93 protein-coding genes, 3 pseudogenes and 2 CRISPR repeat arrays are annotated in these 114,704 nt (G+C 46.3%); of the genes and pseudogenes, 46 read left to right on the plus strand and 50 right to left on the minus strand.

Annotation, left to right across the window (positions count from 1 at the left end; genetic code table 11):
- Window positions 1-392: 392 nt before the first annotated feature.
- A complete protein-coding gene (locus RIB93_RS19690) occupies window positions 393-992 on the minus strand; it encodes a Uma2 family endonuclease (RefSeq protein ID WP_446374777.1) in 600 nt (199 codons plus the stop codon).
- A 1,043-nt stretch (window positions 993-2,035) separates the two neighbouring features.
- Here RIB93_RS19690 and RIB93_RS19695 point away from each other — a divergent pair.
- The 3 genes from RIB93_RS19695 (at window position 2,036) to RIB93_RS19705 (ending at window position 9,098) form a co-directional block, all read left to right on the plus strand.
- Window positions 2,036-5,176: a hypothetical protein gene (locus RIB93_RS19695; RefSeq protein WP_446374779.1), complete on the plus strand. Its 3,141-nt coding sequence runs from the start codon at window positions 2,036-2,038 to the stop codon at window positions 5,174-5,176.
- Window positions 5,177-5,311: 135 nt separating this feature from the next.
- Entirely contained in the window at window positions 5,312-7,600 is a 2,289-nt protein-coding gene (locus RIB93_RS19700) for a tetratricopeptide repeat protein (RefSeq protein WP_446374781.1), read from the plus strand.
- A gap of 133 nt (window positions 7,601-7,733) precedes the next feature.
- Window positions 7,734-9,098, plus strand: coding sequence for a glycosyl hydrolase family 8 (locus RIB93_RS19705; RefSeq protein WP_446374783.1), 1,365 nt, complete (start codon window positions 7,734-7,736; stop codon window positions 9,096-9,098).
- 206 nt (window positions 9,099-9,304) lie between these two features.
- On the opposite strand, the gene RIB93_RS19710 is transcribed toward RIB93_RS19705, so the two are convergent.
- A complete protein-coding gene (locus RIB93_RS19710; RefSeq protein ID WP_446374785.1) occupies window positions 9,305-9,463 on the minus strand; it encodes a hypothetical protein in 159 nt (52 codons plus the stop codon).
- A 57-nt stretch (window positions 9,464-9,520) separates the two neighbouring features.
- Here RIB93_RS19710 and RIB93_RS19715 point away from each other — a divergent pair, with 57 nt between their 5' ends.
- Window positions 9,521-12,097, plus strand: a complete 2,577-nt coding sequence (locus tag RIB93_RS19715) for a cellulose biosynthesis cyclic di-GMP-binding regulatory protein BcsB (protein ID WP_446374787.1) — start codon at window positions 9,521-9,523, stop codon at window positions 12,095-12,097.
- A gap of 118 nt (window positions 12,098-12,215) precedes the next feature.
- Entirely contained in the window at window positions 12,216-14,840 is a 2,625-nt protein-coding gene (locus tag RIB93_RS19720) for a glycosyltransferase family 2 protein (RefSeq protein ID WP_446374789.1), read from the plus strand.
- Between the two features lie 390 nt (window positions 14,841-15,230).
- On the opposite strand, the gene RIB93_RS19725 is transcribed toward RIB93_RS19720, so the two are convergent.
- The 6 genes from RIB93_RS19725 to pdxA form a co-directional block, all read right to left on the minus strand.
- On the minus strand, window positions 15,231-15,431 hold the full coding sequence (locus tag RIB93_RS19725; protein WP_446374791.1) for a hypothetical protein: 201 nt from the start codon (window positions 15,429-15,431) through the stop codon (window positions 15,231-15,233).
- A 3-nt stretch (window positions 15,432-15,434) separates the two neighbouring features.
- Window positions 15,435-16,829, minus strand: a complete 1,395-nt coding sequence (locus tag RIB93_RS19730) for a DUF4231 domain-containing protein (protein WP_446374793.1) — start codon at window positions 16,827-16,829, stop codon at window positions 15,435-15,437.
- 265 nt (window positions 16,830-17,094) lie between these two features.
- Entirely contained in the window at window positions 17,095-17,853 is a 759-nt protein-coding gene (locus tag RIB93_RS19735; protein WP_446374795.1) for a hypothetical protein, read from the minus strand.
- 311 nt (window positions 17,854-18,164) lie between these two features.
- Complete coding sequence (locus RIB93_RS19740; RefSeq protein ID WP_446374797.1) at window positions 18,165-21,326, minus strand: TRAFs-binding domain-containing protein; 3,162 nt, start codon at window positions 21,324-21,326, stop codon at window positions 18,165-18,167.
- A 330-nt stretch (window positions 21,327-21,656) separates the two neighbouring features.
- A complete protein-coding gene (locus RIB93_RS19745) occupies window positions 21,657-21,926 on the minus strand; it encodes a hypothetical protein (protein WP_446374799.1) in 270 nt (89 codons plus the stop codon).
- A 12-nt stretch (window positions 21,927-21,938) separates the two neighbouring features.
- Window positions 21,939-23,027 (minus strand): 4-hydroxythreonine-4-phosphate dehydrogenase PdxA, encoded by a 1,089-nt coding sequence (gene pdxA, locus RIB93_RS19750; protein ID WP_446374801.1) that lies wholly within the window; start codon window positions 23,025-23,027, stop codon window positions 21,939-21,941.
- Window positions 23,028-23,107: 80 nt separating this feature from the next.
- Between pdxA and petM the strand changes: the two genes are divergently transcribed.
- The 3 genes from petM (at window position 23,108) to RIB93_RS19765 (ending at window position 25,535) form a co-directional block, all read left to right on the plus strand.
- On the plus strand, window positions 23,108-23,212 hold the full coding sequence (petM, locus tag RIB93_RS19755) for a cytochrome b6-f complex subunit PetM (protein ID WP_044210140.1): 105 nt from the start codon (window positions 23,108-23,110) through the stop codon (window positions 23,210-23,212).
- Window positions 23,213-23,341: 129 nt separating this feature from the next.
- On the plus strand, window positions 23,342-24,316 hold the full coding sequence (locus RIB93_RS19760; RefSeq protein ID WP_446374803.1) for an SDR family oxidoreductase: 975 nt from the start codon (window positions 23,342-23,344) through the stop codon (window positions 24,314-24,316).
- Between the two features lie 301 nt (window positions 24,317-24,617).
- Window positions 24,618-25,535, plus strand: a complete 918-nt coding sequence (locus tag RIB93_RS19765; protein WP_446374805.1) for an NAD(+) kinase — start codon at window positions 24,618-24,620, stop codon at window positions 25,533-25,535.
- Window positions 25,536-25,840: 305 nt separating this feature from the next.
- Window positions 25,841-27,021: a CRISPR direct-repeat array (repeat unit 37 nt; unit sequence GTCGAAATCCTCTATAATCCCTATCAGGGATTGAAAC).
- A gap of 208 nt (window positions 27,022-27,229) precedes the next feature.
- Here the strand turns inward: RIB93_RS19765 and RIB93_RS19770 are convergent.
- Both RIB93_RS19770 and RIB93_RS19775 read right to left on the minus strand, forming a co-directional pair.
- The gene (locus RIB93_RS19770) at window positions 27,230-28,339 is read right to left on the minus strand and encodes an Rpn family recombination-promoting nuclease/putative transposase (protein ID WP_446374807.1); all 1,110 of its coding nucleotides are present in this window, start codon (window positions 28,337-28,339) and stop codon (window positions 27,230-27,232) included.
- A gap of 181 nt (window positions 28,340-28,520) precedes the next feature.
- Window positions 28,521-29,396 carry a helix-turn-helix transcriptional regulator gene (locus RIB93_RS19775; RefSeq protein WP_446374809.1) on the minus strand — a complete coding sequence of 292 codons (876 nt, stop codon included), beginning with the start codon at window positions 29,394-29,396 and terminating at the stop codon, window positions 28,521-28,523.
- Window positions 29,397-29,496: 100 nt separating this feature from the next.
- On the opposite strand from RIB93_RS19775, the gene cas3 reads away from it, so the two are divergent.
- From cas3 to cas6, 10 genes are all read left to right on the plus strand, one after another.
- Window positions 29,497-31,665, plus strand: coding sequence for a type I-D CRISPR-associated helicase Cas3' (gene cas3, locus RIB93_RS19780; RefSeq protein WP_446374811.1), 2,169 nt, complete (start codon window positions 29,497-29,499; stop codon window positions 31,663-31,665).
- Between the two features lie 108 nt (window positions 31,666-31,773).
- Window positions 31,774-31,959, plus strand: coding sequence for a DUF433 domain-containing protein (locus RIB93_RS19785; protein ID WP_446374813.1), 186 nt, complete (start codon window positions 31,774-31,776; stop codon window positions 31,957-31,959).
- A gap of 260 nt (window positions 31,960-32,219) precedes the next feature.
- Window positions 32,220-35,549, plus strand: coding sequence for a type I-D CRISPR-associated protein Cas10d/Csc3 (gene cas10d / locus RIB93_RS19790; RefSeq protein WP_446374815.1), 3,330 nt, complete (start codon window positions 32,220-32,222; stop codon window positions 35,547-35,549).
- Between the two features lie 304 nt (window positions 35,550-35,853).
- The gene (gene cas7d / locus RIB93_RS19795) at window positions 35,854-36,870 is read left to right on the plus strand and encodes a type I-D CRISPR-associated protein Cas7/Csc2 (RefSeq protein ID WP_446374817.1); all 1,017 of its coding nucleotides are present in this window, start codon (window positions 35,854-35,856) and stop codon (window positions 36,868-36,870) included.
- Between the two features lie 341 nt (window positions 36,871-37,211).
- Entirely contained in the window at window positions 37,212-37,913 is a 702-nt protein-coding gene (gene cas5d / locus RIB93_RS19800) for a type I-D CRISPR-associated protein Cas5/Csc1 (RefSeq protein WP_446374819.1), read from the plus strand.
- 63 nt (window positions 37,914-37,976) lie between these two features.
- Window positions 37,977-38,174, plus strand: coding sequence for a hypothetical protein (locus tag RIB93_RS19805; RefSeq protein WP_446374821.1), 198 nt, complete (start codon window positions 37,977-37,979; stop codon window positions 38,172-38,174).
- Between the two features lie 190 nt (window positions 38,175-38,364).
- Complete coding sequence (gene cas4, locus RIB93_RS19810) at window positions 38,365-38,958, plus strand: CRISPR-associated protein Cas4 (protein WP_446374823.1); 594 nt, start codon at window positions 38,365-38,367, stop codon at window positions 38,956-38,958.
- A gap of 336 nt (window positions 38,959-39,294) precedes the next feature.
- Entirely contained in the window at window positions 39,295-40,299 is a 1,005-nt protein-coding gene (cas1d, locus tag RIB93_RS19815; protein ID WP_446374825.1) for a type I-D CRISPR-associated endonuclease Cas1d, read from the plus strand.
- A gap of 5 nt (window positions 40,300-40,304) precedes the next feature.
- Window positions 40,305-40,577, plus strand: coding sequence for a CRISPR-associated endonuclease Cas2 (gene cas2, locus RIB93_RS19820; RefSeq protein ID WP_446374827.1), 273 nt, complete (start codon window positions 40,305-40,307; stop codon window positions 40,575-40,577).
- A gap of 249 nt (window positions 40,578-40,826) precedes the next feature.
- A CRISPR array of direct repeats spans window positions 40,827-41,740; the repeat unit is 37 nt; unit sequence GTCGAAATCCTCTATAATCCCTATCAGGGATTGAAAC.
- 1 nt (window position 41,741) lies between these two features.
- A complete protein-coding gene (cas6, locus tag RIB93_RS19825; RefSeq protein ID WP_446374829.1) occupies window positions 41,742-42,572 on the plus strand; it encodes a CRISPR-associated endoribonuclease Cas6 in 831 nt (276 codons plus the stop codon).
- A 376-nt stretch (window positions 42,573-42,948) separates the two neighbouring features.
- Here the strand turns inward: cas6 and RIB93_RS19830 are convergent, their stop codons facing one another.
- Entirely contained in the window at window positions 42,949-44,262 is a 1,314-nt protein-coding gene (locus RIB93_RS19830; RefSeq protein ID WP_446374831.1) for a cytosine deaminase, read from the minus strand.
- Between the two features lie 443 nt (window positions 44,263-44,705).
- On the opposite strand from RIB93_RS19830, the gene RIB93_RS19835 reads away from it, so the two are divergent.
- The 3 genes from RIB93_RS19835 to RIB93_RS19845 all read left to right on the plus strand — a co-directional run bounded on the left by RIB93_RS19835 (window position 44,706) and on the right by RIB93_RS19845 (window position 46,690).
- On the plus strand, window positions 44,706-45,467 hold the full coding sequence (locus RIB93_RS19835; protein ID WP_446374833.1) for a GDSL-type esterase/lipase family protein: 762 nt from the start codon (window positions 44,706-44,708) through the stop codon (window positions 45,465-45,467).
- Between the two features lie 26 nt (window positions 45,468-45,493).
- A complete protein-coding gene (locus tag RIB93_RS19840) occupies window positions 45,494-45,988 on the plus strand; it encodes an AAA family ATPase (protein WP_446374835.1) in 495 nt (164 codons plus the stop codon).
- A 321-nt stretch (window positions 45,989-46,309) separates the two neighbouring features.
- A complete protein-coding gene (locus RIB93_RS19845) occupies window positions 46,310-46,690 on the plus strand; it encodes a hypothetical protein (protein ID WP_446374837.1) in 381 nt (126 codons plus the stop codon).
- 740 nt (window positions 46,691-47,430) lie between these two features.
- Here the strand turns inward: RIB93_RS19845 and RIB93_RS19850 are convergent.
- Both RIB93_RS19850 and RIB93_RS19855 read right to left on the minus strand, forming a co-directional pair.
- Window positions 47,431-47,868, minus strand: coding sequence for a hypothetical protein (locus tag RIB93_RS19850; protein WP_446374839.1), 438 nt, complete (start codon window positions 47,866-47,868; stop codon window positions 47,431-47,433).
- A 102-nt stretch (window positions 47,869-47,970) separates the two neighbouring features.
- Window positions 47,971-48,321 carry a YkgJ family cysteine cluster protein gene (locus tag RIB93_RS19855; protein ID WP_446374841.1) on the minus strand — a complete coding sequence of 117 codons (351 nt, stop codon included), beginning with the start codon at window positions 48,319-48,321 and terminating at the stop codon, window positions 47,971-47,973.
- A gap of 216 nt (window positions 48,322-48,537) precedes the next feature.
- Between RIB93_RS19855 and psb30 the strand changes: the two genes are divergently transcribed.
- Both psb30 and RIB93_RS19865 read left to right on the plus strand, forming a co-directional pair.
- A complete protein-coding gene (psb30, locus tag RIB93_RS19860) occupies window positions 48,538-48,663 on the plus strand; it encodes a photosystem II reaction center protein Ycf12/Psb30 (RefSeq protein ID WP_446374844.1) in 126 nt (41 codons plus the stop codon).
- Between the two features lie 28 nt (window positions 48,664-48,691).
- The gene (locus RIB93_RS19865) at window positions 48,692-49,045 is read left to right on the plus strand and encodes a hypothetical protein (protein ID WP_446374846.1); all 354 of its coding nucleotides are present in this window, start codon (window positions 48,692-48,694) and stop codon (window positions 49,043-49,045) included.
- Window positions 49,046-49,107: 62 nt separating this feature from the next.
- Here RIB93_RS19865 and recJ read toward each other — a convergent pair whose 3' ends face one another.
- From recJ to RIB93_RS19890, 5 genes are all read right to left on the minus strand, one after another.
- A complete protein-coding gene (gene recJ / locus RIB93_RS19870) occupies window positions 49,108-51,111 on the minus strand; it encodes a single-stranded-DNA-specific exonuclease RecJ (RefSeq protein WP_446374848.1) in 2,004 nt (667 codons plus the stop codon).
- A 154-nt stretch (window positions 51,112-51,265) separates the two neighbouring features.
- Window positions 51,266-51,850 carry an NADPH-dependent FMN reductase gene (locus RIB93_RS19875; RefSeq protein WP_446374850.1) on the minus strand — a complete coding sequence of 195 codons (585 nt, stop codon included), beginning with the start codon at window positions 51,848-51,850 and terminating at the stop codon, window positions 51,266-51,268.
- Between the two features lie 182 nt (window positions 51,851-52,032).
- Complete coding sequence (locus tag RIB93_RS19880; RefSeq protein WP_446374852.1) at window positions 52,033-52,473, minus strand: DoxX family protein; 441 nt, start codon at window positions 52,471-52,473, stop codon at window positions 52,033-52,035.
- A 173-nt stretch (window positions 52,474-52,646) separates the two neighbouring features.
- Entirely contained in the window at window positions 52,647-52,907 is a 261-nt protein-coding gene (locus tag RIB93_RS19885; RefSeq protein ID WP_446374854.1) for a hypothetical protein, read from the minus strand.
- A gap of 144 nt (window positions 52,908-53,051) precedes the next feature.
- Window positions 53,052-54,536, minus strand: coding sequence for a phytoene desaturase (locus tag RIB93_RS19890; RefSeq protein WP_446374856.1), 1,485 nt, complete (start codon window positions 54,534-54,536; stop codon window positions 53,052-53,054).
- A 203-nt stretch (window positions 54,537-54,739) separates the two neighbouring features.
- Here RIB93_RS19890 and RIB93_RS19895 point away from each other — a divergent pair, with 203 nt between their 5' ends.
- Together RIB93_RS19895 and RIB93_RS19900 are read left to right on the plus strand one after the other, a co-directional pair.
- Window positions 54,740-55,456, plus strand: coding sequence for an SDR family oxidoreductase (locus tag RIB93_RS19895; protein ID WP_446374858.1), 717 nt, complete (start codon window positions 54,740-54,742; stop codon window positions 55,454-55,456).
- A 195-nt stretch (window positions 55,457-55,651) separates the two neighbouring features.
- Window positions 55,652-56,947 carry a 4-hydroxyphenylpyruvate dioxygenase family protein gene (locus RIB93_RS19900; protein WP_446374860.1) on the plus strand — a complete coding sequence of 432 codons (1,296 nt, stop codon included), beginning with the start codon at window positions 55,652-55,654 and terminating at the stop codon, window positions 56,945-56,947.
- A 79-nt stretch (window positions 56,948-57,026) separates the two neighbouring features.
- Here the strand turns inward: RIB93_RS19900 and RIB93_RS19905 are convergent, their stop codons facing one another.
- Entirely contained in the window at window positions 57,027-57,653 is a 627-nt protein-coding gene (locus RIB93_RS19905) for a CPP1-like family protein (RefSeq protein WP_446374862.1), read from the minus strand.
- A 180-nt stretch (window positions 57,654-57,833) separates the two neighbouring features.
- Here RIB93_RS19905 and RIB93_RS19910 point away from each other — a divergent pair, with 180 nt between their 5' ends.
- Together RIB93_RS19910 and RIB93_RS19915 are read left to right on the plus strand one after the other, a co-directional pair.
- Complete coding sequence (locus tag RIB93_RS19910) at window positions 57,834-57,983, plus strand: hypothetical protein (RefSeq protein ID WP_446374864.1); 150 nt, start codon at window positions 57,834-57,836, stop codon at window positions 57,981-57,983.
- A gap of 159 nt (window positions 57,984-58,142) precedes the next feature.
- Window positions 58,143-58,871, plus strand: coding sequence for a response regulator transcription factor (locus tag RIB93_RS19915; protein WP_446374866.1), 729 nt, complete (start codon window positions 58,143-58,145; stop codon window positions 58,869-58,871).
- Between the two features lie 319 nt (window positions 58,872-59,190).
- Here RIB93_RS19915 and RIB93_RS19920 read toward each other — a convergent pair whose 3' ends face one another.
- Together RIB93_RS19920 and psbH are read right to left on the minus strand one after the other, a co-directional pair.
- Window positions 59,191-59,475, minus strand: coding sequence for a TatA/E family twin arginine-targeting protein translocase (locus RIB93_RS19920; RefSeq protein WP_446374868.1), 285 nt, complete (start codon window positions 59,473-59,475; stop codon window positions 59,191-59,193).
- Between the two features lie 192 nt (window positions 59,476-59,667).
- Window positions 59,668-59,871, minus strand: coding sequence for a photosystem II reaction center phosphoprotein PsbH (gene psbH, locus RIB93_RS19925; protein WP_193877901.1), 204 nt, complete (start codon window positions 59,869-59,871; stop codon window positions 59,668-59,670).
- A gap of 85 nt (window positions 59,872-59,956) precedes the next feature.
- Between psbH and psbN the strand changes: the two genes are divergently transcribed.
- The 3 genes from psbN (at window position 59,957) to RIB93_RS19940 (ending at window position 61,224) form a co-directional block, all read left to right on the plus strand.
- Window positions 59,957-60,088, plus strand: coding sequence for a photosystem II reaction center protein PsbN (gene psbN / locus RIB93_RS19930; protein ID WP_006099531.1), 132 nt, complete (start codon window positions 59,957-59,959; stop codon window positions 60,086-60,088).
- Window positions 60,089-60,230: 142 nt separating this feature from the next.
- Entirely contained in the window at window positions 60,231-60,461 is a 231-nt protein-coding gene (locus tag RIB93_RS19935) for a DNA-directed RNA polymerase subunit omega (protein ID WP_006099459.1), read from the plus strand.
- 130 nt (window positions 60,462-60,591) lie between these two features.
- Window positions 60,592-61,224, plus strand: a complete 633-nt coding sequence (locus RIB93_RS19940; RefSeq protein WP_446374870.1) for a hypothetical protein — start codon at window positions 60,592-60,594, stop codon at window positions 61,222-61,224.
- 172 nt (window positions 61,225-61,396) lie between these two features.
- Here the strand turns inward: RIB93_RS19940 and RIB93_RS19945 are convergent, their stop codons facing one another.
- From RIB93_RS19945 to RIB93_RS19965, 5 genes are all read right to left on the minus strand, one after another.
- Window positions 61,397-61,792, minus strand: coding sequence for a type II toxin-antitoxin system VapC family toxin (locus RIB93_RS19945; RefSeq protein WP_446374872.1), 396 nt, complete (start codon window positions 61,790-61,792; stop codon window positions 61,397-61,399).
- 8 nt (window positions 61,793-61,800) lie between these two features.
- Window positions 61,801-62,052, minus strand: coding sequence for a hypothetical protein (locus RIB93_RS19950; RefSeq protein ID WP_446374874.1), 252 nt, complete (start codon window positions 62,050-62,052; stop codon window positions 61,801-61,803).
- Between the two features lie 479 nt (window positions 62,053-62,531).
- Complete coding sequence (gene purH / locus RIB93_RS19955) at window positions 62,532-64,085, minus strand: bifunctional phosphoribosylaminoimidazolecarboxamide formyltransferase/IMP cyclohydrolase (RefSeq protein ID WP_446374876.1); 1,554 nt, start codon at window positions 64,083-64,085, stop codon at window positions 62,532-62,534.
- A gap of 411 nt (window positions 64,086-64,496) precedes the next feature.
- On the minus strand, window positions 64,497-64,625 hold the full coding sequence (psaJ, locus tag RIB93_RS19960; RefSeq protein WP_006099310.1) for a photosystem I reaction center subunit IX: 129 nt from the start codon (window positions 64,623-64,625) through the stop codon (window positions 64,497-64,499).
- Between the two features lie 57 nt (window positions 64,626-64,682).
- Entirely contained in the window at window positions 64,683-65,177 is a 495-nt protein-coding gene (locus RIB93_RS19965; protein WP_446374878.1) for a Photosystem I reaction center subunit III, read from the minus strand.
- 153 nt (window positions 65,178-65,330) lie between these two features.
- On the opposite strand from RIB93_RS19965, the gene tsaD reads away from it, so the two are divergent.
- Window positions 65,331-66,386: a tRNA (adenosine(37)-N6)-threonylcarbamoyltransferase complex transferase subunit TsaD gene (tsaD, locus tag RIB93_RS19970; RefSeq protein ID WP_446374880.1), complete on the plus strand. Its 1,056-nt coding sequence runs from the start codon at window positions 65,331-65,333 to the stop codon at window positions 66,384-66,386.
- A 171-nt stretch (window positions 66,387-66,557) separates the two neighbouring features.
- Here the strand turns inward: tsaD and RIB93_RS19975 are convergent, their stop codons facing one another.
- The 4 genes from RIB93_RS19975 to RIB93_RS19990 form a co-directional block, all read right to left on the minus strand.
- Window positions 66,558-66,893, minus strand: a complete 336-nt coding sequence (locus tag RIB93_RS19975; RefSeq protein WP_446374882.1) for an element excision factor XisI family protein — start codon at window positions 66,891-66,893, stop codon at window positions 66,558-66,560.
- Window positions 66,881-67,258 (minus strand): element excision factor XisH family protein, encoded by a 378-nt coding sequence (locus tag RIB93_RS19980; RefSeq protein ID WP_446374884.1) that lies wholly within the window; start codon window positions 67,256-67,258, stop codon window positions 66,881-66,883. The genes RIB93_RS19975 and RIB93_RS19980 overlap by 13 nt, the downstream gene beginning before the upstream one ends.
- Before the next feature lie 229 nt (window positions 67,259-67,487).
- Complete coding sequence (locus RIB93_RS19985) at window positions 67,488-70,160, minus strand: TIGR03960 family B12-binding radical SAM protein (RefSeq protein WP_446374886.1); 2,673 nt, start codon at window positions 70,158-70,160, stop codon at window positions 67,488-67,490.
- Between the two features lie 259 nt (window positions 70,161-70,419).
- Window positions 70,420-70,794: an STAS domain-containing protein gene (locus tag RIB93_RS19990; RefSeq protein ID WP_446374888.1), complete on the minus strand. Its 375-nt coding sequence runs from the start codon at window positions 70,792-70,794 to the stop codon at window positions 70,420-70,422.
- 604 nt (window positions 70,795-71,398) lie between these two features.
- On the opposite strand from RIB93_RS19990, the gene RIB93_RS19995 reads away from it, so the two are divergent.
- Window positions 71,399-71,593, plus strand: a complete 195-nt coding sequence (locus RIB93_RS19995) for a hypothetical protein (RefSeq protein WP_446374890.1) — start codon at window positions 71,399-71,401, stop codon at window positions 71,591-71,593.
- A 70-nt stretch (window positions 71,594-71,663) separates the two neighbouring features.
- On the opposite strand, the gene RIB93_RS20000 is transcribed toward RIB93_RS19995, so the two are convergent.
- The 4 genes from RIB93_RS20000 to RIB93_RS20015 all read right to left on the minus strand — a co-directional run bounded on the left by RIB93_RS20000 (window position 71,664) and on the right by RIB93_RS20015 (window position 76,099).
- Window positions 71,664-72,059 carry a hypothetical protein gene (locus RIB93_RS20000; protein ID WP_446374892.1) on the minus strand — a complete coding sequence of 132 codons (396 nt, stop codon included), beginning with the start codon at window positions 72,057-72,059 and terminating at the stop codon, window positions 71,664-71,666.
- Between the two features lie 145 nt (window positions 72,060-72,204).
- Window positions 72,205-72,399 carry a hypothetical protein gene (locus tag RIB93_RS20005; protein WP_446374894.1) on the minus strand — a complete coding sequence of 65 codons (195 nt, stop codon included), beginning with the start codon at window positions 72,397-72,399 and terminating at the stop codon, window positions 72,205-72,207.
- A 304-nt stretch (window positions 72,400-72,703) separates the two neighbouring features.
- Complete coding sequence (locus RIB93_RS20010) at window positions 72,704-73,270, minus strand: single-stranded DNA-binding protein (RefSeq protein WP_446374896.1); 567 nt, start codon at window positions 73,268-73,270, stop codon at window positions 72,704-72,706.
- Window positions 73,271-73,558: 288 nt separating this feature from the next.
- A complete protein-coding gene (locus RIB93_RS20015; RefSeq protein ID WP_446374898.1) occupies window positions 73,559-76,099 on the minus strand; it encodes a sugar phosphate nucleotidyltransferase in 2,541 nt (846 codons plus the stop codon).
- A 370-nt stretch (window positions 76,100-76,469) separates the two neighbouring features.
- On the opposite strand from RIB93_RS20015, the gene RIB93_RS20020 reads away from it, so the two are divergent.
- Window positions 76,470-76,664 carry a hypothetical protein gene (locus RIB93_RS20020; RefSeq protein ID WP_446374900.1) on the plus strand — a complete coding sequence of 65 codons (195 nt, stop codon included), beginning with the start codon at window positions 76,470-76,472 and terminating at the stop codon, window positions 76,662-76,664.
- A gap of 3 nt (window positions 76,665-76,667) precedes the next feature.
- Window positions 76,668-77,603 carry a precorrin-6A/cobalt-precorrin-6A reductase gene (locus RIB93_RS20025; RefSeq protein ID WP_446374902.1) on the plus strand — a complete coding sequence of 312 codons (936 nt, stop codon included), beginning with the start codon at window positions 76,668-76,670 and terminating at the stop codon, window positions 77,601-77,603.
- Between the two features lie 41 nt (window positions 77,604-77,644).
- Here the strand turns inward: RIB93_RS20025 and RIB93_RS20030 are convergent, their stop codons facing one another.
- Complete coding sequence (locus tag RIB93_RS20030; protein WP_446374904.1) at window positions 77,645-78,145, minus strand: 2TM domain-containing protein; 501 nt, start codon at window positions 78,143-78,145, stop codon at window positions 77,645-77,647.
- Window positions 78,146-78,410: 265 nt separating this feature from the next.
- Between RIB93_RS20030 and RIB93_RS20035 the strand changes: the two genes are divergently transcribed.
- Both RIB93_RS20035 and RIB93_RS20040 read left to right on the plus strand, forming a co-directional pair.
- Window positions 78,411-79,532, plus strand: coding sequence for a site-2 protease family protein (locus RIB93_RS20035; protein ID WP_446374906.1), 1,122 nt, complete (start codon window positions 78,411-78,413; stop codon window positions 79,530-79,532).
- Window positions 79,533-79,649: 117 nt separating this feature from the next.
- On the plus strand, window positions 79,650-80,693 hold the full coding sequence (locus RIB93_RS20040; RefSeq protein WP_446374908.1) for a pentapeptide repeat-containing protein: 1,044 nt from the start codon (window positions 79,650-79,652) through the stop codon (window positions 80,691-80,693).
- Between the two features lie 141 nt (window positions 80,694-80,834).
- On the opposite strand, the gene RIB93_RS20045 is transcribed toward RIB93_RS20040, so the two are convergent.
- Both RIB93_RS20045 and RIB93_RS20050 read right to left on the minus strand, forming a co-directional pair.
- Entirely contained in the window at window positions 80,835-84,425 is a 3,591-nt protein-coding gene (locus RIB93_RS20045) for a two-partner secretion domain-containing protein (RefSeq protein ID WP_446374910.1), read from the minus strand.
- A gap of 17 nt (window positions 84,426-84,442) precedes the next feature.
- A complete protein-coding gene (locus tag RIB93_RS20050) occupies window positions 84,443-88,528 on the minus strand; it encodes a two-partner secretion domain-containing protein (RefSeq protein WP_446374949.1) in 4,086 nt (1,361 codons plus the stop codon).
- A gap of 191 nt (window positions 88,529-88,719) precedes the next feature.
- On the opposite strand from RIB93_RS20050, the gene RIB93_RS20055 reads away from it, so the two are divergent.
- Window positions 88,720-89,934, plus strand: a complete 1,215-nt coding sequence (locus RIB93_RS20055) for a trypsin-like serine protease (RefSeq protein ID WP_446374912.1) — start codon at window positions 88,720-88,722, stop codon at window positions 89,932-89,934.
- A 267-nt stretch (window positions 89,935-90,201) separates the two neighbouring features.
- Here RIB93_RS20055 and RIB93_RS20060 read toward each other — a convergent pair whose 3' ends face one another.
- Together RIB93_RS20060 and RIB93_RS20065 are read right to left on the minus strand one after the other, a co-directional pair.
- Entirely contained in the window at window positions 90,202-90,372 is a 171-nt protein-coding gene (locus RIB93_RS20060) for a hypothetical protein (RefSeq protein WP_446374914.1), read from the minus strand.
- A 535-nt stretch (window positions 90,373-90,907) separates the two neighbouring features.
- Window positions 90,908-91,087 carry a hypothetical protein gene (locus tag RIB93_RS20065; protein WP_446374916.1) on the minus strand — a complete coding sequence of 60 codons (180 nt, stop codon included), beginning with the start codon at window positions 91,085-91,087 and terminating at the stop codon, window positions 90,908-90,910.
- 68 nt (window positions 91,088-91,155) lie between these two features.
- On the opposite strand from RIB93_RS20065, the gene RIB93_RS20070 reads away from it, so the two are divergent.
- Entirely contained in the window at window positions 91,156-93,738 is a 2,583-nt protein-coding gene (locus RIB93_RS20070; protein ID WP_446374918.1) for a glycogen/starch/alpha-glucan phosphorylase, read from the plus strand.
- A gap of 226 nt (window positions 93,739-93,964) precedes the next feature.
- Here RIB93_RS20070 and RIB93_RS20075 read toward each other — a convergent pair.
- Window positions 93,965-95,301 (minus strand): annotated as a pseudogene (locus tag RIB93_RS20075) (ATP-binding cassette domain-containing protein); the annotation flags it as partial.
- A gap of 237 nt (window positions 95,302-95,538) precedes the next feature.
- Between RIB93_RS20075 and RIB93_RS20080 the strand changes: the two are divergent.
- The 4 genes and pseudogenes from RIB93_RS20080 to RIB93_RS20095 form a co-directional block, all read left to right on the plus strand.
- A complete protein-coding gene (locus RIB93_RS20080) occupies window positions 95,539-95,955 on the plus strand; it encodes a XisH family protein (protein ID WP_446374920.1) in 417 nt (138 codons plus the stop codon).
- Complete coding sequence (locus RIB93_RS20085) at window positions 95,943-96,278, plus strand: XisI protein (RefSeq protein WP_044205195.1); 336 nt, start codon at window positions 95,943-95,945, stop codon at window positions 96,276-96,278. The genes RIB93_RS20080 and RIB93_RS20085 overlap by 13 nt, the downstream gene beginning before the upstream one ends.
- A 452-nt stretch (window positions 96,279-96,730) precedes the next feature.
- Entirely contained in the window at window positions 96,731-97,525 is a 795-nt protein-coding gene (locus tag RIB93_RS20090) for a PDDEXK nuclease domain-containing protein (protein WP_446374922.1), read from the plus strand.
- 531 nt (window positions 97,526-98,056) lie between these two features.
- Window positions 98,057-98,341, plus strand: a pseudogene (locus tag RIB93_RS20095) (transposase); the annotation flags it as partial.
- A gap of 145 nt (window positions 98,342-98,486) precedes the next feature.
- Here RIB93_RS20095 and RIB93_RS20100 read toward each other — a convergent pair.
- From RIB93_RS20100 to RIB93_RS20125, 6 genes are all read right to left on the minus strand, one after another.
- Window positions 98,487-98,648: a hypothetical protein gene (locus tag RIB93_RS20100; protein WP_446374924.1), complete on the minus strand. Its 162-nt coding sequence runs from the start codon at window positions 98,646-98,648 to the stop codon at window positions 98,487-98,489.
- Window positions 98,649-98,703: 55 nt separating this feature from the next.
- The gene (locus RIB93_RS20105; protein WP_446374926.1) at window positions 98,704-99,330 is read right to left on the minus strand and encodes a hypothetical protein; all 627 of its coding nucleotides are present in this window, start codon (window positions 99,328-99,330) and stop codon (window positions 98,704-98,706) included.
- A 29-nt stretch (window positions 99,331-99,359) separates the two neighbouring features.
- Entirely contained in the window at window positions 99,360-100,502 is a 1,143-nt protein-coding gene (gene ribD / locus RIB93_RS20110; RefSeq protein ID WP_446374928.1) for a bifunctional diaminohydroxyphosphoribosylaminopyrimidine deaminase/5-amino-6-(5-phosphoribosylamino)uracil reductase RibD, read from the minus strand.
- Between the two features lie 80 nt (window positions 100,503-100,582).
- Window positions 100,583-101,602 carry an aldo/keto reductase gene (locus RIB93_RS20115; RefSeq protein WP_446374951.1) on the minus strand — a complete coding sequence of 340 codons (1,020 nt, stop codon included), beginning with the start codon at window positions 101,600-101,602 and terminating at the stop codon, window positions 100,583-100,585.
- A gap of 676 nt (window positions 101,603-102,278) precedes the next feature.
- Complete coding sequence (locus tag RIB93_RS20120; RefSeq protein ID WP_446374930.1) at window positions 102,279-103,172, minus strand: succinate--CoA ligase subunit alpha; 894 nt, start codon at window positions 103,170-103,172, stop codon at window positions 102,279-102,281.
- A gap of 255 nt (window positions 103,173-103,427) precedes the next feature.
- Window positions 103,428-104,681, minus strand: coding sequence for an ATP-grasp domain-containing protein (locus tag RIB93_RS20125; protein ID WP_446374933.1), 1,254 nt, complete (start codon window positions 104,679-104,681; stop codon window positions 103,428-103,430).
- 291 nt (window positions 104,682-104,972) lie between these two features.
- On the opposite strand from RIB93_RS20125, the gene RIB93_RS20130 reads away from it, so the two are divergent.
- From RIB93_RS20130 to lysS, 4 genes are all read left to right on the plus strand, one after another.
- Window positions 104,973-105,668 (plus strand): rhomboid family intramembrane serine protease, encoded by a 696-nt coding sequence (locus tag RIB93_RS20130; protein WP_446374935.1) that lies wholly within the window; start codon window positions 104,973-104,975, stop codon window positions 105,666-105,668.
- Window positions 105,669-105,819: 151 nt separating this feature from the next.
- Window positions 105,820-106,551 carry a rhomboid family intramembrane serine protease gene (locus tag RIB93_RS20135; protein ID WP_446374937.1) on the plus strand — a complete coding sequence of 244 codons (732 nt, stop codon included), beginning with the start codon at window positions 105,820-105,822 and terminating at the stop codon, window positions 106,549-106,551.
- 32 nt (window positions 106,552-106,583) lie between these two features.
- Window positions 106,584-107,582, plus strand: a complete 999-nt coding sequence (locus RIB93_RS20140) for a sterol desaturase family protein (protein WP_446374939.1) — start codon at window positions 106,584-106,586, stop codon at window positions 107,580-107,582.
- A 486-nt stretch (window positions 107,583-108,068) separates the two neighbouring features.
- On the plus strand, window positions 108,069-109,229 hold the full coding sequence (gene lysS, locus RIB93_RS20145) for a homocitrate synthase (RefSeq protein ID WP_446374941.1): 1,161 nt from the start codon (window positions 108,069-108,071) through the stop codon (window positions 109,227-109,229).
- 35 nt (window positions 109,230-109,264) lie between these two features.
- Here the strand turns inward: lysS and RIB93_RS20150 are convergent, their stop codons facing one another.
- The 4 genes and pseudogenes from RIB93_RS20150 to RIB93_RS20165 form a co-directional block, all read right to left on the minus strand.
- A complete protein-coding gene (locus tag RIB93_RS20150) occupies window positions 109,265-110,434 on the minus strand; it encodes an AbrB family transcriptional regulator (protein WP_446374943.1) in 1,170 nt (389 codons plus the stop codon).
- Window positions 110,435-110,758: 324 nt separating this feature from the next.
- Window positions 110,759-112,984, minus strand: a complete 2,226-nt coding sequence (locus RIB93_RS20155) for a GumC family protein (protein WP_446374945.1) — start codon at window positions 112,982-112,984, stop codon at window positions 110,759-110,761.
- 268 nt (window positions 112,985-113,252) lie between these two features.
- Window positions 113,253-114,470: a polysaccharide biosynthesis/export family protein gene (locus tag RIB93_RS20160; RefSeq protein WP_446374947.1), complete on the minus strand. Its 1,218-nt coding sequence runs from the start codon at window positions 114,468-114,470 to the stop codon at window positions 113,253-113,255.
- A gap of 16 nt (window positions 114,471-114,486) precedes the next feature.
- Window positions 114,487-114,704: pseudogene (locus RIB93_RS20165) on the minus strand (hypothetical protein); the annotation flags it as partial.

The raw sequence follows: 114,704 nt of genomic DNA on the forward strand, positions 1-114,704 counted from the left end.
GGAAGCTGAGGGAGCTGGGGGAGCAAGGGTACATTTTCCCTGAGCAAGGTGATGCCATACTTATGAAGGATGCTACCCCATTTCCTTGCACTTTATCCGCTGTTATTACATCTACAGTTCAGGGAGATGAAAATCCTGCCATCATCAATGGTGAAAGTTTACTAAATGGGGATTTTATAATAACAGTGTATAAAGTGCAAGGAAATTGGGTAGCATCCATCATAAGTATGGCATCACCTTGCTCCGGGAAAATGTACCCTTGCTCCCCCAGCTCCCTCAGCTTCCCCAGCTTCCCCTGCTCTCTACCCCACCACAAAACTTATTCAGCAGCCCCTAAGTAGGTGGACATTTGTAAGTGTAAGAGTTTGATATCATGTCCGCCGAAATAACCCTTAAAAATTAATGCGACGATAGATTTCAGACAGGGAAACTTCTATGTTTAAACTGTGCAGGACGATCACCTGCTCAAGGTTAGAGTACACTTGCCACAGCCAGCGATCATTACTGCTAGGCTCAAGATTATGATACTGCTCAATGTAGGGTTCAGCTTGGCTCACCAGCAGATATTCACAAAAACTAGCAAGAGAACGATATTTTCTGAACTTTTCACCTCGATCATAGGCTTCCGTAGAAGGCGATAGAACTTCGACAATCAGGAAAGGATTGAGAATTTCATCATTGCGCTCACCATTGAATTCTGGGAAGCCATTAACCACCATCAAATCAGTATAAGTCCCACACTGATATTCAGGAATCCAAACTCGCAAGTCGCTGTTATACAAACGAAAATCGGTATCTCTGAGCAAAAACCCCAAGTAAATTAATAAGTTGCTAGCGATCGCACTATGGGCTTCAGAACCTCCCGACATTGTAAGAATCTCTCCGTTGCGGTATTCATGACGTTCCGGGTGGGTTTCTTCCATCGCCCGATACTCGTCTAGCGTGAGGCGAGTTGTTCCTACATTTGGGGAACTGGTTTGAGCAAAGACCACAATCAGACCTCTTGAATCATTACATCCTTACCTCTAATCTAAAACGATTCAATGACGTGCGCCCAACATAGCTAATATCATCCCACAGGTCTTCGGACGTTTTCAGCTCTCGGACAAAAGACATGGCAGTATCGACAACGAGAGTGTAAGTTCAGATACTTACACCCAGGCTAAAGCCTTATCCCCTGATTCCCCTTGGCAAATTCTTTCAATATGTTAAAACTGAGAAGTTAAGGCGTAGTTGTAGAGGAATGCTCACTTGCCACTCCAATTCCCCAAAGGTTATGGAGGCTCTCTTAACGGACGCATTAAACTAGATAGGGACTGGTGATTCATCCCACGCTGAATGAAAAACGACAGCCGAGGGAACCTATCGCCAGATTAGCTAGAAATGAGTCAGGGGTGCAATTTTCGCTCTTCAAGCGAAAAATCCGTGAAAATACGGTCTACGAAATAAGTACCCATTCGGTAAAGTCAAAGTATCTGCATCTGTTATAGTGTTGCACCAGCCAACACCGTTAGCTGATTGAACCTTTGATCTGATCAAAGGAGGTTGATGAGAACGCGATCGCTGTTTCGGCAACGAGCGCAGGAATAGTCACTCAAGGCTTCGGGCGCTCAATGCCTTGTACCTTTGAGTAAAATTACTAGGGGACGGATTCAGGCTTTGCCCAAACCGTTCTATTTACAGCTAAACGTTTCTCGAATTAACTCCCTTGAATTGTTTAGTCAACTATCATTGACTCGGCAAAATTTCCGGGTGAGGATTAGTTCGTCGGTGAACGGTTGCGCCAAGAGTACCCTAAAAAATAGGGTGGGAATTGACCTATCAATTTTCTGGAATTCAGACGTAACCGAGTGGTTTTAGCTAAAGCAGGTGGATGTTTATAACCAAAAAGCGTCACTGGCTATCCTCCATTATCTATAAGACAAGATTCAACCTTCATTCAACCAAGGTTATATGAATCGCCAAGGACTAATTCCTTTGCTAAAGTGGCGACAGGGTGCAGGGCAAACATCAATCGGTCAAACGAACTCCGGTAATGAACTTAATAGTCCCTGATTCTCAACGATTCGGCTTGCTTAAGCCGCTGCTATGGATTAATCTGCTTAGTATTGGATCACTTATCGTTTTCTGGACGCTAGGATTACTTGAAATTAAACCCGCTCAGGCGACTCTACCTGACTCAGAAGTCGCCAATCGGCAAGATATTGGAGCAGAAAAACCGTCTGGTGATTTCCAATTATCTCTGAATCAAGCCGATGGCTTGCATACAGCGGGTTCTGAGCTAAACCAACATCCAGATCCAGCGTCCGTTTCTGCCCAAAGAGTGGAGTATGTCTCAAGACGAGATACGGCTCTATCGACAAGCCTGAATCCTAACCCTTCAGTCGTAGACGTTGAACCCAATGCTATAGCGCCGAAAACTTATGAAACGCTTGACCAAACCGTTCCAGCCAGACACGAGGAACGACAAAATAACCACAATAGTCCCGCCCCCATCGATAGGGCAAAAGATCGGGGAACAGGGAGAACAGAAGACGTAGAAACTAGAGCGTATTCCAACCGTATTGCTTCCCCCATCCCCAATCCCCCAATTCAAGCCAGTCTATCAACTCAGTCGGGTTTATCAGAACTCGCTTTAAACTCGGCTCACCAACCCTTGACGATTCAGGAACAACCTCTTACTCCTGAATTGTCCTCTGATCAGAATTGTCACGATTCAACCACCTGTAACCAACCCCTCGCCATTGAAACCTCAGTCCGGTTTAGGGATACCTTCGACGTAAAGGTGGCGCAGCTTCCAACTCTGTTACAAAATTCATCTCCCCTCCCTGTACCGACAAACTCTATTCCTCTGGGTTCTACGGGATCTAACTCAGGACAGCTTCCTGCCTTTCCCACTCTCATTTCACCGAATGTGCAACCCCAGGGCGTGAATCCCTACAGCCAAACTTGGGGACAGCCCTCTTCCTTTACTCAAACGCCCAACACCATCCCCACGCCCGGTACTGGGGCGGCGATGAGTCCCAACTCCTATACCCAAACCTGGGGACAGTCCCTTTATGGAACCCAAACGCCTACGGTTATTCCTATGCCCGGTACTGGGGCGGCTATGGGTAACAATCCTTATAACCAACCTGGAGGACAGTCCCTTTATGGAACCCAAACGCCTAATCTTATCCCTATGCCCGGTGCTGGGACAGCAGGTATCAATCCCTACAACCAAGCGGGAGGACAACCTTCTTATATTGCCCCAACTCCTAACTTTATTCCGGTGTCAACTCAGGGCTTTCCTGGGGGAGCAAATCCCTACAACCCAGCCGGGGGACAAGTTCCTTATCTGCCTCAACCTGTCATCTTGGTTCCCGTCCAAACCATGGGAATGCCTGTAGGGGGTAATCCCTACAACCCAGCCGGGGGACAAGTTCCTTATCTGCCTCAAACCTTTATCCTTGTGCCAGTACAACCCATGGGAGTTCCCATGGGGGCAAATCCTTATAACCTTGGCGGGGGGCAGGTTGCTTTCATTCCTCAAATGCCCCAAGTTGGGTCAATGCCACCCACTCAGACTCCCGTTGGGTTTAATCCCTATAACCCCGGTGCAGGACAGTTTTATTCCTTACCTCAAAATCAAGCCGTCCAACCCGTACCGATTAACCAAAATCCGCAAAATTTTAATGGCTATAATCCAGGTGTAGGACAGTTTTCCTATCTACCACAAAATCAAGCTCCCTTACCCGCACCCGTTAACCCAAATTCCCAAGGGTTCAACGGCTATAACTCAGGGGCGGGACAATTTTATTCCTTACCGCAAAATCAAGCCCCTTTACCTGCATCTGTTAACCCAAATTCCCAAAGTTTCAACGGTTATAATCCGGCGACGGGACAGTTTTCCTATTTACCGCAAAATCAAGCTCCTTTACCCGCTCCCGTTAACCCAAATTCCCAAGGTTTTAACGGCTATAACCCAGGTGTAGGACAGGTTTACGCCCAGCCGCAAACACAAGCTGCATTACCTCCACGGGTTAATCCCAATGTCAATCCATTGAATGGGACGAATTCAGTGGCACAGTCTCCTTTCGTGTCACCCAATCCCGGCGTTGTACCCGGTACTCCTAACCCAAACCTGCCCCCTCCAGTGGCGACTCCGGCTCAGGAGTTTGACCCAACCCAGCCCAATCAACCCTCCTCTTCCCTGCTACGCAGTACAGCATTACGAGATCCCACCTTACAGTTCCAAGGAACTTATGTGGTGCAGGGTGACTCCTCTGTGGCGAGGGCGCGGTTGGCTGGCGTCTATCCTCTAACTCCCAAGGCGCTATTTGCTGCCACATTAGATTTAACCAGCGAAGATAGTGGCTTAGCAGATTCTCCCAACCAAGGATTAAATATTAACGAACTGTATTTTGCTACCGCTCCGTTTACGGACTTACCCAATTTACGCTTTGTTATCGGTCAATTGGATTTAACCTCTTACTTTGATCGCAATAGCTTTGCTAAAGATGGCGTCACCCATTTCTTTAATCCCGTTTTTCAGACCAATCCAGCCTTAAGTGCCACAGGAATTTCCTCCCGTCCTGGCTTTTTAGTGAATTGGACATTGACGGACAATATTGAAGCTAAAGCCGTTGCCTTTTCATCATCGGGAAGTATTGGTGATTTTGCCTTAGATGGATTTGCCGGAGAAGTGGGTTTACGTTATGGCAATGGCATTATTCGCGGCACCTATGCCACCGATCGCGACGCGGGTTCAGAGACAGGATTTAACGAAATTTTCTCTATCGCACGCGGGGACAATAATTTTGGATTAGAAGACGATGATCGGGAAGAGGCTTATGGTCTCAACGCTGAATACTTTATCCCCGATTGGAATATGGGGATATTTGGTCGCTATGGTCGGTATATCAACCGAGAGATTGACGAAGCGGCGACGACCTATAGTTTTGGCGTGAGCTTTTTGGATGTATTTACCCAAAATGATCGCCTAGGATTAGGCTATGGTCAGGAATTATCAAATAACCAAGGAGAAGAAGATCCCGACGTTTTAGAACTATTCTATGATTTCCGATTCTTACCCAATCTTCGTCTAGGATTTACCATCCAGCAACGGAATAACTTCTCCGAAACCGATGTCGGTGTGCGCTTAAAAACAGAATTTGATGTGATTCCCAGAGAGTGAAGAGAGCTGGGGAAGCTGGGGGAGATGAGGAAGATGAGGAAGATGAGGGAGATGGGGAAGATGGGGAAGGAAAGGACAAATGACGAATGACGAATGACAAATGACAAATGACGAATGACAAATGACGAATGACAAATGACTAAACTCATTGGATTAGGACTAGCTGGATTAGCCATTAGCGCACCGATGGTGTATACCATCCCGGCTGTTCATGCCCAAACCGTACCGACAGCCGTTCGCGAAGCCTTTTCACTGCTGAGTCAAGGACGAGTCCAAGACGCGATCGCGGCATTTGAGGCAGCAGTACGGCGTTATCCGGATTCGGTGGATGCCAAGTTAGGGTTAGCGATCGCTCATCGACGACAGGGGAATCTTCAGCAAGCCTGGAATGCTTATCAACGGGTATTGGCGCAAGACCCCACCAATGAATTAGCCTTAAAATCGGTGGGTCTATTCGGAACCTATCGACCAGAATGGCAGGTTCAGGGGATTGAAGCACTAACTACATTGCTGAATCTCAATCCTAACGATATCGAAGCCCGTGGTTTGCGAGCCCAACTCTACGGTTTTCAGCAACGGTTTGCTGAAGCTTTGGCGGATTATCAAATTGTCCTACAAGGAAATCCCCCGCCCAATATTCTGCTGGGGGCGGCGGAAACCTTTACCAATAGCGGTAACCCGGAACGGGGATTGGAACTGTTTAACCGTTACCTGGCGACAGGAGGACAAATTACCGGGTATCCCGCCCTCGCTTACGCCAGCGCCTTACAAGAAACCGGGAATCCGGCGGCGGCTGTCCAGATTCTGGAAGGACAACTGCGATCGCCCCAACTCCTCTCTGATCCACAATTAGCCATCTTCACCCGAACGGCTTTATCCCAAGCCTATCTCGCCAATCAACAGCCCACTGAAGCGTTAAATGTCTTAACCCCCCTACAAGGGAATCCCAATGCGACTTTACCCTTAGCACGAGCCTTGAATGAAATTCGCAATCAAACGGGTAACCAAGCCCTAACCCAACAAGTCGCGAATTTGTATCGTCAGGCGCTGGATCAAACCCCCAATCCCGAACCCAAACTCTTGCGGGAAATTGCTGATGTTTTTAGTGGGTTACCCAACCAACAGCAAACCGCGCTGAATCTCTATCGCCAACTCTTAAGCTTACAACCCAATGACCGCACTCTCTTAGTCAAACAAGTCGCCTTGGAACGGGAACTCGGTTTAATTTCCGAAGCCGAACTCAAAGCCCGTCTATTGAGCGCCCTGCAACCCCTCCCCGCTGATCCCAATGAACGCCAACTCATCGCCCAAGCCTTAGCCGGGATTGAACCCCCAGGACCGGAATTATTACCCATTTACACCAGTCTCCTCCAATCCGGTGTCAATGTTCCCTTCTTAAATTTCCGCATCGCCCAGATTTTGCTGGAAAATAATAATCTAGCTGGGGCTAGACAGGCGTTAGCCGCTTATGCAGCAACCCCCGCCGGGGCGGAAGACTTAGCGCCCCAGTTGTTAGCGGCGGAAATTGAGCGTCGGGAAGGAAACTTAGAAGCCAGCGCCCAGCGTTATCAGGCTTTAATTGCCAGTAATCGAGCCGAACGGGATATTCTCAACGCGGCGATACGAGGGCTGGCTAATGTGCGGCTACAACAAAATCGTCCCACGGAAGCCCTCGCCGTATTTGACCAGTTAATCGCCCGTAATCCTCAGGACACAACACTGCAACTCGCGCGTGCTAACCTAGCCTACCAAGCGGATCTGATTTCGGAATCTCAAGCCCAAGCGGTTCTCAATTACTGGCTACAGACTCAACCCGCCACCAGTGCGCCGCCAGAACTATTTACGTTGGCGGGATCATTACCGCCATCTCCCCAACGGGAGGCACTTTATAACAGACTGCTTCAGCTTGATCCCACGAATTTGCCTGTACAAATTCGCTCAATTCAGCTTATCGCCCAACGCAGTCCCGAACAAGCCAGAGTTAGAGTCGCGCAATTAGTCGCCCGTGATCCCACCAACATCCGCAATTACTTCTTACAAGGACAAATTGGTCAGGCGATCGATGATTTAGAACTCGCTGAACAAGCCTATCAGTTAATTTTATCCGCACAACCAGCTAATCAAGAGGCATTATCCGCCCTAGCTGGCGTTCGATTTCAACAACGACGATTGGATGAAGCCAGAAATCTTTATTCCCAAGCCTTAGCCCTTGATCCGAATGATCAAGGAATTCGTCAAGCGATGGTTGGACTGAAACGAGTTCAAGACTATCAGCTTGAGGCTTTAGCGGATTTGGAAGCGATGCAAGTCGAACAACTTCAACAAGGAGGAACGTTAGATCCAGAATTATCGAATCAAATGCAACAAATTCAGGAAGACTTTTTACAACGACGAGGATTTCAACCCCCATGGGAACGGTTTTAGTGTGGGCGTCTGTAGGGGGAGATGGGGAAATTGTAGGGGCGGGTTTCACTACTATCGTTTTTTGCCCATCCACTAAACCCGCCCTGTCTAAATGACAAATGACAAATGACAAATGACGAATGACAAATGACAAATGACGAATGACAAAGGACAAAGGACAAATCACTGGGTTCGTAGTAGGCACTTTAGTGCCAGAAGCGCTAAAGCGCTGACTACAAGCATGACTATAAGCGCTATGTTACTGCTGTTGAATCTCACCAGTTGTGTGTCCGTAAAATTCTCCGAACCTGAACCGCCGGAAGCGTCTGTATCCCCTTCCCAACCCCCAGTAACGGCTTCCCCCGTGGCTGATTTTCCAATTTTATCCCCATCCCCGCCTATCCAGGATATACTCGAACAAAGCTGGGTCATCTACAGACAACAATTCATTCAAGAGGATGGACGAGTAATCGACTACGAAGCGAGCGATCGCTCCACCTCAGAAGGACAAGCCTACGCTATGCTCAGGGCTGTATTGATTAATGACCCAACCACATTTGCCCTCACCTTAGAGTGGGCAGAAGATAACCTGCATCGACTCACAGAAACAGGCGAACCTGAAGACAATCTTTGGGTTTGGCTGTGGGGTCAAGATGACGAGGGAAATTGGGGTGCCATTGATCGAAATTTTGCCAGCGATGCTGATATTGATGCGATTACCGCATTAATTTGGGCATACCGCCGCTGGAATCGCCCGGAATATTTAGAGTTAGCGCGAATCAAGCTGCGCGATTTGTGGGACTACTCCACCATCGCTGGACCCGATGGCAAACGTTATCTCCTTCCTGGACCTAAGCAAGCCTTTGTCCCGTCGCCATCGACGATTTATCTGAATCCCTCCTATCTCGCCCCTTATGCGTTTCGCCTGTTTGCTCAAGTTGATCCCGAACGAGACTGGCTGAGTTTGATAGACAGTAGCTACTACGTCTTGGAAAACTCCTCTGAAGTTTCGGCGGTTGGGTTACCAAGTGACTGGATTGCTTTGGATTTACAGACCAATCAATTTCAGTCCATACCCCCACAAAGCAAACTGAAAAGCGTCTATAGCTTTGATGCGTATCGCGTCTGGTGGCGAATCGCTTGGGATGCCGAATGGTTTCAATCGACGGAGGCGTTAAATTATCTGGAAACAGCAACCCAATACCTTGAAGATCAATGGCAATCGTCCTCTCGCTTGCCTGCTCGAATTAACCTAGATGGAGAATCTTTAGTCAAATACGATGCCACCTCCCAATATGCCATGCTCTACCCAGCTATGCGCTTAATCAATCCGGCTATAGCTGAACAACTATTGGAGCGTAAACTTCTACCGCAATACAATCAGGGAATTTGGGATGATGAATCTGCCTACTATACCCAAAACTTAGCCTGGATCGCCCTAGTATCACCTGACCTGGTAAAGAATTCGCAATTTTTTCAACCCCAGCAGCAGTTTTCCAGAAACGCAATAAGGGAATGATACAGAGGTCGATAACGTCTGTCAAGGCTTGAAACCGTTAAGAATTTATTCGTAACCCCGAATAATCGCATCTTATATCAGGGTGGCATCGAGTCGAATACCGATTCAGAGGACTATAAAAATGTCACCACCGTTTCTACAAATGACCGGGTTCAGTCAACCTGTTACTCGTTGGACTGAAGCGGGAATGCTATCTACAAACCGTCCTAATTCGGGCGGGTTCCGTTGATAAATGATGTCCCTTGCCATCGTTTAGGGGAGCCTGTCCGTTTGGCACCAATCAGTTGGGTCAAGCAATCGCCCAACCCAACACTGTAAATTGCCTCGTTTAAACATCCCCGAATTTCAGATATCTGGAATCGCATAATTCAGTCTCCAAGCAATACTAACTGGGCATTTCCATCAACCGTAAGAATTCTCCTATGAAACGCCTGTTTCGTCACTCCCAATCTCCAAATCCTTCCACCCATCGCGGACGTCAGCGCTCCACCCGTGTATCTACAGGAACGCGACTCGGATTGTTGCTTCTGTGTAGCGTTTTAGTCGTCGGGCTAGTGATCACGACCAACTTTGCCGTCGCTCAAAGCGACAGTAGCCTGCAAGAGCAGGAAGATCAGTTAATTCGTGAATATACCCTACCCACCACGCCCCAGAAAGAACCTGTTTACAAACCCGCTCCGGCGGCTCCTCCGAAAAAATCCACATCACCAACGCGCAAGCGAACCACACCTGCACCTAGTCAACCGCCGCCGCAGAGCCAGCCCACTCGTTCTGCGCCGCCACCAACCGAACCCGAAGAACCTGCACCCGCACGTCGTTCTCCTGCACCCTCCTCACCTGCTGGCGAGGAAGAAACGGCAGAGGCTGAACCCCTACCCACAGGCGAGTACGTCCTGCAATTCAATCGCTCTCCCATCGTCGGGAACCGCTTCCGCTTCCGAGGTGTGTATTCTGAAGCTCGACTCGGCTTTACCCGTCCCCGGGGCTGGAAAATCCAAGGGGCTAAAGCCCTAATTCGGTTCCAGCATTCACCCGCCCTGATTGCCAAGGAGTCCAATCTCACAGTCCGAGTGAATGGCACGAGTGTGGGTTCAGTCCCCCTCAACCGCCAACAATCGGAAGTTGGCAGCGTCCTCTTCAACGTACCCTCCCGACTGATTCAGGACTATAACGAACTGACGATTGTCGCCCGACAAAGTAATGACGAAGAATGTAGTGATCCGGGGGACCCCACGCTTTGGACAGAAGTACTACCGGATTCCGAGTTGCAGTTTGAATATCAGCCCCAACCGATTCCGCTCAACTTTAGCCGCTATCCCTATCCTTTCTTTGACGACCTCAGTTTAGATACTAATCGCATTGCTTATCTCCTGCCCAAGGTTAACGACACCTGGTTAACCGCCGCCCCTCGCTTTCAAGCGGGATTAGGCAGAATGGCAGAATTCCGCCCCATTGATACGGAAATCATCAACGATTTAGAGGATGTCGAGTGGGGTCAACGGTTAGTCGTCATTGGCACACCCGCTGAACAAGCTGGCTTAGAGGATTTGGATTTGCCCTTTAGTATCAGTGGCAACCAAATTTTAGATGGAAACCAAGTCGCTTTACCCAGTGACGTGGGTATCTTAATGATGACCACCACCTTAGATGGGGCGGTTCCCGTTTTAGTGGTGACCGGAAATGGGGCTGACGGTGTTGCCAAAGCTGCCCAGTTTTTAGTCCAGCCTGAGAGCCGTAAATTTGGCACAGGTCAAGCTGTATTAGTGGATAGCCTCAAAGATGTAGACACACCATCACTCCGGAATTGGCCCGGTTATTTACCGGAAAAAAATTCCTTTACGCTCAGCGAAATTCAAACCAAAGAAAACGGTGATCCGTTCCAAGACATCACGGTACGTGGGTCAGCGGCACCCCCGATTGTAATTGATTTTCACGCTTTGCCGGATGATCAATTTACGCGGGGGAGTTCTATGACCCTGCGTTATAGCTATAGTCCACAAATCAATCCCCGTACCTCGGCGGTAGAAGTCCTACTGGATGGAACGTTTATCGGTGGGGCGCGATTGACCTCAGAAGACGGCGCTAGCCGAAAACGATTAAAAGTGGATTTGCCCCCTCATTTAATCCAGCCCGATTCCCAACTGGAAGTAGCATTCCGACTCAATCCCAGAGAACCGGGTGTATGTGGTAAAGTCACTGACCAACAATTGACGGGAACCCTCCATGCAGACACTAGCTTCAACCTGAACCGCCAACAATCGGTACAACTCCCCGATTTAGGACTGTTCCAGGAAGGTTATCCCTTTGCTGCACCCCAGGATTTGTCCAGAACCGCGATTGTGGTGCCGGATTCTCCGAGTAATACGGATTTGCTGACGCTGTTAACGGTTAGCGAACGTCTGGGACGACTGAGTAAGGCTGATTCGGTCAATCTGGATGCCTATACAACGACAACGTTGCCTGCTGAAGTCCGCGAGGGACACCATTTGGTGGGAATTGGTACCAGAGAGCAATTTCCCTTTCCAGAGGTGTTTGATGGTAGTGGTTTCCGCTTGCGGGATGCTTTTTCTCGCCAGTGGAATCAAGGCAGCATTCAAGCCTTACCGGATAACGAAGGCATGATTAAGGAAATCATGTCGCCAGAGAACAAGGAACGGGTGCTATTGGCGCTAACCGCACAGACGGCGAATGGGTTAGAACGAGTGCGGCAGGTGATTAGCAAAGATCCCTGGTTCTTCCAACTCCAGGAAGACACGGTACTGATCAGCAGCAATCAGCAAGATGCGGCTAGCTATGACCCGGATGCCTACAGATTGGAATTCTTAGAACGTGCGCCCTCAACCAGTCGGATTGAAAATACGGGAGTGTTGAGCAAGGTGTCACGCTTTATTCAAGACAACTGGTTTTTCTTACCGGCTGGCATTTTCGCGATCGCGCTTTTGCTGTATGGGATTTCTCAGTTCTATCTCAAGCGGCTTAGTGATCAAAAGAGTCATTAGTCTTTTGTCATTCTCCCTCTGCTCCCCCTGCTCCCAGACGTAGCATGCTACGTCTCTACATGCTCCCCCTGCTCCCCCTGCCTTCTGCCTTCTTGTTCACTAACCCTTACCGTTGAATATGTCTTCGTCTTCGTCTAAATTCCAGCGATTTCGTCCTCAACGCCCCTTCGCCACTGACTGGCTAGTTGATCTTCTGCCTCGGTTTTTTGATCGCTCACTAGAACCCATTGGTTTAAGCCATTTGAAATGGCTGGTTCTGTTTCTACTGGTGATCTCGATTCCCCTAGTCATTACCCCGCTCAAGGTTTGGCAACAGGGGGTTGTCGCCTTTTTGCTTTTGGCGATCGGTCAAGTGGTTGTGCGGGCGGAAAACCGAGTTTTCGATAAACAAATTAGTGAGTACTACCACTTATTTTTAGTCTGGTTGAGTTTAGTAACCACTGCCCGCTATCTCTACTATCGCCTCAACTACACGCTCAATTTTGATACCTTTATCAATGGCTTATTTTGTGTACTGCTGTTGATCGCTGAACTGTATGCCATCCTGACGCTCGTTCTGGCGTATGTTCAAACCCTACATATTCAAGACCGGGAACCTGTCGATTTGTCGGCATATCCGCAAGACCAGTGGCCCAAGGTGGATATCTATATTCCCACCTACAACGAAGACGTGGAAATTGTCCGCAAAACAGCAATAGGAGCCATGGCAATCGACTATCCAGAGGACAAGAAAAAGGTGTATGTTTTAGATGATGGTCGAGCTGAAAAATATAAAGCCCGTCGCGAAAGATTGCGGAAAATGTGCGAGGAAGTCGGCTGCATCATGATGACGCGGGATAGTAACGAACATGCCAAGGCGGGGAATATTAATACCGCGTTTCGCCGCACCAAAGGGGATTTGGTGATGATTCTGGACTGTGACCATATTCCGCTGCGAGATTTTCTCAAAGATACGGCTGGCTTCTTTTTTGATCAAAATGTGGCATTTGTGCAAACACCTCACTGGTTTTTTAACCCCGATCCGTTTGAGCGAAATTTGCGTACAGATGGCAGAATTCCGGTGGGTAATGAACTATTTTATAAAGTACTGCAAAAAGGAAATGACTTTTGGAATGCGGCTTTTTTCTGTGGTTCAGCAGCGGTAATTCGTAAAGAATATGCGCTTCAAGTTGGTGGGATTGCCACAGAAACAGTGACTGAAGATTGTCACACGGCATTCCGACTCCATTCTCTGGGATACAGGTCAATTTATTACGACAAAATCATGATTGCGGGTCTCGCCCCAGAGAACTTTTCCTCGTATGTGGGTCAGCAAGTCCGGTGGGCGCGGGGTATGGCGCAGATTTTGCGGATTGAAAATCCAGTATTCAACCGTAAGCTAAATTTGACAATTCCGCAGCGAATTTGTTACTTCAGTGCCACGTCTCACTTCTTCTACGGCTATCCCCGACTCATCTATGCCCTCGCGCCGACTCTGTTCTTATTGTTTAGAATCAACCCGATTCAGGGTTTGGGATTGGAAACTTTGGCGTATGCACTTCCCCATATCCTCCTGTCTCTCAATGCCAACTACATTACGTATAAGCATGTGCGCTTTTCCTTCTGGAATGAAATTTTTGAATTTGTCATGGCATTCCAGGCGGGGTATGTGACAACGATGGCGTTAATTAATCCCAATCTGGGTTCTTTTAACGTCACCGATAAAGACATGACCCTGGTTAAACGGGAATTTAGCTTATCAAACTTTGATTGGCAGTCTGTACGGGGTCTTTTAGGTATAACAGCTTTTGTGGTGCTGGCGTTAGCGTCAGTTCCTTTTTGGTTGATCCTGCGTCCAGAGGATACAGAAGCGGTTTTGGTTAACGCCTTGTGGTGTATCTTTAACATGATTCTGTTAATGGCAGCCTTACTGGTTGCCTTTGAACAACCCCAAGAACGCACCGCCCACCGCTTACGGCGACGGCTGGGGGCAACAGTTTATAGCTATGACAAAAGTTGGAGTGGCATGACTCTGGATGTTTCGGAAACCGGAACTCGAATGATTTTAGAAGTTGAAGGTCAACCCAATTTACCCGATGAAATTGAAGTTGAATTGGTGGGTGATTATGGGGCAAGGGTGATTATGGAGGCTCAGATTGTGGTGGCAAAGTTGGTCAATGATCATCAAATGGAATTGGCGGTTAAGTTTATTAATGTCACCCAAGCACAGCGAGATAATTTAACCTTGGTGACGTATTCTGACGTGAAGGAATGGTATTCACAAACACGGGAATATGTGGATAAACCGTTGCAGTCATTAGGATTTTTGGCTACAGGTCTTTTCCGTGCCTTCCAGGAATTTAAGGTAGATAAAGGGGTAGGAAAAGTCCGCAAACGGGTTCAAGCTTCAGCTCAATTGTTTTGGGAAGGGGACTTCTATTTGGCAACAGTGACCGCAATTGGGGCGACAAGTTTGCGATTAGAACTCGATGATTCTATTACATCGAATGCTAAATTACTTAAACCTGATAATTTAAAGAAAATGCAGCAAGAAAAACCTTTAGTGGGTTTGCTGTTAAGTCAAGACGCCATGAGCCAATCCCGCGAGCGATTTTTAACCCAAATTCTCTCATTAGAAATTCTGGTTCCAGGGGATAGCAGTAGTTCTTCGCCGAAGAAAATTGCCCTAGAATTAAGTTTCCCTGAGCAATTCAAGGATCGGCAGGCGGCTAAAATTAAAGAGCTGGTCAGAGTATTGCATTAATGATAGCGCTTAGTTTTGTTTGTAGTCAGTGCTTTAGCACGGTAGGCACGCTTCGTACCGACTACAAACCTCTCTGCTTCCAGCTATATAGGGCTTGCTGCACAAAGCCGAAACCCATATCAAGCAATGCTTTGAGCCATATTGACAGTGGATAAAGTGCAAGAAAATGGGGTAGCATCCTTCATAAGTATGGCATCACCTTGCTCAGGGAAAATGTACCCTTGCTCCCCCAGCTCCCCCAGCTTCCCCAGCTTCCCCAGCTCCCCCTCACCACAACACTTATTCAGCAGCCCCTATATATGGTGCGTTACGCTGCGCTAACGCACCCTACTGGCTTAAAATAAATGGCACGCTTCGTGCTGACTACGAACGTGCTGCTGTATCTTTTCCTTACCGACTTACTAACTGCTGAATCACAGAGGTTTGCTGCTCAATCACTGTCGTTTGCTTCTGAGATAAAGCAATCAACGACGTAATTGACTCTTGTTGTACTTCATTTATCGTCTGCATTTCTTTAATCTGCTCTTTCAGTTCCTGAATCGCTTCCTTGAGTTCCTGAACTTGAAAAAAAACTTCTTCTGTGGGTTCCATACCTTAACCAATTACCGCTTTACCTTTCTCAACATACTTAGAAAACACATCCCAACCGTTATAACCGCCATTCACCAATTTTCTGACTTTACGCCAATCTCCTACTTTGGCAGCAGTGGCGACCCCTCTATCTTTGAAGTAACAAGCTAGTATCTTAGCAGAAATTTCCGGGTCTAGAGCTAATTCAGGATTATTCTCCAAATCCACCCCTAATTTTTGCCCATACGTGCGATAATTTGCTCTCCCCGTAATCTGGATGTAGCCTCTACCATGATACTTCGCCCCATCCCCGGGCTTCACATTCCCTAAATCCCGGCGTCCTTCATAATGTTTGGTAAAGTATTTTGGTCCACCAAACTCATTAATGGGCTTAAACCCGTTGGTTTCCACTCGCACCGTTGCTAGTAAACCAATTAGCACCTGCTTATCCAAAATATCGTAGTCCTGAAGCGCCTCCAATACCCCAGGTAAATATTTCTGGCTATCGGCGAGGGGACAATCCATTATTTTGGACGCTTGTTCGGGTGTAATCAGTTGCGGTACAGTCGGTTTAGCCGGTTCACTATTTCCCTGACCATTCATCGATACTTGTTTTTTGGGTTCTTCGGGTTCTTCTTCTTCAAACCAAGCCATTGCGGCGGCACCTAGGGTGGGCAAGTCTTCGAGAGTAACCGGGGTAGTCTGGACATCTTCCCCATTGTTTTCCGCAGGTTCCAGCGGCGCTAAACGCTCATTTTCCAAACGCTCTTTCTCTTCTCGCAAGCGGCGTTTCTCCGCTTCGAGTCGCCGCAATTGCTCCTGATACTCCATTTGCTGGTTGAGATTTTCCAGGGCTAGAGCCGAATTTTGAGCCACGGTTGCTGCTGTCTGTTCTTTGCTCTTTTCTTTTTTTTCAAACTGAGCGACGAAACCTTGCACGTCTTGCTGAATTAGCTGCTCAACGTGATAGGCAAAGGTGGCATAAGCGTCGTCGTGGGATTCAAACTCACTGTAGGCTCCAGCCATTTGCAGGAACTGCCAGCCCTCAATTTTCATATTTTCGGCTGTATTGCGGAATTGCTTATACTTTTCCCCATGAGCGAAAAATTCTTCCACGGCGGCGGAAACAGCTACCGCTTGACTCAACCCAAATGCACTCCAGCCGACAATTTCCTGGATCTTAGGATTCGGGCTTTTGAATCCCACCATGGCGGGAACAATAACACCACCGATAATCGTTAGTAACCTCAAAGAGTGATGGCGATCGCGTTCCTTGGTTGCCCGTCCTTCCAGCCACAGCACTTGATCCAACCACCGGGCTTTCATAAAGTCCTTTTTCAAGGGGGGCAAGTCCGTCTGCTCGATTAAGTTACTCAGGTGTTGCCTAAGATATTGACTGTAAGAGTTCTTTTTTGCCACGTTCTATGCCTTGATCTGCAAGAGTCTATATAACAATGGTGGGCTTAAGACATTATGAAATGACCCAATGAATAATTTAGTTTGAGCAACAAACGCTTCATGCAACACTCAAACCGGATCAGCGGTATACGTCTCAATCAACTTAATTTTTATTATGTCATAAAAAAAAATAAATTAGCATCAATCTCCGAATTACACTTATTTTAAAACCTCCGATTTCACCGAATCAATGTCAATGCTTCTTCCCACCTTATTTGGAGGCAATTTATTCGGGCAACGCATCCGCAGGTCTCGAAAGCATCTGCCCAATTAGGTGAGCCAGTGCTGCTGCATCTTTACTCACATTGATAGCGTGCAAAAGTCCCGATGCCACTAAATCTACGGCTCGTTCATCAGTTACCTCTCCCTGCAACGCGGCTGCCAATTTATCAGCCGTTCGTCCACTCCCGGCTAAGACAATCGCAGGTCGCTTGGCTTTCACACTTTGCGCCACATCCTGCCAGGTAATCTCACCACCATTCACCACAATCGTAACCGACGGCAACCCCTTAGCTAAATGACTACCAATCTCAGATAACCAGGGGGATTCATCTCCCCAATTACAGCCGGGAACTAAAACAAAGTGGGTGTGATTTGGCTCTAGCATCGCTGCATCAGCATTCATGCTTTTAACACCAGGAAGTATAACCGTGCCAATCGCGGCGACACCAATTAACGGGAATGTCCCACAAATCCCTGTCCGCGCTTGACCAATAAATTGCATAATCCCCGCATCCGTCCCCCCATCGACAACCACCACTCCCAGTTGTTCAGCTAGAGGCGCAATCACTTCGAGAAAAATGCGTCGCAAATCATTTTTGTCAGACTCACTAATCTTACTCGCTCCACCCACTAATGCTAGGGTAGGACGGGGTTGGTCAAGACCAAGCTGGTGCAACGCCGCCGCCAACGCCGTGGGACTGTGGACTTGAACAACATGGGCGGAGAGGTTATTGTTAAAGGTTAAAGTACAGGAGTTTTTCATTGAATTGACTCTAGAGAGAGAATATTTTAACCATCAGTTTAACCATGTCATCGAGGACAATGATCTTAAGAGTAAGCCACGTCAATCCTTAAGAGCAACAAGGATGGGTTACTCCAGTGCACGGGTTAACCTGAGCTTCACGCCTTTTTCCTCTCTCTAGTATTCCCAGTTGTTTGGTTATTTCACGAACAAGTCGCACTAATTTTTTCAATTCTCTTTCTGCCAAAACAGCAGGGGTGAACCTGATTCTTGCTCAAGATGGTCGGAAAATCAACCGGTAGAGACGTTGCATGCAACGTCTCTACATTTATTTAACTGGCTAATACCTCCGTCCTAGTGTTCCAGTACTCAAACTTGGTGGTATCAATATGCTCAACCACGCCTCCTAAGTGGCGTACCTGGTGAACCATGTCACCTGTACCTCCGGGCGCGTCACCGCCTTTACCGTTCCACAGCACAATCAGTCGCACGCGATCAATGCCATACATGAGGGTAGAATACAACGCCCAGCGATTATTGCGCTCGAAGGCATTATCCCCTATCGGCACGTCTCCCAATCGTTCCGGTTGCAGACTAAATGACACATTAGGGTGATTCTGAATTGTATAGAAACGGGATACCCAGTTATCCCCAGCAAAACTAACGGATTCGAGAATAAACTGAGCTGGGGCAAAGGGCAGAAACACCTCCACCTTCATGTTCCGCTTTAAGCAGGCTTCGATAAACAAAATATCACCGCCACAAGCCGCACCGGGAGCAATTGCCAAGCAATTGGTACTGGGATTTAACTTATCCAGAGTCTCCTCAATTTTTTGCCGCGCCTCATTTTCCATGGCGGCGGGAAAACGTGGTTGTTCCCGTGTCGGACTATCAATCATGTGACCGGAAAAGAGGATCACTTGTGTGGGTTCTGGTTCGCTCTCATCCGCCGTTATTGCCGTTTGATTGTTCAGTCGGTCAAGTTCCCCTTGGATCACCACTTGTCCTGCTTGTACATACTCCGGGCGGAAAGAAAGCGCCGCCAAAAGTTCCAGTTGATCCAGGGTGGCTTCGAGGGCAAATTTATTGTTCCAGAGTAGCGTTAGTGCCTTTTTATACGCTCGCGTGACTTGTTTAGGAACGTCGGCTGCCAATACCGCTAAATCTCCTAAGGAAACATACGCCCAGGCATCATTTTCATTGGTCTTAACTGCACTTTCTAGGCAGAATTGGACTGCCCCTTTGAGATTGGGCAACTGTCGCCGCAGGGCTTCTCCTTCGGCATCACTGTCGATATCACAATGCTGAACTAAATGATCGAGAAGGACTAATAAGGTTAGGGCATTAATCCCAGCATAATAGTGATTGTGATTCAGGCGATAGGCTTTGAGATAGGTATCAACGGCTTTTTTGAGTAAGTGAGCGGCATCATAGGCAGCGCTCAACCGCTCCGGCTGATCTGAGATGTCTTTCCATTCATTGCGCCACATTTCTTTGTAAATGCGAGCTAAGTAACAGAGCGCATCAATATTTTTGGGTTCATCTTGGAGCAATGACTCTAATTTGACAATCCCTTCATCAAATTGCTTTAAGCGGCTGAGGTGAAAGGCTTCTTCTTGGCGAAACTCAGAATTTTTGGAGTTGATTTTCAAGCCTTGGCGATATTCTTTGAGCGCTAGGGCATGATTTCCTAGATTTTTTAGGGCTTTCCCTGCTTCCGCCAGGGCTTCTTCTTTAATTAGGGGATTACTCACCTCTTCGGTTAATAACAAGACATCCCCAATCCGCTTTTGTCGCTGGGCAAGCACCACCCGCTCTTGCCATTCTTTGTATTCCTGCCAGTATCCGGTTGCCAGGGGGGTTTGCAAGGACTTGCGATCGGGTTCATCCAGTCCGGTTAAAATACTGAAAATTGGGCTATGAATGCGGTTTTTGTCCGAATCCCAGGTGGCACGCGCCATTTTCACGATCGCCTGCTTGTCTTTGTGTAAATAGTCTGGGTCGGGACAACCGCTATCATCACAGTGATAGGGGAGTGTTCGCACATTGAAAATGTCGTAAGGCATGTAAGAGCGACCACATTGGATGTGAATCAAGCCGCGCTTACGCAGGGCGTGGCGAATGCCTAACTCGTAAAACACGTTGGCATTATCTATACTTAAATCTGCCAGAACTAGGTCAGCGAGCAATAGCTCCTGAAACATATCCGTCAAAATATCGCCGCTAACCATTTCTTCATCGGCGCGAAATGACTCAAATCCTGCCGTTTCTAAGGCTGGCTTAATTAAGTTGCGATAAATGCTGTTAAAGTCAATCCAAAGCCCATCGGGTCCTTTTTTTCGTCCAAAGGGCATGACGACAAAGGCATGAGGTAATCCCTTTTTTGGCGGTTCCTGAGGAGGTTCTTCAACTTTTTTGACCACCTCCAATGTAACCGTTTCTTTGGGGGTTTGGGCGGTAACGGCTAGGGTTTCAACGTTGTTCGATGCTTCGGGAAGTTCGACAAGGGGTTCTTTGAGCGCTTCTGTGAGTAAATCATCACTCGGCTCCAGCAAGGGTGTGGCAATTTGACGCCGTTCGTAAATTGGTTGACTATAGTAATTCCAGAGTGTATTTTCTGTCGCCAGCACGAGCTGAAAAAATTCCTCACCCGTCTGCTCTTTGGCGGTTAAACTTTGCCAGCGATCGCGAATCAGGTTGAGAGCTAAAATGAGCTGGTTATTCGCATTCACGCGATCATCGATTCGTCCTAGTTCTAGCCACAGGCTGAATGCTGTTGCCAAGAAGAGGGTAAACGCCACCCAAACACCGACACTCACGCCTAAAACGGGTAACAATGCACTCAATCCAGCCAAGCTAAACATGGCAACTTGTAAGCGAGTGCGGGTGGTGTTGAGTTGAGCGAGTTCTTGGGTATACCGTTGCAGTTGCGCCTCTAAGCGATAGTGCAAATAATCTGGGGGTAGTAAATCACTAAAACCCGGATCATGACTTGGATATTCGCCCATCGCATCCGGGGGAAGATTACCCGTGTAGGGTTGCAGGACTAAATCACTGCCAATACTATCAAAGACCTGGCGTTGAATCGCTGTAACTCGTTCATTCAACCATTGATGACGATTCTCTTGTCCGGGTAGCAATGTCCGATACAGATAGATCGTTTTGCGAATTTCTTCAGCACCAGCATTGAGGATTTGCCAATACTGTCCTTGTTGCAGGTTGCGACTAATCGCTAAAATGATCACATTGATAATCGGAACTAACACTAAACCAATGATTAAGATTCGTCCCGGTGGGGCGGCGATGAGTTGCCTATCTGTACTGGCGATAACCACTGCTAGGAATGTGGCGATCGCACTGAGCAAAATTGATCCACCCCGAAGACTCAAATATTGTCTGTAAGTGATTGCCGCTTGGGTTTTAAGCTGGGCATATCGCTGCCATGCTGTTTCTAAAACTAAGGAGCGATCGCCATTGAGATCGTGTTCTATCATTACTTACTCGGCTTGATCCTACTGCTATCCTGTGACTGTTCGGAAAAAGAGAGACTAGCTCCACTACGCTAACATCTAGTTTCTAGGAATTACATCTTGACAGAATAAATAGAATATGATTAGTTTTGATGGTTGAGCAGGGCGGTTTAGCCCCTTTATTCCTTGGCTGCTATTCCCGACACCCGACACCCAACAATTTCTTCTTGTCACAGATAGGGTCAAAGATAGCAGTTTTATCTGGGGGACCAGCCCCCCAGACCCCCCGATGGATACTGCTGGTCATTAACTGAGGGGTCTGACCCCTCCCCAAACCCCTCCCCGAACCTCTCCCTAGCCCTCTCCTACAAGGAGAGGGAATATCTCATGGCTGTGGTCTTCATCTGTCAATAAGGCTTCATCTTGAGAAATACCAATGTCGCTCAAAGCCTGATTTGAAAAGGTTTTAGACGGCTTGTCACCCCAACACCCAACACCCGACACCTGACACCCGACACCCAACACCCGATACCCCACACCCAACACCCAACACCCAACACCCGATACCCCACACCCGACACACCCCACACCCGATACCCCACACACCCCACACCCTACACCCATTAAAACCCGCCCCTACAACAATTGCCTGTGTCGCACTAAATGTGCCGCTAATTGAATCGCCGCTTTCATACTGGTAGGATTAGCAATTCCCTGACCGGCAATATCATAAGCCGTACCGTGATCCGGAGACGTTCGCACAAACGGTAGACCAATCGTGGTGTTAATTGCTCGGTCAAATGCCATGAGTTTAACCGGAATTAAGCCTTGGTCATGATAAAGTGCCAAATACGCATCGGGGAGATTGGGGATGGCTGGATTATCGTACCAGGCTTGACCCGCTTTCACCCAAAGGGTATCGGGTGGTACCGGTCCATCCAATTTTATCTGGGGACGTTGCTTTCGTTCCTGTTCTAGCCAGGGAATCAACCAGTCTTTTTCCTCCCGCCCTAATTGTCCCTGTTCACCACTGTGGGGATTTAACCCAGAAATGGCAATGCGAGGGGTTTCTACGCCAAACTCCAGCCCTAAGCATTCCACCAGTAAATCCAGTTTTGCCTTCATCAAGTCTGGGGTTAAGGTATGGGGGACTTGATCCAAGGGAATATGGGTTGTGGCTAACAGAGTTCGCAATAGCCACCCGGTATGAGGCGATCGCGCGACGAATAGCATCCCGAATCGCTCGACACCAGCCGCCTGTGCTAACACTTCAGTTTGACCGGGATAGTCATGTCCGGCGGCTTTCCAGAATGACTTGGCAATGGGTGCAGTGACAATTCCCTCAAACTCACCCGCCAACGTTTGCGCGATCGCACGTTTCAAGTAAGCAAAACTGGCGTCCCCACTCGCCGCATTTCCCCGCCCCAGCGTAATCTGACGTTCGATTGAGGCGTCTAAGGGGATGTCTAATATGGATAGGTTATCCGGTTCAGCCAGAGGTATGCTACTGTCTATCCTGTGCCGCAATTCCTTATACGCCGTCTCTAACAACGAGCGACTACCAATAACCGTTATTTGAGCATCTTGAGTTATCTGCTCATCTGCCAACGCCTTCAGCACCACCTCCGCACCAATTCCAGCCGGATCACCCAAGGTGACAGCCAAGCGAGGACGCCCTCGGGATGGGTGGTGCGGTTGTGTAAACAAATATTTCTCAGTTTTCATTTTCGATTTGAACCCAATCGCGATAATCTTATAACTTAGAGCCTGCTAGAGCGATCGCAAAAGGAGATAAGACATAAGACATGAACGCTGAAATTTTCAATGCTGCTGTACTATCCTTTACCCTAATTCTCGTGGGTATGGGCTTAGGATTTTTGTTACTCAAAATCCAAGGCGGCGAAGGGTAACGGAAAAAGGAAGTAGAGACGCGCCATGGCGCGTCTGGGGAGACTCAATTTACCCATGTCTGAGCATCTTTAGAGGCTTTCTGATAGAATCTTATAGAAACGTTAAGTTTACAGGCAAAATTTTTATAAATGAACTTGTTGGTCGTCGGTGCAACAGGCACTTTAGGAAGACAGGTGGTTCGTCGGGCGCTGGATGAAGGTCATCAGGTACGCTGTCTGGTTCGTAGCCCTAGGAAAGCCACATTTTTAAAAGAATGGGGAGCCGAATTGGTTCAAGGTAACCTGTGTCAACCACAGACGTTACCACCTGCTCTTGAAGGCATAACTGCCGTGATTGATGCAGCAACCTCTAGACCAACAGGCTCTCTCACCATTAAACAGGTAGACTGGGATGGCAAGGTGGCGCTGATTCAAGCGGCGACGGCGGCGGGAGTGGAACGTTTTGTCTTTTTCTCGATTCTCAATTGTGAGAAGTTTCCAGATGTGCCGTTGATGGAGATTAAACGGTGTACTGAAGTGTTTCTGGCAGAATCGGGATTGAACTACACCATCTTGCAGCCTGCTGGGTTTATGCAAGGGCTGATTATGCAGTATGCTGTACCAATCCTGGAAGGGCAAGCGGTTTGGATTACTGGGGAAGCTGCGCCCACGGCCTATATGGATACTCAGGATATTGCTAAATTTGCCGTTCGCGCTCTTGAGGTTCCGGAAACGACAAATAAAACTTTTCCGGTGGTGGGAACACGAGCTTGGCGAGCCGATGAGATTATTAATTTATGTGAGCGACTCTCAGGTAAGGATGCCAGAATTGCTCGACTCCCAATTAATTTCTTGCGGGGAATGCGCCAGATTACCCGATTTTTTCAGTGGGGTTGGAATATCGCGGATCGCTTGGCATTCACGGAGGTGTTAGCCACGGGGAAACCGATGATGGCTTCAATGGATGAGGTTTATCCGGTTTTTGGTCTTGATCCCAAGGATACAACGACGCTGGAAGCTTATCTGCAAGAGTATTTTAGCCGAATTACTAAGAAGCTTAGGGAAATTGATTACGAGAAAAGCAAGAAAAAGAAGAAGAAGAAAACGCCGATGAAAAAACCTTAAGTTCTGATGGGTGATGGGGCTGACTTTTCATGCGATCGGGACCTCTCTCCAAACCTCTCTCCTGCAAGGAGAGAGGCTTTGAATTCTCCTCCTCCCATGTAAAAAAGCAAAGCATCCTTCCTTCTCCCAGATATAGGGAAAACCCGCCCTGACTGAGTGCAAGCGTTTTGATTGTTGACACAGATTGTTGCTTTTTGGTGTAAGCTTTTTCCTCAAGGGGGTTAATGATAGGTCTAAGTTGAGCTAGCCAGTGTTATTGGTTAAAACGACTATTAATGATGTATGACGCGGACTGATAAGTGTGGGCAAAGCAGGGATTATTTATAACGACAACAAACCTGTAGCTTGTCGGGTTGCTGAGGAGTTACAAGAGCAACTCACGGCGGCGGGTTGGGATGTGTATATGGCAACGGGAGTTGGCGGACTTTTAGGCTATTCCCGCCCTGAATCTCCTGTCTGTCATACACCGATCGACAAGCTAGCAGCGCCGGGGTTTGATGAAAAAATGGCGTTCGCGATCGTGCTGGGGGGAGATGGTACGGTGCTGGCGGCGTTTCGCCAAGTGGCACCTTTTGGAATTCCTCTGCTGGCAATTAATACGGGACACATGGGATTCCTGACTGAAATGTACCTGAATCAACTTCCCCAGGCGATGGAAAAGGTGATGGCGGGGGAGTATGAGATTGAAGAACGCGCGATGCTGTTGGTGCAGGTGGTGCGGGATCAGTGTATATGGTGGGAAGCCTTGTGTTTGAATGAGATGGTTTTGCACCGGGAACCGTTGACCTGTATGTGCCATTTTGAGGTGAAAATTGGACGGCATTCTCCTGTGGATATTGCGGCTGATGGGGTGATTATCTCGACGCCGACGGGTTCGACGGCGTATTCCCTGAGTGCAGGGGGAACGGTGGTAACGCCGGGGGTGCCGGTGTTGCAGTTGATGCCGATTTGTCCTCATTCTTTGGCGTCGCGGGCGTTGGTGTTTGCGGATACGGAAAAGGTGCAGGTGTTGCCGGCGACGCCGAATCAGTTGGTGATGGTGGTGGATGGAAATGGGGGCTGTTATGTGTTACCGGAGGATCAGGTGCATGTGGCGCGATCGCCTTATTCGGCTCGGTTTATTCGCTTGCAACGACCTGAGTTTTTCCGGATGTTGCGCGAGAAGTTGGGTTGGGGATTACCTCACATTGCGAAACCGACATCAGTGGAGTTACCTTAGTACAGTTGAACCCGTCGGTAGTGAACAGCTTTGGGATAATTCGATTTTTTTCCTGATGCGACAACCAGTAGGTGTTTTTTTCGGGGAGTCAAAATTTGAGGCTGTATTCCTTATTGAGTCAGGGATACAGCCTTTTTCACGAATGAGGAGGTTGTCGCAAAGGCTGAAAGGCTGATACAGAAAGGATTTGAGAGTTTTTTATTCGAGGGGGTTGTCAAAAGCGAGGGCTGAAATGCTATAGTTAGAGGAGGTTGTCGCAATCGAACCTTGAAAACCAAATACAGCAAGCGTTTCAGAGGTCGGCAGTCGAAATCCTCTATAATCCCTATCAGGGATTGAAACCGACTAATATCTCCAATCGCCCTGTTGCCGCTAGTCGAAATCCTCTATAATCCCTATCAGGGATTGAAACTTAAAAAAATTAAGCTGGTTGATGGTTTTGAAAAGTCGAAATCCTCTATAATCCCTATCAGGGATTGAAACCTTAAATTTCCGATCATCGCTGCTTTATTGGTTGTCGAAATCCTCTATAATCCCTATCAGGGATTGAAACTCAATACTCGCAGCCAGATCCGCTCTTGCGGGTTGTCGAAATCCTCTATAATCCCTATCAGGGATTGAAACCTTTAATTCAGCAGCAGGACACTCCCTGCCAAGGTCGAAATCCTCTATAATCCCTATCAGGGATTGAAACCCATTTTTATGGGCATCACAGTGGCTTAAATCCATGTGTCGAAATCCTCTATAATCCCTATCAGGGATTGAAACGGACAGCTTAAAGGATTAAGACATTTTACTGAGGCGTCGAAATCCTCTATAATCCCTATCAGGGATTGAAACATGGCAGATTTAAGTTTACAGCAACAATTCGGGGTCGAAATCCTCTATAATCCCTATCAGGGATTGAAACGTATGATCCCATTCTAGCAAAGCACGGGATTAGCGTCGAAATCCTCTATAATCCCTATCAGGGATTGAAACAAGGAAGGTGCTGGCACTAAAACCAATGCTTTCGTCGAAATCCTCTATAATCCCTATCAGGGATTGAAACCCCTTAAAGATGCAAAAAACCTGGTTTGTCTTGCGTCGAAATCCTCTATAATCCCTATCAGGGATTGAAACTTTTAGTTTAAGCCACCGCTCTTGCTGTCTGATAAACGTCGAAATCCTCTATAATCCCTATCAGGGATTGAAACTAAGTTCTTTGAAATGATCGCGACTTAGCCCATGTAGTCGAAATCCTCTATAATCCCTATCAGGGATTGAAACGAGATTGGAACAACCGATCGCCACACGGGAGATGTCGAAATCCTCTATAATCCCTATCAGGGATTGAAACCTGGCGCAGACGGTTAGCCAAACCAAGCCTAATAGCGTCGAAATCCTCTATAATCCCTATCAGGGATTGAAACCAGTAAATACGGGCTTGATCTCGGAAAATGATATTGAGTCGAAATCCTCTATAATCCCTATCAGGGATTGAAACTAAAGACTTGAGGCAATCCCAAAAGTTGGAAGAAGTCGAAATCCTCTAAGCTGTAATGCATTTAAATTGGGTATTAGTAGCGAGCTTTCTGGCTCGCACTACAAGGATCTCGCAATTCTTGACATTATGGTTTAAATGCCGAACAGCTTATAATCCCTATTAGGGATTGAAACTCGGACATCAGGAAACAAGGAGATAGCGCGATCGCTCAGTTAGAAGACTCTCCTGATTCAATTGCCTGTTGTAGCATAGCTTTTTTGAGTGCAACGGATGGAGTATCAAGGGATTCGAGATTCCTGGCTAACAATTGCTCGACTGTAGCTGCCCATAAACTAGAGAGAACATGACGCCAAGCCTGAAGCTGGGCTGAATGTCCCTCTTGCTTGCACCATTGTGCGATCGCGTCAGATAGATTTTCTATTTTATCGGGTAACGGTTTGATTAATTCAGCCAAGTTAGCCAAGTCTTGAGCCGAGAAAAGCTCTCGTTGATGAGTTAACAGTTCCATAAAAGCCGCAACATTCTGTTGAGAGAATGACTGTGCTGCTGGTTGCACAACTTCGAGAGGCAAATCTAACCCTTCAGCAATCATCTCCACGTTTAAACCCAACTGCATCATCCGAGGGATGGCTTCTAACTTGGCTTTGAGTTGACCTTCATCTAACCCTTCTTGCTTGGCTTCCTGATAAACTTTGGTTTGTTTGAGTTCACTTAATCCTAACATGGCTTCTATCTCCTCCCGGCTTTTTTGCGGTAATTTGTAAACAATGATTGTCTCAATTAAATTAATTAGGTTCCGTTGTATCGTCTGATCCGTTATCTGGGCTTGGGCTTGTTCGATTAGAGTCCTTGCTCGTTCAGGGGCTGTTTGTTCCCTCTCAATTACTAGCTTAACAATATTAACCCCCAGGGAATCTGATGCATCGTCTCCTAACTCATCCAAGTAAATCCGTTGCACTCGGGTAAACAGTTCCCGAAATTGTAACGGTTGTTCTCGTTCAATCCGGCGAGTTGGATAAATGACGACAACCCGCCAAGGACAAGAGGGTTTATCTTGTCTCAAGTACAGAAAGAGTTCAGCAAATATACGATAGTATAAATCCTCATCGGGTTGAAACTGAACTTCGACGACATATAAGGGGTTTTCGGGGTTTTCCGTCTTGGGGAAAAATAAACCATCCAGTCGAAATGCTAGTTGTTTGATTTCACGGGAGGTGAATTGATAGGTTGTTGCTTGTTCTGTTGACTGGTTAATCAGTTCAAAGAAGATACTGGGAAATTCTTTAAACAGGCTATAAAACAGGGTATCAGTTTTCACGTTCTCCTTTGGTAACTATTACACCGTGGACAACGGCTACTATGCAACCCTCTCTGGTGCAAAATTCCTATCAGGATTGTCTTGACTAATTTTAGAAAATATGCATAGACCGAGAAAGAACAGCGCGATCGCACTTCTTTTCGGGTAGCGAGTTCTACTTCTCGCCTTTAATTGTGTCTACCTACTGATCAGGGATTGAAACCTTCAAATCATACTGATTACAAGTTGCGATTAACTCATCAATATAACGCGATCGCACCGAGTCAGGGGTGATGATTTGACAGTCTTTGCCATATTGCTTCACCTCCCGCAGAAACCAAAACGTACTCGATATATTTCTCACCACCCGCCGTACTCGTGGCTTTTCAGGTAACCAGTCATTTTCCTGATCCTCGCGTCTGGCTTGATAGGCAAATGCTAATCCTCTAAATAGATGCATTTCCACCTCAATCTGATCCAAACTGCGTCGCCATTGTCCCTTAATCGGCGTTATCGCGGCGTCTTGAATCCGATCCAATCGCAAACACCAGTTATGCTGTAACTCCGGAATATCCAGGTTTCCTTCGGTTTCTTCACACCAGCAATCTAGGTACTGACGTTTGTCGTGGAGATTGATTCTCCCATAACGAATTGTAAACTGCCATAAACGCCCAGCAGCATCTTGATAGGATAACTCAAAAGGATGATTCCGGCGCAGATAGCGGTCAATCTCTATCCGCCACGGTGGGGGTAAATTATCGACAAACCCTTGAATTTTGCGGCGTAGGGGAATCGAGAGTTCGCTGCGTTCGAGTAATAATTCTGCCACAATCCGCGCTTGTTCCATCTCGCCGATGTCGGTTAAGGCGTCAATTGCCCGATTTAACGCCTGGATGCGACTATCGATCCAATCCTGATTCGGTAATACCAATAACTGACGACGGGCGATCGCTTCCACTAATTTGGAGATATTGGCACGCTCTCCCCATAAGATACCTAATTCTAGCGCGATCGCTTCCAGTTCGGTTTTGTCTCGTGCGGATAGGGATAGGGTGATCGACTGACCTTTACGACTCATCGAATTTATACGGACACTTTATCCGGATAATGTGGCTCATTTTCTATTTTGAGTGTCATCATGGGAAATAACAAGACGTTACGGACACTGTTTTAAGGATATGTCCGAGTATCAAATTACGCTCAAACCCATCTATTCTTGTCCGGCTGATCAAGTACCCGCAGGGTTCACCTTACCCCAAGGCTGGTCATCCCTTTCTGGACATCAAGTGGAAACCTTAGCCGCCATCAGAAATCCAGACATTGATGTTATTTTCAACACCGCCATGACTGGAGATGGGAAAAGTTTAGCCGCTTATTTAGAGGTTCTGCAAGGGAACAGTTGTGCCATTGGACTCTATCCTACCAATGAACTTGCCCGTGATCAAGAACTCCAGATTCGCGGCTATATTGATACCTTTCAGCCTGCCAATGACCCCCGTGTTGTGCGACTGTCTGGGGCAGACTTAGAACAATATGCCGAAAATGAAGGATTACGAAAAAGCGCCGCGATCGCCTCTCGTAGCGGTCAGGCGGAAGTTTTACTCACCAATCCCGATATTTTCCATTATTTACATCGCGGGGCGTATTTGGTGAAGGGGGATAGTCCGGATCGGTTATGGGGGCGAATTGATAAGGATTTTGACTTATTTATCTTTGATGAATTTCATGTCTTTAATCCGCCCCAAGTTGCCAGTATTATTAACACCCTGTTGCTGATTCGCTGTACCAATCGCCGCAAAAAAATCCTATTTCTATCGGCGACACCAGAACCACCGTTAATTGAGCGATTGCAAAAAGCAGGATTTCGGGTCAAGCTAATTAACAATACCTATCAGTTTCCCGATACCGTAGCAGACTGTCAAGAGTTAGAACAGCAGCAGTGGCGGCAAGTTTCTCGGTCAATTACGCTTAATTTTCTTCCCCTCGATCCCTCATTTAATGCCTCAGAAGCCTGGATAGTCAACCAGTTAGCGTTAATTTTAGCTCAGTTTCAGCAGCATCCAGGGAGTAAAGGGGCGATTATTCTCAACTCCATTGCTGCTGTGAAGCGACTGGTACCCTTTTTGCGAGAACAGTTGCAGCCTGTGGGGTTAACGGTGGGGGAAAATACCGGGTTATCGGGGATAGGAGAAAAAGCGCGATCGCTGGCGGCGGATTTAGTGGTTGGCACGAGTACCATTGATGTGGGCGTAGATTTTAAGATTAATTTCTTAATCTTTGAGTCGGCTGATTCCGGGAACTTTATTCAACGGTTGGGGCGGTTGGGACGCCATCAGGGATATGAGCAAAAGGGTAAATTTGTCAAGTTTAAAACCTTTACCGCTTATGCCTTAGTCCCCAACTTTTTAGTCGAACGCTTGTTTACAGCAGAGATGCCCCCATTACACCCTACTGGAGACTATGATCGCTCGTTTTTGCATCAGACTATTACCGAAAACTATCGCCAGATTAACGACTTTCGCGGCTATTATTCCCGCTGGGGGGCAGTGCAGTCCTGTTTCTTAGCCTATCAGTTACGCGATCGCACGATTCAGTCTCAGTACGCCCAGAGTCGGGAAACGTTTTGTCAACTCAGCGAAGCCGTATTTAATACCCAATTGAACCGAGTGGCGGGGCGGATTCGGGGATGGGCGCAAGACTGGCAAAAATTATCAGGAAAGAAAGGTAATCCCATTGCTGAAGATGCGGCAAGTTTTCGGGGGGTAAGCGTATTACAATGTGGACTCTATGACATCACCGAAGACAATCCCGTTGACCGATTTAAAACCTACAACCTACCGGGAATTCTCAGTAACCTAGAGATTGAATGGTGGACGAAAGCCGGATTTATACGGACACTTCAGCAGGCCGCCACAGACACCAGACAACCGATTGCCAAAGGGAGGTTTGAATACTGTCTGGGGTTTATGAAATTGCACGCCTATCGGGAGGAACGATTAAACTGGCGGTTTACCTATCCAGGAGACTTACAACCGATTGCAGAGGCGTTCAAGGTGCAGGTAATCACCGGGATTCAAATTTGGCAACCCGATAACCCTTGGGTGGGTGCAATTAACCAACGGTTACAGAAGCAGGGATTAGTCAGCTATATCTTGTCGCATTCCGTCGTAGAAGTGAGACGGCGATTACGCTTACCGATGCACTTTCAGATCTATCCGATCAGCGACCAGTACAGTATACACGAAGCTACCGCCCCTTATGCGATCGCCCTTGGACAATCCGCATTATTACTCGATACCCTAGCCCATCGACTTCAGAATCAGGGAGGAGAAATATGGATTACTTAATTCGTTCGTAGTTGCGCTTGTAGTTGCGCTTTAGCGCCATCAACGCCGAAACACTGACGACAAACTTGGCGCTATTCCTAAATACATTCAACTCAACTTAATCTCAAAATGCAGCAAAATCAACCCACAATACAACAACTAAAAGAACTATTAGCCGTTGAACACATTCTCGGAATGCTGGCAGCAGGCGATACCATCGAGAAATTGTTAGCCAGTTATCCCTGGTTAGAACCGGAAGATGTACACGCTTGTTTACTCTATGCGCGTGAGTTCATTGCTGATAATAACGTTTGATTTTTATGGAGTAAGGGCACGGCAGTGCCGTGCCCCTACAGGTAATAATTGTGACATCAATTTGCTTATGTCTTGTCTTAACACCATCGCCTATCGTGAAAAGGTGCGTTACGCTTCGCTAACACACCCTACCACCCTAAAAATAGCTGGTTCCAAATATCTGTTTCCCCTTCTCCCTTGATGGGAGAAGGGGTTAGGGGATGAGGGTGAAACAGTCCCTGAGAAACCTAGGAAAATATCAAGATTTATCGAGGTAAACCATGACCCAAAAATCCCATCAATCCGACCCCCAATTTAACCAATTATCCCTATTCGATATAACCCCAGAACCCGATGATGATTGGTTAGAAGATGACGACTTAGGCTTGGATACAGAATCCTCAAATCGCACCATTGAAACCCCTCAATCTTTACTCACCCTAAACTTACTGCGAGACGCAATTCAAGCACAGAATCCCGATGACCCCGTGATGCAGGATTTTGGCGAGTATGTTGTACCCAATCTCTTACAATTCGCCATTGGTGTTACTGCAAAAGGGGGAAAATTCTTTGATCACTTAGATCAACAGCGAGAAGCCGAAGGGAAAGAAAAAGTCCGCCGAGATAATGCGACTGATCAATCCCTGAATACCCATTTACTTAATGGCGTATTTCCTGCCAATTTAATTCAAAAGCGACTCAAAACTCTAAACACAACCGTTCAACGAGTCGTGGGAGAACGTGAACGCCGCTTAGTCATCGCCGCCTTTATTCTCCATGACTTTGAAAAGTTCCCCGATGTCCCCAAAGATTGCCGAAAATTGTCCCTCAATGAACATCGGCAGATTATTGATCAAAAAGTGCGCCAACTGGGATTAGATTCCTTCATTAATCCAGGAGATCCTGACACCTATTCTGAATATATTGATGATTTATTATGCATGGCGTATAATGCCCAACGACGCTGGGATACTAACTGGAACTTCTCTGAATATGGACTCAATCCAGTATTGCGCGATCGCACGCTGCGCTGTCTGTCTGAGTTAACTTGTTTAGCTGACTCCTTGGCGTCGATTGTTAAGCATCCTCAAGACGCGACAAATCCTAGACTTAAAGAACTTATTCACAGTCTTAGTGATGGACAATTGACATTTACTTATCACAGTATTGCCGAGAATCGCGGCGTATTAACTAATGTGGTAAATAATGCCTTAATTCAGATTCATCAGACACATCCAGATATTGAACCCTTACTCTATTTACCCACCGGGGTTATTTATGTGGCACATCGCCACGCGCCTGCGATTTCCCTAGCGGGTTTATCCGATAAGGTTGTCGCTAGGATTAAATCTCTATGTCGGGAACAATTGCGCCTGAGACAAACGGGATTTGGGCGCGATGGGAAGGGAATGAAATATGCGGACTATTATCAGTTATTTTTTGATGAGTCTGGGTTAATGGAGGTAGCCTTAGATGCAACCTTGCGGATTTTAAATCCAAATAAACCCTCAGTCGCCAAGAGTCGTAGTGATAACCTAGTTAAGTTTCAGCAACAGGGAATATTATCCGCCGATTATGACTTTAAATTTGGCGATGATATTCGTATTGATCAATTGGCAGAATTTGGCGATTTAGTCAGTCGTAAGATTTGGGGGGAACGGGTGAATCAAATTGAAGCAGCGCGGAAGCAAAATAAGTCGTTACCTGAACTTCCCCATCTGGATTTAGTCCATAAACTGGCGGAATATTGGCATCTAGGGGAGTATTTACCGCCAATTCGGGAGATTCAGCAGATTAATCAACGACTGAAGCAGAAGAAGTTAAAAGGAAATACAGGGGGTGTTCCCTACGAATGGTATTTTTTGGCGGCGAAATATCTGCAAAAGCATCCAGGGTTGGAAACTATTCGCGACACGGGGGAGGAGTTAATTGCCTATATAACCGCGTTAATTCAACCTCTGATATCTGAGTATGAATTACCCGATGGCTGGGATGATTTAAGGCTTTGGTTGGAACGGGTGGTGATGTTACCCAGTCATCGAGATGACAAGGCGACAGTTGATGTATTTTTAGCAGAATTGGCGACGTATCAGGCGGCGAAGAAATCCGGGCGAGGGCGTCAGTTAATTTGTTCGATTTCCCATTCTCCCTATACGGTAACGGAACAGATGGAATCAGCGGTTTTATTTACGCCTCAGGTGTATACGAATAAGCAAATGCTGGGCGGTTCTAATGCTAAGCGGAATATTTCCAGTATTGCGGGAATTGAGATGATGTTGCGGCAAATATTGATGAACCAAACCCAGGCGGTGGGGAAAAGGTTTGAGGATGGGAAATATCGGTATCTGTATTTTTATCCCACTTATTATTTTACGCCAGAGACGAATAAATTCCTGCAAAAGGCTTATAATGGGATTGCCCAAACCCGGTTTAATACTCAGATTCGCAATCATTTTATTAGTCAAGAGTTGAGGGCAGACTTAAGTCGTAGCCGTTATCAGACGGTGGACATGTTTCTGATTCAAGACACCTTTGAACCGGGGCGCGATCGCACGTTTAAATTGGCATATCCTGATGATCAACCGATGACATTTTATTTTATGGCAATCCCGCCGGGGCGCGATAGTACGGATACGGAGTCGTGGGTAATGCCGAGTTGGTTAGGGTTAGCGTTTCCGATGATTCTGGATGTTAAAACGGTAGTGTCTGAGTCTCCGATTCCGCCGTTTACGGATGGCGCGGCGTTTGAAGAGACGGTTTTTCTGGATAGTGCGCCCCCAGCATTTCGGGCATTGGTGAAACGCGATCGCTTCCGGTTAGATTATATCCTGGAAGGCTGGATGGAGAACGGAATTGAGTATCCTGCACCGTTGAATGTTCTCACGGCGGCGTATGCGATTCATCTGGATATTAATGCTAAATCGGGTAAATCTGGGTATGACCCGAATTGGGGCAGATTAACCGAACTGGCAAAAGATTTTGAAACCAGTCCTCTCTATGTCTTTAGTTATCTAAACCGCTGGGTTCGTAGCCAAACCCATGATACCGCACCTTTGAATAAAGTTCGCCTCTATGCTTATCAGTTTTACCCTTGTTTTGACCCCTATACCTATTATGATCCCGAACGGGAGGAGTTAATCGTGACAGAAAAATCGAGTCTCAATCATCCTAAACGGTTGATGCAACTATATCGCCAATTTTATCGGGCAAATAAGCGCTATAATCCTAAAGCGAATGCGGTGTTAAAACCCATTGATATTGCCGCTGATACTATTTTAAAAGCCGATACAACTGTGTTTCAAGGGGAAGCCTTGGTGATGGCGGTAGCGGCGGAAGTGTTTAAACTGATGGATCGGGTTCATGGATCAACGGCTGAGGGGCGCTGGGTGATTAGTAATCGGGAAAAAGAACGGCAGGCAATTGTCGAATTTGCCCACTACTTTGTGGTTGAAGTTTTTGATAAAGCATTGCGGTGCGATCGCGCCCGGTTAGCTGGGCGACAATTGAATTTAATTCGGGATACTTGTGAGTTTTTGTATCGCCTGGAAGATGATAAAGAAAATCGTCAGCGCCAGGAGGAATTAACGGAGGATGGAGTTAGGGAGGGCTGAGGCTAATGGATGAGCAAAACTGTTTTTTTAACGCAGAGGTACGCAGAGGTGGGCGCAGAGGTACGCAGAGATTTTAATAGATTCGGGAGGAGTTTATAGAGTTGGAGGAATGAGCTGTTCGGCATTTAAACCTTAATGTCAATAATGACGAAATCCTTGTAGTGCGTTTAGCGAAGCCATGGCGCAGGCTTTGCATCTTGTTCGCTACTAATACCCAATTTAAATGCATGACAGCTTCAGCGAAAGATGAGTCGTTAAAGTTTACCTCTTTTTCAATTGTCACTTACTAATTAGGAGAAAACGAATGTCATTTCTTAAAACTATCGACACGAATCTATTTCATTCAGAACTTCCCTACAAGCCGATGGGAAAATATGTTCATTTTCTCACCCTTCGGATTACTGAATCCTACCCTCTGTTTCAAACCGATGGCGAACTGAATAAGGCGCGAGTTCGGGCGGGGATTCAAGATAAGACTACGATTAGTCGCCTGTCTATGTTCAAGCGGAAACAGTCTACCCCAGAACGTTTAGTCGGGCGAGAGTTATTGCGAAACTATGGTTTAATCACGGCGGATGAGTGTGAATATAATGTCAGTTTTGCCATGGATAATCCCGACTGTATTATTTATGGATTTGCCATTGGGGATTCGGGGTCAGAAAAGTCAAAAGTTGTCGTAGATACTGCCTTTTCTATTACCGCCTTTGATGAATCTCACGAAACCTTTACCCTGAATGCACCCTTTGAAAATGGCACAATGACATCAAAAGGAGAAAAAGGTTCTAAACCGGGAGAAGTCACCAGTCGAATTAATCAACAGGATCATATTCGCCCCCAAGTCTTTTTTCCCAGTATTGTCACCCTCAAAGATGCCACAGAAGCCAGCTTTATTTACGTCTTCAATAATATCCTCCGTACCCGTCATTATGGCGCACAAACCACACGCACGGGACGAGTCAGAAATGAATTACTGGGGGTGATTTTTGCTGATGGAGAGATTATCAGTAATTTACGCTGGACTCAGGGAATTTATGACCAAATGAAGGCAAAAAATACCTTGCCCACTCTTGATCCTTTAGATGAAGAGGATGTCATAGATGCTGCAACAACCGCGATTGAACAGTTAATGAGTCAAGAATTTATTGTCCACACCGATTATATTGGCGATGAGTTTCAACCGCTGCTGAATGAGGTGAAAACTTTGGTCGGAACTGAAGCCGGAATTAAGTCTGTGTTACAACAAGCCGATGCTGAAGCCAAAGACTATGCCCAAAAACACATTAGTTCTAAGAAAAAGGCAAAAGCGAAATCAACAAGTTGATGTAGGGGCGCAAGGCTGATATTGGCATCAACGTCAGTTCAATGTAGTTCCCGTTTAGATCCCCCTAAATCCCCCTTAATAAGGGGGACTTTGAGAAGTGTTTTGTTCCTCAATTGCTTCAAACAGTCCCAACCAGCTAGAATCATCTTAAAAAGGGGTATTTTGAGAAATATCTTGTTCCTCTATTTTTAGGGAAACGTTGAGGAATATCTTGTCCCCGCCTTTTTAGAGGAAACGTTAACCTTGAGAAACATCTTGTTCCCCCCTTTTGAAGGGGGGTTAGGGGGGATCTCTTATCGAGTAAATTCCCCAACCTCCAATCCCCAATCTCCATGAACATTATGGCAATCCTTTATCGCTATCAAATTGAATTACACGATAGTCTCTATTTCGCCACTCGTGAAATAGGCAGACTCTATGAAACCGAACCCATACTCCACAATTATGCCCTCTCCTATGCCTTAGGATTAGTTGATAGTGAACGATATGCTACAACCGTCCCTCCAGAGGCATCCTATCGCTATTTTTGTGCCGAACAAGTTCCCCAATATCAAGCACAATTAACCCCGCTGAATCAACAAGGCATTTATGTTACCCCCGCCCGCAGCATTTATCATGCGTCGGTTCTCAATACCTGGAAATATGCCGACAATCGCTATCACGTTGAGATGAAGAAAACCCAGAAAAATATCCCCAGTTTTGGCAGGGCAAAAGAAATTGCCCCAGAAAGTCAATTTGAAGGCTTTGTGATTAGCCAAACTCCCTTAACCTTGCCCACCTGGATTCGGTTAGGAAAATGGGTAAGTAAGGCACGGGTGGAGATTGTAGAAACCCAGGAAAGTAAACTATCTGGGAGGGCAGAAGATTTTACATTTCCCTATCCGCTTAACCCGTTAGATGTGATGTTTTCCCATCGAGTTACCAGTTATGATGTGATTAATATGCCTCCGGTAAGTCTGATCAAAATGGTAAGTTTACATGGACAATACTACCGATTTAATCGTCTCAAAATTCCCGCGCTGATGCAGTATCGCTTTAGTTGATGATGTAGGTAAGGGCACGGCAGTGCGGTGTCCCTACAAATACCCTGATAATTGGTTATTTCCATGCCTCATAGTCTAATTCTCAACCTGCTTCCCCAATCACCAATTCCCACCCAGTTTCTCAGTGGACGCCATTTACACGCCCTATTTCTTAATTGGGTGAGTTCCGTCGATAGAAAAACAAAACCCGCCCTCTCCACCTTGCACCGGAATATCTCTAAATTGGTTAGGTTATTGTGTAGGGGCGGGTTTAGGGACTAAATTCAACGATTCACCGATAAATGAACAACAAAACCCGCCCTCCCCACCGAATAAATGAACTAGATTTTCCACGAACCTAATTTTATAGATCCCCCCTAGCCCCCCTTCAAAAGGGGGGAACCGGATTTTAAGCGGGATGCGAGGGGGATCTCAACATAAAACCCTAACCCTTCATTTACAGGTAAAACTAATGAACAATACCGATTACATTCCCATCGCCTCTCTTAACCACTATTCCTACTGTCCCCACCGTTGCTGGCGGATGTTTTGTGCGGGGGAATTTAGCGAGAATTACTATACCATTGATGGCACCAGTTTACACGATCGCGTCCATAGATTAACTGAATCTCAACGGGAGGAAGTTTGGCAGGTACGAGCGATTTGGCTGAAATCTCAACAGTATCACCTAATTGGTAAATCCGATTTAATTGAGTTAGAATCTGGTGAACTCTATCCCGTGGAATATAAGCGGGGGCGGAAAGGGGAATGGGATAATGATGAATTGCAGGTGTGCGCCCAGGCGTTATGTTTGGAAGAAATGACCGGACAATCGATTCATCGTGGCTATATTTATTATGCCTATTCTCATCAGCGGCAATTCGTCGAGATTTCTGATACATTGCGACAGGAAACCCTGGATACGATTGCATCGGTGACAAGATTACTGGAAACCGGGAAAATGCCTCAACCGATTTACACGAAGCGTTGTAAAGGATGTAGTTTTTACTCTCAATGTTTACCCCAAGCCGCCAAAAAGGTGGGGCGATATCAGGAAGACGAATAAAACCTAACCCCCTAGCCCCCTTCCCACCCCCCTCATTCCCCCCTGCGAGGAGGGAAGTCAAAGGATGCTTCGCTTTTTTTGCAGGGAAGGGGGAACCGGATTCAATACTGCCATTGATCATTCTTTTTTAGTAACGATAAACGATGATAGTTCAAGGATTTCTTGATATTCGAGTTTCGTAACCATTGGACTCCGGCTCCCCTCTCCTTGCAGGAGAGGGGCTGGGGGAGAGGTCAAATTGTAAATTCGCCAGTAATATCTGACCCAATTATTATCAATGTTTGCTTGTAGTTGCGCTTTAGCGCCGCCAACCTCACGACTAACAGGAGAAAAATCATGGGAACCGTTTACATAACTCAAGATGACTCATTTATCGGCAAAACCGATGAACGCCTTAGCGTCAAAGCCAACAAACAGAAACTTTTAGATGTCCCCCTAATTAAAGTAGATGGGATAGTCGTATGCGGACGGGCGACGGTATCTCCCGCCGTTGTCACCGAACTATTAGACCGAAAAATTCCCCTCAGTTTTATTACTGGAACCGGGAAATATCTGGGACGATTGGAACCGGAACTGACCAAAAACATCTTTGTTCGCCAAGCCCAATGGCAAGCCGCTGGGGAATCAGCAGCAGCGCTACATCTTGTGCGAGGATTTATTCGGGGAAAACTGAAAAATTATCGCACGATGCTAACCCGAAATCAGCGCAAATATCCGGAACTGACGTTACAAAAAGCAATGAATCGTCTACAAAATGCGATCGCGCCAATTGAGAAAACGGATACAATTAACTCCCTGCGGGGGTTAGAGGGGGCGGGAAGTGCAGCGTATTTTGGTGTTTTTGAGCAACTGATTCGCATCCCTGGATTTAAGTTTACCGCCCGCCGTCGTCGTCCCCCAACTGATCCGGTGAATGCGATGCTGAGTTTTGGCTATTCACTCCTGCGTCATGATATTCAAAGTGCAGTAAATATTGTGGGGTTTGATCCCTATTTGGGCTATCTTCATTGTCAACAGTATGGTCGTCCGGGATTAGCCCTAGATTTAATGGAAGAGTTTCGTCCCTTGGTTGTGGATTCAATGATACTCAATGGGATTAATCTGCGAATCCTCATGCCTGAGCAGTTTACCACAGAACCCCTGAGCCAAGCCGTATTTTTATCTCCTGAAGGACGGCGAGAGTTTCTCAAACTCTATGAACAAAAGAAGCAATCAACCTTTAAACATCCTGTCTTGGGGCGCAAATGTACTTATCAGGAAGCCTTTGAAATTCAAGGGCGACTTTTGGCGAAGTATTTGATGGGGGAAATTGAGCAGTATCCGCCGTTAATTGTGAGGTAGAGGGTATGTATGTAGTCGTGTCCTATGATATCCCGGAAGATAAGCGTCGGACGAAAATACACAGTATTCTTAAGTCTTATGGGCAGTGGATGCAGTATAGTGTGTTCGAGTGCAGTTTGACGGATACCCAGTATGCCAAGTTGCGATCGCGTTTGAATAAGGTGATTAAGCCAGACCAGGATAGTATTCGCTTCTATTTCCTCTGTGGCTGTTGTCAAGGGAAGGTTGAACGCATCGGTGGAGAAGCGCTTCGGGATAATTCGATTTTCTTTGTCTGATGCGACAACCAGTAGGTGTTTTTTTCGGGGAGTCAAAATTTGAGGCTGTATTCCTTATGCTCTTAGGGATACAGCCTTTTTCACGGCTAAGGAGGTTGTCGCAAAGGCTGAAAGGCTGATACAGAAAGGATTTGAGACTTTTTTATTCGAGGGGGTTGTCAAAACCGAGGGCTGAAATGCTATAGTTAGAGGAGGTTGTCGCAATCGAACCTTGAAAACTAAATACAGCAAGCGTTTCAGAGGTCGGTAGTCGAAATCCTCTATAATCCCTATCAGGGATTGAAACTTGAAGGTGGATTCCCCGCCAGATGAGATATCCAGTCGAAATCCTCTATAATCCCTATCAGGGATTGAAACCTGGTAGTGACGAGCCGATACTCTCCATGCTCAAGTCGAAATCCTCTATAATCCCTATCAGGGATTGAAACCACCTGCTCAGCTAATCCAAATGGCGGGAAGGGGAACGTCGAAATCCTCTATAATCCCTATCAGGGATTGAAACTGCGCTAAGAAATCTGGCATTGCGCCCCATATCTCGTCGAAATCCTCTATAATCCCTATCAGGGATTGAAACAGCAAAAATATTACACAGCACTACCAGACTCCGGCGGTCGAAATCCTCTATAATCCCTATCAGGGATTGAAACGAATCCCTTTGATTTAGCCAAAGCATCAGGCGATTGTCGAAATCCTCTATAATCCCTATCAGGGATTGAAACCTTTATACTGAGAAATCCAAAATAAACGGCGCGAATCATGGTCGAAATCCTCTATAATCCCTATCAGGGATTGAAACAAATCAGGCGGAGTTGGAGGCAAAATATGACTAAATGCTGTCGAAATCCTCTATAATCCCTATCAGGGATTGAAACATTCCGGTATTTCGCGTTTGTAATATTATCTAGAGTCGAAATCCTCTATAATCCCTATCAGGGATTGAAACGGTTGCCAATCCCTTGTAGATATCGGGGGCAAGCTTGAGTCGAAATCCTCTATAATCCCTATCAGGGATTGAAACTACTGTGAGTTCAGACCGATTCCGTAGTAAATTTGAGTCGAAATCCTCTATAATCCCTATCAGGGATTGAAACGCAGTTGATCGCCGCTGCGAAATAACCACAAAGAGGTCGAAATCCTCTATAATCCCTATCAGGGATTGAAACTATGCCCCATAGCCTGATTCTCAACCTGCTTCCCCAATCGCCAATTCCACCACAGTTTCTCAGTGGACGCCATTTACACGCCCTATTTCTTAACCTAGTCAGTTCTGTAGATAGAAGCCTAGGCGATTATCTCCACGAAGCCAAATCCGATAAAGCCTTTACCCTGAGTCCCCTACAAATTCAGCATCGCAGTGATTCAGCATCGGCTAATCTGTACTGGCAACATCATCAACCGATTCCCACAGGAACTCCCTGTTGGTGGCGAATTTCCCTACTCGATGATACCTTATTCAGTCAACTAACCCACCTGTGGTTAAATCTGAATCCCGAACACCCCTGGCATTTAGGTCCAGCGAACTTGCAGATTACCAGCATTCTAGGAACACCCCAACCAGGAATACCGGGATGTTGGGCAAATGCTCTGAGTTATCAACAATTATACGACCAAGCCTCGACGCGCGATCGCACTCTGAATTTTGCCTTTTCTACGCCCACGGCATTTCGTCAGAGTAAATATGATTGTGCCTTACCAACAAGGGAATTAGTCTTCAACAGTTTAATTAAACGCTGGAATCAATACAGTGGCATAGAATTCCCGAAAACATTAGTCGATCATATTTTTCCCAGTTTCTTTGAGATTCACACCGAATTAGTTGCCGATTCTCGCAGTAAATTTATTGGCTGTGTTGGCGCCCTCCATTTTCGGATTATGGGGAAACCTGAAGCAGAAGCGATTCAGCAAATTAATGCCTTAGCCGATTTTGCCCTCTATTCTGGCGTTGGGCGGAAAACCACGATGGGAATGGGAATGGTAAGGCGAATAAAGTCGTAAAAACGTTGCACCGAAATATCTCTATAAAATGGTTATTATGTAGGGGCGGGTTTAGGGACTAAATTCAACGATTCACCAATAACCTCTCCACAAAACCCGCCCTCTCCACCAATAAATGAACTAGATTCTCTACCCACCTAATTTTATAGATCCCCCCTAACCCTTCAAAAGGGGGGAACCGGATTTTATCGCACCAGGTAAGCTTTTTTATAAAGTTATTATGTAGGGGCGGGTTTAGGGACTAAATTCAACGATTCACCAATAACCTCTCCACAAAACCCGCCCTCCCCACTTTAACCATCCATTTATAGGTAAAACCAAGTTTGTGTAGCAGCGATTTTAATCACCGCAATCGCCGCAATCGCCGTGGCTGACGCTAGGAACCCAACGAATCCAATTCCCGGTAATCCGGTAACGTCGTATCAATCGCCATCCCATCACGAATCACCACGCGATCGCACTGCGGACGTGATAACAATTCACTATAACTGCGTCCCTTAAACCAAACCAGATTCGCCGCCAACCCCACACCAATTCGCCCCACATCCGCCAACCCCATCAAATCCGCCGCCGTTTTCGTCACCATCGCCGGAGACTCCTCATACACCCCATCCAAATGGGCAACTCTCACCCCTTGATTAAACACCTCCAACACATCATGATCCCCAAACCCAAAAAACGGATCACGGCAATTATCACTCGCCAACGTCACCGGAATTCCAGACTCCTGTAACTCCTGAATCACCGTCACCCCCCGCCAACGCGGAGTTCTCCCCAATTTCCGATCCTGTAAATACAGATTCGACAACGGTAAACTCACCACCCCAATCCCCGCCTGCTTCACCAGCGCCAACGTCTCCGCCACCACCTCCGGCGACTGTACCGCCAAACTACAACAATGTCCACAAACTATCTGTCGCCCAAACTCAAACCGCAGCGCCGTTTCCGCCACCTTCCGCAAACAAATCGACTCCGGATTATCCGTCTCATCCGTATGAAAATCCAGCGCCAAATCCCGTTCCTGCGCCAGCCGAAACACCCGATTCAACTGCGCCTCAATATCCGGATTCATATACGCCACACCCCCCAAAACTCCCCCCACATCCGCCACCAAATCCGCCAACTTCACCCCCTCCGGCGTCAAATAATAATCCAGCGACACCAAAGAAACCGCCTGTAATACTAATCGATTCGCCCATTCCTGCTGTAACTGCCCAAACACGCCAAAACTAATCCTCGCCTGTTCGCCAAACGCATCAATATGCGTCCGAATCGCCTGAGTACCATGGGCATAACTACACCTCAACCCAAACGCCATCCGGCGATAAACATCCTCAGCTTGCCAATACTGTAAACTATCCTGCTTTACCCTCTCCAACGCCAGATCAAACCTCCCCTCCGGATTCGGCGTGCGTTGCCAAATATGCCCCTTATCCAGATGAGTATGCACATCCACAAACCCCGCCCAAACCTGTCCCCCCTGTACATCCACCACCGCCGTATCACCCATCTGCTGAGAATTCGCCCGCACAACTTGCGCCACTTTCCCCTCAGCCACCTGAATATCCACCAAACACAACCCCTCAGACGTTCGACTCTCCCAAATCGACGCATCCTCAACCTGCAACATCGAAACTGGCACACAAGCATTTTGCAGCCAATAGCACCCTTCTGATGGAATCACACTCATCAACTTTCCCCCTGAAAGCACCTAAAATATTATATCCTCGTCCGTAGTTTGTAGTAAGGGCTTTAGCCTATCCAATGATCAGAACATCAACACCACCTGATCAATAAAACCCATCCCTACAGGCAGATTTTATTGATCAGTTATTGGTTAAGACAATACAGGTTTCGTCCTTCATTTATTGGTAGAATACGGCATATTCCCTTGTTCATTTATGGTGAGGCAGGGCGGGTTTTGTCCTTCATTTATTAAATACGGCATATTCCCTTGTTCATTTATGGTGAGTCAGGGCGGGTTTCGTTGTTCATTTATTGGTAAAATATGGCATATTCCCTTGTTCATTTATGGTGAGTCAGGGCGGGTTTCGTTGTTCAGTTAGTTCTAACTAGCCAAATTTAGTCCCTAAACCCGCCCCTACATTATCTAAACCCATCTACCGATTCCCCATGACGACCAAACATTCCCTAATCCTTTGGACATCACTCAGCCTAAACCTACTCTTTATCCTCCTCTTCAGCATCTTAATCATTCGCAGAGGCGGCATTCCCTACCTAATCAGCAAACTCCCCTTTAATCAACAAATCGAACAAACCGTAACCATAGCCCGTCGTCGCAACACCTATCAATCCACCTACCACCAAATGCGAAAACAAATGTTTGAGCAAATGCCCAACTCCGAAACCGAAATTATCTTCATTGGCGATAGTCTCACCGATCAAGGTGAATGGGCAGAACTCCTCGGAAACGCCAACATCCGCAATCGCGGCATCTCTGGAGACACCACCGACGGCGTTCTCAATCGCCTCAAGGAAATCACCGCATCCCAACCCCAAAAACTCTTTCTAATGATTGGCGCAAATGACCTCTGGAATGAAAAGAAACCCGCCAGCGAAATTGCCCAAAACTATCGCCGCATCCTAGAGCAAATTCAACGCCAAACCCCAGAAACCCAAGTCTTTATTCAAAGCCTCTTACCCATGAACACCATCCAATATCCCATTAAAGTCAACAACTCCGATATTATTTCTGTCAATCGCCACCTACAAAACCTAGCCAACGAATTTTCCTATACCTACATTGATATACATCAGCACTTTACCAACGACCAGAAACAACTCGACCCAGTATATACCATAGACGGCGTACATTTAAACGGCAAAGGATACCTCAACTGGGCAAAAATTGTTAATCCTTACGTCAACCAATAAGTACCTGAACAGAGAGACACTTCTAAATGAACAACCAAGCCACCCTCTATTTCTTTTGTGGAAAAATGGCAGCCGGAAAATCAACCTTAGCCAAACAGCTAGCCCATGAAAATAATGCAATTCTGCTAGTTGAAGATGACCTACTCTCCCAACTCTATCCCGAAGAAATTATTGATATTCCCAGTTACATTAAATATTCTTGGCGTCTTAAAAATGCCATTTCCGATCACATCTGCAATCTTCTCTTAAACGGTATCTCAGTTGTTCTAGATTTTCCCGCCAATACCCAAAATCAACGTCAGTGGTTCCGTCAGCTTATCGAGAAAACTAATGCTACTCACGAGCTTCATTTTATCGATGCAACCAACAATCTGTGTAAACAACAGCTAAAGAAACGCAGCCAGGATAAACCAGACGGAGCCGCATTTACCAGCGATGCCGAATTTGAGGCGATAACAAAATACTTTCAGGCTCCAAAAGATACAGAACGATTCAATATTATTAGGTATGAACGTAGCTAATTATTACATCCAGTCGATGGGAATGCTGAAGCAGATCCGTTGCTTCAAAACCCTATTTGATACTGATGAGGTACAGTCTCTAAGCAAGATCCCCGACTTATTCAAGAAGTCGGGGATCTGTCTGTGTACCTCACTGACTTAAAAAGCGCTGTAGAGTAAACCCCCAAAAGATAGATATCTGTCTCTTTTCTCTCCAACTTACGGATCAGAGCAAACATCTATCATTCGAGTCATGATTTCATTACCTTTTAATTTCTAAGCTAAAAGATAGGTTTAATTGCAGAAAAAAATTAACCCATTGCTGAATTAACAAAGGTTTATATGCGAATTTCCACACCCAAACTCCTAACAGGTACAATGTTAAGTGCCGTACTCTGTGCTGTTGCTGGGACTTCCGCGATCGCACGTCCCCTTGGCGAAGGTTCACTTAACCCCAATACTCCCAACACAACAGAAGCTGAACCCGTGCAACCCAAACATGGGGAAGTTGTCAGCCGCGCCTCTAACTTTGCCACAATTGAAATGGACAATGGCGAAACCCAAACCCTTCCAGTCGCCCGTTGGAAACTGGCTCGATTAGAACCCGGAACCGACGTGTGGGTGGCTTATGGTCGAATTGTCGCCATTGATTCCCCAGATAAACGCCTCAAAGGTAATATCGTAGCCGACGCCGATTATGCTATACCCATGCAAATTTGTTGATTAGTGATTGGGGAAGTATTCACCCAACGCGCTTGCTAATATAATCAGGTTTGTAGGGGCGTGTTTAGGAATTTTCGTTTGGCTATTAGTGGTAACGTTTGTACAAAACCCGCCCTGACTGAGTTCAAGAAATTTAAGCTCAACCCCTCACCCCCAGCTAACAGGCGTAGGTTTTTTGCACGGGAGAGGGGAGAATTGAACTGAATTGAGTGTTTATGTTTTGGGTGAATAATAGAGAAAAAAAAGCTTATTTTTCATTCTCGTTTATGTTGACACGAGAAGACATATTTGAGGCATTTTCCGGTTCCCCTTCTCCCTCGATGGAAGAAGGGGTTAGGGGATGAGGGTGACTCAACTCCCTCAATGAAAAACAGAAAAAGCGCTCTATTATTCCGTACCAACATCATCACCAAAGGTGTAATCTTTATTCTCATTGTTCATGGCATTTCTCCAAACCTCTCTCCAAACCTCTCTCCTGCGAGGAGAGAGGTTTTGAATTCTTCCCCATGGAAAAACTCTCGCATCCTCTAGTCTTCCCCTTCCGTGCAACAAAAGCGAAGTAAGCTATTCGGCATTTAAACCTTAATATCAATAATGGCGCAATCCTTGTAGTGCGTTTAGCGAAGCCATGCCGCAGGCTTTGCATCTTGCTCGCTACTAATACCCATACCCAATTTAAATGCATGACAGCTTATCCTCTGTCCTCCCATCAAAGATACTGCTATAGTTATAATTAACGCTTACGGCATGGGAAAACCGATTAAGTTTAGACCTAGCTTAATCACTTCTATTGTTCCTGTTCCAATCAAATTATTAGCGGCTGCATCTCCTAAGTAATGTCCCCAGGTTTTCAGCCTATCTTTAAATTCTGGAGTTTGCTTGGCTTTTGTAGCTAAGTAATTTGCCGCTTCTCGTTGAGCCAGTTCTGGGGAATGTCCCTGAGCTTGTAGTTGAGTCAAAAGCTTCTGAATTTGGGTTTCAGCTTTCTTCAGTTCCGTTAATATTTGTGCTTGCTCTGATGTGTAGTTTTGAGCGTTATGAAGGCTTTTATAATCCCCTTTAACCTCACCCGCCGCGCTGTTAATGGTGTTGTGATTACCAGAGCTTACGACATGACCGTGACTTTCAACACTGCCGACATCGCCCTGAAAGGTGTAGTTTTTGTGAGAGTCTGCCATTTTTTTTGAACCCTCACTGGGTTGTTGTAAAACTCGATTATAATTTGGCTTTTGCCAAAACCTAAAACAAAATGGGTGTGTTTTGTGGGAAATAAAGAGCAGTTATATCCCAACTTCCCGGTCAAAGCGTAGCATCTCCAAACTGCGATCGCCGTAGAGATCGGTGATATGATCTCGACAACAGTCGATCGCAAAATCGTTTAACTCCTCCGGTTCAATCCCATACATTTCCTGAAATATATCCGCCTCCACCCGACAGAAGCGAGGGCGATGGGCATAAATGCGACATTCACGAGTCTGATGATCAAAATTGACACACCATCCGTCTTCCCCCACCATACTCAAATACTGGTCTAACTCCTCTGGTGTCAGATAGGTTTCTAATCCAGGGCGTTCGGTTGGGTCTAGATAACAGCACGCACCACATTGCTTTACACAACGCCAAGTTGCCATTGCATTTCACCATCGAGCGATTGATTCCAAGCTTCTCTAGGATAACGGGTTTTCCTCTGTCGGATAGACAAGGACAGATGACACAGGACAAATGACATTTCTGTTACGTTTTGTATAGTTTTGTTAATTTGATTAAAAAAACTGGTCAATTAGCCAGTAAAATCTAATCGGCAATTTTTAACGACATCATCTAAATTAGGTTAATCGGGAGGATAGATGGATTTAAGTTTTATCGGGAATATCAACTGGGAACTGATTGCCCAGCTTAGCGTGCTGGCGGCGATTGTGATTGCTGGTCCTGTGGTTATTTTTCTGCTGGCTGCTTTTAGGGGAGACCTGTAGCCGTCTGTTTGCTTGTAGTGGGAGCATCTTGCTCCCTGATGCGTTGAAGCCGGGGAAGCTGGGGGAGCTGGGGGAGCTGGGGAAGCTGGGGAAGCTGGGGAAGCTGGGGAAGCTGGGGGAGCTGGGGAAGCTGGGGGAGCTGGGGAAGCTGGGGAAGCTGGGGAAGCTGGGGGAGCTGGGGAAGCTGGGGAAGCTGGGGGAGCTGGGGAAGCTGGGGAAGCTGGGGAAGCTGGGGAAGCTGGGGAAGCTGGGGAAGCTGGGGAAGCTGGGGGAGCTGGGGGAGCTGGGGGAGCTGGGGGAGCTGGGGGAGATAGGGAAGCCATCTGATGACAGTTGTAGGGGCGGGTTTGACAACTATCGTTTCAGTTGCACCCAAATCTAACTAAACCCGCCCCGACTAAATGACAAAGGACAAATGGCCAATGACCAATAACGAATGACCAATCACAACTTTAAAGCACGAGTCGCGGCTTTAATTAACTGATAATAGTGAGGCTGGGTAACATCCACTTGTTTCGCATCATCCCGCTTGAACCCTAAAAGCCCGGTACGCTGTCCTTTTTGAATCACCAGAACTTTGCCTTCAGAATTTCTAATTCGCAACTCGTTTAATGATTCCCATAAACTACAGGTATAGCGACGTTCATTGTGATAAAATTCAGCTTTTTTAATCCCTGATGGGGCGGATTCACTCACCCGAATGCCAACTAATTCTAATTCAATTGTCACATTTCCATTCCAGGCATTATCTTTGAGTTTATAGGCAATATCTACAGTAGAGGGTAAAGGGAAGTATTCACCCCAACGCCACGCGATCGCATTCACTTGCTTGGTTCCATCAAATCCAGACAGGGTAAGCTTTAGATGCCCTTTGCCCACGAGTCTTTGTTCCACCACGCGCACATTCGGCGTCCAGAATATTGGGTCAGGATTACCAATCCCACAGGGATGCAATCGGTCAATTTGTTCGTAAAGATTATGAGTAATTTGATTAAAATTCGCCTCGGTGTCGATAGCGACTAAAGGCTTCAGATGTTCAGGTTCTAAACATTGATGGGCAAAGTGACTGAGTTGAGTTTGAAACGCCGCTAAATTTTCAGTCGGTAACGAAAACCCTCCCGCTGCTTGGTGTCCGCCAAATTTCCCTAATAAATCATGGCAAAATTGTAGGGCTTCAAAGACATGGAATTCCCGAATCCCTCGTGCAGAACCGCGAATCTGTTCTGGGTTTTCGTCTTCATAAGTACCAATAAATACCGGAACACCATACCGTTCCACCAGGCGCGACGCCACAATGCCAATCACCCCATGATGCCAATCCGGTTGCACTAAGACGAGAACGCGCTGCTGTTGCCAGTTTAACTCCTCTGTTTCAATTAGTGCGATCGCCTCTTGCTCAATTTCCGCGCACAGGTGTTGACGTTTTTGGTTAATTTGTTCGCATTGCATCGCCCGTTCTAAGGCGATTCCAGAATCGCTGGTGGTGAGGAGTTCAATCACGATTTGCGGATCAGCTAAGCGCCCCACCGCGTTAATCCTGGGTCCAAGTTTAAAGCCGATATCTTCCGGTTTCAGGGCGATTTGGTCTTCACTGACGCCTGACATTTGGATTAAAGCCTGAATTCCCGCCAGTTGAGATTTAGGTAAGCGTTGCAATCCTCGTTTTAACCAACGGCGGTTAATATCCGTTAAGGGGGCGAGATCGGCTATAGTTCCTAGGGTGAAGAGTTCTAGGAGTTGGCTAGTGAGTCCCTGATGCTGACCTAAATCTTGGGCGAGGGTAACGGCTAATATATAGGCGACACCGACACCAGCTAAACTGCGATAGGGGGAAGATTCGGGTAACTGTTTAGGGTTGAGAATTGCATCGGCGTTGGGGAGTTCGGGGGGAAGGTCGTGATGATCGGTAATAATAACTGTAATACCCAGTTCTACAGCGCGTGCGATCGCGTCGTGTGCTGCAATCCCATTATCCACAGTCAGAATTAGCCCCACGCCTTCATTGGCGAATTCTTCGACAATCCGAGTATTGATCCCATAGCCTTCTTTCATCCGACTAGGAATCCCATAGTCCACATCCGCCCCTAACCACCGTAATGCCCGCAGTAACAAGGCGGTACTGGTCATGCCATCGGCATCATAGTCACCACAGATGGCTATTTTCTCATTTTCTGCGATCGCTTCTTTGAGCATATCCACACTAATCGCCAAGTCAGGAAATTCATCCATCGGCGTGGGCATAGCCTGGGATTCTGGATATAAATAGACCATAGCTTGGTCTACCGTGTCGAATCCTCGATTAAGTAACACTTGACCCAGCAGGGGTGACAATCCTGTCCCTTGGGCGAGTTGATTGGCTTTTTCTGGGTTAGCGGAGGAAATTTGCCATCGTTGATTGGGCAAAGATTTATGGGAAGGGGATTGGTCAGAACTAGATGGGCTGAACACGCTAACTTGGGCAATTACAGTTGGGCTAGAGATAGTCTACAGCAGATTTGTCCTTTGTCATTCGTCATTGGTCATACTCGCTTCGCCAGAAGCAAGCTACGTCCTTTGTTTATCGCGCTACACCTGGAGTCTCTCTACACCTGGGCTTCCCTGATCAAGCTAATTTTGCCAGGACTGTGGCTAATTTACTACCCAATTGTTTCACCGCCGCTTGTTGTGTCTCATCAATCAAGTTCCCATTCTGATCAAATGCCTGATACGCATTGGAAATCGCTTTCTGATCCGGTAAAACCAACACGCCAATATTACCGAGAATGGCACGAACATGAATTAAACCCCGTAACCCGCCCATTCCTCCGGGTGAGGTACTCATCAAGACAGCCACTTTATTCCGAAAACAGGTGAGGGCAAGAGGGGGTTCGCCCGGTTCTGGACGAGATGCCCAGTCAATGGCATTTTTGAGTAAAGGTGAGATTGAACTGTTGTATTCCGGTGAGGCGATGAGTAAGCCTTGATGGGCTTTCATTAGTTGCTTGAATTTGCGGACAGTTTCCGGAATACCTGCGTTTTCTTCCAAGTCTTGGTCATACAGGGGCATAGGTAAATCGCGAAAATCTATATAGGTAACCTCCGCATCGGCTTCTTTTGCACCCTCAACCGCAATTTTTACTAATTTTTTGTTCCAGGATGCTGTGCGGGCGCTACCCGCAAATGCCAGAATTTTCGGTGAGTTGGTCATAATTGATAGTCATCCTTTCTCTAAGCTGATGTTGTGCGGAATTAAGTTGATACTTTAGGCGTATTGTCAATAGTCTACCGGAAGTTGGCAATTGGGACGTGTTAATGAGTTTCCGAGGAATCAAGACGCTGCGATACGTTCTATCGAACAGGCTTCGCCAACGCGAAGCGTGTGCGAAGCACCTATCGCGTCTTCCGCCGTTGCCACCATGCGTCAATGGAGACGTCATTAAAACTATTGCCAGCAACTAAGATAAAAAACACCAGACAATAAATCAATTGACTTGTTGCCGTATCCCAGTTTTGCAGTAATGTCACCCCATACATCAGCACGATCATTAAGCCAAATCCGGTGACTAACGCGGCTTGAGTCGCTAATCCCAGTGTCACCAGAAATCCGACAATAAATTCCACAATTGGCACCAGTAAAGCGGGTGCCCTGACTAAAGGTTCGGGAATAAAGGTATCTTGAAATAAATCAACCATCGACTGGGCAAAGCCGGGAATATTACCGAGACGTGTAAAGCCGTGGTTAAAAAAGTTTATGCCTAAAACGATTCGCAGCAATGTATAGGCGATGACAATATCTCGGCGACGGAACCAGGGGGTTGGTTGATGGTGCATTTGGTTAATTGTTGTTTGTAGTCAGTGCTTTAGCACTTGTTTTATTATTATCCTTTCTTGTCCGCCCTGATATGACTCGCACCCGCCCGTTTGACCCCTATTCAGCGATCACCCTTAAAAAGGTGGCGTGGTGAGGAATCACCGCACTTATAGGGCGGTGATGATGTCAATATTCAGATTACCATTGCCAAGTCACCCAAATTCGCGTTAGTATGAATACCTCCCCCCTCACCCATGGGGTTACCACTATTCAGGGTAACCCCACCCCCCTTAATCTTCCTTCCTCTGAGAATAATGTTTCCGCCATGGGTTTGCATTAAACCCGAACCGGAAAACCTGATCGCATCCTCACTGGTGATGCTAATAATACCGCCATTCGTGGTTAGCGCGATCGCACCCGCATTTGAGTGGCATTGATATTTGCTCTTGTTCAAGGAAAAAGGGTTAAACCCTTTTATACCCTTGCACCGCTATCAGGGAAAATGTACTATGGTTCCTCCTACTCTCCCTGCTTCCCCTGCTCCCCCTGCTTCCCCTGCTCTCTACCCCCACCACCAGACTTATTCAGCAACCCCAATTTAAACCCGCGCCCTTTGACTTTCTTCAATCAACCGCGCCGCAATTTTTCCCGAACTCATCACCCCTGGCAATCCCGCCCCCGGATGCGTTCCCGCTCCCACAAAATAGAGATTCGGAATATCCTCACTCCGATTATGAGGACGAAACCAAGCCGACTGCGTGAGAATCGGTTCCACGGAAAACGCACTGCCTAAATAACTATTTAACGTATCACGAAAATGCAACGGATCAATATAATGTTCGGTGACTATATGCTTAGACAAATCCGGTAAATAATGCTGTTCTAAATAATCAATAATCTTATTCCTATACGGTTTCGCCATCACCCGCCAATCGGTTTGACTTCCCAAATTAGGAACCGGGGATAATACATACCAACAATCACATCCCGGCGGTGCAAGAGATGGATCAGTCGCCGTCGGATGATGTAAGTACAAGGCAAAATCCTCTGCAAGCTGCTGGCGCACAAAAATATCCCGCATTAATTCCCGATACCGAGTCCCCATCAATATTTCATGATGTGCCATCTCTGGATACTGACGATTTGTACCAAAATACAGCACAAATAAGGACATAGAATAGCGCATTTTTTTAACGCGACGGTCATTATATTTGCGGCGAAATTTCTGGGGAATTAAATTCAAGTATGTAAACACCACATCCGCATTACTCACCACCGCATCTGCCTTCAGCACCTCTCCCCTCTCTAACCTTACGCCTGTCGCTCGTTTGGTTTTTTCATCCACCACAATTTCCGTTACCGATCGATTCAGTAATAGTTGACCCCCAAGTTCCTGAAACACTTGCACCAACGCCTGGACTAATGCGCCCGTTCCCCCCATCGGAAACCAAATCCCAAACGCCTGTTCTAACTTGTGAATCATGGCGTAGATAGCCGTACTCTGAAATGGATTCCCACCAATTAATAAAGGATGAAAACTAAAAACTTGCCGCAATCGTTCATCTTGAATGTACTGATTCACCAACCCAGCGACGGATTTATAAGTCTGTAAGCGAATCAAATCTGGAGCCACGTTTAGCATATCCGTGAAGCGACTAAACGACTGCTCCATCAATGGCAATCCTTTCTCAAAAATAGCGTTTGCGGCTTTAGCAAAACGTTGATAGCCGGCGACATCGGCTGGATTAAAATCCCGAATTTGTTCAATTAGAGCCTCGGTGGAATTATTGTAGTGAAAGACTGACCCATCGGGAAAGCGAACGTTATAAAAGGGTTCAAGGGAGACAAGTTTGACATAATCGGCAGTCTTTTTCCCAGCTAAGGCAAATAACTCATCAATCAGATGTGGCACAGTAATAATCGTGGGACCCCCATCAAAGGTAAACCCCTGCTGTTGATAAACATACGCACGCCCCCCGGCGCGATCGCGCTTTTCCACAATCGTCACCCGATGACCCCCAGCCTGTAACCGAATCGCTGCCGAGAGTCCGCCAAATCCGCTACCAATGACCACAATATCCATAGTTAGTAGAGACGCGCCATGGCACGTCTGAATGTAGGGGCGGGTTTGACTATTATCCTTTGTTTGAGACCCTGATGTAACTAAACCCGCCCCGGTTGAACGGCTAAGGGAATGTTCTTGTTGCTATTGATGGTAACGTTTGACCAAGGACAACGGACAAACCGCTCTATCATAGGTAAAGATGTAAAGAAATGTAAAATTATATGCCCGATAAAGTTATTGTCGTCGTTGGTGCCACAGGGGGTATTGGATCGGCTATAACCCACCAATTGGCAAAAGAGGGAGCCAATTTAGTCCTCGCCGCCAGACAGAGCGATCGCCTAGCCACTTTGACCTCCCAACTCCCCATGGCTAACCTAGAGCAAGTCTTAAATGTACCCACCGATATCACCGATCCAGCCCAAGTGGAAACGCTGATGCAGAAAGCGGTTGACAAGTTTGGTCAAATTGACGTACTCATCAATGCGGCAGGGACAGGAATTCTTAAACAATACAACAAAATTACATCGGCTGACCTAGACGCCATGCTGGACTTAAATCTCAAAGGTAGCTTCTATACCTGTCAAGCCGCCGCTGAAGTGATGAAGGCTCAAAAATCCGGTCACATTTGTAACATCATCGGCATTTTAGGCAAACATTCCATGGCGATGGCGTCAGCTTACTGCGCCTCGAAGTTCGGCGTTGTCGGATTTAGCAAATGTATGGCAGATGAATTAAAGCGCTTTGGGATTAAGTTTACACTCTTTTACTTTGGTGGTGTAGATTCGCCCTTCTGGGATAATGTCAGCTTAAAAGTGGATCGCAAAAAGATGCTGACTCCGCAAACAGCAGCTAATGCTATTCTGTTTGCCCTGAGAGCTGATCCGCAAGCGGTACCGATGGAAATCAACATCCAGCCGGAAAGCCATCTATTCTTTTAACTGGCTGCCAAAGAAGGGCGGGTTTATTTACGTTAACGGTTAGCTCCAAAATGTTATCGGTAAAACCCGCCCCTACAACCCCGCACCCAGACGTGCCATGGTACGTCTAGAACACGCTCTCCCTTAAGAATGAGCTGAAATTCCGCAAAAGACGGCAAAATTGACAACCAAGTAAGCTGCCGGATTGGATAAGCCATGAGAATCGATCACATTCACTTTTACGTTAAAGATGCGCTAGCCTGCCGCGATTGGTTTGTTGAGAAGATGGGCTTTCAATCTGTGGCATCAGGGGCAAGTTGTCACACACACACGACGGTGGTCAAGAGTGGTGCTATTTATTGTGTCCTGTCGTCTGCGATCGCGCCGAATAGTCCCGTTGCCCAGTTTCTGCGCCAGCATCCTCCAGGTGTTGCTGATATTGCATTTAAGGTTGCCGATCTGGAATGGAGCATGGAAAAACTTCTCCAACGCGGCGCTAAGGTCTTACAACCTCTTCAAACCCAAGTTTATAAGGCTGGATGCATAAAGTGGGCTAAAGTCGCTGCATGGGGCGATATGACTCATACTTTGGTCGAACGCCATAGCTTTAATCCCATCCTCTGCTTTCCGGTACAGGTAGACTGGCTGAGTGAGACGAAGGTGGGGTCAAACGGAGTAAATCAAAAGGACAAAGGAGATGGGGGATTTGACTCAAAACTCGGTCAGGGCGGGTTTTGTACAAACGTTACCATCGATAGCGACAAGAAAATCCCTAAACCCGCCCCTACAAACCATGTCCTTGAGCGAAGTGAAGGGTCAACATTTAACCCTCAGACGCGCCATGGCGTGTCTCTACATTCAACACTTCCCCAATCCCCAACTGAAGCGTTTACCCATATCGATCACATTGTCCTGAATGTGGCGGCTGGGGATTTAGCGAAAGCGGTTCAGTGGTATCAGCAGGTGTTGGAATTCCAACCGCAGCAGGTGTTTACCATCCAGACTGAGAAATCTGGCTTATGCTCTCAGGTGATGGTGCATCCGGTAACCGGGACACAATTGCCCATTAATGAACCGACATCGGCGAATTCTCAAATTCAGGAATTTCTGGATGTGAACGGAGGAGCCGGAGTCCAGCATATTGCTATAGCCACGAGAAATATTGTGGGTACGATCGCGCAACGGCGTCGTCAGGGTATGTCCTTCATCAACGTTCCCCCCAGTTATTACAGTCAACTGCGCGATCGCTATCCGGGTTATAATTTCTCGACGGCGGCATGGGATGCGATCGCGCAGCAGCAAATTTTAGTGGATTGGCAAGCTCAATCCCCGCAAGCGTTGCTGCTGCAAACCTTTACCCAACCCATTTTTGCCGAACCCACCTTCTTCTTTGAGTTCATCGAACGGCAATGGGGAGCAAAAGGGTTTGGTGAGGGGAATTTCCGGGCTTTGTTTGAGGCGATCGAGCGGGAGCAGATGAAACGCGGTTGTTTGCCGATGGAAAAGAGTTGATCAGTATTTTTGAGGGAAAAGAGGGAACAGGGAACATCCCGATGGAATTTACCCTCTCGTCTTCTCCTCTTCCCCCCTTTCATCGCAGGAAGCTGCTAATCAGCCAGAACAAGACAAAGGTTACCAATGAGGCAAATTTCTCAACGGTCAAACCCATGTCGATAAGCAGTGACTCTAATGCTCCTCCCAGAACGGTTCCCAACGCTACACCTAGCAGCAAACCAACGAGGGTCAGCAATACCGCCCGACCAAATTGTTGTTCTTTGCGATTGAGGAAATAAATCGTACCGCCAAACCCCAAGGCGACAGTAAAGGTAAGAATTGACGCTTCTGGATAAAACAGAATCAGACCAATCAAGACCAAGAACACAACCGTGGGGGCAACTAGATCACTCCTCGTCGGGGTATCTAACAGTCCTTGCAACCAAGCCGGAGAGGAATTGGCTGAGGGGGAGCTAAAACCCAAGGAGGTTTGTGGCACTTTTTCCCGTTCGGGAAAACGAATGCGTTCTGGAACCTTGATTTTTCCTTCTTGGCGCATTCTGAGGCGATCCATAATAATCGCATCATAAGCCGCCTCTACTGACTCGACGAGCTTAGGTTCGCCGCGATGCTGCTGCATCAAGCGTCCTTTAGCATCCTGAATTTCATCAAAGGAAGCATCTTCTGTAACCCCAAGTTTTTCGTAGGGATTTTGATCGCTCATTCAAAACCTCCTAGACATCCCTTTTTCACTGGTATATGTAAGACTCTACACTGGTTATTATGATAGACATCGATCTTCTAAACCCTGCTGCACCCAACAGGTAACAGCCTAGTTACGTACCGAGTGCCATGCTAACTCCCTTGCAAGCTAGTGTAGCCTGTTCTTTGCAAACAAGTCCTCTTGGCAGAAAAATTCGTTGAGGCAAGCCCAAGTGATGCCAGATCTGCCAAAAGCGGTTATGCTATTGGGCGGCTGCCCTATTTTCCCACTTCCACTTGGGTAATGATGCTAGCCGCTATTGGCATCCCTGCATTCTCTGGCGATAATTGACTTAAATGCTTACTACGCCATTGATGTCACAAAAATCTATACCCTGATTCCTGATCCAGCTACGCTATAAGAGTATTGACTAAAATGCTCAATACATCCTAGTGGTGAATAGGTGTGCATCTTGTATCAATCCCTGAAATTAGTTCTCCGTGGAAATTTATGACCATGGTCTCCGCCAAAATTCTTGTCGTGGACGACGATCCGGCAATCCGCAATTTAATAATTCGCTTTTTGAGCACCAAGAACTATCAAATGGAGTCGGCGCAGGATGGTAAGACGGCTCTAGCCACATTTAAGCAATTCAACCCAGACTTAATAATTCTGGATGTGAATTTGCCAGATGCCCTTGGCTACAACCTTTGCCGGGAAATGCAAAGCATCAATGATGTTTTTGTCCTCTTCCTCACGTCTCGCGATCAACCCGATGACAAAAATCAAGGGTTCAAACAGGGGGGTGATGATTATCTCACCAAGCCCTTCGATTTAATGGAACTCGAAAACCGAGTTGGGGCGATTTTGAGACGTAAGCGAGAAATTACGCCGTCTGACCAACAACGTCTCGTTTACAATCACTTGACGATTGATCCCACCCGTCGGGAGGTGACCCTTCACGACCAACTTGTCCCCTTGACCGCTCTAGAGTTCGATTTGTTACATTTCTTAGCATCTCACCCGGGTCAAGTCCTGCGCCGTTCTGAATTGATTCAGGAAGTTTGGGAATACGACTATGTTGGAGACCAACGAGTTGTTGACGTTCATATTGGACAAATTCGCAAAAAGATCGAAATCGATGCGAGTGACCCGAAGTTAATCCAAACAATTCGGGGGGTTGGCTACAAGTTTGAAGAACCCAACACTGAGCAAAATAATGGGCAACGGTCTGTATGAAAAACTGACACCATGACATGAGCTTGGTGTCAGTTTTTTAGTTCATCACGAATTACTTCATCATAGACTGCCTACGATTAAGTCTTACATCCTGTCTATCAGCAGCCGCCCGGATTCCCAAGACCGATAGAATTTTGATTCCCCCCTTACCAATCTGATGTTGGTTACTTTTTCATTCATAGTGAGTGCCACCTTTAGGACATCAATGTCCTGACGTTTTGTGGAATTTTAAACACTGAAAAATGAGAACAGCTAGGGAAACATGAGTTAGTATCTACCAATTCTTTGTCTTCACGTTCGCTGACAAAATAGTTTTTAGCTAGCTTGAGACGGAGTAGCGGCTTGGGTTTTTGCTATCTGTTGAATCAGCTTCAGAATTAGCTTGCTGCTGAGTTTCAGACAGGGCAGGTGTTTTCGCCGCTTGTTCTAATTGTTGAGCCTCCCGCTTAAATTCCGTTTCAAATTCTCTCGAGGCATCTTGAAAACCACGAATAGCTTTCCCTAGACTCTGACCAATCTCTGGTAACTTTTTCGGACCAAATACTAATAACGCCACGATTAAAATCAGCGCCATTTCCGGTAAACCAATACCAAAAACGTTCATTTCATAACCTCCTGATGTACTAATAGCTATTTCTATTGTGTATCCAATGTGAAAGTCTAACTTTTCATTGATAATTATCTCCCCACTGACAAGCAGACAGGGAGAGGATATTCATGGTTCATGCCTGATTAGAGAAAAGTTTATGGCTATGAACCATGAACTATGAACCATGAACGCTCAAAACCTAGAGACCTATTGACCTAGGCTCCTCCAATCCACATTGATGTTCTCCAGCAACAGCGAGGAGTTGTATAGCTGCAAGATAATTAGCAAGAAAACGAAGAATAAGAGCATGAACACTGCCATTAAGGGCGTTGTTCCCCAACCGGGAGCTACTTTACCATATTCAGAGTTCAGGGGTTTGAGAATATCTCCTAACCGCGTCTGTTGTGCCATGGGTCACCTATGATTAATTTCGATCACGTTTTGTAATGTTCTGTAATATTATAGAGGAAGAAGACTCATTTATATAATATCCACAATGGAACCTGCAATAGTTCTTAGCATTTCAGTCGCTGTGATTCTAATCGCCGTCACTGGCTTTTCTATCTACACAGCGTTTGGTCCGCCTTCGGCTGAATTGAGTGATCCATTTGAAGACCATGAGGACTAAGCTGGGACTTTCCGGTCTGAAGAGAGGGGAGTTATTTCTGAGCTTCGCTTTATTTGTGAGCTTTGCTCCACGGCGCTAACACAAGGAGTTATTGGTCAAAAATGCTAGACTGATAACTTGCTACTTTAGGAACTAAAAATCTATGCTGCATCGGCGTTACCAGTTTGATTCGAGTCAAATTATGCACCGGGCTGAGGAGCTAGTTACCGCTGCTTCTAACCGCTATCGGATTACGGTGCAAGTGGCAAATCGGGCAAAGCGCCGTCGCTATGAAGATTTTGAAAATCTGGATGATCCAATGATGAAGCCAGTACTGCGGGCAATCATTGAGATGTCTGACGAATTGACTCAACCGGAAATTATTGGGGATTAAAGGCGGGCGCTAGGGGAGCAATGTAGAGACGTAGCATGCTACGTCTAGGAGCTGGGGAAGAGGAAAATAGGTAATCTTCTACCAGAGAGGGAGTAATCTTTATGGCGACAGCTATATCATCCTATTCACTATGATCCAACTGAAACGGAAGGGTAAGGCGACGCGCTACTTTGTGCTGTTCACCCTTGCCATTCTGACGAGTATCAGCTTGTGCTGGGGCAAAGCGGGGATTAGGACTATCCCCGTTTTGTCAATTATAAGTTCCCAACCCGCCAGCGCCCAATTAATCCGATCGCAGGATACTTGGCGTCAAGTTTATGAACAGTTGCCCGATTTTCCCAAAGAAAACCAGTATGTCACCAATGAAACGGGCGAAGTCAATTTAGAGAGTACATTGGTAAGTCGTCTGATTCGTTATCACCTGTATGAGAAAAGACGTCTTCCTAATTATCGGTTTGATTGGAAGTTGACGCTGGCTGACTATCTTGGGGCGAATGAGTATATCAATGAATCTGACTATCCTGGTAGTAGCACGTTAACGGAAAATCCGATGTCAGGCGATCGCGCGGCGATAGAAAAGCTGACTCGCCAGCAGCGAGAGGAGTTGATTGAGGTTTTGGTTAGCATTTATAATCCCAATCGCCCCGATCCTCAAATGTCAACACCCAGCCCGCAACCGTCGCCGCCTTCTACTCCAACTCGCCCATCTAAGCCCCGATTACCTCAACCTGGGGATGCTGATTTACTGAACATCAATTTTTAACATTGCCATTTAGCACTTGTTGAGCCGTTAGCACAAGGTTGGGGAATAGAGAAGAGTGAATGCGATCGCTCCCTCTATAGTCTGTCGGGTAGTCTAGAGCCACCAACTGATAATAGAAGCGTTTCCAGGTTTATCAGTCTTGCCCATCCGGTATTCTGCCATTTCCTATCGTTTAAGGGACTAACCAATTCTCAAGGTGTAAATTTTGGATATTGACAAAGTGACGCATATTATCAGTGACTAAACAATCAGACCGAGAAAGAGCAACGGCGGCAATGAGTGCATCAATTTGTCCAGTTGGTCTACCGATTTGTCTGAGTTCTCCTTGAATTTTGCCAAATTCGATAGCGGCATTCTCATCGAAGTTAATTTTAGGCAGTTGGTTGGCAAATTGTTCAACAATCAGCAGATTTTGCTGAACTCGACTCGAACAATAGACGCCTTTATAGAGTTCTCCAAGAACTAGAGTCACCAGATAACAGTCTTGGTATTTTTGCTGAAAATGAGCGATCGCCGATGGGTTTCCCTGAATAATCGCTATACAGATATTTGTATCAAGCAAGTACATCTGAATAGTTAGTTGAAATTATCAAAATCTATCGGTTCACCCAAGTCAGCATGGCGTTCTCTATCAATCTGAGCAAAAATGTCTCCGATTTCTTGATCATCCTTCCATGCGCCAATAATGGCTTGTAGCTGTTGCCAATTTGGGTCAGGGTTCGATAAAGTAGTATCAGGAATTTCAATAAAAATTTCCACGCCATTAGGCACGGGAAGTTCTTGAAATAGCTCTATAGTTTTGCCGCGTATAATTCCTTTAACTTTCATGGGGGATTGTTGTGGTAATTTCTATTGCACTATTGTAGCTTTACTCGGGTAGGTTCGTAGTCAGGGAACCTTAGCCCTAAAAAATAGGTTGACAAATTGATTGAGTTTACGGGGCAGTTTGCGGCTTAAAGTCTCACCAGACTATATCAGACATCACCAACTTTGGCATGAGTTTAACAAGAGATTTACAGAGCAAGTAATAAGCAGTTTTGCCGACGATGTTTATGTGCTTGAGGTTAATAGCGTAGATATGCCAACCAATAAGAGAGAAGTGATTAGGTTGGTAAATGAAATAGCAAGCTCAGTTCTTGAGCATGAGACTTAGAGATGGCTGAACGCATACACCAAAACTGTAGCCCCAACTCAAAGCAGGACATTGATCTGTGAGAAGGTGTTAAGTGTTACGAGAGGCTCAAAAACCTAAAACCTAAAACCTCATCTCAACTAGCATGTCCCGCTTTAAATTTATAGCCTGTTAGTTAATGCAAAAAGTGACGCCTACCTGTCAGTACCATCACCAACCCCAATTCATTCGCCGCCTGAATCGAATCTTGATCCCGTAAACTTCCCCCAGGTTGTACGATCGCACTTATTCCAGCCGCCGCCGCCGTCCGTACTGAGTCATCAAAGGGGAAGAATCCATCACTGGCGAGAATACCCCCTTTGGCTTTTTCCCCAGCTTGTTCTAAGGCAATTTTCACCGCACCCACGCGATTCATTTGACCCGCACCAATTCCTAATGTGGTGCGATCGCGGGTGACGACAATGGCGTTTGATTTAACGTGTTTACACACTTTCCAGGCAAATAATAACTCTTCCAATTGATCCGTTGTCGGTTGCTTTTCGGTGACAATTTGCCAGTCGTCGGGGTTATCGACTGCATCATCCGACGCTTGTACCAGTAACCCGCCAGCAATTACTTTTACGGTGTGCTTGGGACCTTGTTGTAAGTCTGGTAAAAGTAATACTCGTAACTTCGATTTTTTCGCCAGAATCTCTTTGGCGTCGGGTTCGCACTCCGGTGCGACGACACATTCTAAGAAGGTTTGGGTTAACGCCCCGGCTGTAGACATGTCAATCGGATGGTTCAAGGCGACAATACCACCAAAGGCAGAAACTGGATCAGCATGTAAGGCTTTTTCGTAAGCTTCAAACAGCGTACCTGCCAACGCCACACCACAGGGATTGGTATGCTTGAGGACGGCGGCGGCGGGTAAATCAGTAAATTCAGTAATAATCCGCCGTGCGGCTTCTAAATCCACTAGGTTATTGTAACTGAGTTCTTTTCCTTGTACTTTAGTTGCAGCCGTCCAGCCTGTGGGAGTGGTTCCAGTTTGATACCAGGTGGCGGATTGATGGGGATTTTCTCCGTAGCGTAGGGATTGCAGTTGCTTTCCAGAGAGGACAAAATCTTCTTGGGTAGAGGATGAGGTGGATGAGGTTTCCTGGGTTTGGCTGAGGTAGGATGCGATCGCGCGATCATAATCACCTGTATGAGAAAATGCTTCTATCGCACAAGATTGGCGGAATTCTATAGACGGGTGATGCTCATGCTGGCGTAATTGTTCTAGATAGGTCTCATATTGACTGGGGTTACACAAAACGGTTAGATGGGCATAATTCTTCGCTGACGCCCGTAGCATCGCCGGTCCACCAATATCGATATTCTCGATCGCCTCTGATAACGTCACATCCGGTTTCGCGATCGTTTCTGCAAAGGGATACAAGTTCACCACCACCAAATCAATGGGTAGAATCTGATGGGCTACCATTTGTTCCACATCTTCCGCCACATCGCGCCGTCCCAGAATACCACCATGAATCCGGGGATGTAGGGTTTTCACTCTACCCCCTAAAATTTCAGGAAATTCTGTATAATCAGATACTTTAGTTACAGGTAAGTCCGCCTCTTGCAGGGCTTTGGCGGTTCCCCCACTACTCATTAAGGCAAAGTCAAATTCTGTAACTAACTGACGGGCAAACTCAACCAGTCCAGTTTTATCCGATACACTCAGCAGGGCTAAACGTGCCATAACTCTTCTCAATTACAACCTTATCCAGGATATCTGGGATTTGGTCATTGGTCATTGGTCATTGGTCATTGGTCATGCGTTAAGTCGGGGCGGGTTTAGTTACATCTGGGTGTAACCGCAAAGATAGTTGTGAAACCCGCCCCTACACAATTTCCCCATCTCCTGATAACTGATCACTGATAACTGATCACTGATAACGCCCTCATCAAAAATCCCGTCCTCGCCAATTAGGGGGACGGGATTATTTTTGGGAAACTCAAAATTACGATGAAGCAATAGCGAGTTTTCCGGCTACAACTAATCCTTATAAGTCGGATTTTTGGATAGCTTGTGGTGGCAATTCTGTTGGGAGGATGTCACCAAATAACAATACCAACAAATTCTCTCCTCAATCTATATCCACCAGTCGGCTTAAGGCATCGGATGGAAAAGAAGATCCGGGAAAAAGCGGTTAAACTCAATCAAAATTCCGGCGGTAATGGTTAGCCAAACAGCAATTAACACCGGGGCTAAGGACAGATACTTGAGAAAATACTGCATCAAACTTCTCCTGAACGTAATAGGTAAGGTCAGTCAATCAATTTGCCAATCTCTAGATTAGCGAGGGGATACGGGAATTTCATCCGCCTTGGCGTACAATTTGCCAGAGAGGGCTTCTTGTACGGCAGCTAGGGGCCAAATAAAACCAAAGAGCATTTTATTAATTGCCAAAGGCACGTCGATGATAATTTCTTTTTCTTCGGGATTCTTTTCGCTTTGAATCGCTTGTAAATAGGCGCGACCAACCCAACCAATCCAGCCAGCCATATACAGCCAGAGAATGCTAGGAATGAGAAAGTCACCAGCTCGACTCCAGCGACCATCCGCAATTAAGTGGGGCAGTCCGTCATCACCACAGAGGGCTTCGGAATAACGCTCAAAGCGTTTTTTCCCGGAATCGGGGTCGTCGGTGGTTGGACGGGCGTTCTGCGCTCGTTGCTGAAACGCAGGTGATTCACTACAGGGTGTGAGATGGTCAAAATCAGCCAAGGCTGGGCTGACAAAGCTAAACCAGAGGGTCACGGCGAAAAGTAGAGCCAACAATCGTCGCATAGAATTGTTTCCTTTTGTTACGAAATCAAAAGTTGTATGTACAAAACACAAAAACGATTTGTACACTTCAGCAATCTTACTCTGACAGGTTGAACAGAGTAAAGTTAAGTTAATTAAAATGTAAATTGAGTTTTTCATTCAGGTTAGGGACAGATGGCTTGTGTTTTAGCCATAGAAACCAGTTGTGACGAAACCGCCGTGGCGGTGGTGCAGGATCGCATCTGTTGTAGTAATGTCGTGGCATCTCAGATTCCGGTGCATCAGCCTTATGGGGGGATTGTGCCGGAAGTGGCGTCGCGATCGCATCTAGAAATGATCAATACCGCGATCGCGCAAGCCTTAACCGAAGCGAATCTGGGCTGGGAGGCGATTGATGGCATCGCGGCGACTTGTGCGCCCGGTTTGGTGGGTTCCCTGTTGATGGGGTTAACGGCGGCAAAAACCCTGGCTATGGTTCATCATAAGCCGTTTCTGGGCGTGCATCACTTAGAAGGGCATATTTACGCCACCTATCTGATTGAACCTGAACTCGAACCCCCATTTTTGTGTTTGTTGGTGTCTGGGGGTCATACGAGTTTAATTTATGTTAAGGACTGTGGCGTCTATGAAATGCTGGGTTCAACTCGTGATGATGCGGCGGGTGAGGCTTTTGATAAAGTAGCTCGATTGTTACACCTGGGTTATCCTGGAGGACCTGCGATTGATCGGTTAGCCAAGGAAGGAAATCCTCACGCCTTTAAGTTACCAGAAGGAAGGGTATCGCGTCCCAGTGGCGGATATCATCCTTATGATTCCAGTTTTAGTGGATTGAAGACGGCTGTCTTGCGATTAGTGCAAAAATTAGAGCAAGAAGGGGATGAATTACCCGTGGCTGATCTGGCGGCTTCGTTCCAGGAAACCGTCGCGCGATCGCTCACCAAACGGGCGGTGAATTGTGCGATCGATTATGGGTTAACCACAATTGCTGTCGGGGGTGGCGTTGCGGCAAATAGTGGATTGAGACAGCACCTACAAGCGGCGGCGTCATCTCACCAGTTGCGCGTTCTTTTTCCACCGATTAAATATTGTACCGATAATGCTGCCATGATTGGTTGTGCGGCGGCGGATCATCTGAATCGGGGACATACCTCGCCCTTAACGATTGGCGTGCAGTCACGGCTACCGATTACCCAGGTGATGGAATTGTACCAACACTCAACAGGCGATTAGGACAAAGGAAGGCGCTGAAACCTTGACCAGTCAATGTTTCCCCTCTGAAGGGGTGACAGGCAGATCAAGAACTTGACAGACAAAGCATTTCAGCCCTTCAGACCCGAAAAGAATGGCTGTTACCCCCTCTAGCAAAGCATTCCGTTATTTTGTTCTGGGGGGAACTTCAGTTTAACTAACCGCAAAACCGTCGTACTGGCGAACGAAAGGTGAATGGTAGGCTAGGACAATATCTGTTTTAGGAATGCCGGATTCAATAAGTTCATTAGCTACGCCGACTTCTGTACCATCATACTGAATCCAAAGTTTCTCTCCTTTAATATCAATATGAATCAGGACGCCGTATACACGTTTTTTTTGAAGCCATCCAGTGCGTAAAACTTGATAATGATCTCGATCTTGATCGAACAAAACATCCATCTCGATTTCGCCATAGACAGGTTTTATTTGGCTATGTGCCATTAGGATGTCTTGAACAATCTGTCGATATTGGCTCACTTTATCCATTGCACAATCCTCCTATCTTCTAGATCATAGACAACTAAATAAAGTTGATACTCTATTACCCCTTCTTGAATAAATCTGAGGCGAAAGAATTCTTCATAGGTTTGGCTGGGTACTGCCAGATAAAGTGTTCGGATTGGCTCTTGTACTCGCAGTGCCCGACGGTAGTTGAGGTATTGTCCAACAGCGGTGTGAAATTCAGAAATTGCTGAGGGATTGATAAAACTTTTTACTTCTACGGCAATTTTTTCGGCATCTCGTTCGGCAGCGAGTAAGCGCTCAGCACCCAAATCAATCTGCATTTGTACATCACCGTAGTCTATGGGAAAAGGATCGTGGGTGATCTGTTGATATCTCTTAGTTTTCACTGGATCTGGGAAACCTCTCTCCTACAAGGAGAGAGGCTTTGAATTCTCCCCCTTCATATCGAATCGCCGGAACTCTTGCTATACCCTAGTTTAGGTACTATCTATCAGCTTTAAGTTAGTACCATTCGGATTAAAAGTTTTAGTCCACTTTAGTGGACTTGAGCTTTTAGCCCGGAGTTTGAACTCCGGGCGGGTGTCGGGGCTTTAAGTCAGTGCTATTGATCCTAGGTTAAATCGCCTCACCTAAAATGAGCCGTTGTCGATGACTGTGCAATAACTGAAAGTCCTGTTGCCCCACCTGCTCTACCATATAAATGATATCTTCAGGTCGCAGCAGGGTGCCATCATTCCGACAACTGCCAACATAGCGTAGCAGGGCGGGTTGAGACGGGGCGTCTGTTTTCACCTCTATCAGTTCTAACTCAAATAGGCGATCGCGTAAATTCACAGACTTCTTTTTCCCCGACTTGGTTCGCTTCTCTAGCCAAATCGCCTCAGCCTGGTTTACCTGATTAACCCAATCTTGCCACTGTTGCGGCGACACTGATCCCGCTTCGCTTACCACCTCAAGCCGATACTCCGCTTTCTCTAACAGTCGGGTTGTCGCCGGCACCTTTAAATCCGCTTCTTCAACCTGATACACCGGGATATCCGGCGGCAGCTGATCCGCAAGCCGTTGCTGAAACTCCGCCACATCCATCGACTCGGTTAACTCAAAGTCGGCAATTTCGCCACTACTCGACATCCCTAATGATAAGGCATTAGCAATCATAATCCGGGGTCCAGGATGATATCCGCCAGTAAAGGTAATCGGTAAGGATGCCCGTCTCACGGCGCGGTCAAATAACCGGACTAAATCCAAATGACTGACTAATGTCATTTCGCCCAACTTACCGTACCATACCCGCAACCGCTGCGCTTTGTGTTGATTTGGCTTAAAATGACCTGTAAATTCGGGAATTTGCGGCGGTTCAAAGACTATATTATGACCAAAATCCGTGCCACAGATCCCACAGTGAGAACAGCCCTCAAAGGCACAATCGGGTACAGTTGCCGCTTCTAAGGCGCGTTGTAAGTCTTCAATTAGCCAGTTTTTATCAATCCCGGTATCAATGTGATCCCAGGGTAAGGGGGAAAAGGTGTAGGGGCGGGTTTCACTACTATCCTTTGCTTTATACCCAGATGCAACTAAACCCGCCCCGTCTGAGTGCGAGAGGGTTGAATCATGAAACACATTCCATTCACCGTTTTCGATTTGGCGATACTTCCAGGTAAGATCAGATTCTGCGATCGCACCTTCCCAAGCCGCAAATGCTTTATCTAAACTTTCCCACCACGCATCCATTCCCGCACCCAATTCCCAGGCGCGACGCACCACCGCCCCTAAGCGTCTGTCACCCCGCCCAACAAAGTCTTCCATTGCCGAAATTCGCACGTCGGTGTAATTCACCTTCACACCCTTAATCCGACGAAAGGCATCGCGTAATAAGTCTTGCTTACGGATAAACTCAGACGTAGACACCGAATGCCACTGAAACGGCGTATGGGGCTTAGGCGTAAAGTTAGAAATCGTGATATTAAAGTTAAACCGTTTCCGCCCCGATGCCCGACATTCTTGCTGCAACCACCTCACCGTTTCCGCAATCCCGATCACATCGGCATCAGTCTCACCGGGCAAGCCAATCATAAAGTAGAGTTTAACTTTATCCCATCCTTGCTCAAACGCTGTCTTCACACCCCGCAGCAATTCTTCATTCGTCAATCCCTTATTCACAATATCCCGCATCCGTTGGGTGCCGGCTTCTGGGGCGAAGGTTAACCCGCTTTTGCGTGTACCGCCGATAATATTGGCAATGTTTTCATCAAACCGATCCACCCGTTGGCTGGGGAGAGACAGAGAGATATTCTCATTTTTGAGACGATTCTTTACCTCCAATCCCACGGCAGGTAGGGATAGGTAATCGGAACAGGAGAGGGAAAGCAGGGAAAACTCATTATATCCCGTCGCCTGCATCCCCTTTGCGATCGCATCGACTACCTTATCGGGTTCCACATCCCTAGCGGGGCGGGTTAACATTCCCGGTTGACAGAAACGACATCCTCTGGTACAACCGCGCCGAACTTCAATCGTCAGCCGATCATGGACAGTTTCGATATAGGGGACGAGTCCAATAGAATAGTCTGGTATTGGTGTAGCAACCCGCCGCAGAATCCGCGCTGGCACATCGGGGCGATTGGGATGAACTGAACCATCCTCTGTCATGTCGTAGAATTGCGGCACATAAACACCGGGAATCTGTGCCAAGTCTAAAAGTAATTCAGTGCGCGTTAATCCGGCGGCTTTGCCTTCTTCAATAATTAAACCCATTTCCGGGAGTAATTCTTCCCCATCCCCCAGCGCCACAATATCTAAAAAGTCGGCGTAGGGTTCCGGGTTGGATGTCGCCGTTTGTCCGCCAGCAAAAATGAGGGGAATTTCTGTAATCGGGTGATTTGCCCGTTCTTGCCAAGTGAGGGGAATTTGAGCTAAGGAGAGCATTTCCAGGATATTTGTCGCCCCAAGTTCGTAACTGAGGCTGAATCCCAGGATATCAAAATCTGTGAGCGATCGCCGATTTTCGACCGTAAACAGAGGGGTTTTACTTTCCCGCAACTTTTCGGCTAAATCCGGCGCAGGTAAATACGCGCGATCGCAAAGTTGTCGAGGTTGAGTGTTTAGGATGTTGTAGAGAATAATATGTCCTAAATTAGATGCACCCACTTCATAGACTTCTGGGTAGGTTAATACCCAGCGCACCTTAGCGGTGTCCCAGGGTTTATGAACAGCGCCTAACTCATTTCCCAGGTAGCGGGCTGGTTTGATGATGTCTTTGGTCAGTAGTTTCTCTGGTGCGATCGTCATGACAACCTTGCCCCTCTGAATCGAGTGCAGTTAACCCTTACAACTCATCCATCTTACAGAAGACTAGCAATAATGCCCAATGGTCGTCAGACTCTTGTCCTGTGACTATCTCCCAAAAGAAAAAATTAATTCGCTCAGGGAGTGTACAATTCACCTACTTTATGATATTGTTCTAGTTTCTCGATATCATGGGCATCTGTTCAACCGAGTTAATCAGGGTACACTACTAAACCTGTTCAGCCAACTAGCGCCAAAGGAATCAAGCGAATGCCAGTGTCCGTCTTGGGCTGTCTTCTTTAGCTGCCAAGGTTGCCAAGAAAGCATCATAGCTTGCAAAGATTTCCATGGCTTGATCCAGTTGAGTTAACTCAAAAATCATCCGCACCGAATCCCCCACACTGCAAATGCTAAAGCGCTGGTTTCGCTGTTGCGCTAAACGCAACGCTGATACCAATACACCCAAGCCAGCACTGTCAAGGGTTTCTACCTGCTGCATATCCACCAGCACTGTCGCATTACGAGCCGACAAAATAGCCGATGTCAGTTGCCGATCCAATTCAACCGCATTAGAGGCATTAACCTGACCCGTTGGTCTAACGATTGATAACTTGGAGTCTAAAGTCGCGATTGCCATAGCTCACTCCTCGGATTTGTATAGGTTAAGACATTGGATTAGAGAATCTACCTAAAGATAGCGCGTCAATTCTCCAATCTGCTACAAGTTTTCATTAAAAACGGTTTAAGGTTTCCTTGGTCGGTGACTTCCCTTCTTTCGGTTTTTAGTGTTCGTAAACACAGATTAAAAATTGTAGCCGAATATACTGATTAATGAACACTTAGCCAAAAGTCATATCCCACAATTTCTGCTTCACGAAATCTTTATCCTTAATACCAGTTGCTTTATATCTATAATTAATAGCCTATCTGTGGCATCTTCCTCCAGGTAGAGAATAAAATGAATCATTTTTTAGCATTTATTATACCTCTTTAACAATTTTTAGTATAATCAAATACGCTAATTGATTACCCAGGAAGGACTGATGTGCGATAAACTGTTTGAATTGTTCCTTTTTCGGCGGCTTAAGCAAACCGTCTGCTTAGTTATTGAATCAATTCCTTATACGATTTCTTGCCAAATCACCGTGATATAGATCACCAAAAAAAATGATTAGAATCACGCTCTCGCCTAGTAATTCCCCAGAGAATTGATCTAGTATGGAATTCTGTGCAATAAGAGAGTGAAAACTACCTACGTTATCCGCCATTTGGTTGAAAGAGCGCTTTATATCAGGCAACTAACTCCTGATATAGAGAATGAAATTAACTACGAATTAACTCGCTTAGGATATATTTCCGATGTCGATTACGAAGCCCTTGAATTATTAATGGCTGAGATGGATGCGGGTAGAATCCGGTTAGTTCCTAGTGTTTAGAGCGTTACGTTAATCATCACCAGCTATACGGGAAATTTTTGTAAGTGCCAAAAGCCAATTTTGGATTACCCTATAGAGTTGATTTCATGGATGACTCAAACTCCTGAGGATAGGTTTGCCAAACTTCAGCAATGAAATCAGCAAGTTGATGGCGAGTATCAGAATTATCTTTTGGGTGGTGATGTAAGTCTTCCAGTTGCGCTAATAGAGGAATGACCTCCGTATCCCAAACCAGTCGTAAAAACTTTGTGGGCCACAATATGTCAGGTCCTTGACGCAAATCATACAATCTCAGAGATTGGGCTGTAACGTGGTTTATGTCTTCATTTTCACTTGGGGTTACAGCTAGCATCAAAGGGCGCAACCAACAAATCTGCCGCCATTCAACGACTTCAATCACTTCAGCGTATAAGTGGCGTGTTGCGTATTCTAAACAAACGATCTGGTGAGTCTGAATAATGCTCATTTTGTCACAATATTTTTCATAAAAACCACCCCTCGGTTGAATCTCAATCTGAGGGGATAACCTTGAGTATTTGCCGTAATCCAATACTAACAAGGATTACAGCATTTTAGAATTATTTTATTATAGGCACGTCCACAACCTTGGGCTAATTCAGCGTTATACTCTGATTAGCTGCACAATAGTCTCGACAATTAATCGCTTGTTCCGAATTGGCAACAGACGGATGAATGGTACATTTGAGACGATAATCGTTGGTAAAAAATTGACAGTGGCTACAAGGGATTTGATGCATGCGCTTGGCATTGGCTACACCATCTTTAATCGCCAACCAGACTGTCATCAGGCTCAGGATTACTATTGCCCACGCTAGGCAAAAGCACAAGGGTATGAGAAAAGGCTGAATCGCCTGAATGAGGGGGTAGAGAACTTGAAACACAATCTATCCTATCTGACAAATTAACCAGCAATTTCAAGCTAATCTGAATGATTAGTTTTGGAAATTATAGCAAATTTTACCACTCTCTCACTCAGTCGGGGCGGGTTTAGTTACTTATGGGTGAGGTAAGAAACGATAGTAGTAAAACCCGCCCCTACAGACGTGCCATGGCACGTCTCTACACATGACAAAACTGCCCCAACCCCGCTTAAAAAGGAATATCATCTAAATCTTTCTGGGTATCAGGAACCGGGGGAACGTTTGGTACCGTAGTCGGTTCATAAGTCGGCTGCTCAATTGGCGATGAATAATCATAGTCCTGATCTCTCGGTGCGGATACAGGTGCCGAGGTTGGAGGGGCGGGACGCGATCGCATGGGAACAACATTCTCTGATTTCTTGGGTGATGATGGGATTGTTGTCGCCTGCATCGTTGGAGAAACGGTAGCCGTTTCTAGCCCCATATCCGTATCTGCACCCAGTTTATGAACTCGATAAGTGGTTAATTCAGCCCGTTTTTCTTTAAATCCTTCGGGGCGCTCAATCGTATTCATACTCAGACGCCCTTCCAGGACGACAAGATCACCAACCCCATAGTTTTCCTTGATTTCTTGAGCCAAATTGCCCCAACCGACGACTTTGAGTGTTGCGGGTGGATCGTCGGATCGCATACTGGGGAACTGCACCAGCATTTGGGCAATCGGGGTTTGATTATCTGAGGTGTAACGCAGTTCTGGATCTTGAATAATTTGTGCCATCAAGACGCAGCTATTCATCGTTAATATCTCCTGGCGCTTTGGGTAATCGGTCTATTCATTGACCGTGACTGCTAGTTGAGTAGCGCTTATGTTTGGGACAATTGGTCGTTTAAAAAACCATATTCGCCCATTCTATCATTACTACTCCTGACCCAGCAGACCGATGTTGACCATTGAAAAAAGGAGTCCGTTGCTATAACTCAACGTCCTCCTTATTTAATTTAGAACAAAAGTACTATATTGTCAGCAGCGAGGAGCAAGCCCTGACTGTTCCAGACGTAGCATGCTACGTCTCTACACCTCATCTTAGACAGTGGATTCAGCTTGGGGCAGTTCTAACCCTTGCTCTTGTTCGATGAACTCTTGCACATACGTGCGATATTTTCTCAGATTTTCATCGACCCAATTCCGGTCATCACTGTTGGCAAAGACATGGACAAGCGGTTCTCCAGCATCGGGCAAAATCAACACCCAACTGTCTGTGTGCCGATCCACAATTTTCACCCCATCAATGAGTTCTAAGTCATCATTGGCATGGGTTTCAACTAAGTGGCGCATCAATGCTCCCTTGACCGTCCAAGGACAGCGCATGGTATAGGTTTTATGGCACACCCGAGGCAATTCGCTCTTGATCTGACCTAAGGATCGCTCTTGAATTGTCAGCATCTCAATTAACTTAGCGATGCAGAACATGGCATCAAATCCGGGATGGAGTTGCGGAAAAATAAAGCCCATTTCCTCAGAACCACCCAATACCACATTAGGATTAGTTTGAGAGGCTTCCATCAACGCCGCTGGATTCGCTTTAGTACGAATCACTCGACCATCATGACGACGGGCGATTTGTTCCACAGCACTGGAGGTATGCACCGGAACCACTACCGTACTGCGAGGATGAGCTGTTAGCATTACACTAACCATCAGCGCAGTTAGGGTTTCCCCACGCACGGGCATTCCGGATTCATCCACCAAGATCAGTTGTTCCCCATTGGCGGACACCTGCACACCAAAATTACCTTTAAGGGCTTCAACTACTTGACCGAGTTGGGTGAGCAATCCTTCTCGTTCATCGGCGGAGAGGGACATTTGATTTAAACTGGCATTGAGGACAACCGCATCACAGCCGAATTTCGCCAATAAGACGGGAAGAACTGCCCCAGAAACGGCATAAGCATAGTCAATCACTAATTTCGCGCCACTATTGCGAATCGCTTGCACATTTAAATGCCGCTCAAAGCCGACGCTATAGAGATCGAGTAACTGGCTGGGGTAGTTGACATTGCCGATTTCTGGAATCGGTGATCGGCGCAAGTCCTCTTTGAAGTAAGCCCCTTCAATTTTCTTCTCCTTCGCCTTAGAGATATTGATGCCGTGGGAATCAAAAATCTCGATCAGAATATAGTCGGGGCGATCCGGGTGTACCCGGACGTGAATTCCCCCGATAACGGCTAGGGTGGGTACAACCAGACGGGCGATGGGGATGGCTGTGGCTTCCAAGTTCTGGACGTGAATCCCCACGGACATTAAGCCCGCAATTAGCGATCGCGATACCATGCGGGAGATACTGCGTTGATCGCGAGAGACGGTGATTTGAGACCCCGGTTTTAAGGTTGATCCGTAAGCCGCACCCAATTTGACGGCAAACTCTGGCGTAATATCAATATTCGCCAAGCCTTGAACGCCACGTTGACCAAAAAGATTCCGTTGCGCTGTACTCCCCCAAATCAGGTTCATGTTTAACATGGCACCCGATTCAATTTTCTTGCTGGGCCAAACCCTCACACTAGGGCTAATTTGGGCTTCTTCTCCCACGGTTGATAGAGAACCGACAACCGCACCTTCCAAGACATGGGCGCGACGATCCACCCTAGTGCCTCGGGAAATCACACAAGCCCGCAGATGGACTTCATCACCAATAATCGAACCATTCCAGAGAATCGGACGCTTCAGGTCAGCGTAAGCCCCAACGGAGACATTATCCCCAATCACGGTTCCGGCTTCAATATTCACCCCTGGACCAATGCGACAATTACTGCCAATTAGGGCTGGGGTTTCGATTTTAACCGTAGGATCAATGGATGTATTTTGTCCCACCCATAGTCCTGATCTGCGCTCTTCGTAAGCAAAATCAATCTCTACCTTTCTATCTAAGGCGTCGTAGTGGGATTCGCGGTAAGCATCGAGATGACCGACATCACACCAATATCCATCTGCGACAAAGCCATACATGGGTTCCCCTTTGTCTAAGAGTAGGGGAAACAGGTCTTTAGAAAAGTCAGATTCTGTGTTTTCGGGCAGGTAATCTAAGACAGACGGTTCTAAGATGTAAGTGCCTGTATTTACCGTATCTGAGAAAATCTCACTGGTTGAGGGTTTTTCTAAAAAGCGGCGAATCCGCATTTGCTCATCGGTAATTACCACCCCAAATTCCACAGGATTGGGGACGCGGTAGAGAACAATGGTGGCTTTCGACTTACGACTTTTATGGAATTCAATGGCAGCTTTTAAATCAAAGTCGGTGATGCTGTCACCACTGATCACAATGAAGGTATCATCGAGTAATTCGGCAATGTTTTTCACGCAACCGGCAGTACCGAGGGGCTGCTCTTCTTCGACGGCATACGTCATTTGCACGCCAAAGTCACTGCCATCTTGGAAATAATCCCGCATTACATCGGGGAGGTAGTACAGTGTAGCAATAACTTCGGTGATATTATGGCGTTTGAGTAGGTTGATAATGTGTTCGGCGATCGGTCGATTGAGTACCGGCACCATGGGTTTGGGCAGATCACAGGTTAGGGGTCTCAGACGTGTTCCCGAACCGCCTGCCATCAGCACTGCTCGCATAAGTCCTCCTAAAAATTTTTGGCTTCACGGTGTTTGCACCGTATATTTTTTTACTTATTGTCTCGTTTAACTCAGCTAGCCCGGTCATGCTACAACTGAACTCTAATGGATAAATAGACTAGAACTGAACTTAATGCTACTTTGACTTGTAGTCGGGATCAATTCTACCCAGGGCTGAAATGTGGCAGCTAAAATGCTGAAAACGTTATTGTAAAAGTGATTCAAGGATTCGTATACTGCCAGATGTAACCGGAGACGTTTTGGGGGAGTTGGTCTAAAATGAGTGAATTAGCAGGTTCGCTTTTGCTCGGCTGAGGCTTTGCAGTCGGTGTGAAACAGTCCCTGATTCGGCTTCTTGGGGGTTAATTGGATGAAAGTATTAGTTTTGCTTCTAGTGTTAGGGATTTATGGCTACGGCGCTTGGAAGTTCTGGAGGGGGTTCAATCGGACAAACTTCTCTCGTAGCTTGCCTAACCGGATTTATTTGTCTCTGTTGTGGCCCGCTTTAATTGTGGCAAATAAGTCTTATCGGAAAAACTTTACCAGAGCGCTGAAAGGTCGGTAGGTTTTGCCAGAGAGTCAAAGTCTGTGGCTGATTGGTGGGACAAGTGAGAGTGTACAGTTAGCAGAGGCGATCGCGTCTCTGAATTTACCTTGTCTGGTTACGGTGACAACAGCCGCCGCCGAGTCCCTTTATCCTCAAACACCCAGCTTACAGATACAAGTGGGGCGCTTGAATGGGAAGCAGATTGAGCAGCTTTGTCAACAGCAGCATATCAGAGCCATACTTGATGCATCTCATCCCTATGCGGTAGAAATTTCCCGACTTGCGATCGCGACTGCACAACGTTACCAGATTCCCTACCTGCGTTTTGAACGTCCTGTCGTTCAAGGAGATGGGGGAGATCAGGGCGGGTTTAGTCACATCAGGGTGACAATAAATGATAATAGTGAAACCCGCCCCTACACATCGGTCAGGGCGGGTTTTGAACAAAGGTTATCATCAACAGCGAAACCCAATTCCCTAAACCCGCCCCTACAGACGAATAATGAACCATCTGTGATTAGCTTAGACAGTTTTGAAACCTTGGTGGCGGGTGACTATTTAAATCAACAACGGGTACTGTTAACCGTTGGTTATAAAGTTTTATCCTTATTTCAAGACTGGCAAGCGCGATCGACTCTATTTGCCCGGATTCTTCCCGCCGTTACGTCTCTAGAGGCGGCTATCGCAGCAGGATTTAGTCGCGATCGCATTATTGCGCTACGCCCCCCTGTACCCTTTGAATTGGAAATGGCACTCTGGCGTCACTGGGATATTTCACGGGTGGTGACAAAGGCGTCTGGGGTAGCCGGGGGAGAGGCGACGAAGCGACAAGTGGCGGCGCAGTTGGGAATTCCATTAATTGTCATTGAGCGTCCGGTGGTAATGTATCCACAGCAAACCAGTGATGTCGCCGTAGCGTTGAAGTTTTGCCAGAGATATTTAGGGATTGCTGAATAAGTATTGTGTGCAGCAATCCCTATTTATGAATGACTGAATCCTTATGTTGCCTTAATCCAATTGTTCAGCCGCGTAAAAATGGATTGAGTCAACTGATTCAACTGTTGCTGGCGATACCACTTTTGAAACGCTTTTTCATAAGCGTCTCCTTGAAGTTGATAAGTATTCCACGTCTTCAAACCCAGTCCTGCTCCCCAAAACAAGAGAATATACAATGCCCAGGAAAGCTGACCCGCACTGAGCAGATTAATTACAACCAAAAAGCCATTAACGATAATATATTTGCCCAAACGCTGCTTTAATTGGCTGCGCCGATACTGTTCAAACTCCCGGCGCTTGTGCTGCTGTTGTTGCTGAAGCCGCCATTCCTGTTCCGCTAGTTGGAGGTTCGCTGGCGAGATTCCCAATTCAGCGGCAATTTCTACAAGCTGCGTCCGGGAAAACTCACCGCCATTGGCTTGACGGACGATCGCGAGATTCAGGATTTGCTGGAGTTCTTCTTGGTGATAAAACTGGATAGTAGTGGATTCAGAAACAGACATGACCTAAATTAAGAGGATGAGTGGGCTGATGATGAAAACAAAAAATAGTGGCACATTGAGGTTGTCCTTCCTCTATTATTATCAACCACACCTAGACAGACGGTACAGACTAGCTGATGTTCACAACCGAACCCCTGGGATCGGATTTTACGAAAAATAATGGTGGAACGGAAGTTTTACATTTCGTTACGATAGATTCAGACCCCAAGGAGGACACTATAAAAACAAAAACGTTTTCTTTGAGAGTAGATTTGAGGTAATTCGTATGAACGGTAGTATTCGTGTTGGTAATTTATTGGGGATTCCCTTTTATGTAAACCCCTCCTGGTTTTTAGTTCTCGCTTTGGTCACGTTTGAGTTTGGGGGATATCTCGGCGGATTTGCTGGATTGACAGGTCTCTTACCCTGGATGTTGGGATTCGTGGGGGCGCTGTTGCTATTTGCCTCGGTTTTAGCCCATGAATTGGGACATAGTTTAGTCGCCATTCGCCAGGGCATTGAGGTGAAATCGATTACCCTGTTTCTCTTTGGGGGTCTAGCCAGCTTGGAGAAGGAATCTCAAACGCCAGCCGAAGCATTCTGGGTCGCGATCGCGGGTCCTTTAGTTAGCTTAGCCCTTTTTGCCCTATTTACCGGTATCGGCGTGAGCAGCGGCGTCTCTGGTCCCTTGGCAGCCATTCTCAGTTTACTGGCTTCGATCAATTTAGTTTTAGCCCTATTTAACCTGATTCCTGGCTTACCTTTAGATGGTGGGAATATCCTCAAGTCCGTGGTTTGGAAAATCACCGGGAATCCCTATCGAGGTGTTGTTTTTGCCAGCCGGGTTGGTCAGGTTGTAGGATGGATGGGAATCAGCATCGGTATCCTTTCTGTCTTGGGACTGAGTAACTTTGGTAGTATCTGGACGCTATTAATTGGGGTATTCCTGCTACAAAATGCGGGTATGTCGGCGCAATCAGCCACCCTGCAAGAAAAACTCCAGGATCTCAAAGCCGAAGATGCGGTAATTCCAGAGAGTCCAATTATCTCGGCGGATCTGTCGCTGCGGGACTTTGCCAACAACTACATTATCGGCAAAAAAGAATGGCGCAAGTTCTTGGTGACTGATGAACAAGGACAATTGATCGGTGCGATCGCGGTTGATGATCTCAAAACTATCCCCACCTCGAACTGGACAACGACTCCAGTCAGCGAACTGATCAAGCCTGTGGAGTTGGATGCGATCGTCAAATCTGATCAGTCTCTGTTAGAAGTGATTACGCTGCTGGAACAAGGCAAATTTACTCAATTGCCTGTGGTTCGCGAAAATGGAGTCCTGATTGGGCTGCTGGAAAAGGCATCAATTGTGAGTCTCCTAGAGAAACGAACTCAAACCAATCCCGCTTAAACCTATTGGCGTCACTGAAATTAAAGACTTAAGCCTAATCCCTCGAATAAAGTTCGGGGGATTTATAATAGATGGGCATCCTGTAAAAGATGTATTAGGAGGTTAAATAGTGATTCAGTGAAGACAACGCTTAAGCAATTAATCTTTTGGTTACGAAAACTTTCGGTTCATTTCGTCGCTTATTTTTGGAAGTTACCCACTTGGTCAGTTGTTGTCGGGGCAACTGTTCTGGTCATCGGCGTGATCCTGATCACGGATGAGAACTCTCAACTCTCTAAAATTCTGAATAATGTTGAAGCTATCAGTATTTTTGCAGCGGTTGTTTTATTTTTAAAAGAAACGCCGAATCGAAAAAAACAATTCTATTACCAAGCTTGGCGCACAATAGACGCTGCCCATGGACGACAAACTAGCTATGCCCGGGTTCACGCCTTGCAAGATTTGAATGAAGATGGTGTGAGTTTGAGAGGACTCAATATTCCGGGAACAAATTTACAAGGTATCAACTTACCGAAAGCATTTCTCTATGAAGCTAACTTACAAGAAGCTAATTTAATTACCGCTGATCTGAGTAACAGTCACCTGGATAAAGCGAAACTGAATAAAGCGAAACTGAATGCCGCGAAACTCTCTGGTGCTTGCTTGATTGCCACAGATCTGAGTCATGCGGATCTGAGTGAAGTTAACCTGAAAGGTGCTGATCTGATTGATGCTAACCTGAGCCATGCTAATCTTATTGGTGCTAATTTAAAGGGGGCGGACTTGAGTCGGGCGGATTTAAGTCATGCTAACTTGAGTAGAACGGATCTGAGTCAAGCCGATTTGATGGATACTATCCTAAGTGACGCTGATCTGAGTGGGGCTAATCTGAGTTATGCTGACTTCAATAATGCGGATTTAAGTGATGCGGATTTGAGTGGGGCTAATCTGAGAAATACTGATTTTACCGATGCTAATTTAAGTGGTGCTAACTTAAGCGGGGCGGATTTGAGAGGGGCAGATTTGAGTGATGCTAATCTGAGTGATGTTAATCTGAGTGGGGCTAATCTGAGTCAAGTTGATATCAGCCATGCTTATCTTGATGGCGTTAATCTCCAGCCCACTAAATTTAAAAAAAACGAAAATATTTTGTATCATCGAGAGGCTAAAAGAAGGATTTAAACAGGGTGCATTTAAAGGAAATTTTAGGGGCGCAAGCCTTGCGCCCCTAAAATCGTAATATCTATTCCACTATTTTAGCTGGGTGCTGGGTAAAGGGCAGTGTAGGAGTTTATTTAGTCATCATAAACTCGACCTTGATCACTACTTTGATTCAGGACTTTCACAGCCTGTGGTATTTTGCCAATTCATCTGGGGTGTAACTGTGGGCGATTCCGCCACCAAAATTATCTGCCCATCTGCCAATTTCACCCACCCTTGTGCTTCAATAATTTGCCGAGGTTGATTTGAATTGGACGTGACAGTTTCTGGTTGCGTTTGGGTTGGAGTCTCTTCATCCAAAGTTACCCAATTACTGACCATTACGTCACTTTCCAGAACATCCAGAGGACTCGGAGGAATACCACCACGACCTGTAAAAATAAAGCTACTAGCTAACGCTGCACCCCCCGCGTTACAGGAACGATCAATCAGTCTCGTCGGGTCAACTAATCCTGTGGGTAATTGCAATAAGCCGCGATTGGGATCAACATCAGGTTGATTGATAACAACTTCACCATCTGTGCCAAACTCAGAGCTAGCGTTGATGTCGCTGAGTGGAGTGAGGGGATCACGGACTTGTAGTCCAAAGATGCGTTGAGCGGTAATATCAATTCGACCGCCAGAACCCTCTTGAGCATTCGCAATAATGTCACTATTTTCCACCGGAATGGCAATTACAAAATCGGCATTGATATCCAGATTACCGCCACTGCCATTGTTGAGTGCTTGAGCATTAATTAAACTGCGGTTACGCATCAGAATATTATCCTGAACCTGTAGCGCAATATTAGCTCCCACACCGGATGTTGTTCCCGCTTCAATCCTCCCTTGGTCGAGAAAGATAGATTGAGCTTCTATGTCTAAGTTTCCCGGATTCCCTGACCCAAAACCACTGACAGATACTGCAGCACCATCTTGAACGATTAAATCCTGGGTGATCACTCTTAAACCTCCAGCCGCACCTTCTCCTTGAGACTGTGTAAATAAACCACTGGGATTCCCATCCTGGGAACGTCCGGTTAATCTAACGGTATCAGTCGCCTGAATTGTCAACGTTCCTGCATTTCCTTGGTCAAATGTACCTGCGCTTATCTGTCCCCCATTCTGCACAGTCAATTGTCCAGTTTCCAGAAATAAGTCTCCACCCATTCCCTGACCTCCTTCTCGCACATTGGTATTGATGCGACCGCGTCCATTAATATCCACTGAATCCCATGCATGAATCGTTAAATTTCCAGCATCTCCCATACCCGACGTAGTGGTTGTAATTGCGGCATTATTACCCACAAATAATTGTCGAGTGGTAATGATCAAATCGCCAGCAGGCTTAAACCCTAATGTCCCGGCAAAAATGCCACTGCCTTCTATCCCACCTATCACATCCACAGACTCTGAAGCATTTATTCTTAACGTTCCGCCGCGCCCTTGACCAAAAGTACCTATTGAGATAAATCCGCTATCTTGTAGCATTAAACGTCCAGTGTCAATTGTTAAATTCCCCCCATTTCCAGTTGCGGTTTCATTAACTTGAGCTGATAGTATACTTTCTTGACTGACCTGGATTAAATCCGTAGCATTAATGGTCAAATCTCCGGCATGTCCGACTCCAGATGTAGATGTGAGAATTCCTGAATTGTCTTCCACGATTAACCGTCCCGTATCAATCGTTAACGCCCCCCCATTTCCTGTCGCCATTTCATTGACACGAGTGGACAATACACTATTTTTATTTAGGTGTACGAATTCAGCATCTTGGATCGTCAAATTTCCAGCATTTCCCTCACTCAAATTAGAGGTAAAAGCTCCTCCGTTTTGGAAGGTTAATTGTTTAGCTGTAATCGTGATATCACCTCCAGGTTGAGTTCCCAGATTACTCGCCTCCAGACTACTATCGATTACTTCTATGAAATCAGTCGCTGTTATCTGAATTGTTCCAGCCTTTCCTTGTCCCCCAGCAACACCCACCTGTTCCCGGAAAAGTAGGGTTTGTACTTGAGAACCATCGGTTAGCGAGAGCGATCGCGCATTCAGTTCAATGAGTCCACCATTCCCTGTAACACCCGTGGGGACGCTGCTGAGAATTCCTGATGCTTCGGACAGGGAAATCGCATCATTCGCCTGTACCGATATATTGCCGGGATTGCCGACACCAAATGCATTATTGCCAATAATTTGAGCGCCATTCGTCATTAACAGTGAATCGGTTTGGATGTTAATATCACCACTATTCACACCAAACACAAGGGCTGATGTATCGATGACAGCGCCATTACTCAGCGCGATCGTTCCGCCAGCATTTAGATCGACACCTGCACCATCTGTGAAAATACCCGATCCGAAACTTGTGATAGAGATATCATTTCCCGCCACTAGCTCAACAAAACCTGCTGTTGTGGTAATTGATTGATTTAAAAGAATATTATTTCCGGCTTCTAACCGGATACCTACGTCGGGGGTTAAATTGAAAATACTAGCATTGACGATGATATCATTTGTGGCTTGTAAACTAATATTGGCAGTAGCAAAATTGAGAGCAAAGGCTGATAGTTTTGTGTCCCCATCTCCTCCGATATCCGGGTCATCGAAGGCATCAACTTGGTTTAAATCAATGGTTTCGCCAAAACCAGCTACAACTTCGATATTAGTAGGATCAAGCAACAGTGTTCCCACGACGCCATTGGGCGCGATCGCATCCACTTGTCCGTTAAAGTCTAAATACTGTTGACCCGAAACCTCCACAAAGCCACCATGACCAGACATTTCACCCCCACGGGCGCTAATTGTGCCATAAAAACGAGTGACTTCATCCGACCAAACGAATACGTTACCGCCATCACTATTGCCAATCCCATTAGCATTGATAACAGTATCAGGACTGACAAAGGTTCGAGTCGCATGAGTAACCGATGGAATGTATAGGTTATTCGCTTCCTCGGCTACGCCAATCAATACCGTACCGCCTCCCATATCGCTGGAGACATCAATTTGAGTATTATCGAACAATCCGACGCGATCGCCTAATACCTGTACTGTTCCTCCAGGTGCTGTCAGTATCCCGGTATTGGTGACAGTATTGCCATATAAACTCAGGGTTTCACCGACACCCACTTCTAACGTCCCAGCATTGGCAATCTTTCCGTTTGAATTCGACCCATACTGCAATCCTGGTGTTAGATTAATCGTTAATAACGGCGGTGCTTCAGGATTCGTGGCGCTAAACTCCACCCCATTCTCAAACACCACAGAATTCGCCGTAGACGCCACAAACGAACCCGCGATATCTAACCGCGCATTTTCTCCAAAAATAATCCCATTGGGATTCAACAAAAATAAACTGGCGCCCCCCTTGACTCCCAAGGTTCCCAAAATATCGGAGACATCACTCCCCGTCACCCGACTAAAAATTGTTTCAATCCCCACCGGATTGGCGAAATAAACCCGCAATCCCTCGCCAACATTAAACTCTGAGAAACTGTGAAACAACGCTGCGTTCCTTGTCGCCCCGCCTTCGATTAAATCCGCCGGAAGTCCCTGGATATCCACATTTGGCGTAACCACGGAATTTTCAGTTCCCAGGGTAGTATCCGGTGTAATCTGAGCGACAGCAGCCGTATCCCAGAACGCAAAAACGCCGCCAATTCCAACAATTCCAGCCCATGTCCACCACCAACGTTTCCAGGTTTGAGTCATCATAATCTCGACCTTGAGCACTACTTTGATTCAGGACTGTCACAGCCTGTGGGGTTTTGCCAATTCACCTGAGGTGTGGCTGTGGGAGATTCAGCTACCAACATTATCTGCCCATTGGCTAATTTCAGCCACCCTTGTGCTTCAATAATTTGCCGAGGCTTGGCTGAATTGGGCGTGACAGATTCTGGATATGTTTGGGTTGGAGTCTCTTCATCTAAACTCACCCAATCACTGACCATCGCGTCACTCTCCAGAACATCCAGGGGACTTGGCGGAATACCACCGCGACCTGTGAAAATAAAGCTACTGGCTAACGCTGCACCTCCCGCATTACAGGAACGGTCAATCAGGCGTTCTGCATCAACAAAATTAGTCGGTAACGCGGTTAACCCTTGACCAAAGAAAGGTACGGGAGTGGTAACTGAACCATCGCGACCTGTTCGAGAGTCGGCGGAGATATCAACGCGCTCATTAATGCGAAATCGATTCACATTCTCGACAAGATCAACGACATTAACTGGCTGATTACCAGAAATCTGAGCAAAGTCCACCGAAATATCGACCTCACCATTCCGGCGAAACCGATCTAAGTCACCCGGATTACGACCGACTGGAATCGCCCGATCGCTCGCAAACAAATCAGCCAGAAATACTGAGGAGTTAATGATAATATCGCCTCCGGGTCCAGCATCAGCATTTGCTAGAATATCGCTGTCCTCCAGAGCCACAAAACTATTAGACTTTATCTGAATATTGCCACCGCCACCTGTACTATCAAATACACTCGTGCTAATTAAACTGCTGTTACGCAGGAGGATATCTTGAGCCGTGATATCGATATTACCACCACCAAATTGTAAGGACGTAGCCACAACTTGACCTTGACGCGATCGCAGCTCATCATTCAAACGGATGAAAATATTGCCAGCATTGTTCAACCCCTCACTGCGACTGGTGATACGTCCGCGATTGGCGAGTTCCAGAGAATTCCCTTGCAACTGAATATCTCCACCCACTCCTTGACCAAATGTGCCAGAGGATACGGCGGCTTCATCCTCTATTCTTAATTGTCCGGTGGTAATGGTAAGACTTCCCCCGTTTCCTATACTGTCTGGACGAGTTTGAGTGGTAATATCGCTGCCAAAACCGATAACATTGACCGTATCGTTGGCATTAATGGTTAAGTTTCCTGAATTGCCAGAACCAAAGGTATCCGTGACGATAGCACCAGCGTTATCAACCGTTAACTCTTGGGTATTTATGGTTAAATCGCCACCGGATGCTTCACCCCGACCTTGTGTCGAAATCACACCATTATTTGCCACATTTACTGAATCTGTGGCAATAACATTCAGGTTTCCTGAATCCCCTTGAGTAAAATTTTCTTGAACGGCTATATTAACATTATTCCGAATTCGTTCAATCAAATCAGGTGAATAAAGGTTCGGGTCAAGACTACTCAAATCAAATGTACTGGCATCTAAACTGCTACTGAAAACTTTACCCTTGTCTTGGACATTTAAACTTCGGGTTTCGATTAAAAGGTTTCCACCAGTTCCTGTGCCGAGAGTACCTGTTGATAATAGACCATCACGGATTACATTAACCGAGTTTTTAGCTTGTACTGTTAGGTTCCCCGCACTCCCTTGACCCGCCGTACTGGTGATCACACCACTACCATCACGAATCGTAAGAGTTCCCGTTTCGATTAAAAGATTACCCCCTATTCCTGAACCAAACGATAGACTTGAGATCACACTCCCTTTGTCTACCGTAACGGATTCGGATTGGCGAATGGCAATACTGCCAGCGTCGCCTTGACCCGTCGTGCTAGTGTTAATAATTCCCCCATTTTCAAGAGTCAAATTTTTCGTTTCAATCGAGATAGTCCCACCAAATCCTGCCGCCGCGTTAGCCACTAGAGACCCGCCATTAGCTAGGTCGATAAAATCGGTAGCTTTAATTATCTGATTTCCACCATTTCCAGCCGTTGACGCCGTTGTGATAGTCCCCCCATTGCCAGCAATTAACCGATCGGTTTCAATCGTTACTTGCCCAGCATTTCCGGTTGCTCTTGGATGCGCTTGAGCCGATAAAGCGCTGGGATAAATCTTGCCCGTTCCGGTTAATTCAATCTCAGAAGCTTGAACAGTTAGCTCCCCTCCATTTTCACCCGTAAACGTGGAAACATAAACCCCTGCACCATCACGGGTAATTAATCGTTCGGTTTCAATCGTTATCTTACCACTGGCTCCTGTGCTTCCTGGTTGATTGTTAGCCAAAATTCCACTCGGAAAACCATTTAATGGAAAGTCACCAATTAGTTCAATTTCCGACGCTCTGACAATGATTTCTCCAGCCTTTCCAGAACCCGATGTTGTTGCGAGTACTTGTGCGCCATTTCGAGCGGTTAACCGTTCGGTCTCAATGGTAATCTTACCCGCATTGCCAGTAGAACCTCGCCTGGTTGCTGCACCAATACCTGTAAGAATATTAGATGAAGCGTTCACGGATTCAGTCATTTCAATTTCAGTCGCCCGGACATCCAGATTACCCGCGTTCCCCCATCCAAATGTACTGGTGTCTACCTGTCCTTTATTCTGAAGAATTAGCCGCCCTGTTTCAATCGTCATGTCTCCCGAGTCTCCGAGAAACCCCGATTCGGTATTGACTGTCGCCTCCTCGACTACGATATCACCACCAGCTTGGAGAACGATATCTCCCCCACGAGAGCGAACATCGTCATTGATAAAAATAGAACCATGATTAGAGGTTATGCCACCGATTAATTGGATATCACCACCCGGCGTGGCAATGCGTCGATTAACGGTAATCGTGTTGCCAGCTTGGGCGGTCAGTCCGATGCCAGATTCTCGGATATTAACGGCGGCATTAAAAATAATATTATTAGTCGCCTGAAGTACGACATCCGCCGCAGCATTGTTAATCGCCGTCGCATTAATTTTGGTGTCACCATCAGCCCCAATATCTGGATCAGCAAACCCATCAACATCATTTAAATTATCGGTTTCATTGGCAAAAACTACAACTTCGATATTTGTCGGATCAAGGAGTAGTGTTCCCGTTCTTCCATTCGCGGCAGTCGTATCGACTAATCCATCAAACTCTAAAACGTCTTTCCCCGAAACTTCCACAAAGCCACCATTACCAGACATTTCACCCCCACGGGCGCTAATCGTGCCATAAAAACGAGTGGCTTCATCTGACCAAACTAATACGTTACCGCCATCACTATTGCCAATCCCATTAGCATTGATAATGGCATCAGGACTGACAAAGGTTCGATTAGCATGAGTAACTGATGGAATGTATAGGTTATTCGCTTCCTCAGCTATGCCAATCAATACCGTACCGCCTCCCATATCGCTGGAGACATCAATTTGAGCATTCTCGAACAATCCCACGCGATCGCCTAATATCTGTACCGTTCCTCCGGGTGCTGTCAGTCTACCTGTGCTAGTAACCGTATTGCCATACAAACTCAGAGTTTCACCGACACCCACGCCTAAATTCCCAGCATTGGCAATTCGTCCGTTTGAATTCGACCCATACTGCAATCCCGGTGTTAAATTAATCGTTAATAATGGTGGTGCTTCAGGATTCGTGGCGCTAAACTCCACCCCATTCTCAAACACCACAGAATTCGCCGTAGATGCCACAAACGAACCCGCAATATCTAACCGCGCATTTTCTCCAAAAATAATCCCATTGGGATTCAACAAAAATAAACTCGCACCCCCATCTACCCCCAACGTTCCCAAAATATTCGAGACATCACTTCCCGTCACCCGACTGAAAATCGTTTCAATCCCCACCGGATTCGCAAAATAAACCCGCAATCCCTCGCCAACATTAAATTCTGAGAAACTGTGGAACAACGCCGCGTCCCGTGTCGCCCCGCCTTCAATTAAATCCGCCGGAAGTCCCCGGATATCCACATTGGGCGTAACCACGGAATTTTCCGTTCCCAGGCTAGTATCCGGTGTAATCTGAGCCACAGCAGCCGTATCCCAGAACGCGAAAACGCCGCCGATTCCAATAATTCCGGCGAATGTCCACCACCAATATTTCCAGCTTTGATTCATCACCAATTTGAACCCAAACCATACTTTTCTAGTATATATCTCTCAGCAGTGGGAACTTATGCACGTTGGCACAAAATTCATCCAGGTCATGAATAAACGTTACAACTCTGAAAAAAGTGCATAAGGGTCAATCCCTCAGAGACAGATGATAGTGAACCGTTTAATCGTGACTCCTTCATTCCGGTGTAACTATGACTTTCACTTTGTCTAGCTTCAAGTCTCTAACTCTTCTGTATACCGTAAGTTTACTCACTCCTTTAGTTATCACTGAACCCGCTAAAGCCGCGAATTTCAACAATACCTCAATTCAAACACAAGTCCAGCCCCTCTATAGGACAACGGGCAATCCCGATGACTATCTTGTATCTCCCGGAACGGGGTATGATGGCGTCGCTCAACTTTCTCTAGGTGATTTTTGGGGAAGTTCTTGTACAGGTGGATTATTAGGAACAGGCGCTCATATTCTCACGGCGGCTCATTGCCTCACTGATGATTTTGGGAAGTTAGATGTTTGGGATGGCACAGCCACGTTTGACTTATCCACAGGTGATGTCAACCTCTCCATTGCTGATATCTTTGTTCATGATGACTGGACGGGTGATTTATCTAATGGTTATGATATTGCCATTTTAGAGTTAACTGATGTTGCCCCAGATACAGTCGATCGCTATGACATTTATCGAAATAACAACGAAGTGGGTAAAATTGGCGATAAAGTAGGTTATGGTCAATCTGGAAATGGTAACGTTGGTAATGAGTTTTGGGATGGCTTGAAGCGTTCCGGTCAGAATCGTTATGACGCTTCCGGGGATTTGTTTAATCAACTATTATCCGATAACTTCAGTGACGCATTATTAGCTTACGACTTTGACAACGGACTTGCCGCGAATGATGCTTTTGGCTATTGGTTTGGCGATGATTATGCTGACTTAGGTTTGGGGTTAAATGAAGTTAACTCAGCACTAGGAGATTCTGGAAGTCCCACATTTATTGATGGCGCGATCGCAGGAGTGACTTCCTTTGGTTTACGAGTTTATTACCTGAATGGTATTTCCTCTGATATTGACGATGCCCTAAATTCTTCCTTTGGCGAGTTTTCCTTTGATACCCGTGCGTCATCTTACACGAATTGGATCGACGATATTCTAACCCGTTGGCAGCCTCCTACACCTCCAGTTGTGGACAATCCAGGGGATGATGTTGATGAAAACTTACCGAGTGATGATGTTGCCGATGATCCAATTGACAATACTCCCGATGACGAGATTCATGATCACCCAGATGATAGTATTGGTGACGATAGTCCAAGTGATCCAGTGTCCGTACCCGAACCTAGAAGTTTAGCTGGACTGATAGCATTCGCTACAGGATTATGGCTAACCAAAAAGAAAAAGGTGATCCGTTGATTAGTCCGTTAAGAAACCTGGGTAGAGACGTTGCATGCAACGTCTGGGCGGGTTTAGTTACATCTGGGTGCAACCGAAAAGATAGTAGTGAAACCCGCCCCTACAGAGATACCATATACTGTGAAAACTCAGAATAAGCTGTCATGCATTTAAATTGGGTATTAGTAGCGAGCAAGATGCTTGATGTAGCGAGCAAGATGCAAAGCCTGCGGCATGGCTTCGCTAAACGCACTACGGCAAAGATTGCGCCATTATTGATATTAAGGTTTAAATGCCAAACAGCTTATAAGGCATAAAATAGGCTAAGATTGAACGGTTTCTAGGGGACGCGATCGCAAAATATGACTGTTTGGCATAAGCTTGAGAGTATCGATACGAATAGGTGACTGGCTTGGCTTCAGGGGAATCATCTCCTGATGGCAAACTGTGCAAAACCAATAAATACCTTGCCGTCTTACGTGGCGTAAGAGGGGATGACCACAACAAAGACAAGTTTTGATACCCATAATTGCCTATCTCCTGATTTCATAAACAGTTGCTAACCACAGAGCCGCGAATCGCTAACTAAGACAAGTCATCAGTCAGTAGAAATGTTCCCGCAGAACCTCTGTCCAAAGTCATAATCGCGAAGTATAAGTAGCGAATATTACTGAATGATAGTTGAGTAAATGATTATGCTTTGAAAGCTAGACTGATTGGCTAGAATGAACGATACATCAATTCCATAGCCTCATAAAGTATCTTTTGATATAAAATCAGCATAAAATCCAGAAATTTACCAAAACTATTTGGTAACTATCAATACAAAATAGAAGTTGGGTAGGAAGTGGCGCTAGTAGAAGTCTCCCATTGGTGATCCGTCATCTATCCCCAGACAGAAGATGCGGAAAACAGTAATTCAGTAATGCTCTAGGGCAGAAGGGGTAGAAGGAAAAAGTACCCCAGCTAAAAAGGGGATTACATCAATTTTTGGTTAGGAGAGATTATACTGAGCAGTTGACGAGCGCGATCGCACCTGAGGCGGAAAAGACTGCACCAACGTCTTCGCGCCAAGGCATAACAGATTTTTACACAGACGTTCCGGATCGCGGTCTGGCGCGGTTAAGCTGACGGATAGAGCGAAAGCAAACCCCAACGTCTGACACCTTGGCATCGCCAATTTTAGAGACTAGAGTAGCAGGGGGAACGATATTAAATCGTGTCATCAGTAACAACCAGTCTATGAATAACCAAGTTTTTGAACCCAATAGCGATCAACCCATCCAGTCGAATGTCTGCCTCCCGGAAATTCAAGTAGAAGACGATCGCACCGGGATGACGGTGGAGACGCTAAAACGTGCCTTTGCCGATAACTTGTACTATATCCAGGGCAAGAACGAATTCTTAGCTACCCCCTACGATTACTACATGGCTCTGGCTTACACGGTACGCGATCGCTTGCTGCATCGGTGGATTAATACCGCGACAACCTACCTGCAAAAAGAGGTCAAGACCGTTTATTATCTCTCAGCAGAGTTTTTAATGGGTCGTCAGTTAAGCAATAACTTGCTCAACCTGAATATGTACGACCGAGTTTGTCAAGCCCTAGAAGAATCCGGATTAAAGCTGGATGACTTAATGGCACTCGAACCCGAACCCGGACTGGGAAATGGCGGGTTAGGGCGTTTAGCCGCCTGTTTTTTGGATTCCCTCGCCACCTTAGAAATTCCCGCCGTTGGCTACGGAATTCGCTATGAATTTGGTATCTTCGATCAGCGTATTGAAGAAGGCGCTCAAGTCGAACATCCGGATAAATGGCTGCGTTTCGGCAACCCCTGGGAAATCCGCCGTCCAGAATTAACCGTTGTCGTCAAGTTTGGCGGACATACCGAAGGGTATCATGATGAGAAAGGTCAATATCGGGTGCGTTGGATTCCCGATCGCAAAGTCTTAGGAACCCCCTACGATACCCCTGTGCCGGGATACCATAACAACACGGTCAATAGTCTACGTCTGTGGCGAGCCGGTGCCTCTGAAGAGTTTAACTTCCAAGTATTTGACAGTGGAGACTATTCGGGAGCGGTGACAGACAAGATATTCTCCGAGAATATTTCCAAAGTCCTGTATCCCAACGATAATACCTCTCAGGGTCAACAACTGCGGCTAGAACAGCAATATTTCTTCGTGAGCTGTTCACTCCAAGACATCATCAACACCTACCGCCGCACTCACCGGAACTTTGACCAGTTCCACGAAAAAATCGCCATCCAGCTCAATGACACCCATCCCTCGATTGGGATTGCCGAGTTAATGCGGTTGTTGGTGGATAAATATCAATTGGGATGGAACCGAGCCTGGTACATCACCAAGCAGACCTTTGGCTATACCAACCATACCCTGCTAGCCGAAGCCCTAGAGCGTTGGCCCGTCAGCTTATTCGAGCGTTTGCTTCCTCGACATCTGCAAATTATCTACGAAATTAACCATCGCTTCCTCGAACAGGTCAAAGTCAAATATCCCGGAGATGGGGAACGGTTGCAACGCATGTCCCTGATTGAGGAAGGTGGCGAAAAATTCGTCCGCATGGCACACCTAGCTTGTGTCGGTAGCCATAGCATTAACGGGGTAGCCGCACTCCATACAGAATTACTCAAGGAACGAGTGCTACACGATTTCTATGAAATGTTCCCGGAACGATTTAATAACAAAACTAATGGCATTACCCCGCGTCGCTGGCTTTTACTGAGTAATCCCCAACTTTCCGATTTGATCACGGAAAAAATTGGTGATAGTTGGGTGACTCACCTGCAAGACTTGCAAAAACTGGAAGCCTTTGCCGATGATCCGGAGTTTCGCCAACGGTTTGCCGCGATTAAGCAGCAGCACAAGCAAGAGTTGGTGGATTATATTCTGCTATTTAATGATGTGGAAGTTGATCCAAATTCCTTGTTTGACGTGCAAGTGAAGCGATTGCATGAATACAAGCGTCAGTTATTAGATGTCTTGTATATCATTACCCTCTACAACCGGATCAAGCGCAATCCGGGCATCGAAATTATGCCCCGAACCTTTATTTTTGCAGGCAAGGCGGCTCCAGGCTACTATATGGCGAAGTTGGTGATCCGATTGATCAATGCTGTTGCGAAAGTGGTCAACAACGACCCCGATGTCGCTGGTCGGATTAAAGTGGTATTTATGGAAGGATTTTCTGTATCTTTGGGTCAGAAGATTTATCCGGCGGCAAATCTTTCCGAGCAAATTTCCATGGCGGGTAAAGAAGCTTCCGGTACAGGCAATATGAAGTTTGCCCTGAATGGATCGCTAACCATTGGCACTCTGGATGGAGCAAATATTGAGATTCGGGAAGCTGTGGGGGCTGATAACTTCTTCTTATTTGGTTTAACCGCACAAGAGGTCTATGACTTGAAATCCCGGGGCTACAATCCGATGGACTACTACCATAGTAATGCTCAATTAAAAGAAGTAATTGATCGCATGGCTGCGGGTGACTTCTGTCCTGAACATCCGGACTTGTTTAAGCCAATTGTGGATTCACTCCTCTACAAAGACGAGTATCTGTTGTTTGCCGACTATCAAGCCTATATCGATTGTCAAGATCGCGTCAGTCACGCCTATCGCGATCAAGAGAATTGGATTCGCATGTCCATTTTGAATACAGCTCGCACCGGCAAGTTTTCCTCAGACCGCACAATCCGAGAGTATTGTCAAGATATCTGGAAGGTTGAACCGGTCACGATTGACATTGAGGAATACGTGCAAGAAGAAGCCGGGTTGAAGGTGACGAAGCCACCCCTTCATATTTAAGTCAAATTGTGATTAATTGAGGTGCATCACGTTAATTATTAACGTAGGGGTTTGGTCTCCAAACCCCTCTCAGGGAGAGTATCAAAGAATATCCTTACGCTTCTGTAACCAAAGCGCGATCGCGAGATAAACAACGGTATGGACACAAAGGATACCCCAATTGAGTCGCAGGTTGTCCCAGGTTGGCTCATAAACGGGCGTGGGTTTAAAGGGAAGGGGAAGAGGTTCCGGTGAGTAAGGAGAGGGCGAGACTGCGGCGATCGCGAAGAATCAGTTTTAGGTAGCGTTGACTCAATAGCCTGAGTTGGTTCAGGGGAGAACTTCCGCTTCCTGAACGGGGTGGGGGTTGGAATGGCGTGACTTTTCCTGGACTGAGGGAGGCTTGAATATAGGCTTGATAGGGGGCGGAATGATGCAAAAATTTCTCTGTCCAATGCTTGACAGTTTGCTCATTTTCTGATTTAGTTTTGCCTTGGTCGAGTTTGATGTAAATATCGGCAAAGTATTTTAAGTCACCAGAGGGCATTTCAAAAAAGTCCATCGCCTCTTGCGGGGGACCAAAGTAGCACAGGTGTCCACCGCGACCCAGAAACGCGATGCGATCGCAGACTTCGATATTGGCGGTTGCATGGGTGACAAGCACAATGGTGCGTCCCTGATGGGCGAGTTCCCGTAAGAGTTGCATCATTTCCTTGTCCAATCCGGGGTCAAGTCCGGATGTGGGTTCATCCAGGAAAAAGAGTTTGGGATCAGCCAGGAGTTCCACGGTGATACTCACCCGTTTGCGTTGTCCCCCACTCAAATCGCGGACAAAGCTGTTGCGGACAAACTCTAGCTTAACTTGGTCAAGAGTGCGATTCACGATCGCCTTGACATTGGTATCCGGGGGTAATCGTAGTTGACAGGAGTAGGTGAGGACTTCAGCAACAGTTAAATCCGGATGAACGATATCATCTTGGGGGACATAGCCAATTTGAGACCGATAGAGGTTAAAATTCTGTCGCAGGTTGTCGCCATTGAGAAAGACGCCACCTTCCTGGGTGGGTTCAATGCCTAAGAGGGTTTTTAATAGAGTAGATTTCCCCGTACCACTTCCGCCCACCAAGGCGACAAATTGTCCAGGTTCAATCGGGAGAGAGACCTGACTGAGGATGGTTTTGGTTCTCCCTTGTTTATCCTTCACTTGACGCACTAAGCGATGGGCGTCGAGGCGGATAAAATTGCCTCGATCCACTAATTCCAGGGTGTCTTGGCGTAGTAGTAGGCTAAAGGGACCGATGCGGATAGTATCGCAATCCTGGAGGGGAACGCTAGTATATTGGTACTGGGACGTTGACCATCGCCATCGAAAATACGATAGTCCTCACCCTCTTTGCGTAAGATAGCGTGGCGGTTGGAGATAACGCCCCAACGAGGAGGGATGGGGAGGTTAGAGAACGTGCGATCGCGTCCCAGTGTATGGGTGTCTTGGTTCAGGTAAAAGCGCTGGATTTGACCTTGATTGTTGAGTTCAAGGTAGGGGTGAGTGCCGACAACGGTGGTGTGACCAGATGTTTTGGTCATGTTGATAGCCTGAAACACTCTAATACTGTAAGCTAAATGTAACAGAATGGGGAAGAATTGTTTTGTGTTAAAAATACTCGCGATTTAAGGGGTGATCCATCCTGGAATCATTACTATCGATTCGTTCACCACTGGCGTAGCACACCCAAGGTCAAATATTATCCCTGTAAAATCGCACCGACGTACATCCGGAAAAGCCGTAGTACCATAATTAGAGTGATTTGTCATCTGGACTTTATGCCAAAAAAGGATAAATTTCATCAGGTTGTGGAAATTGCCTTGCGAAAGGATGGTTGGGAGATTACAGATGACCCACTTTTCATCACTGTGGGTGGAGTCGATATGTTAATCGATCTGGGGGCAGAACGCCTGCTTGCTGCAGAAAAGCAGGGCGAGAAAATTGCCGTTGAGATTAAGAGTTTTTTGAATACTTCAGCCATAACAGATTTTCATTTAGCCGTTGGACAATTTATCAACTACCGTACAGCCCTGAAAATAAAAGATCCCCAGCGCCAGCTATTCATGGCAATTCCTTTAACAACCTATAATGATTTCTTTCAGCGTGAGTTTGCAATTATTATTATAGAAGATTATCAGTTGGCATTGTTGGTGTATGACATTGAAGACGAGGTAATTGCTTTATGGAAAAAGTAGAAATGTATCGAAATTGCATCAAAAAGATACTGACAGATTATGCTGCATACAAGCCTTCATACGGAGAGATAGAGGTGCAAGTTGTCTGTGATACAGAAAACAATCATTATCAACTGGTTCGGGTCGGATGGGATAACAAACAGCGCGTGTATGGTTGTTTTATACATCTCGATATTAAGGATAACAAGATTTGGATTCAGCAAAATGTAACAGAAATTGATATCGGACAAGAATTAGTTGATTTAGGTGTATTGAAAGAGGATATTGTCGTTGGGTTTCATCCTCCTTATATGCGTCAGTTTACGGAATTTGCTGTGAGTTGAAATGTTCAGCTTTTAAGTTATATCTGTTTAAGTATATTGTGGCAATTTTCAAAAATGAAATCCTTACTATACGTGGGTCTCAGGCTTTTAACTGGTCACATCAATGTGCGATCGCGCTTTCAACACTTCCATGAATTTGGAAAGGTTAACCCTTTCATGTTGTATTTTTATCATGAATATATGGATACAAGATATATGGTGAATAATGGGGCAGAGGTAGAAAACGTAATTGTGTAGGGGCGGGTTTCACTATTATCTTTTCGGTTGCGCCTAGATGCGACTAAACCCGCCCCGACTTTAGCCGGTATTGTGTCCCTACCAATGGCAATTTAGATGTCAAGAATGTGCGATCGCGCTTTCAACACCTCCATTAATTCCCTAGGGACATCGCGGCTACCCTAGTGATAGGCTGTAAGATTAGCGAGTCATCGCAGTAATCCAGGGTTTTGAACATGAGTACCATTAAACCTTCTTTTGATCGCGCCTATCAGGATTTCCTCCGGGACATTAAAATTCAGGTTGTTCAAAGTCGGATTGAGGCGGCGCGGGCAGTTAATCGATCGCTGATTCGCTTGTATTGGTCTTTGGGGCAGTTGATTGTAGAGCGGCAGGAGGCGTTAGGATGGGGCAAGGCAGTTGTAGAACGGCTATCGGCTGACCTCAAGGCTGAATTTCCTCAAATAACTGGATTCTCACCGCGCAATTTGTGGTTAATCAAGCAGTTTTATGAAGCCTATGCTGAAGCACCTGAATTTCTGAAACAGCTTGTTGCAGAAATTCCTTGGGGTCATAATATTTTGATTATGCATGCTCGACTTAAGGATTTTTTGATTGAGTTAGGTTATGGGTTTTGTTTTATTGGTAGTCAGTATCGGTTGACCTTGGGAGAGAATGAGTATTTTCTCGATCTGTTATTTTACCACCGCTTTTTGAAGTGTTTGGTGGCGATTGATCTCAAAACCGGACGGTTTCGCCCCGAATATGCAGGCAAGATGGATTTTTATCTGGAGGTGTTGAATGAGCAAGAACGTGCCCCAGATGACAATCCTTCGATTGGAATTATTCTCTGTGCACAGCAGGATAGGCTAGAGGTAGAGTTTAGTCTGAAGTCAAAGACGAACCCGATTGGGGTGGCGACGTATCAGCTTTACCCGCAGGTGCCAGAGGAATATCAAGGCTTATTGCCAACCGATGAGGATTGGCAGCGATTGTTAGAGTCAGCGTTGCTTGAGGAGGATGATAATTGATAAATTATGACACCAATAATTGGGAAAGGCTACTCAATTGCCAGGTTGATATCGCTAAAGTGGATATCTTGAAAGAACACATTCGCGATCGCGTTTTGTCGCTGATTGTAAGTTGGGAGAAGGAGATTATATTAAGCGCAAATACAAGCTATTTAAACAAAAAACTGTTGTTAGTTTATACGAAAAATTAAAAGTCTAGCAAGATTTGAAAAATGACTATTAATTTTATGATTTAACTCTACTATCGAGTCATGTCGCGATCGCGAATAATTTCCCCCCAGTATATCGAACGGGTCAAGCGAGTGGTTAAGCGTAATAGTTTTTGGAGCCAGAGAGACTTAGCTGAGGAGAGGGCTATGCCCGCATTTCTCACACAAAGAGCGATCGCAAACTCTAAAAGCCTTGGCAGACAGCGATTTGACCTCAGTTAGCTCCTCCAGTCACACATAACAGTGTGTTGTTCCTTCAATACTCTAAATCCGAGTCCTCCTTAACAAGCCAGAAAAGATAAATTAAGACGGATATTTTTACAATTTTGGAAAAAAGAAAGGCAAAGAACTTCTTACTAACCTTAACGGCGGTCAAATTACTTCAAATGCGGGAATCGTCTGGTTAGCAGAATTAGATAAAAAACTGAAAATCACAGCAAGATTTGCAGAATGTTTTCAAGACTATCGAAATTTGTCTTATATAGATTATTCAGTTCATTAATTACTTGCTCAAAGAGTTTACGGCATTGCTTTAGGTTATGAAGATGTCAATTACCATGACCAATTACGCTATGATCCTGCTTTGGCGATCGCCTTGGAAAAACTCGGTTTTGCCATGTAAACTTGGCGTAATTAACTAAACTTTAGTGAAAAAAACAGGTGAGGATTGGCAATTTCAGGATAATTTTGTTTGATAACTTGGCTTTTTTCTATTTTTCTTTAAAAAGCTCAATTTTTAAATTAACATCTATTTACTGAACTGGATCAAAAGGAACAGCCAGTACCATTCCCGCGATCGCATCACCGCCTTCAATGAGAATGGTTGGGTTGTAGAGTTCATCTTCCCCGATCAACATTAACGAGTTTTCAGCTTGAGCCGCATTTGCCTGAGCGAGTGCGATCGCGGTATCCACTTTATTTTTATTAAGTTAAAGCTAAAGGGTTAGAGTAGGATTAACGATAATCACGTCACGGCGCAGGTGGGAAATCTTGGGCTGGTATATCTGGATAAGGAGACGGGGGTGAAGCCTCTGGAGAGTCGTGTAGCAGGTTGGAAACGAGGGTATAGCTCAGATAGGCAGGAATCGCGATCGCGATCAGTACGGCGACTAGAGCCAACCCACTTCGGGCAGTCCATGACGACCCATAATAACAACGGTAGGGATCAAACGGTAGCTGTTGGGGATCAATGATATTCCGTAACGCAATCAGTCGCTTAAATCGGACTCGCCGATCATCAAGTTTTTCCAGTAGAATCCAACCCGCCAAGGCTTCTTCTTCACACAGTTGTTGAAACACAGCCGGTTTATGAAATAAGTCGTGGTGCGATCGCACAATCTTGAATTCCCAGCCAACCAGTTGCGGGTCTACTGAAGGTTGTTCTGGATGGCTCATACGGTCAATCGTGCCGTTGGCTTGTCGCTGTTGTAATAACGCTGAGTCTTCTTTTGCCTCAAAACCCATCACAATCTCCTCTTCCTCCTCCTGATAATGATGACTCCCGATCATCTGTCGCCAGCGCAGCCATGTACTGACAACCACTGACTGCCAACCCAGATTGCCGACTAACACGCTGAAAATGGTCACTTCAAGCATTTTTTAGTCTTATGTCTTATGTTATAAATTCATGACACATAGCCTTCCACAACATAATCTGATCCAAGCTGACGCCAACTAACTTGTTCAAGCGTCAGAGCATCTGTCATCCTTGCTAGTCCTAAATCCCCAACAGGTGAGGGCGCTGTTATACCACCGACAATTTTCGGAGCAATAAATGCCAGTACTTTTTGGACGGTGCCATCTGCGATCGCTCTGGCTGCCAAAGTGCCACCACATTCCCATAACACCGTTGAAAGCTGTCGGTCGTACAGATACGCCATTGCCTTGGCGGGTGTCAGAGGCGTCATTTCAATCACTTCTACTCCCTTGTTCACTAGCTGGTGCTGTAAATCCGGATTGGCTCCGATCTCGGTCAAAACTAACGTGGGAGCATCAGCGGTTTCCCATAAACGGGCATCGATCGGCAAGTCTAGGGTGCGACTCATGACCACTCGCAACGGATTGTGGGTATCGGTATCGTGACTGGTGAGATGAGGGTTATCCAGACGCACAGTATTACCCCCCACAATAACGGCATCACAAGCCGTCCGCAGTTGATGCACATACCGCCGCGCCTCTTGACCTGTAACCCAAGCGCTGTGACCACTGGCGGTGGCAATTTTGCCATCAAGTGTCATGGCATATTTCAACATTCCCCAAGGACGCTTGTGCAGGATGCGATGAATAAAGGCTTCATTAAGCTGACGACAAGCCTCCGTTTCCACACCCACGACAACCTCAATCCCAGCCTTTTTGATCCGCTCAATCCCACTACCTGCCACGAGAGGATTGGGATCAACCATACCGACGACAACCTTAGCGACTCCTGCGGCAATTAAGGCTTCTGTGCAGGGGGGTGTTCGTCCATAGTGATTACAAGGCTCTAAGTTGACATAAATAGTCGCTCCCTGAGACTTGTCACCCGCTTGACGGAGAGCAAAAATTTCTGCGTGGGGTTGACCTGCACCTGGATGAAATCCCTCTCCCACGATCGCTCCATCCCGGACAATGACGGAACCCACTAAAGGATTGGGGCTAGTTCGTCCGAGGGCACGGCGGGCAAGTTCGATGCACCGTTGCATCATCGTGCGATCAAATGGCGTCCAATGAGGAGACGCCGATGACACCGATTGAGCATCAGGTTGGGCGTCAACGGGAGAGTGTTCCATTGGTCTGCTATCGTTCTGGTTATTCTTGAGTTTAGAATATACTCTCCCCGGATCACGGATTCAGGACTGTCTTTTCTGGCTTATCGCCTATATTCGTCGCCACAATCGCCGATGATTTGATACAAATCATAAGACTTGACCAATACGGCTTCGATCTTCTCCTTATCCTTGGCATCGAGGGTCATAGTAAATACTCTGGCATTATCGTCTATATGTTCCGATATGCCTAACCTCGCACCAACAATCACACCAGCTACGGCTGGCTGATCGAGGATATACCGCACGGCTACGTTGGGGATACTCACGTTATGGTGAGTGGCTATGTCCTGGAGTACGGTGAGCAATTCCTGAAATAAACTCCAACCGCCCCACCCATCAATCATGTTCTTGTATTTTCTCAAGCTAGCCGTAGACAGTTCTGCCCCACCCGGTTCAGGTTGTCCTAAGTACTTTTCTGATAACAAGCCACCGCAGACTGTGCCATAGGTGAAAAGTTTAATGTCATGGTCTTGACAAAATGGTGCCATGTTGACCTGAGGACGGCGGTCAATCAGGGAATACTGGACTTGATTGGAGAGGATATTGATATCGGCGTCGATGATAATTTTTAGGTGTTCGGTATCAAAGTTGGTTAACGCCAGGTGCTTAATTTTCCCTTCTGCTTGCAGTTGTGCCATCTGCTTGAGGGCGTCCAGATAGTTGCGATCGCGGTAGTCCCACCAGTGGAATTGCAACAAGTCCAGGCAATCTATTCCCATCCGTTGGCGAGAGCGATCGATATTTTTCTCCACCCATTGTCGAGTCATCCGACCCGGGCGGGGTACCCATTTGGTAAAGGCTTGTATGTTCGCTAACGCCTCCTCGCCGCGAGTCGCCACCAGTTGACGCCTAAATTCGCCAATAAAATCTTCAGCCGGTCCGTAATGATCGGCGAGATCCCAGGTGGTAAAGCCAGCATCTAGATAATCAAACATACTGGGGATGGCTTTTTTGGGCTCAATGCGTCCATGAGCGCCAGATACTTGCCATAAGCCATTTAAGAGGCGACAGATGCTCAAATCTGGGGTCAATTGCAATCGGCTTGATTCAGGTAAAGTCATGGTCATGGTAAGTAGGTGGGGATAATTAAAGTTAACGGCTGTGATCGTCATTCGTCATTCGTCATACTCGTTTGACTTGGATTCATGACCGTTTAGTTGAGGGGTCTCACCCCTATTTACGTTGCTGAGTTGACCAATTACTCTTGAAGAAGAGAAAAAAAAAGAGCCCATCATAGGCTCTCTCGATTATCAGGGTGCATCTACTTAACATAGTATAGCATTTTGGGGGTGAGGGGTGTAACCCCCTATTTAGGGGCTGCTGAATAAGTGGTGAGGTGAGGGGGAGATGGGGGAGATGCTGCTTTTTAGGTAAAAGTGCTTTTGTTTTTGACCGAACAGACACCAAAACGAAAGCACTTATTGGGTCAAAAAATGGCTTTCCACCCTTGTGTGGCGGTGTAGGAGGATGTCACATAAATCTTGGCAGCTACCTTGATCCAGACAAACAAAAAAGGAGAGCCCTAAAACTAGGCGACTCTCCCGATCATCAGGGTGCATCTACATAACACAGTATAGCACTGTGGGGGTGGGGGGTGTCACCCCCTATTTGATTTTTTTCGCTGAAGTTCTGTTCCCATACTGATGGCGGCGAACTCTAATTTAGATTTTTATCCCCCAGCTCCCAGACGTAGCATGCTACGTCTCTACAAGCTTCCTCTGCTTCCTCTGCTCCTGGCTAATGATATTTAAGCGCCTTTTTCACCAAGTCTGGAATTTGGGACGGATACTCAGCTACAGGTATATTTGTCTGTTTGAACGCCGCCACCTTATGTTGAGCCGTTGTCGTATTCGCGATCGGTCCTGATAACTGAGCTGCGATAATGGCACTGGTATCCCCGACTTGTTTATCTTCAGGGGTATATTGTCCAGCGACATAAGCAATAACAGGTTTCTCTATGGCTTGGGCAATAAACTTTGCGGTTTCATCTTCACTATCACCCCCCGTCTGATCCACTAAGACAATCGCTTCTGTCTGTTTATCCTGGGCTAAAATCTCCAGCCACTGACGAAATGACGAAGCGATAATGGCTTCACTACCGAGGTTCACGGCGATGGATTGTCCAAGTTTAGCTTGGGTTAACCCTAAAGCCACTTCATAAGTGAGAGTACTAACTCGGCTAATCACACCAATTGTACCGGGCGTATAAAATTCACACTCCTGAGTCCCCAGTAAAAGTTTTCCTGGCACAATAATCCCAGAACTACTCGGTCCAACAATCAGGGTTTCCCTGGCTTGGGCTTTGGCTAGCAAGTGAATCATATCTAGAGGTGGAATACCACCAGTCACTAGAATAATGGGTGACAAGCCAGCGTCTATTGCTTCTAACGCTGCATCCAAGGCGCTGTAGGATTCGGCAAAAATAACCGTGGCGTCGCAATATCCAACTTCGGATAACGCCTCTTCTACGAGGTCAAAGACGGGAATCCCATGCAATGTCTGTCCCCCCTGACCTGCACTAACCCCAGCCACTAGATTCGTACCATAAGCTTTCATGCGGGCGGCATAATAGGAACCGATGGGTTGGGTGATGCCCTGAACCAGGATTTTCATGTCTGGTGTGAATTTCATAGGCGTTGGATGCAGCAATGTAGTAGATGCGATCAACAATATCAGTAAAGGTTTGGCGCAAGGGGTTAACTATAGGATACCGATAAGTACTGGTTATTCGTCTTATGTCATTCGTCACACTCACTTCTCTCCTAGCAAGCTAAGTCTTATGTTGCACAACGATCGCATTCCCAATTCAGTCAGGGTGGGTTGAGTCACATCGGGGCGGAAAAAAACGATAATAGTGAAACCCGCCCCTACACACTCACAACTCTTTCAGCTTGCCAGAGAAATCGCTTGTGCCACTGCCTGATCCAAGTTACCCATCCAGTGTACAGGGAGTGCCGCTAAACGGTCTTGGATAGTGTCTATTTTGCCGTTAGCTAAGCGAATGACTAGGTGAGGTAACTCTGTCCTAGATAAAGATTTCGGAGTGAGATGGCGGCGGCGACGATTGCGTGAGTCACGGGAGTGCAATTTTCCTGTAGCTGGTGTTTTGGCGGGATCTACTGCACTGACTCCGGAGTTATTTTCATCTTTCGATAGTAGATAAGTGGCAATTACCTCAGCCACGGCTTCACTAGCTGCTTCGTTGCTCAAAATATTCACTAAGACAACTTGGATGTTTTGAGTGTCCGTCAATTGCTGCAAGGCATTTTGTAACTGTTGGACGGGAGAGGCGGCGGACGGTACATCCCAACTGGCATAACCATCTACAATTAAACAGCTTGCTGGCTTACCTTTGGCTTTGTACACTAAATCCAATGTGGCAGCAGCAAGACAAGGACTATTACACAAAATACCAATATTTCCCTGACTATCCGTCCATTGCAGATCCGTTGGTTGGTCGGCGGGTTGGGGAGTGTGGGTGAGGCTTGATGCGAGGTTCGCCAACTCGGATTGGCGTCCCAAAGCGTGATCATTGACAGCAATTTTGCCATCTAGCGCCATGACTTCATGGCTAGCACTGACGCCAAGGGGATTAATCTCCACTAAATCCAGGTCTTTTTGGATCAGAAGTTGATACATTTTCTGGACAATATCGCTGACTGATTCGATCAGATCACCTTGCAGTCCCATTTTGAAGGCTAGACGTCGGGCGTAAAAGGGAGAAAAATCTTCCTCGACGGCGACTCGCTGCATCTGTGCCATGACGTTTTCTACATGGATACCACCTTGGCATGAACCCAACAAAACGGGGCGTCTCAAGGTGTAGTCCAGGATAACCGCTAGATAGAATTCTTGCTCAGCATCATAATGGGATTCCGCTAGCAGCACGTTGGGATATTTACCGAGAATGGATAGATTAAAAATAGCCCGTGCGGTGGCGATCGCGTCAATTGTATTTTCCACTGTCCGGATACCACCCGCTCTACCCCGCCCCCCTTTGGGGACTTGGGATTTGAGAACCACGGGATAGGGAATGTCTAACTGCTTGAGATCTCTGGGATGGTCGATGCATTGAGAGGGCAAGACGGGAATGCCGATCTCGCGGAATAAGGCTTTGGCTTGGTACTCTAGTAAGTCCATGAATTTAGATGTTCAGCTAAGGGGGTATTCTTAAAGGGTAAGAACTCTTAGCCTTTAACGTTACAAAAACCTGACTCCAACAGCCACTCATTCACCCTGATGGTTCCTCAATCTGCCTGAAGTGATTGAGATTGCCAATTAATATGATAAAGTGTTCTTATCAGTTTTGCTCAACGAATCCCCCTGTAGGGTATCGTAGGAATGGGCAGTCGGGCATCGCCGCTGAAAAGGCAATTGGTATAATTTTACTCAAATACTGTCTTTGAGATTCCATAATTCATAATTCATACTGTGTTCCCCATTAGTGATGATAATCCGACGCGCATTACTCCTTATGTAACCTACGCGCTCATTGCTGCAAATATTGCGGTTTTTATCCATCAATTACTTTTAACACCACCCCAGCTTAATGCATTTTTCCACCTGTATGCGGTTGTACCCAAAGAGTTAAGCGCTAGCTTTGAGGGGATTTCAGTCAATCAACCCGTGCCAGAATGGTTGACCTTGATAAGTTCTCAGTTTCTCCATGGGGGGTTTTTGCATATTGGTGGCAATATGTTGTTTTTATGGATTTTTGGCAACAACATTGAAGAGCGCCTGGGTCATATTAAATACTTCATCTTTTACATTGCTTGTGGTATACTAGCCGCTTTGTCCCAGTGGTTTTTCTCCATGCAATCAGGGATTCCATCTCTGGGGGCGAGTGGTGCGATCGCGGGAGTGATGGGTGCCTATATTCTCAGGTTTCCTAGGGCTCAAATCAATACCTTGATCTTTTTAGGGTATTTCGTCACCACCATTCGATTACCTGCTGTTTTATACTTAGGATTATGGTTTGTCCAACAAGCGTTTAGTGGCGTGGCGAGTGTCAGTATGCAAACGGATTTGGGGACGGAAACTGGAGGAATTGCTTATTGGGCGCATGCTGGCGGTTTTGTGTTCGGAGCCATCCTTGGTCCTTTATTTGGATTATTGTCTGAAGATTAATTTGTCATTTGTCATTCGTCATTTGTCATTTGTCATTCGTCATACTCGCTACCCTTGAGAAGCAAGCTACGTCATTTGTCATTTGTCATTGTTTGTATCCATCAACCTACTTAAATAATTAATTGTTGATTTATCAGGGAGAAAGAGGCTTGTGGTTCCATTACGAGATGAAAATCCAATCAAAATTACACCTTATGTTACCTATATTCTGATTGCGACAAATGTACTAATTTTTATTTTTGAGCTAACGTTAAGTCCTCAACAACTCGATGTATTTTTCCATCTATTTGCCGTTGTTCCCAAGGAATTGACAGCGAGTTTGAACGGAATTACGGTAAATCAGCCGATACCTGAACCGCTGACGTTAATCACAGCACAATTTCTCCATGCGGGGTTTACTCATGTGGGATTCAATATGTTATTTCTCTGGATTTTTGGCAATAATATTGAAGAAGAATTGGGTCGGTTCAAGTTTGTGATATTTTATCTAACCTGTGGCGTATTAGCCAGTTTAGCCCAGTGGTTTTTCTCCGCCCAATCGGGGATTCCGTCTCTGGGTGCCAGTGGTGCGATCGCGGGCGTGATGGGTGCTTATATTCTTAAGTTCCCCAATGCTAAAGTGGTTACATTAATTCCCCTCGGTTTCTTTTTCACCACGCTGAGATTACCGTCTGTATTTTTTCTGGGATTTTGGTTCTTGCAGCAAGCGTTTAATGGATTAGCCATGTTAGAAGCCCCCGCCAATGTGGGGATGGAAAATGGTGGTATCGCTTACTGGGCGCATGCTGGCGGGTTTATCTTTGGGGCTATTCTGGGTCCTTTGTTAGGATTATTCTCTGATGATACCAAGCCATCGTTTTGGGATTCCCAAAATCTTTCTTGAACCTTGAGATAAGTAAAAATCAATAAAAAATCATGATTGATTCGGTCAAAGAAGTGTTTCATTCACTTCCAGAATCCGTCAAGGAAATAATTGACCTAGCTATTCCTCTATTTGACAGCGCCCACAATTTTTACTGGATTTATATTTTATTCAGTTTAATTCTGCTTTTGGGATTATACCGAATCTCTCATCCACATCCTGTCAATTTTTCTTGGCGAGGTTTACTGAGTTACTGTTTCCCTCACTCAATTTACACTCACAAATCGGCAATCTTAGACTATCAGTGTTATTGCATTAATGGGCTGATAAAAACCGTTATCAGTCTGACGCTACTGATTAGTGTAACGGAAATAGTAGCCAAACTGACAACTCAATCCTTTTACGGAATTTTCAGGGAACCGAGAATACAACCGGACGTAACTTTTACCGCTCAAATCGCTTATACAATTGCCGTCGTTTTCGCCATAGATTTTGGCTATTTTCTGGCACATTACTTGTTACATAAAGTACCCATTCTGTGGGAATTCCATAAAACTCACCACTCAGCCCAAGTGCTAACCCCCGTAACCGCAAAGCGAGATCATCCCGTCGATGATATGATCATTTATACCTGCAAAGCCTGTTTGCTGGGGTTGGTTACAGGTTTATTCCGATATACGTTTAAGGCTGAGGTTGAACCCTTTACTATAACAGGTGTCAGTGTTATTGTTTATATATTTCATCTGACTTCAAATCTTCGCCATTTCCATGTTTGGATTTCCTATGGTTGGCATCTGAATCATATCCTAGTCAGTCCAGCTATGCATCAGATTCATCATAGTCAATTAGAGAAACACTTTGATAAAAACTTGGGACTAATCTTTCCAATTTGGGACTATCTAGCGGGAACGTTATATGTTCCCAAAGAACCGGAAAGTTTTTCAGTGGGATTGGCTGAGGAAGAGTTCAACAGCGTTTGGCAATTATATTTTTCCCCGTTTAGCCGGGTGACTAAAATAGTAGCGAATTCCGGGAAAATGAAAAATAGCTAGTTGAAAAAGAATTACAGCAGATTTGGTGGTTGATGAGGTACAGCCTCAAGCGCTGTAAGCCCTCAACTAAAGTTGGGGCTAAAAGCTTAAACCCGTTAAAACGGGTTCAAGAATTTACCTGGTAAGTTCGATTCTTACTTGAGCTTTGACAGACAAATTTATTTCCTGATTAAGTAGTCGGACTGGCATACAACGGCACGATCATTAAGTTTTGTAAATCCCCCTCAAACCCTTACTGGTTTCTGTTCGCCGTTGCCAACCGTTAACTTTAATGTGTCCACCTACTTAGCAGAGTACCCGATCTGAGAATAAGCATATTGTAGTGATTTATACCCTATTGATTGTTAAATCTAGATAAATTTTTGCAGGGTGGTACAGGTTGAAAAGATTTATAAAATCAGTAGTTTAAGAAGCAATCCGCCCTGAAACGCTCCGATACTATAGATATGGATGTGAGAAGTTACCACAAAGGAAAGGACAACATCAATGTCACCTAGTCAATTTTCAATTATAGAAACGACTTTACGGGAAGGAGAACAATTTTGTGGGGCTAACTTTTCATCACAGGATAGAATAGAAATTGCCAGGGCGCTTGACCAGTTCGGCGTTGAATATATTGAAGTTACTTCCCCTTGTGCTTCACCGCAATCCCGTCAAGATTGTCAGCATTTAGCTCAATTGGGGTTGTACACCAAAGTGCTGACCCATATTCGCTGTCATTTAGAGGATGCAAAAGTAGCACTCGATACAGGCGTTCATGGGATTAATCTGTTTTTTGGTACGTCCAGTTTTCTGCGCCAGTTTGGTCATGGAAAGAGTATAAATCAAATTGTTGATCGGGCAACAGACGTTATTACCTTTATCCATGATCAAAGTCCTGAAACAGAGTTGCGCTTTTCTACAGAAGATTCGTTTCGCAGTTTGCTTCCGGATTTACTCCAGGTGTATTGTGCTATCGATAAACTCGGCATGGTGAACCGTTTCGGTTTAGCGGATACCGTCGGTGTCGCGACTCCCAATCAAGTCTTTAATTTAGTCCAGACACTGCGCCACCATACAAATACTGATATTGAATTCCATGGTCATAATGACACAGGTTGTGCGATCGCGAATAGCTACGCCGCCCTAGAAGCCGGTGCAACTCATATCAATACTACAGTATTGGGAATTGGAGAACGGAATGGGATCACCCCCCTGGCTGGGCTCATCGCCCGTCTCTACACGCTTAACCCGGAACAATTGCAGTGGAAATATCGCCTCCCTCAACTGGCAGCACTGCATCAACTTGTCGCCGATAAAGTGGGTATGGCAATTCCAGCTAACCACTATATTATCGGTTCAGCCGCATTTAACCATAAGGCGGGAGTTCATGCTAAAGCCATGCTGAATAATCCCCAGACTTACGAAGCCATTGATCCCAATGATTTTGGACTATCCCGTTCCTTTTTAATTAATCATAAACTTACAGGGCGTCATGCCATTGCCAATCGCGCCAGTCAACTGGGATTAGACTTCGACCCCTTCCAAATTCAGGCAATCACTCAAACCATTAAAGCCTTGGCTGATCAACAAGCACTAACGCTAGAGACTGTGGATGAAATATTGCGTTCTACTTTCCCGATGCAACAGCGTCAAAATCCGGCGTAAGGGTGAATTTTTCCTGGTTGATAACGGGTTCGATGCTATAGGTATTGGTCATCTGAAGCTTTGGCACGCTTGACCAAAAACTTCACTAACCAGGGTGCAATCATAATGATACTTAACATCCGGGTTAATTGCATGGCTAATACCAATCCGGTGTCCCCTCCTAACTGCATTACGGTAGCCACCATTGCCTCGATTCCTCCCGGCGTGAATCCTAAAATAGCCGTTGCCATATCCACATCGGTGATGCAATGAAAGCCATAGCCAATCCCTAAACAGGTGATAATTAACCCAGTGACTAACCCAATTTCAATTAAGACGGCTTTGAAGAGTTTACGGGCGGTTTGCCAGTCAAACTGTACCCCAACCGATAATCCAATCAGCAATAGTCCACCCGCAAATAAAGGTTGAGGCATTTGCACTGGATTGGGCAATGCCCAAAACGCCGCTAGTCCGACTAGAAACGGACCGAAAAATCCAGGGGAAGGTAGACGGAATCGCTTTCCTGCCCAAATTCCCAGGATACCGCACCCCACTAGAATTAAAAGACTCAACGCTAAGGGTAAACTTGTTAAGGTGCTGGTTGGGGCGACAGTGGTGGTGACTGGCGTATCGGGGTTGGCGGGAACCAGAAGAGTAGCCGCACTGGGCATGAGTAACACAACCAGCAAGACTCGGATATATTGAAGTAGAGCAACTGCGATCGCATCGGCTCCCATTTCTTCACTCATAACCACAATGCTGGACGCTGCACCCGGTATAAATCCGAGTAAACTGGTGGTGCGATCAATCCCAGCCCAACGACTTAAGAGATATCCATTAAATAAACTCAGACTTCCGGTGAGCAAAACACAGAGTAACAAAGGTACGGCGTAGGTTGTTGCCACACTAATGGTTTCTGGAGAAAAGCGAGTGGCTGTAACTAAACCGACAACAATTTGTCCGATGAGTTTAAAACTTGAAGGTAAGGGTTGGCGGCGTCCTAAGCTGATAGCATAGCCAATTCCCACCAGCATCGGACCCAGTAGCCAACCGACGGGGACATGCAGCCAGCTAAAGAGTAAACCAACGCCAATCGCGGTGATGATCTGCTGGGTAATTCTTTTGGTTTGGGGCAAATTGTCAACGAGTTTTTCTCTCCAACGGGAAAGACGGTCTTGATTGGGTATCGATGGGGATTCCGGTAATGAGGAGAGTTGCCAAACCACAGAGATTAATAGAGTATAAAAAACTTAACATTTCTATTCTATCATCTGTATTTTCTATAATCTGTATTAATGAGGGTGTGGGGTGTGGGGTGTCGGGTGTCGGTTGGACACTTGCGATCGCGAAACCCAACCGATTAACCCAACAATTGGATTACTCTACCCTTCGGGTTCTCCATTGCGAGTACGAGAAGGTTCTGCCTACTGGACTGACACAGCTAAAATTTTGGACTCGACTTTACCATTGAATCAGGCGCAAAGCGAAAGCGCCCCTACCAAAGTGACTTCCCCAATCAACAAATGACATAAGACAAATGACGAATGACATCAAGAGCGTGTAGCCCCTGTCGGAATTGGCTCCTCTTGTTCTTCTTCTAATTCCTCATCTTCAAAAGCGTCTTCGTCTTCGTCTTCATACTCCAGTTCAATATCCTCCTCAACCTCAGTAGCGCTGACTGGAATCGACGTATCTGCACTGTTGATAATCGCCCCTAATAACGCTGATGGCTCGGCTTCAGTTAATTCTTGAGCTGCCAGATTCAGGATTGATTTCTCACTGTAGCCGGGACGGGTGACGAGTACCATTCCATCAGCTAGGGGTTCGAGTAACAAGGTATCATTGGACAGGGAGAGCGCCGGACTATCAATGACCACAAAGTCAAAGCGACTGCGAGCATCAGTGATAAGCTGTTGAAATTCTCGCGATTCTAGGATCGCGGCGGCTTGTTTTTGGGGTCCGGGACTGGGTACGATATAGAGATTCTCAATATTCGGGGCTAATTGAATACAGGCACTCTTAGACCCGTAGTAGGGTAAGGGTTGGGTCGTCGCTTCCGGTTCAGGGGTGACGTGGTGGAAATGGGCTTGGGAGGATGAGCGCAAATCGGCTTCAATTAATAGAGTACGCTTACCCGCATGGGCTGACGCGATCGCTAAATTATAAGCAGTGGTGCTTTTGCCTTCTCCCTTAACCGTGCTGGCGATTAACACCACCTTCAAGGATTTATGCTCTCCACTACAAAGCTTACTGCGGAACCGTTCGTATACCTCTAAATAAGGTGAACTTGACTTGAGTAAAATACCCGTTTGTCCCAAATCTGGGTCAATGCTCATCACCACAGGCAATTCTGCCAAGACAGGGACATCATGTTGTGCCAGCAGTTGCTGGATTTCTTTCGCCGCGTAGAGTTTGCTATCCAAGATAGCTAGGATGAGAATCACACCAGCCGCCGCGACTAAGCCGACAAAGGTTCCCCCGGCGAGGATGACAATGGGATTGGTTGATTCTTTCCCACCTTTCTTCTGGACATTCGGAGGCTGATCAACGCTAAGATAGCTCACGGTTTCCGCTTCGGCGGCTTTGGCGTCGATGAGTGATGCCTGTAATCTGTTGTAGAAGTCTTGTTTGAGCTGAAACTGCTGCGCCAACCTTACCTGCTCAAGCTGCTTGGTGGGAATCTGTTGATAGTCTTGGAGCAGTTCCTGTCCAATTCTTTTAGTAGTTTCCAGTTGATCTTGCAGGGTATCGCGTTGAGTTGATAATGACACCAATGTATCAGCTAACTGTTTCCTAGCTGGGTCAAGGCTGCTATCGGCTCGGATTTGCGGCGGGGTTAAAGCTTCACCTCTGCCGTTCCCCTGAATCACCTCAGCGGCTCGTCGTGCCAGCATCGCCTCATACGTGCGTTGCTGTCGCTGCAACTCTTGCACATTCGGGTATTGGTCTTTATACCCTTGACTCTTGAGCAGTTCTTCCTGAGTTTCAATTTGTTGCAATTGTCCGCGCAAGCCAGCGATGGTGGGATCAGCGCTCAGGGCTGAGTTGGTATAAGCTTGATCCGCCGTCAACCCCAACCGCCTCTGCAAGCTAGCCATCTGACTCTCAATTCCTTCTAGAGTCTGTTGCACTTGGCGTTGCTGTTGTTGGTTGGCATTAATTTGTGCCAGCAAGCTGTTATCTTCAGCTAAGGCTAAGGCAGCGCCTTCAATCCGGTTAAAGGTTTCCAGTTCTTCTTGTGCCTGTTTTAATTCGTTTTCCGCCTCCGCTGAGCGTGTTTCAATTGAGTCAATAATCGCTTGCAGTCGTCCAGTATTAATCAAACGACTTTGCTCGATCATTTTTTGCATCAGCACTTCTACAGTTTTGGCGGCTTGCTCCGGATCATCATCGTTGTAAAACACTCCAATGATTGATGGAATCGCCCCTTCTCCCTCTCCTACAGACTTGTCGAACTTCAAATCTACATTATCAATTATCTGTTTTGGATCAGCGCCCACAGCGATAGATGTGGCTTTAATCACGTTCTCCTCTAAAAGATTCTCCTTTCCCAGTTGCACCCCCTGCTGCTGAATTTGGGTTCCGGTTTCCGAAAAGGTTCTCACCGGAGGAGTCACCGACAAAATTCCAACCGCTTCGTAAGACACAGCACTGGGGGGAGAGGGCATAATCGCCACAACGCCCGATCCGCCAGTAATTAAAGCAAAAATACCGATACCAATAAATTTATAGCGATCAAGGGCGATTAAATAACGTTTAATTAAGGGAATAGTCATAGCAATTTAACTGAACGAGTCGTGCAAGCGGAGTCTAGGAGAGGAGGCACCGAATGGGGGTATACTGAATTGAGGGAAATAAATGATGTCAAAGTGTCTGTGCTTGTATTCTAGCTCAGCACCCTTGTAGGATGATAGCGGAAAGGATGCGATCGCGCAGCCATTCAACGAGCAACGTCTTGTCCGGATAACAAATTGCATCTCTTCCCAGCTCCCAGACGTAGCATGCTACGTCTCTACACTCACCACAATGCTTATTTAGCAAGCCCTAATTATTATCATCCCCTGAGCCAAACACATTCCCGACATTTTCAAAAAAGTTGCGAAATCCGAGAAAATCACTAAAGGGTCGAGTCACTAAACGCAAAGCATAGTTGATTTTAGCGATAAGGCTACGACCAACCACAATAACATCTTCATTCTGCAAGGGGACATTTTGCGCCAAATCACCCATGAGGACTGCTTTCCCATCAATCTCCTGTGTCACCACCTTACCCCGTTCCGGATCAAACCGCATTAAGGCAATTTCACTTAAATTCGCATCGTCCAAACTCGGCGCCAGGGAGGTCAATGCATCCATAAAATTACTCCCATTGGGCAAATTCAGGTTGCCAATTCGACCAGTAGGATAACTCAAAACTCGCAGCGTAATTTGCGGTGTCGCCAGCGTTGAGCGAGAGGCGAGACTGCGGTCATAATCCATAGTTGTACCGATTTCTAATTCCAATACGACTACAGAATCCCCATCTCGGAGACGCATATCCGGTAAGGCTGTCGCATTTTGCAACGGTGTAAATAAATCAATCTGTTGCTCAATAATCGAATTATCCACAGGAGAACGCCGACGCACGATGACAGTACGCAAATCAGCCAGATTCGTGGTTCCGCCAGCCGCTTGTAGAGCCGCCGTAAGCTGAGAACCGGGCGCTAGGGAATAATAGCCAGGTCGAGTCACTTCACCTGCAATGGTGACTGTGGCGGGACGCAATCCGGCTAGAACTACGGTAACATCGGGGTCAACCACAAATTCACTATACGCGGCGGCTAGTTTTGCTTCAACTTGGTCGGGAGTAAGTCCGAGGACGTTAATTTTACCGACTAAGGGAACTAAGATATTCCCTTGTAAATCAATTGTGCCGGAAAAATTAAGGTCAGGAAAACGTTCTACTGTAACCGCAATGGAATCACCAATACCGAGAACATATTCATTAAATTGAGTATCCGGGACTCTTTGCGGTGATTCTTCTGGATAACCGAGGGGTGGCGGTGGCGCAAAGGGATTGGGAACATTAATATTTACGTCCTCTGTGGGACTATTAATTTCTTGTGGAGGTGGCAAGGTGGGAAGTTGAGCATGTTCTCGTTTGGCAGTTGGTACTGAAGGTTCTGTTATTCCCTGAGACGTTGCCCAAGCGGTTGAATTAATTTGTCCTAACCAGCCAATTGCTATTAATGTGCCGACAGCATACCAATTAATTTTAGTCAAAATTATTCCCTCCACATCACTCAATTATCAGGACGGGTTTAGCCGCAATTATCAGGACGGGTTTAGCCGCAATTATCAGGACGGGTTTAGCCACAATTGTAGGGGCGGGTTTAGGGACAATTGTAGGGGCGGGTTTAGGGACAATTGTAGGGGCGGGTTTAGGGACAATTGTAGGGGCGGGTTTAGGGACAATTGTAGGGTCGGGTTTAGGGACAATTGAGGCTAAACCCGTCC

The sequence above is a fragment of the Coleofasciculus sp. D1-CHI-01 genome (assembly GCF_040218875.1).
Taxonomy (GTDB): domain Bacteria; phylum Cyanobacteriota; class Cyanobacteriia; order Cyanobacteriales; family Coleofasciculaceae; genus Coleofasciculus.

Bases quoted from the DNA above. Each gene is read 5' to 3' on its own strand.
- RIB93_RS20010 (WP_446374896.1), bottom strand. From the start codon at position 73,270: ATGAATAGCTGCGTCTTGATGGCACAAATTATTCAAGATCCAGAACTG.
- RIB93_RS19720 (WP_446374789.1), top strand. From the start codon at position 12,216: ATGTCTTCGTCTTCGTCTAAATTCCAGCGATTTCGTCCTCAACGCCCC.
- RIB93_RS19935 (WP_006099459.1), top strand. From the start codon at position 60,231: ATGCTGCATCGGCGTTACCAGTTTGATTCGAGTCAAATTATGCACCGG.
- RIB93_RS19900 (WP_446374860.1), top strand. From the start codon at position 55,652: ATGAGAATCGATCACATTCACTTTTACGTTAAAGATGCGCTAGCCTGC.
- psbH (WP_193877901.1), bottom strand. From the start codon at position 59,871: ATGGCACAACAGACGCGGTTAGGAGATATTCTCAAACCCCTGAACTCT.
- RIB93_RS20090 (WP_446374922.1), top strand. From the start codon at position 96,731: ATGAGTACCATTAAACCTTCTTTTGATCGCGCCTATCAGGATTTCCTC.
- RIB93_RS19850 (WP_446374839.1), bottom strand. From the start codon at position 47,868: ATGGCAGACTCTCACAAAAACTACACCTTTCAGGGCGATGTCGGCAGT.
- RIB93_RS20070 (WP_446374918.1), top strand. From the start codon at position 91,156: ATGAATAACCAAGTTTTTGAACCCAATAGCGATCAACCCATCCAGTCG.
- RIB93_RS19710 (WP_446374785.1), bottom strand. From the start codon at position 9,463: ATGCGATTCCAGATATCTGAAATTCGGGGATGTTTAAACGAGGCAATT.
- cas4 (WP_446374823.1), top strand. From the start codon at position 38,365: ATGAACAATACCGATTACATTCCCATCGCCTCTCTTAACCACTATTCC.
- RIB93_RS20020 (WP_446374900.1), top strand. From the start codon at position 76,470: ATGAAAGTATTAGTTTTGCTTCTAGTGTTAGGGATTTATGGCTACGGC.
- RIB93_RS19695 (WP_446374779.1), top strand. From the start codon at position 2,036: ATGAACTTAATAGTCCCTGATTCTCAACGATTCGGCTTGCTTAAGCCG.
- ribD (WP_446374928.1), bottom strand. From the start codon at position 100,502: ATGGAACACTCTCCCGTTGACGCCCAACCTGATGCTCAATCGGTGTCA.
- RIB93_RS20000 (WP_446374892.1), bottom strand. From the start codon at position 72,059: ATGAGCATTATTCAGACTCACCAGATCGTTTGTTTAGAATACGCAACA.
- RIB93_RS20080 (WP_446374920.1), top strand. From the start codon at position 95,539: ATGCCAAAAAAGGATAAATTTCATCAGGTTGTGGAAATTGCCTTGCGA.
- pdxA (WP_446374801.1), bottom strand. From the start codon at position 23,027: ATGAAAACTGAGAAATATTTGTTTACACAACCGCACCACCCATCCCGA.
- cas1d (WP_446374825.1), top strand. From the start codon at position 39,295: ATGGGAACCGTTTACATAACTCAAGATGACTCATTTATCGGCAAAACC.
- RIB93_RS19805 (WP_446374821.1), top strand. From the start codon at position 37,977: ATGCCTCATAGTCTAATTCTCAACCTGCTTCCCCAATCACCAATTCCC.
- lysS (WP_446374941.1), top strand. From the start codon at position 108,069: ATGTCACCTAGTCAATTTTCAATTATAGAAACGACTTTACGGGAAGGA.
- RIB93_RS19890 (WP_446374856.1), bottom strand. From the start codon at position 54,536: ATGGATATTGTGGTCATTGGTAGCGGATTTGGCGGACTCTCGGCAGCG.
- RIB93_RS20015 (WP_446374898.1), bottom strand. From the start codon at position 76,099: ATGCGAGCAGTGCTGATGGCAGGCGGTTCGGGAACACGTCTGAGACCC.
- cas2 (WP_446374827.1), top strand. From the start codon at position 40,305: ATGTATGTAGTCGTGTCCTATGATATCCCGGAAGATAAGCGTCGGACG.
- psb30 (WP_446374844.1), top strand. From the start codon at position 48,538: ATGGATTTAAGTTTTATCGGGAATATCAACTGGGAACTGATTGCCCAG.
- RIB93_RS20030 (WP_446374904.1), bottom strand. From the start codon at position 78,145: ATGTCTGTTTCTGAATCCACTACTATCCAGTTTTATCACCAAGAAGAA.
- RIB93_RS19725 (WP_446374791.1), bottom strand. From the start codon at position 15,431: ATGGAACCCACAGAAGAAGTTTTTTTTCAAGTTCAGGAACTCAAGGAA.
- RIB93_RS19940 (WP_446374870.1), top strand. From the start codon at position 60,592: ATGATCCAACTGAAACGGAAGGGTAAGGCGACGCGCTACTTTGTGCTG.
- RIB93_RS19715 (WP_446374787.1), top strand. From the start codon at position 9,521: ATGAAACGCCTGTTTCGTCACTCCCAATCTCCAAATCCTTCCACCCAT.
- RIB93_RS19905 (WP_446374862.1), bottom strand. From the start codon at position 57,653: ATGAGCGATCAAAATCCCTACGAAAAACTTGGGGTTACAGAAGATGCT.
- cas6 (WP_446374829.1), top strand. From the start codon at position 41,742: ATGCCCCATAGCCTGATTCTCAACCTGCTTCCCCAATCGCCAATTCCA.
- cas10d (WP_446374815.1), top strand. From the start codon at position 32,220: ATGACCCAAAAATCCCATCAATCCGACCCCCAATTTAACCAATTATCC.
- RIB93_RS20045 (WP_446374910.1), bottom strand. From the start codon at position 84,425: ATGATGACTCAAACCTGGAAACGTTGGTGGTGGACATGGGCTGGAATT.
- RIB93_RS19875 (WP_446374850.1), bottom strand. From the start codon at position 51,850: ATGACCAACTCACCGAAAATTCTGGCATTTGCGGGTAGCGCCCGCACA.
- psaJ (WP_006099310.1), bottom strand. From the start codon at position 64,625: ATGCAGTATTTTCTCAAGTATCTGTCCTTAGCCCCGGTGTTAATTGCT.
- cas5d (WP_446374819.1), top strand. From the start codon at position 37,212: ATGGCAATCCTTTATCGCTATCAAATTGAATTACACGATAGTCTCTAT.
- RIB93_RS19705 (WP_446374783.1), top strand. From the start codon at position 7,734: ATGACGAATGACAAAGGACAAAGGACAAATCACTGGGTTCGTAGTAGG.
- psbN (WP_006099531.1), top strand. From the start codon at position 59,957: ATGGAACCTGCAATAGTTCTTAGCATTTCAGTCGCTGTGATTCTAATC.
- RIB93_RS19915 (WP_446374866.1), top strand. From the start codon at position 58,143: ATGACCATGGTCTCCGCCAAAATTCTTGTCGTGGACGACGATCCGGCA.
- RIB93_RS20115 (WP_446374951.1), bottom strand. From the start codon at position 101,602: ATGACTTTACCTGAATCAAGCCGATTGCAATTGACCCCAGATTTGAGC.
- RIB93_RS20140 (WP_446374939.1), top strand. From the start codon at position 106,584: ATGATTGATTCGGTCAAAGAAGTGTTTCATTCACTTCCAGAATCCGTC.
- RIB93_RS19895 (WP_446374858.1), top strand. From the start codon at position 54,740: ATGCCCGATAAAGTTATTGTCGTCGTTGGTGCCACAGGGGGTATTGGA.
- RIB93_RS20050 (WP_446374949.1), bottom strand. From the start codon at position 88,528: ATGAATCAAAGCTGGAAATATTGGTGGTGGACATTCGCCGGAATTATT.
- RIB93_RS19920 (WP_446374868.1), bottom strand. From the start codon at position 59,475: ATGAACGTTTTTGGTATTGGTTTACCGGAAATGGCGCTGATTTTAATC.
- petM (WP_044210140.1), top strand. From the start codon at position 23,108: ATGAACGCTGAAATTTTCAATGCTGCTGTACTATCCTTTACCCTAATT.
- RIB93_RS20085 (WP_044205195.1), top strand. From the start codon at position 95,943: ATGGAAAAAGTAGAAATGTATCGAAATTGCATCAAAAAGATACTGACA.
- RIB93_RS19785 (WP_446374813.1), top strand. From the start codon at position 31,774: ATGCAGCAAAATCAACCCACAATACAACAACTAAAAGAACTATTAGCC.
- RIB93_RS19840 (WP_446374835.1), top strand. From the start codon at position 45,494: ATGAACAACCAAGCCACCCTCTATTTCTTTTGTGGAAAAATGGCAGCC.
- RIB93_RS19830 (WP_446374831.1), bottom strand. From the start codon at position 44,262: ATGAGTGTGATTCCATCAGAAGGGTGCTATTGGCTGCAAAATGCTTGT.
- RIB93_RS19775 (WP_446374809.1), bottom strand. From the start codon at position 29,396: ATGAGTCGTAAAGGTCAGTCGATCACCCTATCCCTATCCGCACGAGAC.
- RIB93_RS19760 (WP_446374803.1), top strand. From the start codon at position 23,342: ATGAACTTGTTGGTCGTCGGTGCAACAGGCACTTTAGGAAGACAGGTG.
- RIB93_RS20065 (WP_446374916.1), bottom strand. From the start codon at position 91,087: ATGCCAAGGTGTCAGACGTTGGGGTTTGCTTTCGCTCTATCCGTCAGC.
- RIB93_RS20005 (WP_446374894.1), bottom strand. From the start codon at position 72,399: ATGACAGTCTGGTTGGCGATTAAAGATGGTGTAGCCAATGCCAAGCGC.
- RIB93_RS19990 (WP_446374888.1), bottom strand. From the start codon at position 70,794: ATGGCAATCGCGACTTTAGACTCCAAGTTATCAATCGTTAGACCAACG.
- RIB93_RS19945 (WP_446374872.1), bottom strand. From the start codon at position 61,792: ATGTACTTGCTTGATACAAATATCTGTATAGCGATTATTCAGGGAAAC.
- RIB93_RS20155 (WP_446374945.1), bottom strand. From the start codon at position 112,984: ATGACTATTCCCTTAATTAAACGTTATTTAATCGCCCTTGATCGCTAT.
- RIB93_RS20055 (WP_446374912.1), top strand. From the start codon at position 88,720: ATGACTTTCACTTTGTCTAGCTTCAAGTCTCTAACTCTTCTGTATACC.
- RIB93_RS20120 (WP_446374930.1), bottom strand. From the start codon at position 103,172: ATGAAATTCACACCAGACATGAAAATCCTGGTTCAGGGCATCACCCAA.
- RIB93_RS20105 (WP_446374926.1), bottom strand. From the start codon at position 99,330: ATGCTTGAAGTGACCATTTTCAGCGTGTTAGTCGGCAATCTGGGTTGG.
- RIB93_RS19745 (WP_446374799.1), bottom strand. From the start codon at position 21,926: ATGGGTGTAGGGTGTGGGGTGTGTGGGGTATCGGGTGTGGGGTGTGTC.
- purH (WP_446374876.1), bottom strand. From the start codon at position 64,085: ATGGCACGTTTAGCCCTGCTGAGTGTATCGGATAAAACTGGACTGGTT.
- tsaD (WP_446374880.1), top strand. From the start codon at position 65,331: ATGGCTTGTGTTTTAGCCATAGAAACCAGTTGTGACGAAACCGCCGTG.
- RIB93_RS19835 (WP_446374833.1), top strand. From the start codon at position 44,706: ATGACGACCAAACATTCCCTAATCCTTTGGACATCACTCAGCCTAAAC.
- RIB93_RS19740 (WP_446374797.1), bottom strand. From the start codon at position 21,326: ATGATAGAACACGATCTCAATGGCGATCGCTCCTTAGTTTTAGAAACA.
- cas7d (WP_446374817.1), top strand. From the start codon at position 35,854: ATGTCATTTCTTAAAACTATCGACACGAATCTATTTCATTCAGAACTT.
- RIB93_RS20125 (WP_446374933.1), bottom strand. From the start codon at position 104,681: ATGGACTTACTAGAGTACCAAGCCAAAGCCTTATTCCGCGAGATCGGC.
- RIB93_RS19855 (WP_446374841.1), bottom strand. From the start codon at position 48,321: ATGGCAACTTGGCGTTGTGTAAAGCAATGTGGTGCGTGCTGTTATCTA.
- RIB93_RS19880 (WP_446374852.1), bottom strand. From the start codon at position 52,473: ATGCACCATCAACCAACCCCCTGGTTCCGTCGCCGAGATATTGTCATC.
- RIB93_RS20035 (WP_446374906.1), top strand. From the start codon at position 78,411: ATGAACGGTAGTATTCGTGTTGGTAATTTATTGGGGATTCCCTTTTAT.
- RIB93_RS19975 (WP_446374882.1), bottom strand. From the start codon at position 66,893: ATGGATAAAGTGAGCCAATATCGACAGATTGTTCAAGACATCCTAATG.
- cas3 (WP_446374811.1), top strand. From the start codon at position 29,497: ATGTCCGAGTATCAAATTACGCTCAAACCCATCTATTCTTGTCCGGCT.
- RIB93_RS19965 (WP_446374878.1), bottom strand. From the start codon at position 65,177: ATGCGACGATTGTTGGCTCTACTTTTCGCCGTGACCCTCTGGTTTAGC.
- RIB93_RS19735 (WP_446374795.1), bottom strand. From the start codon at position 17,853: ATGAAAAACTCCTGTACTTTAACCTTTAACAATAACCTCTCCGCCCAT.
- RIB93_RS19700 (WP_446374781.1), top strand. From the start codon at position 5,312: ATGACTAAACTCATTGGATTAGGACTAGCTGGATTAGCCATTAGCGCA.
- RIB93_RS19845 (WP_446374837.1), top strand. From the start codon at position 46,310: ATGCGAATTTCCACACCCAAACTCCTAACAGGTACAATGTTAAGTGCC.
- RIB93_RS19985 (WP_446374886.1), bottom strand. From the start codon at position 70,160: ATGACGATCGCACCAGAGAAACTACTGACCAAAGACATCATCAAACCA.
- RIB93_RS19950 (WP_446374874.1), bottom strand. From the start codon at position 62,052: ATGAAAGTTAAAGGAATTATACGCGGCAAAACTATAGAGCTATTTCAA.